The following is a 114,469-nucleotide window of genomic DNA, read 5'->3' as shown; positions in this document are numbered from 1 at the left end:
GAGCACGGTCTGGCCCTGGCCACGGCGCGCGCCGGTAACGTGCTGGGCGGGGGCGATTTTGCGCCGGAGCGGCTGATTCCCGACGTGCTCAAGGCCTGGACCGCCGACGAACCGGTGACCCTGCGTTACCCGCAAGCGGTGCGCCCGTGGCAGCACGCGCTGGAACCGCTGGCCGGCTACCTGCAACTGGCCGCCGGCCTCTATGAACAAGGTCCGGCGTTTGCCGGTGCGTGGAACTTCGGCCCGAGCGAAGCGGACATGTGCAGCGTCGGCGAAGTCGTCGAATTGCTCGCCAGCCGTTGGCCGCAAGCCCGAGGTTTGCGCATCGAACCGAGCGATTTGCATGAAGCCGGCCTGCTGCGCCTGGACAGCAGCCGCGCCCGTCAACTGTTGGCGTGGCAGCCGCGCTGGTCGTTGCAAGAGTGCCTGACCCACACGCTCGACTGGCACTTGGCGTGGCAGAACGGCGACGACATGCGCGCCATTACGTTGGGTCAGTTGAACCTGTACCGAGGCGCGCTGTGAGTGAGTTTCTATTGCAGCCGCTGCCCCTGGCCGGACTGTTCAGCGTGCAGCACAAACGCTTTGAAGATGAGCGTGGGCACTTCGCGCGGTTGTTCTGCGAAGGCAGCCTGAGTGCGTTCGGCGAGCCGTTTCATATCCGCCAGATCAACCACTCCTGCACCCGCGAACGCGGCAGTGTGCGCGGCCTGCATTACCAGAATGCCAGCGCGCCGGAAGCCAAGTTGATCACTTGCCTGCGCGGTGAAGTCTGGGACGTGGCGGTGGACTTGCGCCCCGGCTCCGAAACCTTCCTGCACTGGCACGCCGAACACCTGCGCGCTGGCGACGGTCGCAGCCTGCTGATCCCGGCCGGGTTCGCCCACGGTTTTCAGACCCTGACCGACGACGCCGAATTGCTTTACCTGCACAGCGCGGACTACACGCCTGTGCACGAGGGTGGTTTGAGCGTGAACGATCCGCGGCTGGCGATTGCCTGGCCGTTGCCTGTCAATAATCTGTCGGCGCGGGATTCCAGCCATCCCTTGCTCGATGACCACTTCGCTGGAGTGCGTGTATGAATTGCCGTGGTTGCGGTACTCCTCTGGCTTTGCCGCTGATTGATCTCGGCACGTCGCCGCCGTCCAACGCTTATGTGCGTGCCGATCAGCTGGAGCAAGCCGAACAATGGGTGCCGCTGAAGGTTGCGGTCTGTCAGCAGTGCTGGCTGGTGCAGACCGAGGATTACACCAGCGCCGACAGTCTGTTCGATGCCGAGTATGCGTATTTCAGTTCGTTCTCCAGCACCTGGCTGGCCCATGCCGAGCAGTATGTGGCCGAGATGGTCGAGCGCTTCGGCCTGGACGCCGACAGTCGCGTGGTGGAAATCGCCGCCAATGACGGCTACCTGTTGCAGTACGTCGCCGGGCGTGGCATCCCTTGCCTGGGCGTCGAGCCAACCCGTAGCACCGCGCAAGCGGCCCGGGAAAAAGGCCTGCAGATTCGTGAACTGTTCTTTGGCCGTGACACCGCTGCGCAGTTGGTCAGCGAAGGCTGGTCGGCCGACTTGATGGCCGCCAACAACGTGTTGGCCCACGTGCCGGACATCAATGATTTCCTCGGCGGTTTTGCGACGTTGCTCAAGCCGACCGGCGTGGCCACGTTCGAATTTCCGCAGCTGCTGACGCTGATGGCCGGGCAGCAATTCGACACGCTGTATCACGAGCACTATTCCTACCTGTCGCTGACCGCCGTGCAGACCTTGTGCGAGCGCAATGGCCTGGAAGTGTTCGACGTCAGTCAGCTGTCGACTCACGGCGGCTCGCTGCGCGTGTTCGTCCAGCGCATCGACGGTATTCGCCGCGAGGTGCAGCCGACCGTTGCTCAACAACTGCAAGCTGAACTCAAAGCCGGCGTGAAAAATCCCGAGTATTACGCGACCCTCGCGCCAGCCGCCGAACGCATCAAGCACGAACTGCTGCGTTTCCTGTTGCAGGCCAAGGCCGATGGCAAGCGGGTGGTCGGTTACGGTGCCGCGGCCAAGGGCAACACCTTGCTCAATTACGCCGGGGTCAAGCCTGACCTGCTGGCGTGGGTGGCCGACGCCAATCCGCACAAGCAGGGCAAGTACTTGCCGGGCAGTCGCATTCCAATCGTGTCGCCAGCACAGATCGATATCGAGAAACCGGACTACGTGCTGGTCCTGCCCTGGAACTTGCTGCACGAAGTCAGTCAGCAACTGGCGCAGGTACGTCAGTGGGACGCTCGCTTCGTGATTGCAGTGCCTGAGTTGACCGTCCTGTGAAAGTGCTTGTGACCGGGGCCACCGGCTTCGTCGGCCGCCATTTGGTCGCCGCCTTGCTCGCCCGTGGCTTTGAAGTCCGGGCGGTGGCGCGCAACGCCGAGACGGCCGCGTCGATGCCGTGGATCAACGCCGTGGAGTTCATGGCGGCGGACATTCACGCCGACGATCTGGACATCGCTGCGCTGACCGCGAACATCGATGCCCTGGCGCATCTGGCGTGGCCGGGGTTGCCGAACTATCAGGCGCTGTTCCATTTCGAGCACAACCTGATGGCCGATTACCGGTTCATCAAGGGCGCGGTCGAGGCGGGCGTGTCGCAAGTACTGGTGACCGGAACCTGTTTCGAATACGGCATGCAAGACGGGCCGCTCAGCGAGCAGGCCACGCCGCAGCCGAACAATCCTTATGGGTTAGCCAAAAACACCCTGCGGCTGTTTCTGGAAAATTTGCAGCGGGTCCAGCCGTTCACCCTGCAATGGGCGCGGCTGTTCTACCTGCACGGCGAAGGCCAGAACCCCAACAGTTTGCTCGCAGCACTGGACCGGGCAATCGATGCCGGCGACGACACGTTCAACATGTCGGCCGGCGAGCAGTTGCGCGATTACCTGGCCATCGACATCGCCGCCGATTACCTGGCGGCGATCCTGCAACAACGGGAATTCAATGGGCTGATCAATTGCTCCAGCGGCCAGCCGGTGTCGGTGCGGGCACTGGTCGAGCAGCGATTGCGCGCACGCGGCGCATCGATCCGTTTGAACCTCGGTCATTACCCTTACCCGACCCACGAACCGATGGCGTTCTGGGGCGTGGCGGACCGTTTGCAACAGCTGCTGGGAGGCAATCATGAAGCATGAGTTGTATCGGGTCGCTGACCTGCCGGTGCTGCAAAACCGCACCTTCGCCGACCCGGATTCGGCCCGGGCCTCTGCCCGCGCCGATATGGTCCTGGTGCAGGACGAACTGAGCGGGTTGATCTTCAACCAGGCCTTCGATGCCGACAAGCTCAGCTACGACGCCGACTACCAGAATGAGCAAGCGCATTCGGGGCAGTTCCAGAAACACCTGAGCGATGTCGAAGGCATCATTGCCCGCCATTTCAAGGGCCAGGAACTGATCGAAGTCGGTTGCGGCAAAGGCTACTTTCTCGAACTGTTGAAGGGCCTGGGCTACGCCATCACCGGCATCGACCCGGCTTACGAAGGCAGCAACACTGATGTGATCAAGGCGCCGTTTACGCGTGGCCTCGGTCTGGCGGCGGATGCCATCGTGTTGCGTCATGTGCTGGAACATATTCAGGACCCGGTGAGTTTTCTCGCCGAGATGGCCGAGGCCAATCAGGGCGGGCAGATCTACATCGAAGTGCCGTGCTTCGACTGGATTCTGGAGCACCGCGCCTGGTTCGACCTGTTCTACGAGCACGTCAATTATTTCCGCCTTGATGACCTGCATCGGATGTTCGGCACGGTGCACGAGGCCGGTCACCTGTTCGGTGGCCAATACCTGTACATCGTGGCGGACCTGTCGACCTTGCGCCTGACCCCGGAACAACCGGTGCCGCGCCTTGAGTTGCCACAAGGTTTCACCAGCAGCCTTGAGCGCGCGGTGCAGATTATCCAGCACGCCCCCGAACAAGGTTCGGCGATCTGGGGTGCCTCGTCCAAAGGTGTGATCTATTCGCTGTTCCTGCAACGGGCCGGGGTGGCGGTGGATCGCGTCGTGGACATCAACCCGGCCAAACAGGGGCGGTATCTGCCCTTGAGCGGCGTGCGGGTGTCCTCGCCGCAAGAGGCCATGGATGCGTTGCCCGAAGGCGCCAACCTGTTTGTGATGAACTCCAACTACCTCGAAGAAATCAAGCGGATGACCGGTGGACGTTACGTCTATCACGCCGTCGACAGCGCTTCGTTCCAGTGACTATTGAGATTAGAAAAATGACCGACAACACCATCAATAAAGCCTTCGAAGCCGAGTGCCAGGCAGAAATCGCGCGTCAGGGCGATGACCAGAAACTGACCGGCCTGGCCCGGGATTTCTTCAACGAATCGGCCAAACACAAGTACAGCTACCACTTCTCGTGGATGGGCCGTCCGATCATCCAGCTGCCGCAAGACATGATGGCGATGCAAGAGATCATCTGGCAGGTCAAGCCAGACCTGGTGATCGAATGCGGCATCGCCCATGGCGGCTCGATCATCTACTACGCCTCCTTGCTGGAGCTGCAAGGCCACGGCGAAGTGCTGGGCATTGACCTCGATATTCGCCCGCACAACCGCGAAGCCATCGAAAGCCACCCGATGAGCAAGCGCATCAAAATGATCGAAGGTTCGAGCATCGACCCGGCGATCGCTGCCCAGGTTCGTGCTGCGGCCGAAGGCAAGAAAGTCATTCTGGTGCTCGACTCCAACCACACCCACGACCACGTGCTGGAAGAGCTGCGCCTGTACGCGCCACTGGTGTCGGTGGACAGCTACTGCGTGGTCATGGACACCGTGGTCGAAGACATGCCCGCCGATTTCTTCCCGGACCGTCCATGGGGTCCGGGCGACAACCCGAAAACCGCGGTGTGGAAATACCTTGAAGAGAACAAGGATTTCGAGATCGACCAGCAGATGCAAAACAAGCTGCTGCTCACCGTTGCACCGGACGGCTACCTGCGTCGCGTTCGTTAATTTCGGCACATCATTAAAGTGTTAGTCAGGCGTTTCGCCGGCAGTGGGAGAAGTTATGCAAGGCAAGTCCGTTTCTGAGCACATGTTGCCGTTGAATGAGCTGCTGACGGTGGTGTTGATTTCCCACAACCGTCCGGCTTTTTTGCGCCGGGCAATGAAGTATTACGGTGACTTGCCTTGCAAAGTACTGGTGCTCGACTCCGCCACTGAACCGTTCAAGGGCGAACTGCCTGACGTCGAATACCGGCATGTGCCGCAATTCGCCTACAGCGGCTTCCAGGCCAAAATTGGCTATGGTGTGGAGCAAGTGACCACCCCGTACATGGTGTTGGCGGCCGACGATGATTTCATCGTGCATGATGCGCTGGCCGAGTCGGTGGACTTCCTGCAAGCGAACCGCGACTACGGCATGTGCCACGGCTATTGCCTGATGTACCTGACCTTCGCCAACAGCGTGAGCTACTACCGGCGGGACAAGAAGGTGTGCGAGGACTATTCCTCCGAACGACCTCAGGATCGGGTCGTCGAGTACATGCATCAATACTTGCCGCCGTTTTACGCGGTGACCCGTACTTCGCTGATGAAATCCTGGTATTCGCTGTTGCCGCCGGGCACCAGTTTCCAATGGCAGGAGATCGGTCACGTCTACTACATGCTGGCGTGCGCCAAGGCGCGGATCCTGCCAACCCCTTATGTGGTGCGTGAGATCAACTACGGCAACTCCGAGCACAACACCGAGGTGTATCACTCGCTGACGTATACCGACGCCAAATCGGTGGCGGAACGTGACGCCTTTGCCGAATTCCTGGCCTCGTTGCCAACCGGGATCAAGGGGCTCGATCCGGCACAGGCCAAAGCCTTCGTCATGGAAAGTTTCGACGCCATGATCGACAGCCTGCAAACCGGACGTGCCCTGACCGCGGAGTTGGTTTTCCAGTCCATCTGGAACAACACCCTCAAGGCACCCGATCGTCTTTTCGGGCCAAAACAGTACGTCGAAATGCCGTTCTATAATCAGGCGTTCTTCGACAAGTTGACCCAGTTCGAATTCATGCTTCATGCGATGCCGGCCGGTCGTCTTCAGCTCGAACAGCTTGAAGGCGTGTGGACTCGCCAGGAACACTTGCTGAGCCCGCGCAACAACGATACGTCGGAAAGCGTGGTCGACCGTTTGTGGCAGGCCTACGACGCCAATGCGTTCAACCGTACAGTGGTCAAGCGCCTGGTGGCGCAACTGGAACTGCTGGGCGAGGACGAAGAAGCTGAATCGATGCGCGACTGGTTCGCACGCCTTGATGCGTTGTCGGTCGTGGATCATCACTTGACGTTTGAAAACATGCGTTCGGGTCGCCTGCTCAAGTGGCTGGAGGCCCGGTCGCCCGATGCCGAACAGGCCGAGGCGATTGCCCGACACTTGGCAATGAATGGCGGGGGGCCACACTTCGGCATCCTTCTGCTGGACCTGGATAACGATGTCGAGAAATTGCAGGTCACCCTCGACAGCTTGCTTGAAGGCCACTGCAAGGCCTTCAAAGTCGTGGTCTTCACCACCGGCGAAGCGCCTGCGGCCACCACGGCACAGAACACCCTGCACTTTGTCCGTGTGACGCCAGGCAACTTTGTCGAAAAACTGAATCAGAGCGCCCGTCAGTCGCCATGTGACTGGCTGCTGCTGGCCGAGGCCGGCGATGAGTTCACCCCGGCTGGCCTGTTGCGTGCCAGCCTGGAGCTGTTGTCCGCCAGTGACATCCGTGCGGTAGCGACCGATGAAATCCAGCGTACCGACAACGGCGCACTGGTGGATGTGTTCCGGCCGGGCTTCAACCTGGACCTGCTGCAAAGCCTGCCCGCGTTGATGGCGCGGCACTGGCTGATCCGCCGCGACGTGTTGATCGAGGCGGGTGGTTACCAGCCCGATTTCAGAAAGGCCCTGGAATTCGATTTGTTGCTGCGCATCATCGAGGCGGGCGGCCTGAGTGGTCTGGCGCACCTCGACGAGCCATTGCTGATCGCGCAGGCGCCGGTACTGGAAGAGAACGCCGACGAACGCCTCGCGTTGCTGCGTCATCTGGGCAATCGTGGCTACAAGGCCAAAATCACCTCGGCAACCCCTGGCACCTATCAGGTCGACTACCGTCACACCGAGCGTCCACTGGTCTCGATCATCGTTCCGGCCGGGGATGACCTGGCCCTGCTGCAACAGTGCGTGCAAGGCGTGTTGCTGCGTACCCGCTACACCCGCTACGAAGTGCTGATTGCGGCGAATCCGACCCAGTCGGCCGAGGTCAACGATTGGCTGGGCACGCTACAGAACGCCAAGGTGCGCGTCCTGTATGCAGACCAGACGCTGAGCAACGTGGCGTTGTACAACGCCGCCAGTCAGCAAGCGCAGGGCGAATACCTGGTGCTGCTGGCTGCTGACGGTGAAGTGGTCAATCCGAACTGGATCGAGTCGCTGCTCAACCATGCCCAGCGTCCTGAAGTGGGGATTGTCGGCGCCACGCTTGTCGATCGTGAAGGCAAGGTCACGCAAGCCGGTCTGATTCTGGGGATGCGTGGCGGGGTTGGTTCGGCGTTTATCGGCGACCGCTATGACGCCAGCAACAGCTATTTGCAACGCTTGGTACTGGACCAGAACTATTCGGCGGTGTCGCAGGCTTGCCTGATGGTGCGCAAAGAATTGTTTGACGCCCTGGGTGGCCTGGATGACCAGACATTCGCCGAAGGCTTGAGCGACGTCGATCTGTGCCTCAAGGCCGGACAGGCGGGTTATCTCACCGCGTGGACGCCGCTTGTTCAGGTGATTCATCCGGGCGAGGTGTCGCAGGCTCCTCAGGTGCTCGACGCCCTGCGGGAAAAATGGGCCGCCGCCTTCGCACAGGACCAGGCCTACAACGCCAATCTGGCGTTGACCGGTAAGGGTTTTGCCCTGGGTGACAGCGCTCCGATCAACTGGGCGCAGTTGCTCGCATAAACCTGGCTGACAGGCACAAGGACTCAAGGCATGTTCAACGGCAAATCGATTTTCATCTCCGGCGGCACCGGTTCGTTCGGGCGCAATTTCATCCGTCGCTTGCTGGAGCAATACCAGCCCAAGCGCGTGGTGGTGTTCTCTCGTGATGAGCTCAAGCAATACGAGATGCAGCAGACGTTCAACGCCCCGTGCATGCGCTATTTCCTCGGTGATGTACGCGATGCCGAGCGTTTGCGCCAGGCCATGCGCGGCATCGATTACGTGGTGCATGCCGCGGCCTTGAAACAAGTGCCGGCCGCCGAGTACAACCCGACCGAATGCATTCGGACCAACGTCAATGGCGCGGAAAACATCATCGCCGCGGCCATCGACAATGGCGTCAAACAAGTCGTCGCGCTGTCCACCGACAAGGCGGCCAGCCCGATCAACCTGTACGGCGCGACCAAGCTGCTGTCGGACAAACTGTTCGTGGCCGCCAACAACATTGCCGGCGAACAGCAAACCCGCTTTGCCGTGGTGCGCTACGGCAATGTCGCCGGTTCGCGCGGCTCGGTGGTGCCGTTTTTCAGCAAGCTGATCAACGAAGGCGCCACCGAACTGCCGATCACTGACGAGCGCATGACGCGCTTCTGGATCACCCTCGATCACGGCGTGCAATTTGTGCTCGACAGTTTTGCGCGGATGCACGGTGGTGAAGTGTTCGTGCCCAAGATTCCGTCGATCCGCATTGTCGATCTGGCGCTGGGCATGGCCGAGCACTTGCCGCACAAGCACGTGGGGATTCGCCCGGGGGAAAAGCTCCACGAGTTGATGGTGCCGCTGGACGACGCACGGATGACCCTGGAATTCGCCGATCACTACACGATCCAGCCGTCGATCCGCTTCACCAGCGTCGACGTGGACTTTGCCGTGGACAAGCTGGGCGAGCAGGGCAAGCCGGTGAGTGAAGACTTCGAGTACCGCTCCGACACCAACCCGCAGTTCTTGTCAGTCGGGCAGATCGCCGACCTGCACGCGGACTTGTCAGCATGATTCCCTACGGTCGGCAGAGTCTCGATCAGGCCGACATCGACGCGGTCGTCGCCGTTTTGCAGTCCGACTGGCTGACCCAGGGACCGACGATCGAGCGCTTCGAACAGGCCCTGGCTCAACGTTGCCAAGCCGATTTCGCCGTGGCGGTGTGTAACGCCACGGCGGCATTGCACATTGCTTGCCTGGCGGCCGGGCTCGGGCCGGGTGATCGTTTATGGACAACGCCCAATACCTTTCTGGCCTCGGCCAATTGCGGTCGTTACTGCGGCGCCGAGGTGGATTTCGTCGACATCGATCCGCTGACCTGGAACCTCGACGCTTACGCCCTCAAAGCCAAGCTGGAAGAGGCGGAGAACACCGGCACGCTGCCTAAAGTGCTGGTGGCGGTGGCGTTCTCCGGGCAGAGCTGCGACATGCGGATGATCGCCGGACTGGCCGAGCGTTATGGATTCACGGTGATTGAAGATGCCTCCCACGCGGTCGGTGCCTCCTATGCCGGGCGCCCGGTGGGTTGTGGCGATTTTGCGGCGATGACGGTGTTCAGCTTTCATCCGGTGAAAATCATCACCAGCGGCGAAGGTGGCATGGTCCTGACCAATCGCCGGGACCTGGCCGAGCGCCTGCAACGCTTGCGCAGCCACGGCATAACCCGCGATCCGGCGCAAATGACCGAATCCAGCCACGGTCCCTGGTATTACCAGCAGATTGAGCTGGGCTTCAATTATCGGATCACCGACCTGCAAGCCGCCCTCGGGTTGTCACAGTTGAACAAACTGGATGACTTCATCGAACGTCGTCGTGAGCTGGCGGCACGGTATGACCGTTTGCTTACGTACTTGCCGTTGACTTTGCCCAGCCCTCAGCCTGAAGCCGAGTCGGCGTGGCATCTGTATGTGGTGCGCTTGCAGCTTGATCGCATCAGCCTTGGTCATCGACAGGTGTTCGAAGGGTTGCGGGCTGCCGGGGTCGGTGTGAATCTGCATTACATTCCGGTGCATTTGCAGCCTTACTACCGTGATATGGGATTCGCTGAAGGTGACTTTCCACAAGCTGAGCGTTACTACGCAGAAGCCATCAGCCTGCCGCTGTTTCCGTTGCTCAGCGACGAGCAGCAGGACTACGTGGTCGAACAACTGCGGCGGCTGACTGAATAAATACGGTCAGCAGGGCAGGTGCGGTCCCCAGGCGCTGTGCTTCAAACGAGAGAGAACGATGCGTGAACTGAGCGAGCAGGAAAAATTCTGGCAGGGCGACTTCGGTAACCAATACGTTGATCGCAACGTCGGGCAGCCATTGGTGGCGGCGAACCTGGCATTGTTCGCCAAGGCGCTGACCCGGGCCGGGCAGATTGAAAGCCTGGTGGAACTGGGCACCAACGCCGGCAACAATTTGCAGGCGCTGCATCACCTATTGCCCCGGTGCGAACTGTTCGGTGTGGAGATCAATGCCAGCGCCTGTGCCCAGGCCCAGTCGCTAGGTATCGCGCAAATCTGGCACGGTTCGCTGTTTGATTTCCCTCGCGAGCGCAGCTTTGACCTGACCCTGAGCAAAGGCGTGCTGATCCATCTGGCGCCGGAGTTGTTGCCGGCGGCCTATGCGCAGTTGTATGAACTGAGCCAGCGTTACATCCTGATTGCCGAGTACTACAACCCGGCACCGGTCGAAGTGTCCTATCGCGGTAACAGCGGCAAGTTGTTCAAGCGTGATTTTGCCGGTGAAATGCTTGATCGTTACGATGATCTGCAACTGCTGGACTACGGTTTCGGTTACCACCGCGACCCGCAATTCCCGGTGGACGACATCACTTGGTTCCTGTTGGAAAAACGCCCTTGAACAACGTTGCAATCATCCCGGCTCGCGGTGGCAGCAAACGCATACCGCGCAAAAACCTCAAGCCGTTCGACGGCGTGCCGATGATTGCCCGTTCGATTCAAACTGCCCTTGATTCCGGGTTGTTCGCCCAGGTGGTGGTCAGTACCGACGATGAAGAAATCGCCGAGCTGGCTCGAGCCCGTGGTGCGCAAGTGCCGTTTATGCGGCCTGCGGCATTGGCGGATGATTTCACCGGCACGGCGCCAGTGATTGCGCATGCCCTGGAGGAGCTGCATCGACAGGGCCAGGATTTTGATTTGGCCTGTTGTATCTATGCCACGGCGCCGTTGCTGCAAACCCGATTTTTACAGCAGGGCTTACACCTGCTGGAGCAGCATCCGGATAAATCCTTCGCCTTCTCGGTCTGCGATTTCGGCTTTCCGGTGCAGCGCGCGCTGACCGTTGACAGTCAGGGCGCGTTGACCGCGTTGTACCCGCAATTCAGTCAAACCCGCTCTCAGGACCTGCCGCCGGCCTATCAGGACGCCGGGCAGTTTTACTGGGGCCGCAGCAGTGCCTGGCGCCAGGGCGAGGTGTTGTATTCACCGCAAAGCCTGCCGGTGATCCTGCCGCGTTATCTGGTGCAGGACATCGATACCCCCGAAGACTGGAAGCGCGCCGAATACCTTTACGCGGCGCTGAAGGCAGGAGGGGAGTTGCAATGAGAGTTCTGATCCGCGCCGACGCCTCGCCGACCATCGGCAGCGGTCACATTGCCCGCTGCCTGACGCTGGCCAGGGTGCTGCGCCGGCAGGGCGCAAACGTGGCGTTTGCCTGTCGCCAGTTGCCGGGCCATCGGCTCACCAGCCTCGCCGCCGAAGGTTTTGAAACTTTCGCGTTGCCGGATCGCTATCCCGACGAAGACCCGCAACAGCCAATCGAGGCCATGTTGCCGTGGCAGGCGGACATCGCTGCACTGGCGCAAGCGCTGGAACACGCTCCAGGCTTCGACTGGATCATCGTCGACCACTACGGCCTCGACCATCTCTGGCAGACCGCTGCCCGGCGCTGGGCGTTACGGATCGCGGCGGTGGATGATCTGGCGACGCGTACCTACAGCGTCGATTTGCTGCTGAACCAGAATCTGTCGGGTACGCCTGGGGCTTATGCCGGACTGCTTGCCGCCGATTGCCGGACCTTGCTCGGTCCACGCTTCGCGATGCTGCGTGATGAGTTCTGTTGCCCGGCGATCGCCATCAAACCCCGGGCCAAGCGTGTGCTGGTTAATTTCGGCGGCTTTGATGCGGCGCGACAAACCCATCACGCGATGCTGGCGCTGGCGGATTTCAATGACTTGGATGTCGACTTCGTCGCCGGTGCCGACAACCCGGCCTGGGACGAGATGCAGGCACTGGCGGCGGATCGTCCCAACTGGCGCTTGCACAGTTTTGTCAGCGACTTCTATCGGCTGATGACCGAGGCCGACCTGTTTGTCGGCGCCGGTGGCGGCACCAGTTGGGAGCGGGCGGCCTTGGGGTTGCCGACCATTTGCATTGCGGTGTCGAATAATCAGCAGGCCAACGGTGAGGTCATGGCGAGTTCTGGCGCTCATGTGTTCCTTGGTGCGCGTGAACAGGTCAGCGTCGAGCAACTGCGCCAGGCCATCGGTTTTGTCGTGGGCAATCAGGGTTTGCGTCAGAGCATGGCTGAACGGTCCCGGCAGTTGGTCGATGGCCGTGGTGCGCAGCGCGTGGCGGCAGCGTTGGCCGGCGCGGTGTTGCAGGTCCGCCCGGCGACCGCCAACGATGCACAGTTGTTGTTTGACGGGCGCAATGCCGAGGCGGTACGCCGCTGGTCGCTGGAGACGGGCGTGATTGAATGGTCTGCGCATCAGAACTGGCTGACCGCCAGTTTGAGCAATCCGCAGCGCTTGCTATTGATCGCCGAGGCCGACGACGGACCGGTAGGTGTATTGCGTTATGACCTGCGCGGGTTTGAAGCCGAAGTCTCGATCTACCTGTTCGAAGATCGCATCGGCCTCGGTTGGGGCAGGGCGCTGCTGGCTCGGGGCGAGGCCTTCGTGACCGCCCATTGGCCCCAACTGACCGCCATCACTGCGCACGTGTTGCCGGCCAACCAGCCGTCGTTGCAGGTATTTCGCGACGCCGGTTTCTCTCAGCAAGCTTGCGCGTTCACCCGCGTTTTAAAGGATCAAGGCAATGACTAGCTTCAAGATTGGCGAGCGCGTGATCGGTGCCGATGCGCCGCCGTTCATCATTGCCGAGATGAGTGGCAACCATAACCAGTCGCTGGAGGTGGCGCTGCAAATCGTCGAAGCCGCGGCCAAGGCCGGTGCCCACGCCTTGAAGCTGCAAACCTACACCGCCGAGACCATGACCCTGGACCTGTCCGAGGGCGAGTTCTTCATCAAGGACCCCAACAGCCTCTGGGCCGGTTCTTCGTTGTATGCGTTGTACGAGAAGGCCCACACGCCGTGGGAGTGGCACGCACCGATTTTCGCCCGCGCCAGGGAACTGGGCATGCTGGCGTTCTCCACGCCGTTCGATGACAGCGCGGTGGACTTCCTCGAAAGCCTCGACGTGCCGGCCTACAAGATCGCCAGTTTCGAAAATACCGATTTGCCATTGATTCGACGGGTCGCCGCCACCGGCAAGCCGTTGATCATCTCCACTGGCATGGCCAGCATCGCCGAGCTGGATGAAACCGTGCGCGCCGCCCGTGAGGCGGGGTGCAAGGACCTGGTGCTGCTCAAGTGCACCAGCACATACCCGGCGACGCCCGCCAACAGCAATGTGCGCACGATTCCACACCTGCGTGAATTGTTTGGTTGCGAGGTCGGGCTGTCCGATCACTCCATGGGGGTGGGCGTGTCCGTTGCGGCGGTGGCGCTGGGGGCGACGGTGGTAGAGAAGCATTTCACCCTTGATCGCGCTGCCGGGGGCGTGGACGCCAGTTTCTCGCTGGAGCCGGCCGAACTCGAAAGCCTGGTGATCGAGACCGAGCGGGCCTGGCAGGCCATGGGCCAGGTGCATTACGGCGTGACCGACGCGGAGCTTAAGTCCCTGGTGTACCGGCGCTCGCTGTATGTCACCCAGGACATGGCCGCCGGAGAGCCCTTCACGGCTGCGAACCTGCGTGCCATCCGCCCGGGTCTGGGCCTGCCTCCCAAACACGCTGAAACCCTTCTGGGGCGCCGTGCGCGCCACGCCATCAAGCGTGGAACGCCGCTGGACTGGTCGTTGGTCGAATAACGCCTTATCGGCCTGATTCGGCAAAATAGAGTGACCTGTGAGTCATAACGCGCATCTTCACTGTATTGTATAAATCGGGAAGGTGGCGCCCGGCCTGTTTTCAGCCCGGTGATAGCCTTTTATTCTTCCCGCTGTCGCCTCTGCAGGGCGACGTTTATCTCTGTTTGTCGGCGCCCCTCGAATCATTACGAGCGGTGGTATTGGGCTGTTTATTATTGGGAAGCCGTAATGATTGGCATAAAAAGCATTGCGAGCTACGTTCCTGTAGCCGGCGTGGACAATTACGCACAAGGTGCAAAATTCGAAAAGGATGAAGAATTCATCCTGGGCAAAATCGGTTCGGCCTTCCTGCCGCGCAAAGACGCCGGGCAGGAAACCTCCGACCTGTGTGTCGAAGCAGCCAATGCGCTGTTTGCCAACAATCCTGATCTGAAACGCGACGCCATCGACGTGCTGATCGTCGTCACCCAGAACGGCGACGAAGAAGGCCTGCCGCACACCGCTGCCATCGTTCAGGACAAACTCGGTTTGCCGACCACTGTTGCCGCGTTCGATATTTCCCTGGGCTGTTCCGGCTACGTCTACGGCATCTACGCGATCAAGGGCTTCATGGAAGCCGCCGGCTTGAAGAATGGCCTGCTGATCACCGCCGATCCGTACTCCAAGATCGTCGACCCGGAAGACCGCAACACCACCATGCTGTTTGGTGACGCCGCCACCGCGACCTGGATGGGTGAAAACGCTCCATGGCAGTTGGGCAAAGCCAAGTTCGGCACCGACGGTTCCGGCGCGCCGCACCTGAAAGTGACGGATGGCGTGTTCTTCATGAACGGTCGCCAGGTGTTCAACTTTGCGTTGCTCAAAGTCCCGGCGCACTTGCATGAATTGCTGGCCGACTCACAACTGACGCCCGCCGATATCGATGCCTTCTGCATCCATCAGGGCAGTGCGGCAATTGTCGATGCGGTGGCGCGACGCTTTGAAGGCGATCCTGAGAAGTTCATCAAGGACATGGTCGAGACTGGCAACACGGTGTCGTCGAGCATTCCTTTGCTACTTGAGAAGCACGTGCTGGATTCCGACTGGAAGCGCGTTGCACTGAGTGGTTTTGGTGTGGGGCTGTCGTGGGGCTCGGCGATCATCTATCGTCCTTGATCCACCCTCCACCCAATACAAAAAATAGCGTTCAAGGTGTACATTTTGAACGCTATTTTTTTGCCTGCGAAAACAGTGAGGCAGCATGAGCGAAAGCTTTGACGACAATGCTCGGGTGATAGAACGGCGCTGGCCGATGCTTTACGCCAGACTGATGCTGGAAGACAGTACGGCGATCCAGGCTGAATTGTCCGAAGGGTTGGGGTCGACGCTGAGCATCGATGGCATTCAACTCACCAGTCGTCATGATCGCGTCCACGAAGCCCGGGTGCAGGCGGCCAGCCTGCCGCCCGGCAAGCCACAGTTGCATGTCTACGGTACGGGGCTGGGCGATTTGCCGACGGTCCTGCTGGAGCGCGACGAGCTTGAGCGGCTGTACGTACATATCCTCAACGGTGCCCTTTTTGCCTTGGTGCTGCAGTTGCTTGATCAGCGCCAATGGCTCGACGATCCTCGGGTAGAGCTGTTGTATGCCGGTGATCAAGCGGATATTTACACGCCCTTTTTTGCACTGCCTTCCGAGATGGTGCTGGCGGATGACTTCAACGCGAAAATTCGCGATCGCCTGGTCAGCGAAGTCCACCTGAGTTTCAACAATCGCGAATTCGATCCGCAATCCCCGATTATTCTCCAGCGCTTGCACGACAGCCTCGACGTGCTGCTCGCCGACGACGATGTTGCGCAGTTGTTCAATACATGCGCCGGCCAGGAAATCTATGTGATCGCCACCGGGCCAAGCCTTGAAAGCCATTTCGAGCAACTGGCGGCGATACGTGAGCAGGCGCAACGGCCTCTGTTCATTTGCGTCGATACCGCCTACCGACCGTTGCGAGAGCACGGGATCAAGCCTGATCTGGTGGTGAGCATTGACCAGCGCATCAGCTTTCGGCATTTGCCCTTCGAGGATTCCGACGGCATTCCGCTGGTGTACCTGCCGATGAGCGATCCTGAAGTGTTGAAAGCATGGAAGGGCAAGCGCTATGGCGGTTATTCCGCCAGCCCGATCTACGCCACCTTGCGTCGCCAGCACCCCCGGGCGGAACTGTACGTGGGCGGCAGCGTGATTCATCCGGCCGTGGACCTGGCCGTCAAAATGGGCGCCGGGTGCATTACGTTGTTTGGTGCAGACTTCGCCTTTCCCATGAACAAGACTCATGCCGGCTGGCGCGACGGGGATTTGGGACCCGGGGTGAATCTGGCCCGGCACTGGGTGCGCGACGGGTATGGCGAAAGGGTCCGCACGCAGCTGAATTTCCGCAGCTACCTGTGCGAGCTGGAGCGATACATCGCCGGGCACCCCAAGGTGCGTTTCCTTAACAGCAGTCGGGCCGGCGCGATGATTGCCGGCACGCAGTTCAATCGGGAGTTCGTGCAGTGAGCGCGCTTTCGCAATGCATCAACGAATGCCGTCAATGCGCAGGGTTATTTCGCCTGGGGCGGGATGTCGAAGCGGCGTTGACCATGGTTGAACTGTTTGACGAGGCGCAAAGGCTTTTACATGCGGCGCCCCAGGACGTGCAACTGAAGTGGACGCAGGTGCTCACGCAAATGCTGGCCTGTCAGGAGCGTCAGGATTGGCTCGGGCTTGCTGATTTCATGGAGTACGAATTGGTGGATTTACTGGACAGCGTTCAGGTTTAAAAAGCCGGACGGACAGCTCTGGTTGGGAGGTTTGGGTGTCGGACGGTTTTATGGCGTCATTTTTCGGATGGTGAGGGGCGGCTAAGCCCTTGTTTTCTAGGGGATGGCAGTGTGATGGCAATATTTTTTTAAAAAGCCCTCAAGCAACCTGCAATCCCGACGATAACTATTACGAAGGTTCTCTAGGCCACACCCGGCGGTTGCCAGGGCCGGAAGCCGCAGTACCCAACCAACGAGGAATTCGTCATGGCTTTAACAGTAAACACCAACACCACGTCGTTGAACGTTCAGAAAAACCTGAACCGTGCCGCCGACGCTCTGTCGACTTCGATGTCTCGTCTTTCTTCCGGCCTGAAAATCAACAGCGCTAAAGACGATGCTGCTGGCCTGCAGATCTCCAACCGTATGTCCAGCCAGATTCGCGGCCAGAACGTTGCGGTTAAAAACGCCAACGACGGCATCTCGATGGCTCAGACCGCTGAAGGCGCTCTGCAAGAATCGACCAACATTCTGCAACGTATGCGTGAACTGGCTGTACAAGCTCGCAACGGCACCAACGGTACTGCTGACCAAACCGCAACCAACGCCGAATTCGGTCAGATGTCTGACGAATTGACTCGTATCGCGGCTTCGACCAACCTGAACGGCAAGCAACTGCTGGACGGTTCGGCTGGCACCATGACCCTGCAAGTGGGTTCCAACACCGGTTCTGCCAACCACATCGACCTGGTTCTGAGCTCCAAGTTCGACGCCGTCAGCCTGTCCGTAGGTAGCGGTACTGTTGTTCTGACCGGTGCTACCAGCGCTGCTGCCGCTTCGAACATCGACAACGCGATCACCGCGATCGACGCTGCAATCGCTGCCATCGGTGCAACCCGTGCAAACCTGGGTGCTTCGCAAAACCGTCTGACCAGCACCATCTCCAACCTGCAAAACATCACTGAAAACGTTACTGCTGCACAAGGTCGCGTACAAGATACCGACTTCGCCGCAGAAACCGCTAACCTGACCAAACAGCAAACTCTGCAACAAGCTTCCACCGCTGTTCTGGCCCAGGCTAACCAGCTGCCATCCGCTGTACTGAAACTGCTTCAGTAATATCGGATTGAGTTTTAGCGGGGGAGTGCGCTTGCGTGCTCTCTCGCTTTTTCCGTTTAAGAGGTGATGGTCATGGACATGAGCGTTAAGCTGAACTTGTCTTACCCAGCCGTGAAGTCGGCGGTCAGCACTACTGATAAGCCGGCCGAAAAGCCTAGCGCTGAAAGCACCCAGCCTGTTGCTGCAACGGGTAAAAGCTCAGATTCGGACAACTCGGATAAGTTGAAAATGGCCGTTCAGGAGATCGAAAAGTTCGTTCAGTCGGTCAAGCGTAACCTTGAGTTTTCCATCGACGAGTCGACGGGCAAGGTCATCGTCAAAGTGATTGCCAGCGAATCCGGTGAAGTCATCCGACAGATTCCATCTGCCGAAGCCATGAAACTGGCTGAAAGCCTGCACAACGCCAGAAACGTATTGTTCGATGCCAAAGCCTGACACTGGCATGAAACGTGTTTGTACGATCATTGACCGCGGCTAGTGGTCAATAGACCGGCAACGCATAGATAAGGAGATGCACATGGCAAGTCCAATTCTACCGGGTTCGGGTCTAGGGTCCGGTCTCGACATCGGTGCGATCGTGACCGCGCTGGTCAACTCCGACAAATCGGCCAAGCAGACGCTGATCACCAAACAGACGTCTATCAACACGGCCAAGATTTCTGCTACCGGTTCGTTGAAGTCGGCTCTCGCAGCGTTCCAGACGGCCATGACCAACCTCGGTAAGAAAGACGCGCCTGCGTTTTCCGGTTTTACCGCGACGTCGGGTACGCCGACCACATTGACCGTCACGTCTGATAATACGGCGGTAAATGGTAGCTATAGCGTTGTAGTGAACAACCTGGCGACCGGCTCCAAAGTGGCAAGCGCGGCGTTTGCCGGCGGTGCCAGCAGTGCCATTCCGACTGGTACATTGAAAATCAGTCAAAATGGTATTGATTACCCGGTGACCATCGCGAGCGGCGCGACGTTGCAGTCGACCCGTGACGCGATCAACACCACGCTTCAAGGCAAAGGCATCAGCGCCAACATCGTGACCGACGGCAATGGTTCGCGATTGGTCATTGGTTCGACGGTGACAGGCGCAGGCTCCGACCTTACGGTCAGCGGTATTGCCGGTCTGGAAATCGACGGAACCAATAGCCTGGGGACCACTCCGGCTGCCGGCGCTTCTGGCAACATTGGTGGTTTGGCTTCGGATGCGTCGGTTACGATCGATGGCCTAACCGTCACCAGTAAAAGCAACACGATCAGCCAGGCGGTGGGTGGCATCAACATGACCTTGCTGGCGAAAAGTACGACGCCGGTCACAGTCACTGTCGGCACTAACACCGATGGTCTGAAGACCTCGCTGCAGTCGTTCGTCGATGCCTATAACAACGTCATCAACACCCTGACTGCTCTGACCAAGCCAAGCCTGGATGACGCTGGCAAGCCGACCATCGGCGCGGCAATGACCGGTGACTCCTTGCCGCGTAACTTGATCACTGCCGTGCGCAATGAGCTGGTAGCGCCTGGAGCGGGCGGTCAATTGTCGGTACTGTCGCAGTTGGGTATTCAGACCGATCAGAAGACCGGTACGCTGACCATCGACGCGACCAAGTACGCCAAGGCTATGGCAACCCCAGGCATGAGCAGTTCGGTGCAGAGTCTGTTCACGGGTACTGATGCAAAAAATGGCTTGTTGGCGCGTATGTCGGCAGCGATTACGCCTTACTCCCAGACTGGCGGGATTCTGGATCAGCGAAGCAGCAACCTCGGCAAGGTCCAGAAAGATCTGAGCAGCCAGCAGACGGCGCTGGATATACGAGTGACCAACCTCACCGCATCCCTGACTGCCAAATACAACGCGATGGATCTGTTGGTCGGCCAGATGAAGGCCACTGCCAGCAACATCACCGGCTTCTTCCAGACGTTGAACGCTCAGCAGTCCAGCAAGTAGATATGGGCTGACGACAAAAACCCGGCTACGCTTTTCGGCGTGTGCCGGGTTTTTGTCTTCTGGTCTAAAGTTTTCAGTCTCGAAGACGATACACTGATCATACGAGTCATTGAGTGGCAGTGAGGTAGAACATGAATCCGCGGTTAGCCCTTCGGCAATATCAGAAGGTCGGGGCGCAGGCCCAGACGTCAGAAGCCAGTCCGCATCGCTTGGTGCAAATGCTGATGGAAGGTGGTCTGGATCGCATCGCTCAGGCCAAGGGCGCGATGGAGCGCAACGACATCCCCGGCAAGGGTGTGTCTATCAGCAAGGCCATCGGGATCATTGGTGGCTTGCGTGAAGGCCTGGATCTTGAAAAGGCTGCAGAAACTGTCGGCGAGCTCGACCGTCTCTACGCTTACATGATGAAGCGCCTGGCCGAGGCGAACATCAAGAGCGACCCGCGTATTCTCGATGAGGTCGCTGGTTTGCTGCGCACGGTCAAAGAAGGCTGGGACGCCATCGCCGCGCCAGGTCCGCAGTTTTAAGGAGATCATCATGAGTCTTGTATTGCAGCGAATCGAACACACCCGTGAAGCGTTGGTCGGCGCATTGGCCGAGCGTAACTGGGAAGCTATCGGTCAATTGGACCTTGATTGCCGTTCCTGCATGGAAGACGTCTTGAATGAAGATTCTCTGGACGAGGTGGCGTTGCGTGCCAACCTGGAGGAGTTGCTGGGGGTCTACAAGGAACTTCTCGAGGTGGCGATGGGGGAGAGGCAGGCGATTGTCGACGAGATGTCCCAGATCCACCAAGCACAGAACGCGGCAAAGGTTTACCATCTGTTTGGTTAATCCGCAGTTAATCCAAACATAGTGCGCCATAAATTTGACTGTGCACGGTTTTTTGACTTAACTAGTGGCTGGTTCCAGATTTCAGGCGTCTACAGGCATAACGTGTCTGCAAGCGTCTAGCTTGCCCCCTCATTTCGGGCATTGAGTTGACTAGGGAAGTTGCTATTGCATGTGGCGTGAAACCAAAATTCTGCTGATTGATGACGATAGCGTCCGTCGCCGCGACCTGGCGGTGATTTTAAATTTTCTCGGTGAAGAAAATTTACCCTGCGGGAGCCATGACTGGCAGCAGGCGGTCGGCTCTTTGTCGTCAAGTCGTGAAGTGATCTGTGTCCTGATCGGGACGGTCAATGCTCCTGGCGCACTTCCGGGCCTGTTAAAGACACTCGCAACCTGGGATGAGTTCCTTCCGGTTTTGCTGATGGGCGATAATTCTTCCGTTGAATTGCCGGAAGACCAGCGTCGCCGAGTGCTTTCGACTCTCGAAATGCCACCCAGCTACAGCAAATTGCTCGACTCGCTGCACCGGGCCCAGGTCTATCGCGAGATGTATGACCAGGCCCGCGAGCGCGGTCGTCATCGCGAACCCAATCTTTTCCGTAGTCTTGTCGGCACTAGCCGGGCGATTCAACACGTCCGTCAGATGATGCAGCAAGTGGCCGACACCGACGCCAGCGTGCTGATCCTCGGCGAGTCCGGGACCGGCAAGGAAGTGGTCGCGCGTAACCTGCACTATCACTCCAAGCGTCGTGATGCGCCGTTCGTGCCGGTCAACTGCGGGGCGATCCCGGCCGAGTTGCTGGAAAGCGAACTGTTCGGTCATGAGAAGGGCGCCTTCACCGGCGCAATCACCAGCCGTGCGGGGCGTTTCGAGCTGGCCAACGGCGGCACCCTGTTCCTCGACGAAATCGGCGACATGCCGCTGCCGATGCAGGTCAAGTTGCTGCGCGTGTTGCAGGAGCGCACCTTCGAGCGCGTGGGCAGCAACAAGACCCAGAGCGTCGACGTGCGCATCATCGCGGCGACCCACAAGAATCTCGAAAGCATGATCGAGATCGGCACCTTCCGCGAAGACTTGTACTATCGCCTGAACGTGTTCCCGATCGAGATGGCGCCATTGCGCGAGCGTGTCGAAGACATTCCGCTGCTGATGAACGAATTGATCTCGCGCATGGAGCACGAGAAACGCGGTTCTATCCGTTTCAACTCGGCGGCGATCATGTCGCTGTGTCGCCACGGCTGGCCGGGCAACGTTCGTGAACTGGCCAACCTGGTGGAACGCATGGCGATCATGCATCCGTACGGGGTGATCGGCGTGGTCGAGTTGCCGAAGAAGTTCCGTTACGTCGATGACGAAGACGAGCAGATGGTCGACAGCCTGCGCAGCGATCTGGAAGAGCGGGTGGCCATCAACGGGCATACCCCGGACTTCACCGCCAATGCCATGCTGCCGCCTGAAGGCCTGGACCTGAAAGACTACCTCGGTGGTCTGGAGCAGGGGCTGATTCAGCAGGCGCTGGATGATGCCAATGGTATCGTCGCCCGTGCCGCTGAGCGTCTGCGCATTCGCCGCACCACGCTGGTGGAGAAGATGCGCAAGTACGGCATGAGCCGTCGCGATGGAGATGAACAGGCGGATGATTGACGCCTGTTTTTCAAGTCGTTCATTTATGGGCGGTTTTTTTTAGGCACGGGTATTGCTACATCCCTCGCAACGTTCCGTTTAACTGACGGTCAGCCAAGCGAGAGAGCACGATGCCCCAAGCCGCCCAGATGTCTCCTGTCCCTGACACTTCGGGGCTACCGTCGTCCGTAGAGCAGGCAAGCCGGCTTGGCCTTGAGCAGGCGTTCGCGCTGTTCAACCAGATGTCGAGCCAGTTGACCGATTCCTACAGCATGCTCGAAGCTCGGGTCACCGAGCTCAAGGGTGAACTGGCGGTGGTCAGTGCCCAGCGCATGCAGGAGCTGGCCGAAAAAGAACGCCTGGCCAACCGCCTGCAAAACCTCCTCGATCTGTTGCCCGGCGGCGTTATCGTCATCGACGCCCAGGGCATCGTGCGCGAAGCCAATCCGGCGGCATGCGAACTGCTGGGCTTGCCCCTTGAAGGCGAACTCTGGCGCCATGTCATTGCCCGCTGCTTCGCGCCGCGCGAAGACGACGGTCACGAAATCTCTCTCAAGGACGGTCGGCGTCTGTCGATTGCCACCCGCTCGCTGGATGCCGAGCCGGGTCAGTTGGTGTTGCTCAACGACCTGACCGAAACCCGTCAACTTCAAGGCCAGCTGGCTCGTCATGAGCGGCTGTCGTCTCTCGGCCGGATGGTCGCGTCCTTGGCTCATCAGATTCGTACGCCATTGTCGGCCGCCTTGCTCTATGCCAGTCACTTGACCGAGCAGGAGCTGCCGGTGGCCACGCAGCAGCGATTTGCCGGACGCCTGAAAGAGCGTTTGCATGAGCTCGAACATCAGGTGCGCGACATGCTGGTGTTCGCCCGCGGCGAGTTGCCGCTGACGGATCGCGTCACGCCCAAGGTGTTGATGCAGTCGCTGCAATCGGCGGCGCTGACCCATGTTCAGGAATTACCGATCCGTTGGCAGTGCGACAGCCATGCCGGCGAATTGCTGTGCAATCGCGACACCCTGATCGGGGCGATCCTCAACCTGATCGAGAACGCGATTCAGGCCAGTGCCGGCAATGTGCGTCTGAAGGTTCATCTCTATACCCGTGAAAACACCCTGCGCGTGTGCGTCAGTGACAGCGGCAGCGGTATCGAGGCAAGCGTCCTGGCGCGTCTGGGCGAGCCGTTTTTTACCACCAAGACCACCGGCACTGGCCTGGGGCTGACCGTGGTCAAGGCGGTGGCCCGTGCTCATCAAGGAGAATTGCAATTGCGTTCGCGACCAGGTCGCGGCACGTGTGCGCAGGTCATCCTGCCGCTTTTTTCGGGTGAACAAAACAGCGTTGAGGGAGCCGAGTGAAGGACATGGCAATCAAGGTTTTACTGGTCGAGGACGACCGCGCGCTACGCGAAGCACTGGCCGATACGTTGCTGCTCGCGGGGCACGATTACACGGCGGTCGGTTCGGCCGAGGAGGCGCTGGCGACGGTGGGTGTCGAGGCGTTCAACCTGGTCATCAGCGATGTCAATATGCCGGGCATGGACGGGCATCAATTGCTCGGTCTGCTGCGAGCGCGACAGCCACAGTTGCCGGTGTTGTTGATGACCGCTCACGGCGCTGTCGAGCGTGCGGTCGATGCGATGCGTCAAGGCGCGGCGGACTATCTGGTCAAGCCGTTCGAGCCCAAGGCCTTGCTCGATCTGGTGGCGCGACACGCTTTGGGTAATCTCGGCGCTGGCGAAAGCGAAGGGCCGATTGCGTTCGAGCCGGCCAGTGCGCAACTGCTGGAGTTGGCGGCGCGGGTCGCGCGCAGTGATTCCACCGTGTTGATCTCTGGCGAGTCCGGTACCGGCAAAGAGGTGCTGGCGCGCTATATCCACCAGCATTCCCATCGCGCCACGCAGCCATTCATTGCGATCAACTGCGCCGCGATCCCGGACAACATGCTCGAAGCCACATTGTTCGGTCATGAAAAAGGTTCGTTCACCGGCGCGATAGCGGCGCAGGCCGGCAAATTCGAACAGGCCGATGGCGGGACCATCCTGCTCGACGAAATTTCTGAAATGCCCCTCGGGCTGCAGGCCAAGTTGCTGCGCGTCTTGCAAGAGCGCGAAGTCGAGCGCGTCGGCGCGCGCAAACCGATCAGCCTGGATATTCGGGTCGTCGCCACCACCAACCGCGACCTCGCTGGTGAAGTGGCGGCGGGGCGGTTTCGTGAAGACCTTTATTATCGGCTGTCGGTGTTCCCGCTGGCCTGGCGTCCGTTGCGCGAGCGTACCGCCGACATCCTGCCGCTGGCCGAGCGCCTGCTGGCCAAACACGTCAATAAAATGAAGCATGCGGCGGCAACACTCTCGCCCGAGGCGCAAGCGTGCCTGATTGCTTATCGGTGGCCGGGCAACGTGCGTGAGCTGGATAACGCTATCCAGCGCGCACTGATTCTGCAGCAGGGCGGTTTGATCCAGCCGCAGGATTTTTGCCTGTCCGGGCCGGTGGCCTGCGCGCCGTTGCCAGTGTTGGCGGCGGCACTCGTGCGCGCTGTCGAGGTTGAAACCGAGTCGGCCGGAGCACTGGGCGATGACCTGCGACGTCGTGAGTTTCAGATGATCATCGACACCTTGCGTGCCGAACGTGGTCGTCGCAAGGAAGCGGCCGAGCGACTGGGTATCAGCCCGCGCACCTTGCGCTACAAGCTGGCACAGATGCGCGACGCCGGAATGGACGTCGAAGCCTACTTGTTCGCCACCTGATTCGTCAGGGGCAACGCCCGGGAAGGGCTTTTGTTCAGAACGGCCACAGAGCTGGCACCCTTGTTGCTAACACCTCACTACCCGCCGAGTGAGTGTCAAAAAATTGCGGGTCGTCAACGACGTAAGCTCGTCAAAGAGAGAAGCCATGAGCCAAGGTATTGAATTCAATCGGTTGATGCTGGACATGCGTTCCATGCAAATGGATGCGATGTCTGCGCCGAAATCGACTGCCGCCGTTCCAGAACTGGGTGGTAGCAGCTTTTCCGACATGCTCGGCCAGGCTGTCAATAAAGTGAACGACACGCAGCAAGCATCCAATCAATTGGCCAGCGCCTTCGAGATCGGCAAGAGCGGCGTCGACCTGACGGACGTGATGATTTCCTCGCAGAAAGCCAGCGTGTCTTTCCAGGCGTTGACCCAAGTGCGCAACAAGTTGGTTCAGGCCTATCAAGACATCATGCAGATGCCGGTTTAAGGACGTATTGAGTCATGGCAGAAGCAATCGCCGATAACGTTCCGGCCAAGGCCACTCCGGTAGACGGCAAACCGCCGCTGTTCGGGTTGTCCTTTCTGGAAAACCTCTCCGAGATGACCATGTTGCGTCAGGTGGGCCTGTTGGTCGGCCTGGCTGCGAGCGTGGCGATTGGCTTTGCCGTAGTGTTGTGGTCCCAGCAGCCGGATTACCGGCCTCTGTACGGCAGTCTTGCCGGCATGGATGCCAAACAGGTCATGGAAACCCTGGCCGCTGCCGACATTCCCTACACCGTTGAACCCAATTCCGGTGCCTTGCTGGTCAAGGCCGATGACCTGTCCCGTGCGCGGCTCAAGCTCGCGGCTGCTGGTGTCACTCCCAGCGACGGCAACATCGGCTTTGAAATCCTCGACAAGGACCAGGGCCTCGGGACCAGCCAGTTCATGGAAGCGACCCGTTATCGTCGCGGCCTGGAAGGCGAATTGGCGCGCACCATTTCCAGCCTGAACAACGTCAAGGGTGCCCGCGTGCACCTGGCGATTCCGAAAAGTTCGGTGTTCGTGCGTGACGAGCGCAAGCCAAGCGCGTCGATTCTGGTTGAACTGTATTCCGGCCGCTCGCTGGAGCCGGGTCAGGTACTGGCGATCATCAACCTGGTGGCTACCAGTGTTCCTGAGCTGAGCAAATCGCAGATCACCGTGGTCGACCAAAAGGGCAACCTGCTGTCGGATCAGGCGGAAAATTCTGAACTGACCATGGCCGGCAAGCAATTCGATTACAGCCGTCGCATGGAGAGCATGCTGACCCAGCGCGTGCACAACATTTTGCAACCGGTGCTGGGCAACGATCGCTATAAAGCCGAAGTCTCCGCGGATGTGGACTTCAGCGCTGTCGAGTCGACCTCCGAGCAGTTCAACCCGGATCAACCGGCGTTGCGCAGCGAGCAGTCGGTCAACGAACAACGCACTGCCAGCAATGGTCCGCAAGGTGTGCCGGGTGCCTTGAGCAACCAGCCGCCATCGCCGGCCTCTGCGCCGCAAACCACGGGTGGCAGCACCGCAGCGGCCGGCATGGTTCAGCCAGGCCAGCCATTGATCGATGCCAACGGTCAGCAAATCATGGACCCGGCCACCGGTCAGCCGATGCTGGCGCCGTACCCGGCGGACAAGCGTCAACAGTCCACCAAGAATTTCGAGCTCGACCGTTCCATCAGCCACACCAAGCAGCAGCAGGGGCGTTTGAATCGCCTGTCGGTGTCGGTTGTGGTGGACGATCAGGTCAAGATCAACGCAGCCAACGGCGAAACCACCCGTGCACCGTGGAGCGCCGACGAATTGGCGCGCTTCACTCGCCTGGTTCAGGACGCCGTCGGTTTCGACGCCAGCCGTGGCGACAGCGTGAGCGTGATCAACATGCCGTTCTCCGCCGAGCGCGGTGAAGTGATTGCCGATATTCCGTTCTACTCCCAGCCGTGGTTCTGGGACATCGTCAAGCAAGTGCTGGGTGTCTTGTTCATCCTGGTGCTGGTGTTCGGCGTGCTGCGCCCGGTGCTCAACAACATCACCGGTGGCGGCAAAGGCAAGCAACTTGCAGGTCTTGGCAGCGACGTTGAACTCGGTGGCATGGGCGGCCTGGACGGCGAACTGGCCAACGACCGCGTCAGCCTAGGTGGCCCGACCAGCATCCTGCTGCCGAGCCCGAGCGAAGGCTATGATGCGCAGTTGAACGCAATCAAGAGTTTGGTGGCAGAAGATCCGGGCCGTGTGGCCCAGGTCGTGAAAGAGTGGATTAACGCAGATGAGTGATAACCGAGCCGTTGCCGCCAAACTGACCAAGGTCGACAAAGCCGCGATTCTGCTGCTGTCCCTCGGTTCCACCGATGCTGCACAAGTGCTGCGCCACATGGGGCCCAAGGAGGTCCAGCGTGTGGGCGTGGCGATGGCCCAGATGGGCAACGTGCACCGCGAACAGGTTGAGCAGGTCATGAGCGAGTTCGTCGACATCGTCGGCGACCAGACCAGCCTGGGCGTCGGTTCCGATGACTACGTGCGCAAGATGCTCACCCAGGCACTGGGCGAGGACAAGGCCAACGGCCTGATCGACCGCATCCTGCTGGGCGGCAACACCAGTGGCCTCGACAGCCTGAAGTGGATGGAACCGCGCGCCGTCGCGGACGTGATCCGTTACGAGCACCCACAGATCCAGGCGATCGTCGTGGCGTACCTCGACCCGGACCAGGCCGGTGAAGTGCTGGGCAACTTCGACCATAAGGTGCGCCTGGACATCATTCTGCGAGTGTCCTCGTTGAACACGGTGCAGCCGGCGGCCCTGAAAGAACTCAACCAGATTCTCGAGAAGCAGTTCTCCGGCAACTCGAATGCTTCGCGCACCACCCTGGGTGGCATCAAGCGCGCGGCCGATATCATGAACTTCCTCGACAGCTCGATCGAAGGCCAGTTGATGGACTCGATTCGCGAAGTCGACGAAGACCTGTCCGGTCAGATCGAAGACCTCATGTTCGTGTTCAACAACCTGTCCGATGTCGACGACCGCGGGATTCAGGCATTGCTGCGCGAAGTGTCCTCCGACGTGTTGGTGCTGGCCCTCAAGGGTTCGGACGAAGGCGTCAAGGAGAAGATCTTCAAGAACATGTCCAAGCGTGCGGCCGAACTGTTGCGCGACGACCTCGAAGCCAAGGGCCCGGTGCGCGTCAGCGACGTGGAAACCGCACAGAAAGAAATCCTCACCATTGCCCGCCGTATGGCCGAAGCCGGAGAAATCGTTCTCGGCGGGAAGGGCGGCGAAGAGATGATCTAAGGTCACTATGTCGTCCAAACATGATGAGTCCCAGACCGACCTGATCCGTGGCAAGGCCGTCGCCGGTTTTGACGTCTGGGCGTTGCCCAGTTTCGACCCGTTTGTGCCAGAGCCCGAGCCGGAACCTGAGCCCGAGCCGCCGGAAATGGAAGAGGTGCCGCTGGACGAAGTCCAGCCACTGACCCTCGAAGAGCTCGAAAGCATTCGCCAGGAGGCCTACAACGAAGGCTTCGCAGTGGGCGAGAGAGAAGGCTTCCACAGCGCCACGCTCAAGGTCCGTCAGGAAGCCGAAGCGATCCTGGCGCCGAAAGTCGCAGGCCTGGAACAGATGATGGTCAACCTGTTCGAGCCCATCGCCGAGCAGGACACCCAGATCGAAAAGTCCCTGATCGACCTCGTGCAGCACATCACCAAGCAGGTGATTCAGCGCGAACTGGCCATCGACTCGACGCAGATCGAACACGTCATGCGCGAGGCCCTCAAGCTTTTGCCGTTGGGCGCGACCAATGTGCGCTTGTACATCAACCCGCAAGATTTCGAACAGGTCAAAGCCCTGCGCGAGCGCCATGAAGAAACCTGGCGCATCGTCGAGGACGCGCACCTGTTGCCCGGCGGTTGCCGGGTCGAAACCGAACACAGTCGCATCGACGCCACCGTCGAAACCCGCGTGGCGCAAGTCATGGTCAAACTGTTCGATCAGTTGCATGACCAGGCCTTGCACCCGGCGGAGCCGGATCTGAGCCTGGAATTGCCCATCGATGACAAGCCGGCAGAGGCGCCGGAAGACGGGCAGTCGGACGATCCCGATGCGCCTTGACCGCACCAGCTTCGCCAAGCGCCTGGGCAGCTACGCCGAGGTCACCGAGCTTGCCGGGGCGCCGATCCTTGAAGGGCGCTTGCTGCGCATGGTCGGCCTGACCCTCGAAGCCGAGGGCTTGCGCGCCGCCATGGGCACCCGCTGCATGGTCATCAACGACGACAGTTATCAGCCGGTGCAGGTCGAAGCCGAAGTCATGGGCTTCTCCGGCAGCAAGGTTTTCCTGATGCCGGTCGGCAGCGTCGCCGGTATCGCGCCGGGCGCCCGCGTCGTGCCGTTGGCCGATACCGGTCGCTTGCCGATGGGCATGAGCATGCTCGGGCGGGTGCTCGATGGTGCCGGTCGCGCGCTGGACGGCAAGGGTGGGATGAAAGCCGAAGACTGGGTGCCGATGGATGGCCCGACCATCAACCCGCTCAAGCGCGAGCCGATCAGCGAGCCGCTGGACGTGGGCATCCGAACCATCAACGGATTGTTGACGGTAGGTCGTGGTCAGCGTCTCGGCCTGTTCGCCGGTACCGGTGTCGGTAAATCCGTGTTGCTGGGCATGATGACGCGCTTCACCGAGGCCGACATTATTGTCGTCGGACTGATCGGTGAGCGGGGTCGTGAAGTTAAAGAGTTCATCGAGCACATCCTCGGTGAAGAAGGGCTCAAGCGTTCGGTGGTCGTCGCATCGCCGGCGGACGATGCACCGCTGATGCGACTGCGCGCCGCGATGTACTGCACGCGCATCGCCGAGTATTTTCGCGACAAGGGCAAGAATGTCCTGTTGCTCATGGATTCCCTGACCCGTTTCGCCCAGGCCCAGCGGGAAATTGCCCTGGCCATCGGCGAGCCTCCGGCTACCAAAGGCTATCCGCCGTCGGTTTTTGCCAAGTTGCCGAAACTGGTGGAGCGGGCCGGTAATGCCGAGAAGGGCGGTGGTTCGATCACTGCGTTCTACACCGTATTGTCCGAAGGCGATGACCAGCAGGACCCGATTGCCGACTCGGCGCGAGGCGTGCTCGACGGGCACATCGTGCTGTCCCGGCGTCTGGCTGAAGAAGGTCACTACCCGGCCATCGATATCGAGGCTTCCATCAGCCGGGTCATGCCGTCAGTGGTCAGTCCCGAGCACATGACGCGCGCGCAGATGTTCAAACAGTACTGGTCGCGTTATCAGCAAAGTCGCGATCTGATCAGCGTCGGCGCCTACGTGCCGGGCGGCGATCGAGAAACCGACATCGCGATTTCGCTGCAACCGGCCATGACCACCTATCTGCGTCAGGGCTTGAACGACAACATCGGCATGGCGGCCAGCGAAAACCATCTCGCTACCATCTTCGCCCCGGCAGCGGGCGGCTAACCGGTCATGGCCCAAAGCCGTGCGGCACGCCTGGCACCCGTGGTGGAAATGGCCGAAAAGGCCGAAAAAACCGCGGTCATGCGCCTTGGGCACTTCCAGGGCCAGGTGCGTCTGGCGGAAAGCAAGCTCGCCGACCTCGAAAGCTTCCGCCTCGATTATCAGGAACAATGGATCGTACGCGGCAGCAGTGGCGTTTCCGGTCAATGGTTGCTCGGCTATCAAGGCTTTCTTGCACAATTGGGCACGGCCATCGATCAGCAGCGCCAGAGCTTGAACTGGCACCAGAACAACCTCAACAAGGCGCGCGAGTCCTGGCAGCAGGCGTTTGCACGGGTTGAAGGGCTACGAAAACTTGTACAACGTTACATGGACGAAGCGCGCAAGCTTGAAGACAAACGCGAACAGAAACTGCTGGATGAATTGTCCCAGCGGTTGCCACGGCATGATCCTTATTAAGAGTTGTTCTTGCCGCCGTACCAAGCAAGTGCTAAACCTTGTACACGTACGCTCACCCATGACAAGGAAGCCGTTAGATGTCAGTTACTACAGAAACCTCCCAGGACGGGACCAAGCTGACGATTTCGATCAAGGGGCGCTTCGATTTCGGCAAGCATTCGGAATTTCGTGAGTCCTACGAAAACCTCAAGCCTAAACCTGAATCCTTCGAAGTGAATTTGAAGGACGCCACGTACCTCGACAGTTCGGCGCTCGGGATGCTCTTGCTGTTGCGTGATCACGCCGGTGGTGAGAATGCCGAAATCAAGTTGACCAATGCCAACGCCGATGTGCGCAAGATTCTCGCGATCTCCAACTTCGAACAAATCTTCGACGTTGCATGACTGCCCTGCAGCCGTCGCTCGAACCGCTGACAATCCTCATCGCTGAAGACAGCGCGGCCGATCGCATGCTGCTGTCGAGCATCGTCCGTCGCCAGGGGCATGCCGTGCTCACGGCCGCCAACGGTGCCGAGGCCGTCGAGGCTTTTCGCCTGCAACGCCCGCACCTGGTGCTGATGGACGCCATGATGCCGGTCATGGACGGATTCGAGGCGGCGCGGCAGATCAAGGATCTGGCCGGGGAAACCCTGGTGCCGATCATCTTCCTGACCTCGCTGACCGAGAGCGAAGCGCTGGCCCGTTGTCTGGAGGCCGGCGGCGACGATTTTCTGGCAAAACCCTATAACCAGGTGATCCTTGCCGCCAAAATCAAGGCAATGGACCGCTTGCGACGGTTGCAGGCCACGGTGCTGCAGCAGCGGGACCTGATCTCCAAGCACAACGACTACTTGCTCAATGAGCAGCGAGTGGCCAAAGCCGTGTTCGACAAGGTCGCGCATTCGGGCTGTCTGAATGCACCGAACATCCGCTACCTGCAATCGCCTTATGCGCTGTTCAACGGCGATCTGCTGCTCGCGGCGTTCACCCCGGCCGGCGACATGCACGTGCTGCTGGGCGATTTCACCGGTCATGGTCTGCCCGCTGCCGTCGGCGCCATGCCTCTGGCTGAAGTCTTCTATGGAATGACGGCCAAGGGCTACGGCCTGGCCGAAACCCTGCGCGAGATGAACGCCAAGCTCAAACGCATCCTGCCGGTGGATATGTTCTGTTGCGCCACGCTGCTGTGCCTGAGCTTTCAGCGACGTTCGGTGGAAGTCTGGAACGGCGGGATGCCGGACGGTTACCTGCACCGCATCGCCAGTGGTGAGCGCACGCCGCTGTTGGCGCGACATTTACCACTGGGGGTGCTTAGCCCGCAAACCTTCAATGACAGCACCGAAGTGTTTCCGATGGCCGTTGGCGATCGTGTATTCCTGTTGTCGGACGGGGTCATCGACACCTGCGATGCCAACGAACGGTTGTTTGGCGTGGAGCGCTTGCAGCGGGTGTTTGCGGCCAATCGAGAGCCCGATGCGCTGTTCGAGGAGATCGAGCAGGCGTTGCGGGATTTCCGTGGCGAAGCGCGCGATGACGTGAGCATGGTCGAGATCAGTCTGCTGGAAGCGGCGCAACTGAGCCCGCCAGCGCTGGTGTATTCCGACAGTGGCCAGTCATGCCCGCTGGACTGGTCGGTGAGTTTCGAGTTTCGCGCCGATACACTCAAGCGGTACAACCCGTTGCCGTACCTGTTGCAATTACTGCTTGAGGTACATGGCCTGCGGGCTCAGAGTGGTGCGCTCTACAGTGTACTGGCGGAGCTTTATTCCAATGCCCTGGAGCATGGCGTGCTCGGTCTGGATTCCAGTCTCAAGCGCGATGCGGCGGGTTTCGCCCGCTATTACCAGCAGCGCAATGAGCGGCTGGATGAGTTGCGAGACGGTTACGTGCGGGTGCATCTGCAGATCGCGCCGCACGGCGAGGGCGGGCAACTGATTATCCGGGTAGAAGACAGCGGCGAAGGTTTTGACGTGGCCCGAGTGATGGAGCGTCCCATCGATGGCGGTCGTCTGTCGGGGCGCGGCGTCAGTCTGATCCGCCAGTTGAGCCGCAACGCGAGCTGGTCCGACAATGGTCGTAGTGCGCGCGTGGAGTTTTTCTGGGACGCTCTGGCATAATTCACCCATTCTTGATCAAGGAGTGAGCAAGTGGCTGACACACACCTGAATCGCGATGTGCTGAGCACGTTGCGGGAAGTGATGGAAGATGAGTATCCAGTGTTGTTGGATACCTTCCTGGCAGACTCCGAAGAGCGATTGCTTCTTCTGCGAAAGGCTGAAGATCCCGTCACGTTGATGGACGCCGCCCATAGTTTCAAGGGGAGCAGCAGCAACATGGGGGCCACTCGCCTCACTGAGCTTTGCAGTGAGCTTGAGCAGCGCGCCAAGCAAAAAAACCTCGCTGGCATTGAAAAACTGGTCGGGGAAATTGATCGCGAGTTCGCCTTTATCCGTCCGCTGTACGAGGCGGAGCGCCAGCGCTCTCCCGCTGGCTAAGGCGACCATTCGGCACTTTTGTCATCGGTCGGGCAGACCTGGCTCGACCTTTGCAGTCAACTCTCTCAACTGTACCTACGATCTCAGTGCAGCGGAGACTGTTTAATGCCCGTTACCCCACATTCGCTTCTTCAGGCTGTTGCCACGGCCAAGACTCAAGCCGCCAGCGCCAATACCCCGGCACCGGCCGCTGAGCCAGCGGGCAAGGCGTCCAGCTTCGCTGATGTTTATGCCCATCAAGCCCAGAACAAGCCTTCTGTGGTGGCGGATAAACCTGCCAAACCTGTTGCCGACAGTGGCCCAAAGGGCTCGGGCAAAACGGATGTCAGCAACGATAAGCCTGCCGCCCCGGAACCGGCGGTTGCCGATAGCGGCAATTCCTTGCCTGCCGATAAACCGGCGCAGGCGAACGACACAACCACCAGTGATGACAAGACTGACGTCACGGCAACACCCGTGGCCGATACGACGCCTGTGGACCCTGCCTTGATGCCGGGGGTGCTGCCGCCGCTGATGACCGTTCCGGTCGCGCCAGCGGCCCCGCCGGTTGCCCAGAGTGCTCAGCCGCAGGTTGAAGCGTCAGTGGCCTCTGTCATAGCCGCGCCTACGCAAGCACCAGCGCCGGCGGCCGCCGCTGCCGATAGCGATTTCGATCCTGCAGCTGACCCGCTCGATGCACTGCCAGCCGTACGCATGGCCATGGAGCAGAGTGGCCACGTCTCCGCCAGCAGCCAGGCTCAGCCTAAAGCGACGCCCGCGCAGACCCAGGCTGACGGCGAACTGACCTCGGCGCAGAATTTTGCCGCTGGCATGGCCAGCATGCTCAACGTGCAGGCCGACAAGGACAGCACCAGCCAGGGTGGCGAGAAAGCCTTCAGCGGTTTGATCGATGACGGCCTCAAGGACTTGAAGAGCGCCACCAGCGATACCCGTGTCGATGACTTTGCCAACCGTCTGGCGGCATTGACCCAGGCGGCCACCCCCAAAACCGCCAATGCCTTGCCGGTGAACCAGCCAATCGCCATGCACCAGAGCGGTTGGACCGAAGAAGTGGTCAACCGGGTCATGTACCTCTCCAGCGCCAATCTGAAAGCAGCGGACATTCAGTTGCAACCGGCTGAACTGGGGCGTCTCGACATTCGGGTGAACATGATTCCCGATCAGCAGACCCAGATCACCTTCATGAGCGCCCATCCAAGCGTGCGCGAGGCGCTGGACGGGCAAATGCACCGCCTGCGTGACATGTTCGCGCAACAGGGCATGGGGCAGGTTGACGTCAACGTCTCCGACCAGTCGCGTGGCTGGCAAGGTCAGGGGCAGGGCCAGGAACAGGCGCAGCAGGGGCAGGGTGGCCGTACCAATGCAAGTGGTGGTCGCCTCGACGCGATGGATGACGAAATCAGCCCGACCGTCGCCGAAGTGGCCACCACCGCCGCCACCACCACCACCAGTGTCATCGGCTCCAGCGCCGTCGACTACTACGCCTGATCAAACGCAATACCCGCTCTTGTGGGAGCGAGCTTGCTCGCGATAGCGGTGTAGCAGTCAACGAACATGTTGAATGTCACACCGCTATCGCGAGCAGGCTCGCTCCCACATTTGTTTTGGGGTGTCCATAATCCCGCGCCCAGCCCCTGCCTGACACTTCTGGCATAACACTTGCTCTTGCCTTGCCGTGCGACTGTGAAAACCCGAATAGTGACGGATTATTGGCATGGCGAAGAGCGAAGCAGCAGTAAAAGACCCCGCAACCAAAGGCAAGATCAAGCTGATCATTGTGATCGTGGTGGCTCTGCTGCTGGCGATTGGCGTGTCTGTGGGGGCGACCTGGTTTTTCATGCACAGCGCCCAGAGCAAACCTGCTGAGGCGCAACCGGCCGTGGTCGGCAAGCAGCCAGCGATCTTCGAACCGATGGCCCCGGCCTTCGTGGCCAACTACAACGTGAACGGTCGCCAGCGCTATATGCAGGTGAGCATCACCCTGCAAGGTCGCAATCAGGCCGACCTTGAAGCGCTCAAAGTGCACATGCCGGTGATCCGCAACAACCTGGTCATGCTGTTCTCCGGCCAGGATTTCGCCACGCTGGCGACCCCGGTTGGCCAGGAGATGTTGCGTCAGAAGGCCACGGCCAGCGTCCAGGAAGTGGCGCAGAAAGAACTCGGCAAAGTGGTGATCGAACAGCTGCTTTTCACTAATTTCGTACTGCAGTAGGAACACGACATGGCCGTGCAAGACCTGCTGTCCCAGGATGAGATCGACGCGCTGTTGCATGGCGTCGACGATGGTCTGGTACAGACCGATAACGTTGCTGAACCCGGCAGCGTCAAAAGCTACGACTTGACCAGTCAGGATCGCATCGTCCGCGGACGCATGCCGACCCTGGAAATGATCAACGAGCGTTTCGCCCGCTACACCCGCATCAGCATGTTCAACATGCTGCGCCGCTCGGCAGACGTTGCCGTCGGTGGCGTGCAGGTGATGAAGTTTGGCGAATACGTGCACTCGCTGTACGTCCCGACCAGTCTCAACCTGGTCAAGATCAAGCCGTTACGCGGCACCGCCCTGTTCATCCTCGACGCCAAGCTGGTGTTCAAGCTGGTGGACAACTTTTTTGGTGGCGACGGTCGTCACGCCAAGATCGAAGGACGTGAATTCACCCCCACCGAACTGCGCGTCGTGCGCATGGTGCTGGAGCAGGCCTTCGTCGATTTGAAGGAAGCCTGGCAGGCGATCATGGAAGTGAACTTCGAGTACATCAACTCGGAAGTGAACCCGGCCATGGCCAACATTGTCGGCCCGAGCGAGGCCGTCGTGGTGTCGACGTTCCACATCGAACTTGATGGCGGTGGTGGCGACCTGCACGTGACCATGCCGTACTCGATGATCGAACCGGTGCGCGAGATGCTCGATGCCGGCTTCCAGTCGGACCTGGACGATCAGGACGAGCGCTGGATCAACGCCTTGCGCCAGGACGTGCTGGATGTCGACGTGCCGATCGGTGCCACGGTTGCCCGTCGCCAGTTGCGTTTGCGCGACATTCTGCACATGCAGCCGGGGGACGTGATCCCGGTCGAGATGCCGGAAGAAATGATCATGCGCGCCAACGGCGTGCCGGCCTTCAAGGTCAAGATGGGCTCGCACAAAGGCAACCTCGCGTTGCAGGTGATCGAGCCGATCGAGCGCCGCTGACCGGCGCTCCAATCCCCCTTTAATTCGCTGCTCTTGATTGAGCAGTTGCCCGCCGAGGACACATGATGAACAACGATATGAACGCCCAGGACGACCAGGCACTGGCTGATGAATGGGCCGCGGCCCTGGAAGAAACCGGAGACGCCGGGCAGGCCGATATCGATGCGCTGCTGGCGGCCGATAGCGGTTCGTCGGGCTCCAACCGTCTGCCGATGGAAGAGTTCGGCAGCGTGCCGAAGAACCACGAGCCGGTCACCCTGGACGGTCCTAACCTGGACGTGATCCTCGACATCCCGGTGTCGATTTCCATGGAAGTGGGCAGCACCGACATCAACATCCGCAACCTGCTGCAACTCAACCAGGGCTCGGTGATCGAGCTGGATCGCCTGGCCGGTGAACCGCTGGACGTACTGGTTAACGGCACGCTTATCGCTCACGGCGAAGTGGTTGTGGTCAACGAGAAGTTCGGCATTCGCCTGACGGACGTGATCAGCCCAAGCGAACGCATCAAGAAGCTGCGTTAAGTGAAAAAGGTTCTGGGTGCCTTGCCGGGATTGCTGCTGGCGTTGCCGTTCAGTGTTCTGGCTGCCGAGCCGGTGGCGAGTGCTGCGACGGCCGCTGCTGCGCCGGTGGTCAACAGTGGTGTGGCCGGGCAATTGACGCAGCTGGTGTTTGGTTTGCTGCTGGTGCTGGGGCTGATTTTCTTCCTCGCCTGGTTGTTGCGCCGGGTGCAGCAGGCCGGGCCGGCGGGCAAGGGGCAGGTGATCGAGCTGATCGGCTCGCGCGCGCTAGGTCCGCGTGACCGTTTGATGCTGGTGCAGGTCGGCAACGAGCAGATCCTGCTGGGCTTGAGCCCTGGCACCATCACCGCGCTGCACGTGCTCAAGGAGCCGGTGCAAGTGCCTGGCGGTACCGAGAAAGCGACTCCGGAGTTTGCCCAGCATCTGTTAAGGATGCTCGGCAAGGATCAGAAGGATAAGAAGTAATGGGTGCGTTACGCATCGTCTTGACGCTGGCCCTGATGCTGGCCGCGCCGCTGGCCTTCGCCGCCGATCCGTTGTCGATCCCGGCGATCACCTTGGGCACCAATGCCAATGGCGCCCAGGAATACTCGGTCAGTCTGCAAATCCTGTTGATCATGACCGCGCTGAGTTTTATCCCGGCGTTCGTCATGCTGATGACCAGTTTCACCCGGATCATCATCGTCTTCTCGATCCTGCGTCAGGCCTTGGGCTTGCAGCAGACGCCGTCGAACCAGATCCTCACGGGCATGGCGCTGTTTCTGACGCTGTTCATCATGGCGCCGGTATTCGACCGGGTGAATCAGGACGCCTTGCAGCCGTACCTGGCGGAAAAACTCACCGCCCAGGATGCTGTGGCCAAGGCCCAGGTTCCGATCAAGGACTTCATGCTGGCCCAGACGCGCAGCAGCGATCTCGAGCTGTTCATGCGCCTGTCCAAGCGCACTGACATCGCTACGCCGGATCAGGCGCCGCTGACCATTCTGGTCCCGGCGTTCGTCACGTCCGAGCTTAAAACCGCGTTCCAGATTGGCTTCATGATCTTCATCCCGTTCCTGATCATCGACCTGGTCGTGGCCAGTGTGCTGATGGCGATGGGTATGATGATGCTTTCGCCGCTGATCATTTCCCTGCCGTTCAAGATCATGCTGTTTGTGCTGGTGGATGGCTGGGCGTTGATTATCGGTACGTTGGCCAGCAGTTTTGGAGGTGTTTCGCCATGACGCCAGAAGTCGCCGTAGACATCTTTCGCGACGCCCTGTGGCTGACCACCATGATGGTCGCGGTGCTGGTGATTCCGAGTCTGCTGGTCGGCTTGTTGGTGGCGATGTTCCAGGCGGCGACCCAGATCAACGAACAGACCCTGAGCTTCTTGCCACGTCTGCTGGTGATGCTGGTGACGCTGATCGTCGCCGGCCCTTGGCTGGTGCAGACCTTCATGGATTACATCCTGCGGTTGTACGGCAGTATTCCCATGGTCATTGGCTAATCCATGTCGTCGCTGCTGCAACTGACCGATACCCAGATCAGCACCTGGGTGGCGACGTTCATGTTGCCGCTGTTTCGCGTCGGCACGATGCTCATGGTCATGCCGATTTTCGGCACGACCCTGGTCCCGCGGCGCGTAAGAGCCTATCTGGCCCTGGCGATTACATTCGTGATCACCCCGGCGCTGCCACCGATGCCGCCGGTCAATCCGCTGGACCTCAGCGGTTTGCTGCTGATTGGCGAGCAGATCCTTATCGGTGCGGTGCTGGGTTTCTCCCTTCAGTTGTTCTTCCAGGCGTTCGTGGTGGCCGGGCAGATTGTCGCGATTCAGATGGGCATGGGCTTCGCGTCCATGGTCGACCCTACCAACGGCGTGTCGGTGGCGGTAATCGGGCAGTTTTTCACCATGCTGGTGACGCTGATGTTCCTGGGGATGAATGGTCACCTGGTGGTCTTCGAAGTGCTCACCGAAAGCTTTACCACGCTGCCAGTCGGTAGCGGGTTCCTGGTCAATCAATACTGGGAATTGGCCGGTAAGCTCGGCTGGGTGCTGGGTGCCGCGTTGGTGCTGGTGCTGCCGGCAATCACCGCGTTACTGGTGGTCAATATCGCGTTTGGCGTAATGACCCGGGCGGCGCCGCAGCTGAACATTTTCTCCATCGGTTTTCCGCTGATACTGGTGCTCGGGATGTTCATTCTCTGGGTCAGCCTGGGGGACATTCTCAACCAGTACCAACCCATGGCCGTCGAGGCCTTGCAGTTGTTGCGCGAACTGGCACAGGCGCGTTGAGTCATGGCTGAGAGCGAAAGCGGTCAAGACAAAACAGAAGACCCCACGGACAAGCGCAAGAAAGACTCCCGTGACAAAGGCGAGGTGGCGCGATCCAAGGAACTCAACACCCTGGCGATCATGCTCGTCGGCGCCAGTGCGCTACTGATTTTCGGTGGTGCCCTGGCGCAAGACATGATGGAGCTGATGCGCATCAACTTCTCGTTGCCACGGGAAGTGATCATGGATCAGAAATCCATGGTCAATTACTTGCTGCACTCAGGGCAGATCGGCTTGTGGGCGATTCAGCCGATCATGATCTCGTTGGTGTTGGCGGCGATCATCGGCCCGATCTCCCTGGGGGGCTGGCTGTTTGCGTTCGGCTCCATGGCGCCGAAGTTCAGTCGGATGAACCCGCTCAGTGGCCTCAAGCGGATGTTTTCCACCAAGGCGCTGGTGGAGCTGATCAAGGCGTTTGCCAAATTCATCATCGTCCTGTTCGTGGCGCTCGCAGTGTTGTCGTCGGACATCGCTGACTTGCAGCGCATCGCCCATGAACCGTTGGAAATGGCGATCATTCACAGCCTGCAAGTGGTCGGCTGGAGCACCTTGTGGATGTCCTGCGGGCTGATCATCATCGCCGCCGTCGATGTGCCGGTGCAGCTGTGGGAAAGCCACAAGAAACTGCTGATGACCAAGCAGGAAGTGCGCGACGAACACAAGGATCAGGAAGGGCGTCCGGAGGTCAAGCAGCGGATTCGTCAACTGCAGCGCGAGATGTCCCAGCGCCGGATGATGGCGGCGATCCCGGAGGCCGACGTGGTCATCACCAACCCGACCCACTACGCCGTCGCCCTCAAGTACGACCCGGAGAAGGGCGGGGCGCCGATGCTGCTGGCCAAGGGCAGTGACTTCCTTGCGTTGAAGATTCGTGAAATCGCCGTGGCCAACAATGTGCTACTGCTCGAGTCGCCGGCCCTTGCGCGTTCGATCTATTACTCCACCGAACTGGAGCAGGAAATTCCCGGTGGGCTGTACCTGGCGGTTGCCCAGGTGCTGGCCTACGTCTACCAGATCCGCCAGCACCGCGCGGGCAAGGGCAAGCGCCCGGACCCGCTCAAGGACGACTTGCCTATTCCGCCGGATCTGCGTCGCGACTCCTGAAAATTCGCTGGCAGTGCCGGCCCCATCGCGGGCAAGCCCGCTCCCACATTTGATCGCATTTCCTCAGGAAGAACTCGGTTACCTGTGGGAGCGGGCTTGCCCGCGATGAGGTCAGTCCAGTCACCGCAACTCCCTTTGGTAATCCCTCTATTTCAAGTACCTGCAAAAGTTGGAAGGCTTCTTGCAGTAGCCGACCTGCGCCTGTTCTGGGCGTCAAAAGTTTGCTTTAAAGGAACGGGGAAAACCGGTGGATCGCTCTCAGTTATTCAACACAGCCCGCACAAGCGTTGCCGATTTAAGTCGGGGCAACCTGGGTGTGCCGTTGTTGCTGCTGGTCATGCTGGCGATGATGATGTTGCCGGTGCCGCCGTTCCTGCTGGACGTGTTCTTCACGTTCAACATTGCGCTGTCGATCGTCGTGCTGCTGGTCTGCGTATACGCCTTGCGCCCGCTCGATTTCGCCGTTTTCCCGACCATCCTGCTGGTGGCGACACTGATGCGCCTGGCGCTGAACGTGGCCTCCACGCGGGTGGTGATGCTCCACGGTCAGGAAGGGCATGCCGCCGCGGGTAAGGTGATCCAGGCCTTCGGTGAGGTGGTGATCGGCGGTAACTACGTGGTCGGTATCGTGGTCTTCGCGATCTTGATGATCATCAACTTCGTCGTGGTGACCAAAGGTGCCGGGCGGATTTCCGAGGTGAGCGCACGTTTCACCCTCGATGCGATGCCCGGTAAACAGATGGCCATCGACGCCGACCTCAACGCCGGCCTGATCGATCAGAACCAGGCCAAGCTGCGCCGCATGGAAGTTGCCCAGGAAGCCGAGTTCTACGGTTCCATGGACGGTGCCAGCAAATTTGTACGCGGTGACGCCATCGCCGGCCTGCTGATTCTGTTCATCAACCTGATCGGCGGCATGGCGGTCGGGATCTTCCAGCACGGCATGAGCTTCGGCGACGCCGGCAAGGTTTACGCGCTGTTGACCATTGGTGACGGTTTGGTGGCGCAATTGCCATCACTGTTGTTATCCACAGCGGCCGCGATCATGGTGACCCGTGCTTCCGGTTCGGAAGACATGGGCAAGCAGATTGGTCGCCAGATGTTCGCCTCGCCAAAAGCGTTGGCCGTCGCGGCGGGTTTGATGGCGGTGATGGGGCTGGTGCCCGGCATGCCGCACTTCTCCTTTCTCAGCATGGCGGCCCTGGCGGCTGGCGGTGCGTACCTGTTCTGGAAGAAACAGAACGTGGTCAAGGTTCAGGCCTTGCAAGAGGTCAAGCGCCAGCAGGAGCTGCTGCCATCGCCAGCCCGCGCCATGGAAACCAAGGAACTGGGCTGGGACGACGTGACGCCAATCGACATGATCGGGCTGGAAGTCGGCTATCGCCTGATCCCGCTGGTGGATCGCAATCAGGGTGGTCAGTTGCTGGCGCGGATCAAGGGTGTGCGCAAGAAGCTCTCCCAGGACCTGGGCTTCCTGATGCCGACTGTGCACATCCGTGACAACCTCGACCTTGCGCCGAGTGCCTATCGCCTCACATTGATGGGGGTGATCCTGGCAGAAGCGGAGATTTACCCGGATCGCGAATTGGCGATCAACCCGGGGCAGGTCTACGGCACGCTCAATGGCATAACCGCCAAAGATCCGGCTTTTGGTCTGGAGGCGGTCTGGATCGAAATCAGTCAGCGCGCCCAGGCTCAATCGCTAGGTTACACCGTGGTCGATGCAAGCACGGTGGTGGCGACCCACTTGAACCAGATTCTGTACAAGCACTCCAGCGAGCTGATCGGTCACGAAGAAGTCCAGCAACTCATGCAATTGCTGGCCAAAAGCTCACCCAAGCTGGCTGAAGAGCTGGTGCCGGGTGTGGTCTCTCTGTCGCAACTGCTCAAGGTGTTGCAGGCGTTGTTGGCTGAACAGGTGCCGGTGCGCGACATTCGCAGCATCGCCGAGGCCATCGCCAACAATGCTGCCAAGAGTCAAGATACCGCCGCGCTGGTCGCCGCGGTGCGCGTCGGCGTTTCCCGTGCAATCGTCCAAAGCATTGTGGGGACTGACTCCGAGCTGCCAGTTATCACTCTGGAGCCAAGGTTGGAACAGATATTGCTCAATAGTCTTCAGAAGGCAGGACAAGGCTCGGAAGAGGGCGTTCTGTTGGAGCCAAGCATGGCTGAGAAGCTGCAACGCTCGTTGATCGAAGCGGCGCAGCGTCAAGAAATGCAAGGTCAGCCGGTGATTCTGCTGGTGGCCGGTCCGGTTCGCGCGATGCTCTCGCGATTCGGCCGACTGGCAGTCCCGGGTTTGCATGTGTTGGCTTACCAGGAAATTCCTGACAACAAGCAAGTGACCATCGTTGCGACAGTAGGGCCCAACGGCTGAGGTAGTGGTTTATGCAAGTTAAGCGTTTTTTCGCCGCCGATATGCGTCAGGCCATGAAACTGGTTCGTGATGAGCTGGGCGCTGATGCCGCGATTATCGGCAATCGCCGGATCGCTGGCGGTGTCGAACTGACGGCTGCCCTCGATTACAAATTGTCGGCGCTGGCCCCGCGCGTTCCGAACATGGAACTCGAGGATGAGCTGCGCAAGACCCAGTCGCGGATCGTTACCGCCCAGGCTGAATTGAGCCTGCGTGGCGAAGGCGAGACCGACGGCGACAAAACCACCAATCGGCAGTTGTTCGCCGGCCTGCCATTGACCGCCGCCGAACCACTGATCGAGCCAACTTACACCCAGCCCCGTCGTGCTGCACCGGCCCCGGCGCCAGCGGTAGGCGGCGTTGATCCACGGGCGTTCGACTCGATGCGTTTCGAGCTCAACAGCCTGCGCGAACTGATGGAAGTACAACTCGGCTCCCTGGCCTGGAATCAGCTGCAAGGCAGCCGTCCGGCTCAGGCCAACCTCTGGCGTCGCCTGCAACGCATTGGTTTGTCCGGCCCGTTGTCGCGCGATCTGCTGGCGATGATTACCGATATTGAAGAGCCTCGTCAGGCCTGGCGCATGCTGCTGGCGCACCTGGCGCGGATGATCGCCACACCGGAAGTCGAGCCACTGGAAGAGGGCGGCGTGATTGCCATGGTCGGCCCTGCCGGCATGGGCAAGACCACCACCCTGGCCAAGCTCGCGGCGCGTTATGTGCTCAAGTACGGCGCGCAAAACATCGCGCTGGTGAGTATGGACAGCTACCGTATCGGTGCTCAGGAACAACTCAAGACGCTGGGCCGGATCCTCAATGTGTCGGTAACGCACGTAGATCCGGGCCAGTCGCTGGTCCAGGCTCTGGAACCCTTGCTGCGCAAACGCGTGGTGCTGATCGATACCGCCGGCCTGCAGGCCAGCGATCCGGCACTGCGCATGCAGCTCGAAAGTCTGGCCGGTCGTGGCATCAAATCAAAAAATTACCTGGTGTTGGCAACCACCAGCCAGAAACAGGTTCTAACGGCCGCTTATCACAGTTACAAACGCTGCGGGCTCGCTGGCTGCATCCTGACTAAACTGGATGAAACGGCAAGTCTGGGAGAGGTGTTAAGCCTGGCAATCAGTCATGAGTTGCCGGTGGCCTACCTGACGGATGGCCCGCGGATTCCGGATGATTTGCATCTGCCGCGTCGTCATCAGTTGGTCAGTCGCGCCGTTAGCGTACAAATGCAGGAAGAACCCAGCGAAGAAGCCATGGCTGACATGTTCGCTGATATTTACCACAGTCCGACCAAGCAGGTTGGCTGAGGTAGTAATGAACAGTTTTCATACCTACATCGATGGTCTGCCATGCATTGTTCCGTTTGAGAACGCGCAGCCAGTAATGTGGCCTCCGTCTATGCAAGACAAGGTAAAGAAATAACATGGGCAGCATGCATCCCGTACAGGTGATCGCGGTGACCGGCGGCAAGGGTGGCGTCGGCAAGACTAACGTGTCAGTGAATTTGTCACTGGCCCTGGCTGAGCTCGGCCGTCGCGTCATGCTGTTGGACGCCGACCTGGGGTTGGCGAACGTCGACGTCCTGCTGGGACTGACACCCAAACGTACCCTGGCCGACGTGATCGAAGGCCGCTGTGAGCTGCGCGACGTTCTGTTGCAGGGCCCCGGCGGCATCCGCATCGTCCCGGCCGCGTCCGGCACCCAGAGCATGGTTCATCTGAGCCCGGCTCAACACGCCGGCCTGATCCAGGCCTTCAGCGACATCGGCGACAACCTTGATGTCCTGGTGATCGATACAGCTGCAGGTATTGGTGACTCGGTAGTCAGTTTTGTTCGCGCAGCGCAAGAAGTCTTGCTGGTGGTGTGCGACGAGCCGACTTCGATCACAGACGCCTACGCACTGATCAAATTACTGAACCGCGATTACGGCATGAACCGCTTCCGCGTGCTGGCCAACATGGCGCAGAGCCCGCAGGAAGGTCGCAACCTGTTTGCCAAGTTGACCAAGGTCACGGATCGCTTCCTCGACGTAGCCCTACAATACGTCGGCGCCGTGCCTTACGACGAAAGCGTACGCAAGGCTGTGCAGAAGCAGCGCGCCGTCTACGAAGCCTTCCCGCGCTCCAAGTGCGCCCTGGCGTTCAAGGCGATTGCGCAGAAGGTCGATACCTGGCCGTTGCCTGCCAACCCGCGTGGGCACCTGGAGTTTTTCGTTGAGCGTCTCGTGCAACAGACCGCAGGACCCGTCCTATGACAGCCAGTGGCTACAACCTCTACAAGAAGTCGGCACGTGACGCGCAGTACGAGCTGATCGAGCGTTACGCGCCACTGGTCAAACGCATTGCTTACCACCTGTTGGCACGTCTGCCAGCCAGTGTTCAGGTTGAAGATCTGATCCAGGCCGGCATGATCGGCCTGCTTGAAGTGTCGACCAAATATGACGCCAGCAAGGGCGCGAGTTTCGAGACGTACGCGGGCATTCGAATCCGCGGCGCGATGCTCGATGAAGTTCGCAAGGGGGACTGGGCGCCACGTTCGGTCCACCGCAATACCCGCATGGTCAGCGACGCAATTCGCTCGATTGAAGCTAAAACCGGTCGTGACGCTAAAGATCACGAAGTTGCGGCCGAACTCCAATTGAGTCTCGACGATTATTACGGGATTTTGAACGACACCCTGGGCAGCCGGTTATTCAGTTTCGACGATCTGTTGCAGGACGGCGAACACGAAGGGCTGCACGAGGATGGCGCGAGTGCACATCTGGAACCGTCACGCGATCTGGAAGATGAACGCTTCCAGGCGGCGCTGGCGGACGCGATTGCCAATTTGCCGGAGCGTGAGCGACTGGTGTTGGCGCTGTACTACGACGAAGAGCTGAACCTCAAGGAAATCGGTGAGGTCCTTGGGGTCAGCGAATCCCGGGTCAGCCAGTTACACAGCCAGTGCGCGGCCCGCTTGCGGGGGCGTTTGGGGGAGTGGCGAGCGCGCTGAAGGCAGTGTGGGGACACTGCGAGCGGGACCGGTGCGGGATTAGCTGCACCGGTCGCGATTTGTTGTGCTCCAGACAGTCATCGAGTGCATTGCCGGATTGATTGAAATGGCGTGTCCAGGTGCTGGGCGCGTTTAAGACTGCTTGGAGGTCGAATTGGACAAGAACATGAAAATCCTCATCGTTGATGACTTCTCAACGATGCGGCGGATCATAAAAAACCTGTTGCGTGACCTTGGGTTCACCAACACGGTCGAGGCTGACGATGGCACTACCGCCATTCCGGTTCTCAACAGCGGCAGCATCGACTTTCTGGTAACGGACTGGAACATGCCTGGCATGACCGGCATCGATCTGCTGCGCCACGTGCGCGCCGATGAAAAGCTCAAGCACCTGCCAGTGCTGATGGTCACCGCTGAAGCCAAGCGCGAGCAGATCATCGAAGCGGCCCAGGCCGGTGTTAACGGCTATGTGGTCAAACCCTTCACGGCCCAGGCGTTGAAAGAAAAAATCGAAAAGATTTTCGAACGCATCGGTTGAGACACTGCGTCACCGGGGGAGCTATGGACACTAACGAATCTTCACAGGGCGATTTTGAATCGACCCTGAAAAAACACGCGGTCGAATTGGTCAACAGCCTTGAAAAGGGCAAGTTCGGCGACGCTGTGCAACTGATCCATGAGCTCAATCAGACCCGTGACCGCGGCCTGTATCAGGAGGTGGGCAAGCTCACTCGCGAGCTGCATAGCGCGATCGTCAATTTCCAGATTGACCCGAACATGCCGCAAGCCGAGGAAGTTTCCCAGATCACCGATGCCACCGAGCGTCTGGGGTACGTGGTCAAGCTGACCGAGGCCGCCGCCAACCGCACCATGGATCTGGTGGAGAACGCCACACCGCTGGTCAACGGCCTGAGCCAGGAAGCCCAGGCGTTGAGCACGGATTGGGGGCGGTTCATGCGCCGCGAAGTCGGGGCTGAAGAGTTCCGTGAACTGGCGCGCCGGGTCGACGGTTTCCTGACACGCAGCAGCGAAGACAATCGCACGGTGTCGAGCAACCTCAACGACATCCTGCTGGCTCAGGATTACCAGGACCTCACCGGTCAGGTGATCAAGCGCGTGACCCAATTGGTCACCGAAGTTGAAAGCAATCTGCTCAAGCTCGTGCTCATGGCCAGCCAGGTAGACCGCTTTGCGGGTATCGAGCATGACCGTGAAGCGATGCTGGCTGAAAAAGATCCACAAAAACATCTCTCTCAGGGTGAAGGTCCGCAGATTCATGCCGATAAAAGAGAAGACGTTGTGTCCGGTCAGGACGATGTGGACGATTTGTTATCCAGCCTAGGATTTTAGAGTTTCAACATTCTAGGTTTTTTAGGTTTTTAGACCTTTAGGAGCACCCCCCTTAATGAGCTTCGGCGCCGATGAAGAGATCCTTCAGGATTTCCTGGTTGAGGCCGGCGAGATTCTAGAGCAACTGTCCGAACAGCTGGTCGAGCTTGAAAGCCGACCTGATGATGCGGACCTGCTCAATGCAATTTTTCGCGGTTTTCACACTGTAAAAGGGGGCGCCGGCTTCCTCCAGCTCAACGAGCTGGTGGAGTGCTGTCACATCGCCGAGAACGTGTTCGACATCCTGCGCAAGGGTGAGCGTCGCGTTGACTCCGAACTCATGGACGTTGTTCTCGAAGCGCTGGATGCGGTGAACAGCATGTTCACCGAAGTCCGCGAACGCAGCCCGATCACGGCTGCGACGCCGCAATTGCTTGCGGCACTGGCCCGTCTGGCCGAGCCGCAGATGGCCGACGAAGCTGCTCCGGTGGCCGAAGTGGTCCAGGCGCCGGTCGCTGAAGAGTCGGGCGACATCACCGATAACGAATTCGAACAACTGCTGGACTCGCTGAACGCCGTCAAGGCTCAGGCTGAGGCACCGGCGGCTGCGCCCGTGCAATCGCCACAAGCGGCGGCCAGCGACGAAATCACCGACGCCGAGTTCGAGTCGTTGCTCGATCAACTGCACGGCAAAGGCCAGTTCGCCGTCGATGCGGTGGCAGCGCCTGCACCTGCGGCACCGGCTGCCCCGAAAGCAGCAGGCGACAGCTCCGACATCACCGACGACGAATTCGAGGCATTGCTCGACCAGTTGCACGGCAAGGGCAACTTCGCCGTTGACGCGCTGGAATCGGCCATTGCCGCTGTACCAGCCCCGGCTGCGCCGACCGCTAAAGCGGCTGGCGGTGATCTGATCTCCGATCACGAATTCGAATCGCTGCTCGACGAATTGCATGGCAAAGGCAAGTTCACCGAAGTGGGCACCGGCACCGTGGTGACGGCTCCTGCCGCCAAGGCGCCTGCTGCTGCGGCGAAACCAGAACCTAAAGTTGAAGCGCCGAAACCGGCTGCCGCTGCGGCACCGGCACCGGCACCGGCTCGCGCCGCGCCGTCCGCGCCGCCACCGGAAAAACCGGCCAGTGAAGCCGAGACCACCGTGCGGGTCGATACCGCGCGTCTCGACGAAATCATGAACATGGTCGGCGAACTGGTATTGGTGCGTAACCGCTTGGTCCGTCTGGGCCTCAACAGCGGCGACGAAGCCATGTCCAAGGCCGTGTCGAACCTCGACGTGGTCACGGCCGACCTGCAGACCGCGGTGATGAAGACCCGGATGCAACCGATCAAGAAGGTCTTCGGACGCTTCCCGCGTCTGGTTCGCGACCTGGCTCGCCAGCTCAAGAAAGAGATCATCCTGGAGCTGGTCGGCGAAGAAACCGACCTCGACAAGAACCTCGTCGAGGCCCTGGCCGACCCGCTGGTCCACTTGGTGCGCAACGCGGTCGACCACGGCATCGAGTCGCCGGAAGAACGCGAAGCCTCGGGCAAGTCCCGCGGCGGCAAAGTGATCCTCGCGGCCGAACAGGAAGGCGACCACATCCTGCTGTCGATCTCCGATGACGGCAAAGGCATGGACCCGAACGTCCTGCGTTCCATCGCGGTAAAACGCGGTGTGATGGACAAGGACGCGGCCGATCGCTTGAGCGACACCGAGTGCTACAACCTGATTTTCGCACCGGGGTTCTCGACCAAGACCGAGATCTCCGACGTGTCGGGTCGTGGCGTGGGCATGGACGTGGTGAAAACCAAGATTTCCCAGCTCAACGGTTCGATCAACATCTACTCGACCAAGGGCCAGGGCTCGAAGATCGTCATCAAGGTCCCGTTGACCCTGGCGATCATGCCGACGCTGATGGTCATGCTCGGCAACCAGGCGTTCGCGTTCCCGCTGGTGAACGTCAACGAGATCTTCCACCTCGACCTCTCGACCACCAACGTGGTGGACGGCCAGGAAGTGGTGATCGTGCGGGACAAGGCGCTGCCGTTGTTCTACCTCAAACGCTGGCTGGTCAGCTCCGCCGCTCACGAAGAGCAGCGCGAAGGCCATGTGGTGATCCTTTCGGTGGGCACTCAGCGGATCGGCTTCGTCGTCGATCAACTGGTGGGCCAGGAAGAAGTGGTCATCAAGCCATTGGGCAAAATGCTCCAGGGAACCCCGGGCATGTCGGGCGCCACCATCACGGGTGACGGTCGCATCGCGCTGATTCTCGATGTCCCGAGCATGCTCAAGCGTTACGCCACGCGGCGTATTTGATTCTGGTGGAGCGGGGCGACCAAGCCTCGCTCCATCTAACGGAGTGTTTATGGCAGTCAAAGTCCTGGTGGTGGACGATTCGGGGTTTTTCCGCCGCCGCGTCTCGGAAATTCTTTCAGCGGATCCGAATATCCAGGTCGTCGGTACGGCGACCAACGGAAAAGAGGCGATCGATCAAGCGCTGGCCCTCAAGCCAGACGTGATCACCATGGACTACGAGATGCCGATGATGGACGGCATCACAGCGGTGCGGCACATCATGCAGCGCTGCCCGACCCCGGTGTTGATGTTCTCCTCGCTGACCCACGAAGGCGCTCGCGTTACCCTCGATGCGCTGGACGCCGGTGCAGTGGATTTCCTGCCGAAGAATTTCGAAGACATCTCCCGTAACCCGGAGAAGGTCAAGCAACTGCTGTGCGAGAAGATTCTCAGCATCTCGCGCAGTAATCGTCGTGCCAACACCTACAGCGCGCCGGCCCCGGTCGCCGCGCCAGCTCCTGCGCCTTCCAGTGCCAGCACTTACGGCAGCAGCGTGCCTGCGCGTCCGGCAGCGACACCGATCCCGGCGCGTAGCTACGCCCCGACATCGGCCCCGACATCGACGGGCCCGTCCTCGCCAGCGCCGAAACGCAAGGCCTACAAACTGGTGGCCATCGGCACGTCCACGGGCGGTCCGGTTGCCCTGCAGCGGGTGTTGACCCAGCTTCCGGCCAATTTCCCGGCTCCGATCGTGCTGATCCAGCACATGCCGGCCGCCTTCACCAAGGCGTTCGCCGAGCGTCTGGACAAGCTGTGCCGCATCAGCGTCAAGGAAGCCGAGGATGGTGACATCCTGCGTCCGGGCCTGGCGCTGCTGGCACCGGGTGGCAAGCAAATGATGATCGACGGCCGTGGCGCGGTGAAAATCCTGCCGGGCGACGAGCGTCTCAATTACAAGCCGTGCGTGGACATCACCTTCGGTTCTGCAGCCAAGTCCTACGGCGACAAAGTTCTGGCGGTCGTACTGACCGGCATGGGCGCCGACGGTCGTGAAGGGGCGCGTCTGCTCAAGCAGGGTGGCAGTGCGATCTGGGCTCAGGATGAAGCGAGCTGCGTGATCTATGGCATGCCGATGGCCATCGTCAAAGCTGATCTCGCTGACGCGATCTACAGCCTGGACGATATTGGCAAGCACTTGGCCGAGGCGTGCATCTGATGGATGTTTTAAGCCTTATCGGGATCATCATGGCGTTCGTCGCCATCGTTGGTGGCAACTACCTGGAAGGTGGTCACCTCGGTGCCCTGGCCAACGGCCCGGCTGCGCTGATCGTCATCGGTGGAACCATTGGCGCAGCATTGTTGCAATCGCCGATGAGTGCCTTCAAGCGCGCCATGCAAATCCTTGGCTGGATTCTGTTTCCGCCTCGCGTCGATCTGGCCGGTGGCGTTGATCGCGTGGTGAACTGGAGCCTGACGGCTCGCAAGGAAGGTTTGCTCGGTCTGGAAGGGGTGGCCGATGCCGAACCCGACAGCTACTCGCGCAAAGGCCTGCAACTGTTGGTGGATGGCGCTGAGCCGGAAGCGATTCGCAGTATCCTGGAAGTGGATTTCTACACCCAGGAAAGCCGCGACATCGAGGCCGCCAAAGTCTTTGAAAGCATGGGCGGCTACGCGCCGACCATCGGTATCATCGGTGCGGTGATGGGCCTGATTCATGTCATGGGCAACCTGGGCGATCCTTCGCAACTGGGCAGCGGCATTGCCGTGGCCTTCGTCGCGACCATCTACGGCGTGGCCAGTGCCAACCTGGTGTTGCTGCCGATTGCCGCCAAGCTCAAGTCCGTCGCGTTGCGCCAGTCGCGTTATCGCGAAATGTTGCTGGAAGGGATCCTGTCGATCGCGGAAGGTGAAAACCCTCGCTCTATTGAGTTGAAGCTTCAGGGCTTCATGGATTGATGGGGGATATGGATCATGGCTCGTCGCAGGCAACCTGAAGAACATGTAAACCATGAGCGCTGGCTGGTTTCCTACGCCGACTTCATCACGTTGCTGTTCGCATTCTTCGTGGTGATGTATTCGATTTCGTCGATCAACGAAGGCAAGTACAAAGTCATTTCCCAAGCGCTGATCGGGGTCTTTACCGACACCGACCGCGCCCTCAAGCCGATTCCGATCGGTGAAGAGCGACCGCAGACGGTGACCCCGGCCAAACCGCTGGTCAAAGACGCCGAGCAGGTTGACGCAGGTATTGCCGGAGCCAGCGATCCGCTGAAAAGCATCGCCGATGACATCAGCGCGGCGTTCGGCGACTTGATCAAGTCCAACCAGATGACCGTGCGCGGCAACGAGTTGTGGGTCGAGATCGAACTCAACTCCAGCCTGTTGTTCGGCAGCGGCGACGCCATGCCCAGCGACATGGCGTTCAACATCATCGACAAGGTCGCGCATATTCTGAAGCCGTTCGACAACCCGATTCACGTCGAAGGCTTTACCGACGATCAGCCGATCCGTACCGCGCAATACCCCACCAACTGGGAGCTGTCCTCGGCCCGTTCGGCGAGCATCGTGCGCATGCTGGCGATGCAGGGCGTCAACCCGGGTCGCCTGGCGTCGGTGGGCTACGGCGAATTCCAGCCAGTGGCCAATAACGCCACCGCCGAGGGCCGGGCACGCAACCGTCGCGTTGTGCTGGTGGTGTCGCGCAATCTCGATGTACGTCGCAGCCTCACCGGCACCGGAACCGCTAATGCAAAACCGGACGCCGCGTTGAAGCGTGCTGGCACACAAACTGCACCGACCCCGGTCAAGTCGCCGGGACGAGAGAGCGCCGTCAATTCTCCGTCACCTGCATTAACACGTTGAGCTATTTCTCGGTCGACCTTGTCGACCGGGAGGAACAATCCGAATGAGAGTCTGGGCCGTTGCCAATCAAAAGGGTGGTGTTGGTAAAACCACTTCCTCTATCGCTTTAGCCGGTTTATTGGCGGAGGCGGGCAAGCGCGTGGTCGTGGTCGATCTCGATCCGCACGGCTCGATGACCAGCTACTTCGGCTATGACCCCGACACGCTGGAACACAGCAGCTACGACCTGTTCCTGCACAAGGGCAGCGTGCCGCAAGGCTTGCCCGGTCAATTGCTGCTGCCGACCAGTCACGAACATATTTCGCTGTTGCCATCGAGCACCGCGCTGGCCACGCTTGAACGTCAGTCGCCGGGCCAGAGCGGTTTGGGCCTGGTGATCGCCAAGAGCCTTGCGCAGTTGTGGCAGGACTTCGATTACGCCGTGATCGACAGCCCGCCGTTGCTCGGTGTGCTGATGGTCAATGCCTTGGCGGCGAGCCAGCAATTGGTGATTCCGGTACAGACCGAGCACCTGGCCGTCAAAGGCCTGGAGCGCATGGTCAACACCCTGGCGATGATCAACCGTTCACGCAAAGTGGCGTTGCCGTTCACCATCATTCCGACCCTGTTCGACCGCCGCACCCAGGCTTCCCTCGGGACGCTTCGCGTGCTGCGCGACAAATACCCGGAAGAAATCTGGCAAGGCTACATCCCGGTCGATACCCGCCTGCGTGATGCAAGCCGGGCTGGGCTGACGCCTTCGCAATTCGATGGCAAGAGCCGTGGTGTTCTCGCGTATCGCGCATTGCTCAAGCATTTGCTGGCCGCACAACTTGTCCCGCAGGTGGCGTGAGATGAATCGGCCGGTGAAAATCACGTCGCGTCCGCAACTCGCGCTCCAGTCTTACCTGGACAGCTTGTTGATGGAGGCGACCGAAGAATTGCCGCTGGAAGTCGAAGCGGTAGCTCAAATCATCGAAGTCGTTGAAACGGTCGAGGTTGAAGCTGCGCTGGACGAGTTCCAGGCTGCGGTGCTTGAAGAGCAGGCCCGCGATGCGCACCAACCGGCTGTCATCGCGGCCACGGTTGCACCTGTCGTTGAGTCAGCGCCGGTCGCGGTGATCGAAGCACCGGCACCGATTCTGGCGCCGGTCTCCACGCTCGCGCCGCTGCTGCAAACCCTGGTGCCGCCGGTCGTCGAAGTCCACCTGCCGCCGAGCAACACGCCGCCACCGGTGGAAACCGACGGTCGTCCGTCATGGGCCGCCGAACCGTTCGAATGCCTGCTATTCGACGTCGCCGGGTTGACCCTGGCGGTGCCGCTGGTGTGCCTGGGTTCCATTTATTCCCTGGCAGGCCACGAGCTGACGCCGCTGTTCGGCCAACCGGAATGGTTTCTCGGGATCCTGCCGAGCCAGGCCGGCAACCTGAAAGTCCTGGACACCGCGCGCTGGGTCATGCCCGACCGCTACCGTGACGATTTCCGCCAGGGCCTGCAATACGTCATTTCGGTTCAGGGTTACGAATGGGGGCTGGCGGTGCATCAGGTCAGCCGCTCGTTGCGCCTGGACCCGAACGAAATCAAATGGAGAAGTCATCGAGGTCAGCGGCCTTGGCTCGCCGGCACGGTGATTGAGCACATGTGTGCGCTGCTGGACGTTTCCGAGCTGGCCGAATTGATCGCCAGCGGCGGGGCAAAGCACATGGGTGGCAGCAAGCCGCTACATAAACCGACATAACAGCCGACATAACAAGTATGCGACGGCATTGTTGAATGCCGCCACACAGAACACACGCCGCCAGAAGCGGTTTTTCGAGGGGTCAGGGTATGAGTAATCAAGCGACGAATGCAAAAGGTTCTGAAGATCCGATCCTGCAATGGGTAACCTTCAAACTGGACAACGAAACCTACGGCATCAACGTGATGCGCGTTCAGGAAGTCCTGCGTTACACCGAAATCGCCCCGGTCCCGGGTGCCCCGAGCTACGTGCTGGGCATCATCAACCTGCGCGGTAACGTGGTCACCGTGATCGACACTCGTCAGCGCTTCGGCCTGATGAATGCCGAAATCAGCGACAACACCCGTATCGTCATCATCGAAGCCGACAAGCAAGTGGTCGGGATCATGGTCGACAGCGTGGCCGAAGTGGTTTACCTGCGTCAGTCGGAAATCGAAACCGCGCCAAACGTCGGTAACGAAGAGTCCGCCAAATTCATTCAAGGCGTGTGCAACAAGAACAACGAACTGCTGATCCTGGTCGAGCTGGACAAGATGATGAGCGAAGAAGAATGGTCGGATCTGGAGAACATCTGATTGATTCTTGAGGTAGCGGTCATTGTCCTGTTCCTTTTCTGGGCAGGCACGCTGGCAATGTTTCTGGCGTACATTCGCGCTCAACGGCTGATAGCCGCGCAACAGGCCCAGGGTGATGCGCTGCGCGATCAGCGCATCAAGGACCTGGGCAAGCGCGTCGACGACTATCAAAGCGGCAGCGTGCGCATGGGTGAAGCCCTGCACGAACTGCGCGCCGTGGTCAGCCCTCTGCCGGACAAACTGGCCCAGCTGGAGCAGCGTGACCCCTCGAGCCTGTCGTTTGCCCAAGCGGCGCGGCTGGTGGGGATGGGCGCTACCGTTGATGAGCTGACTCAGTCTTGCGGGTTGACCCAGGCTGAGGCGGAGTTGATGCGTAAGCTGCATAAGAACTGACAAAGCTGATTCGCGAGCAGGCTCGCTCTCGCAGGTGATGAGGTAAAACGCAAATTGCGTGAACGCCGCCAAACCCTGTGGGAGCGAGCTTGCTCGCGATGGCGTCCTCAAATCCTGCGCAATCATCACTGCGCTGCGCCACACCCTCTGTTTCTTCAATCCTGCGCTAATCCCTTGCCTACAACCTTTCCGGACTTCGCCGATTTGTGAAAGTGGTCTATCGTCGGTAATCGCTTTCAGTCGCTGCCGGTCATCCGTTGGTTCTATTCGCCTGTAGTCACAATAAAGCTCTAACTCCAAGGCTTTCCATGCTCGATATCCTGCACAACACACCGCTTTGGGTTTATGCGGTTTTTTTGATAATCAGCTATTTCGGCGTCATGGCTTGCTTCAAGAATCATGAGTCGAAAAGGTCATTGCAGATAACACCGATGATCTTTGTCGCTATCTCCCTGGCGTCCCTGGAGTTCTCGCAAGGCATCGCAGTGCCGTTGTCGATTTACTCGCTGGGCTTGTTGGCAGGAGGGATTACAGGGCTGCTCTTCTATTCGTACAACGATGTCGAGTGCGAGGGCGATCGATTGGTGCTGGGTGGCACGATCAAAGTGCTGCTGGTGTACTGGGGCTTCTTCGCCTGGCGCTATTACAACGGTTATCAGGCGGCGATGCATCCGGAGCTGGCCAATGATGTGTCGGTGATTGCATGGTCGGCGCTGGGGGCTGGCCTGATCAATGGTTTGATCATCGGCCGCAGTTTAAGGCTATTGCGTTTTTTCAAGACCGATAGCGTGCCGGCGGCATAGTTGATAAGGAAGCTGCACGCGCTTTGGTATCGGCGAAGTCGCCGAGATCCCTGTTCTCGATGTCTCAGTAATCATCCCCGCGCTCGGTGACGTCTTTTTCCACCCTTGGCGCATTCGGATCATGCCCCGCCGGAAACTTGCCCTTCAGGTTCCAGGCAAACGCGATGATCTCGGCAATCGTGCGGTACAGCTCCTCCGGGATGCTGTCCCCCAACTCCATCCGCGCCAGCAGCTTCACCAGCTCGGCGTTTTCATAGATTGGCACTTCGTAATCGCGGGCAATCTGCAGAATGGCTTCGGCCAGTTCTTCATCGCCTTTGGCCGTGAGCGTCGGGGCGTGGGTGCCGTCGTATTTGAGGGCGATGGCCTGGCGTGGGGTGTCTGTATTTCTCATGCGGTTTCGTCGACCCAGCGTTGTTCGAGGCGGGTTTGGGTGCCTTGTGGCGGTGCGCCGAGGTGGCAGTCGAGATCGCCGACATTCAGCCCGCAATCCAGCAGGCGCTGGCGCAGCGCGGCCAGATTGCTTTCGATCAGACTCGCGGTATACGGCCGTTCGGCCCAGAGCTGGCTGGACAGGCTGCCTTTGATCAACTGCGCCTGAATCTGCAATGGGCCCAAGGGCTCCATGTCAAACGCCAGGTCTACACGCCACAACTGCTGTTTCGGCTCGCGTTCGTCGCGGCGTTCGTGCGGTGGTTCTTTTTCGGGGGCTTCTTCGCGCTGGAACTTGACCTGCAACGGCACGATGTCCTGCAGGTTGCGCATGGGGATTTCCAGCTGCCAGGTGCTAAGCAATCGACCATCGTCCGTCACGCCAGTCTGTTCCAGGCTCGACAGTTGATGGCTTTGCAGGCGCGAAACCGCTGCCGCTGCCAGGCGCAACAAATGCTCCAGATCGTTTTCACCGTCCTGGCTTTGCAGCAGGCGTTCGGGGAGCGGGAAACTGGTCGGTTGCGGTTTGGCGCTGACCTGGCCGAGCATGCCCAAGGCGCTACGCACGAAGCTTGGCATGGTCTGGACCAGCGTATTGGCGGCGATGATCGCGTTGAGAGTGGTATTGGCCGGCAGCCCTGGCGTCAGTTGTGCGATCAGCTTGAGCAGGTCGCCCTTCATGTCCGGTGCCAGCGTCGGGTTCTGTCCGGTCAGCAATTTCGCTTCAAGGAACAGGCCGCTATTGGCCAGCGCTTGAGCGAGGCCTTTGGGCGTACTGAGTTGTTGAACGTCCGGCAAACCCGCCAACAGTTTTTCCACGGCGCTGCGCAGGTCGCTGGACGTCTGGTCTGATGGTGTCAGGTTTTGCAGCGCGTTGATCAAACCATCCAATGACCCTTGGCGGCTCTGCTGGCTGACCAGTTGCTGGGTGATCGCCAGTTGCTCTTGACGGTTGCTCAATGGCACGAATTTCAGTGTTTGTGTGTCCTGCACCAAGGCGCTCAGCAACGTTCCAATGCGCAAGGGCGTCGGGCTGTCAATGCTCAGCGTGCTGCCACTCAACGCGGTGTTGAGCAGGCTCACCATCGAGCGAAACACCGTGGGCTGGCCCGGCACCTGCGGCAGCACTTGCGAGGTCAACACTTTGCCTTGAAGCAAGGTGCCGACCGGCAGTTGCGCCGTGTCGATGCGGGTGAGGGTGGCGACGCTGGACGCGATGGCCTGTTGTACGGTGATCGCCAGGTTACTCGCCGACGGTTGGGTAATCGCCAGGCTGGTGCCTTGGGGCAGCGGTTGGGTGCTGGTGGCTTGAACCGTGGTCTGGCGGCCGCTGTCGAGAGTGACTTTGAGCAACAGTTGAAAGCTCTGATCCGCCTGCTTGAGCGACAGCACTTCGGCCTGGGCGGTCTGGCCGGCGCTGATCAGGCCCGCCATCGGCGTCACCAGCTTGAGCAGGTCGCCACTCACCACCAATGGCCGCGACGTCGCGGGCGTGGTTTGCGGTAGCGGGAGGATGTTCATTTCGCCTGTCATACGCGGTCACAACCTGAGGAAAATGCACTCTTTAGAGTAGGGCATGGCATGTATAATGCCGCCCGTCTTTCGGGGAGTGGCGAAAACATTGCAATTGTTTGACGCAGCTCTCTAGAACAGGCCGCCAATGCATCTATGCTGCATCTCTTTAGCGGCCGCTGTGCCGCCGACTTGAACCGCAAAAGGCCCGTGATCTCTTGACCAGTCCAGTCCTGCAAACCGTTGCCCTCGCTTGTGAGCGAGACCTTCGGCTGCTCTTCGAAAATCTCGATTTGAGACTGGCCAGTGGCGAAATGGTACAAATCAGCGGTCCCAACGGCAGTGGCAAAACCAGCCTGTTGCGCCTGCTGTCCGGCTTGATGCAGCCGACCGCCGGTCAAGTGCTGCTCAATGGCCAGCCGCTGAACGATCAGCGTCTTGAGCTGGCGCGCAACCTGTTGTGGATCGGCCATGCCGCCGGGATCAAGGATCTGCTGACGCCCGAAGAGAACCTGAGCTGGCTCTGCGCCTTGCATCAACCCGCATCTCATGACGCGATCTGGCAGGCGCTGGGTGCTGTCGGCCTGCGCGGCTTCGAGGATGTGCCCTGTCATACGCTGTCCGCCGGGCAGCAACGCCGCGTGGCGCTGGCGCGTCTGTACCTGGACAGCCCGCCGCTGTGGATCCTTGATGAACCGTTTACCGCGCTCGACAAACAAGGCGTGGCGCAACTCGAAGAACACCTGGCCGCCCACTGTGAGCGCGGCGGCATGGTGGTGCTGACCACTCACCATACGCTGAGCCGGTTGCCGGCCACCTATCGCGACATTGATTTGGGGAAATGGGCCGTATGAGTGTTTTCGGCCTGTTGGTCGCCCGTGAGGCCCGTCTGCTGTTCCGCCGTCCGGCGGAGCTGGCCAATCCGCTGGTATTCTTTGCGATCGTGGTATCGCTGTTCCCGCTGGCAGTCGGGCCTGAGTCTCAATTGTTGCAAACCTTGTCTCCGGGGCTGGTCTGGGTGGCGGCCCTTTTATCGGTGTTGCTCTCGCTGGACGGGCTTTTCCGCAGTGATTTCGAGGACGGTTCCCTGGAACAGTGGGTCCTTTCGTCGCACCCCTTGCCTCTTCTGGTTTTGGCCAAGGTACTGGCACACTGGGCCTTCTCTGGCCTGGCACTGGTTTTGCTCGCTCCACTGCTGGCGTTGATGCTTGGTTTGCCAACCGCTTGTCTGCCGGTGTTGCTGCTTTCCTTATTGCTCGGTACACCGGTGCTGAGCCTGCTCGGTGCAGTGGGCGCAGCCCTGACGGTAGGATTGAAGCGCGGCGGTCTATTGCTGGCTCTGCTGATTCTGCCGCTGTACATCCCGGTGTTGATTCTCGGCAGTGGCGCCTTGCAGGCAGCCTTGCAGGGCATGCCGGCGACCGGTTATCTCTTGTGGCTTGGTAGCCTGACCGCCCTGGCGATAACCCTGACACCTTTTGCAATAGCTGCTGGCCTGAAGATCAGCGTCGGCGAATAATGAGGTCTGGTCAAAATTTGACCAGTAAAGACCCTGGGCTGCTTGTAATAACGAGCAGCCACCGTGATGGAAACAGTAATGAACTGGACCTGGTTTCATAAGCTCGGCTCGCCCAAATGGTTTTACGGCATCAGTGGCAAACTGCTGCCGTGGCTGAGCATCGCCGCGTTGCTGCTGATTGGCGTCGGCGTCGTCTGGGGCCTGGCCTTCGCGCCGCCGGATTACCAGCAAGGCAACAGCTTCCGCATCATCTATATCCATGTTCCGGCTGCCATGCTGGCTCAGTCCTGCTATGTCCTGCTGGCCGTGTGCGGCGTGGTCGGGCTGGTGTGGAGGATGAAACTGGCCGACGTCGCCCTGCAATGCGCGGCGCCCATCGGTGCCTGGATGACCGCCGTGGCGCTGGTCACCGGCGCGATCTGGGGCAAACCAACCTGGGGCTCGTGGTGGGTCTGGGATGCGCGACTAACGTCCATGCTTATTCTGCTGTTTCTGTACTTCGGTCTTATTGCGCTGGGCAACGCCATCAGCAATCGTGACAGCGCCGCCAAGGCGTGTGCGGTATTGGCGATTGTCGGCGTGATCAACATCCCGATCATCAAGTACTCGGTGGAGTGGTGGAACACCCTGCACCAGGGCGCGACCTTCACCCTCACCGAAAAACCGGCCATGCCCGCCGAGATGTGGCTGCCATTACTGCTGACGGTGCTGGGTTTCTACTGTTTCTTCGGCGCGGTCCTGCTGCTGCGCATGCGCCTTGAAGTGCTCAAGCGCGAGGCCCGGGCGAGCTGGGTAAAAGCTGAAGTGCAGAACAGTCTGGAGGCCGTTCGATGAGTTTTGCTTCATTCGGCGACTTCCTCGCCATGGGGCATCATGCCCTGTATGTCTGGTCAGCCTACGGCATCTGCCTGGCGGTGCTGGTCCTCAACGTTGCGGCGCCGATCCTGGCCCGCAAGCGGTATCTGCAACAAGAGGCGCGTCGTTTGCGCCGGGAGAACGGCAAGTGAGTCCGCTGCGCAAAAAGCGTCTTATCATCATTCTCGCGATCCTGGTTGGTGTCGGCGCTGCGGTCGGCCTGGCCTTGAGCGCCCTGCAGCAGAACATCAACCTGTTTTACACCCCGACCCAGATCGCCAACGGCGAAGCTCCGCAAGACACGCGCATTCGCGCCGGCGGCATGGTCGAGAAGGGCTCGCTGCAACGTTCCGGCGACTCGCTGGACGTCAAATTCATCGTCACCGACTTCAACAAATCCGTGACCATCAGCTATCGCGGCATCCTGCCGGACCTGTTCCGCGAAGGGCAGGGCATCGTTGCCCTCGGCAAGCTCAACGCTGACGGCGTGGTAGTCGCTGATGAGGTGCTGGCCAAGCACGACGAGAAGTACATGCCGCCCGAAGTGACCAAAGCGTTGAAAGACAGCGGTCAGTCGGCGCCGACACCTGCGAAAGAGGGTTAATTGATGACTTCCGCACTCTTTATCCCTGAACTGGGCCAGTTGGCCATGATCCTGGCGCTGTGTTTCGCGCTGGTTCAAGCCGTCGTGCCGTTGCTCGGCGCCTGGCGCGGTGACCGTTTGTGGATGAGCCTGGCGCAGCCTGCTGCCTGGGGTCAATTCACCTTTCTGGTTTTCGCCTTCGGTTGCCTGACCTATGCCTTCATGACCGATGACTTCTCCGTCGCGTATGTGGCCAGCAACTCCAACAGCGCCTTGCCTTGGTATTACAAATTCAGCGCGGTGTGGGGCGCTCACGAAGGTTCGTTGCTGCTCTGGGCCTTGATTCTCGGCGGCTGGACCTTCGCGGTGTCGGTGTTCTCCCGGCAGTTGCCGCAAGTGATGCTGGCCCGGGTGCTGGCGGTGATGGGCATGATCAGCACCGGTTTCCTGCTGTTCCTGATCCTCACGTCCAACCCGTTCGCACGGATCCTGCCGCAGATTCCGGCGGACGGTCGCGACCTCAATCCCTTGCTGCAAGACATCGGCCTGATCGTTCACCCGCCGATGCTCTACATGGGCTACGTCGGTTTCTCCGTAGCGTTCGCATTCGCCATCGCCGCGTTGCTCGGCGGTCGCCTGGATGCGGCGTGGGCACGCTGGTCCCGTCCGTGGACCATCGTCGCCTGGGCCTTCCTCGGCATCGGCATCACCCTCGGTTCATGGTGGGCCTACTATGAACTCGGCTGGGGCGGCTGGTGGTTCTGGGACCCGGTAGAAAACGCCTCCTTCATGCCTTGGCTGGTGGGCACCGCGCTGATTCACTCCCTGGCGGTCACGGAAAAGCGTGGCGTGTTCAAGAGCTGGACGGTGTTGCTGGCCATTGCCGCCTTTTCGCTGAGCTTGCTCGGTACATTCCTGGTGCGTTCCGGCGTGCTGACCTCGGTTCACGCGTTTGCCTCCGACCCCGAGCGCGGCGTGTTCATCCTGATCTTCCTGCTGTTTGTGGTCGGTGGTTCGTTGACCCTGTTCGCCCTGCGCGCTCCGGTGGTGAAGAGCCATGTGGGCTTCAATCTCTGGTCCCGGGAAACCCTGTTGCTGGGCAACAACCTGGTGTTGGTGGTGGCGGCGTCGATGATCCTGCTTGGCACCTTGTATCCGCTGATTCTCGACGCAATGACCGGCGCCAAGCTGTCGGTCGGTCCGCCGTACTTCAACGCGCTTTTCGTGCCGTTGATGGCGTTGCTGATGGTGGTGATGGCTGTCGGCATGCTGGTGCGCTGGAAAGACACCCCGGTCAAATGGCTGATGAGCATGCTGACCCCGGTGTTGCTCGGCAGCGCCGCGTTGGCGGTAGTGGCCGGTGTCGCGTATGGCGATTTCAACTGGGCGGTGATTGCGACGTTCATGCTCGCGGCCTGGGTATTGCTGGCCGGTGTGCGCGACATCCTCGACAAGACGCGCCACAAAGGCCTGATCAAAGGCCTGCCGACCCTGACACGCAGTTATTGGGGCATGCAAATCGCGCACTTGGGCATCGCCGTCTGCGCCCTCGGTGTCGTGCTCTCGAGCCAGAACAGTGCCGAGCGCGACTTGCGTCTGGCGCCGGGCGAGTCCATGGACCTGGCCGGTTATCACTTTGTGTTCGAAGGCGCCAAGCACTTCGAAGGCCCCAACTTTACCTCCGACAAAGGCACCATTCGGGTAATCAAGGGCGGCAAGGAAGTCAGCGTGCTGCACCCGGAAAAACGCCTCTACACCGTGCAGAACTCGATGATGACCGAAGCCGGGATCGACGCCGGTTTCACCCGTGACCTTTACGTTGCACTGGGCGAACCGCTAGGCGATGGCGCCTGGGCGGTGCGCGTTCACGTTAAACCGTTCGTGCGCTGGATCTGGTTCGGCGGCCTGCTCACAGGTTTCGGCGGGTTGCTGGCAGCGCTGGACCGGCGTTATCGGGTCAAGGTGAAAAGCCGCGTGCGTGAAGCGCTTGGCATGACTGGAGCCACTGCATGAGACGTTGGTTGATGCTGTTGCCACTGGCGATTTTTCTGGTAGTGGCTGTTTTCCTTTATCGCGGGCTCTATCTGGACCCGGCCGAGTTACCCTCGGCAATGATTGGCAAGCCGTTCCCTGAGTTCTCCCTGCCAGCGGTGCAGGGCGAGAAGACCCTGACCAAGGCCGATATTCTTGGCAAACCGGCCTTGGTCAACGTCTGGGGCACCTGGTGCATTTCCTGCCGGGTCGAGCACCCGGTGCTGAACAAACTGGCCGAGAAGGGCGTGGTGATTTACGGGATCAACTACAAGGACGTCAACGCCGACGCCTTGAAGTGGCTGACCGAATTCCACAACCCGTATCAGCTGGACATTCGTGACGACGCCGGCTCCCTCGGGCTAAACCTTGGCGTTTACGGTGCTCCCGAAACCTTCTTCATCGACGCCAAAGGCATCATCCGCGACAAGTTTGTCGGGGTGATCGACGAGCAGGTCTGGCGCGAAAAACTGGCGGCCAAGTACCAGGCACTGGTCGACGAGGCCAAGCCATGAAGCGCTGGATCGCTGCGGCCGTACTGGGCTTGAGCATGGCTGGCGTCGCCCACGCGGCCATCGACACCTACGAGTTCGCCAAAGAAGCGGATCGCGAGCGTTTTCGCGAGCTGACCAAAGAACTGCGTTGCCCCAAGTGCCAGAATCAGGACATCGCCGATTCCAACGCACCGATCGCCGCCGACCTGCGCAAAGAGATTTTCCGCATGTTGGGCGAGGGCAAGGACAATCAGCAGATCATCGATTTCATGGTCGATCGCTACGGTGATTTCGTCCGCTACAAACCCGCTCTGAACGCCAAGACAGCCTTGCTCTGGTTCGGTCCGGCCGGCCTGCTGCTGGGCGGTTTCGTGATCATCGCCGTGATCGTCCGCCGTCGTCGCGTGCAACGCGCTGACACCAAGGATGAGCTCTCTGCCGAGGAGCGTGAGCGCCTCGACCACCTGTTGGATAAAAACCAAGAATGATTGATTTCTGGCTCGCTGCAGGTCTGCTACTTCTGGTTGCCCTGAGTTTTCTGTTGATCCCCGTTCTGCGTGGCCGTCGCGCGCAGCTTGAAGAGGATCGTACTGCCCTGAACGTTGCGCTGTATCAAGAGCGCGTGGCTGAGTTGCAGACTCAGCAGGAAGAGGGCGTTCTGGACACTGCCCAGATGGACACCGGGCGTGCTGAAGCCGCCCGTGAGTTGCTCGCCGACACTGAAGGCGTCGAGGCACCGAGGGTGTCGCGCCTGGGCAAGCCATTGCCTTTGCTGGCGGCGATTCTGGTGCCGGTCCTGGGCCTTGGCCTGTACCTGCATTTTGGTGCCAGCGACAAAGTCGAACTGACCCGCGAATTCTCCCAGGCGCCGCAGTCGATGGAAGAAATGACCCGGCGTCTGGAACGCGCGGTCGCGGCTCAACCGGAATCGGCCGAAGGCTTGTACTACCTCGGTCGCACCTACATGGCTCAGGACCGTCCGGGCGATGCCGCCAGGATCTTCGAGCGCACGGTGAACCTGGCCGGTCGTCAGCCGGAATTGCTCGGCCAATGGGCGCAAGCCCAGTATTTCGCCGATGGCAAAAAATGGTCGGACAAGATTCAGGCATTGACCGACGAAGCGCTCAAGGCCGATCCGAAAGAAGTCACCAGCCTGGGCTTGCTCGGTATCGCCGCGTTTGAAAGCCAGCGTTATCAGGATGCCATCGACTACTGGAATCGCCTGCTGGCGCAACTGCCACCGGAGGACAATTCCCGTGCCGCGCTGCAAGGCGGGATTGCCCGGGCCACCGAGAAGCTCGAAGCCGGCGGCGGCAAAGTCGCCCAAGCGCCGGCGGCCAAGGCAGCTGCGCTGTTGAAAGTCACGGTCGATCTGGCGCCAGAACTGAAGGCCAAGGTTCAACCCGGCGACAGCGTGTTCATTTTCGCCCGCGCCACGTCAGGGCCACCGGCACCACTGGCCGCCAAGCGCCTGACCGTGGCCGACTTGCCGGCAACCGTCGAACTGGGCGATGCCGACGCAATGATGCCGCAGTTGAAACTGTCGAACTTCCCTGAAGTCCAACTGGTTGCGCGCATTTCCCGCGCCGGCCAACCGACTGCCGGCGAATGGATCGGTCGTAGCCAGCCCCTGGCCAGTAGCACCAACGCGCCGCAAAAACTGACCATCGACAGCCCGGACAAATAGCCGTCCGGGACAATTAACAGGAAGCACCGCCATGACCGCCATTGCTCGTATCACCCTGCTCAGTCTGGTCCTGGGGCTGAGCGCCTGTGCGGTCCAACGGCCCGAGCCGACGCGGCTGCCGCCGATCCCGCCCTCGCAGCCCGGCACCAAACCGGCGCCATCGACGGTACCAGGCAAATCGACCACCCCGAGCAAACCGGCCAAACCACTGCCACGCACCTCCGCCAGCTTCGCGCCGCCTCCGGGCGGCAACAGCCACTGGGATGCCAAGATGGGCGTGTACGTGCTCGACGATCAACCCAACACCTTCTATCGCCAGCGCACCTACTACCGCTGGAACAACGGCTGGAGCCGCTCGGTCAGCCCGGACGGGCCTTGGGAAGAAACAGACATCCATGGCGTACCGGGTGGATTGGGCAGGCAATTCGGGCAGTAAATGAAAACGGCGATCTCAGGATCGCCGTTTTGTTGTTTGGGGTCTGTGGACAAAGGTTTCCATCGCGGCCAAACGGTCCATCTAACATCCTTGTAGAGATCAACATGTGGGAGCGGGCTTGCCCGCGATGGCGTTGGTACATTCAACATTGATGTGACTGACGTTCAGTCATCGCGGGCAAGCCCGCTCCCACAGGAGACGGGTGCAGTCCGTCAGAACGCCGCTTTGCCTATCGAAGATCCGCCGTCGACAAACAACGTTTGTCCGGTGATAAACCCGCTCTGCTCCGACAACAAGAACGCAATCGCTGCGGCGATCTCCTGCGGCTGCCCCAAACGCCCCATCGGCACACCCGCCAGATACCGCGCTTCACCTTCGCTGCCCGGTGGGTTGTTCGCCCGAAACAGTTCTGTTTCTGTTGGCCCCGGCGCCACCGCGTTCACCGTCACACCGGTTAGTGCCAGTTCCAGAGCCCAAGACCGGGTGAAGCTGATCAACGCCGCTTTGGCCGCTGCATACGCGGTGCGCTGAGTGATACCAAGCACCGTCAAACTGGAGATGTTCACCACCCGACCCCAACCCTTTGCGCGCATGTTCGGCAGCAGTGCCTGAGTGGCCTGCAGCGCCGAATGCAGGTTGACCCGCATCACGTCATCGAAGGTGTCGAGGTCGATTTCACCCAGCACTTGCGGGCGCACCAGCCCGACGTTGTTCACCAGTCCGTCGAACTCGTAAGTCTTGGCCAGGTCCGCCAATACTTCCTGGGTCAGCGTTCTGTCGCCCAGGTCCAGCGGGAACAAAATGCCGGGAAAGCTCAGGTCAGGCGTTCGGGCAATGCCTACCACCCGATGCCCGGCGCGGTCCAGATGCTCGGCCACTGCCCGACCAATGCCTTTGCTGGCGCCGGTAATGAGAAAGGTACGTCGAGTCATTTCACGCTCCTTGAAAGAACATGCCGCCGGATCAGGCCGCGTTTGAAGGATCAGCCGCGAGTCGCATCCAGCATCGCTTCAGGCTTTGGGCGTTGAGTGTAATCCGGGTTGACCTCGGCGTAATAAATCACACCGCGCAAAAGGATTCATTCAGGGGAATGCCGTGTCCCACATAAACACCCTGTAAAACAACCGCGCGTCCCAATCCGGCTTTTATGCTTGAGGAAAAATAACTCTAGGGTTACTTTTTGAGCCTGAACAAGGAGGCGAGCCGGACTGTACTGCCCGGGAGCCAGTTATGCAGGAGATCCATAATGCAATATCCAATCTGTATCGAGTGGGGCGACGAGAATACCGCCATCGGTATTCAGATCCCCGATATTCCAGGCGCCGTAACTGCCGGGGATACGTTTGAAGACGCCTATAACGCGGCAATCGAAATTGCTCACATCATGCTTCAGGAGATTGCGGCGGACGGAGAGTCGATACCTATGCCGACCTCAGCGGCTGTTCACCGTGGGAACCCTGATTTTGCCAACATGGGCTGGGGCATGCTGGAACTGGACATCGCGCCGTACATGGGCAAAACCGAGAAGGTAAACGTCACGCTTCCCGGTTATGTGATCCAGCGCATTGACCGGTATGTACGTGAGCACAATGTCAAAAGCCGCTCCTCCTTTCTGGCAGATGCGGCGATGGAGAAATTGGTTCGACACTGAGTGTCTGTCGGATGCGTTGCAATCGCGGGCAGGTTGGATCGCCCGCGAAGCTTTGTCACGTTACGCCGTCACCAGCGATGCTTTGTGCGAAACACTCAAGAACCGCAACAACGCCAACAACGGGAACGCGCTGCCCACGATCACGATCCATAACCAGCCGCCTTGCTCATATACCGCGCTGGCCACCGATGAACCAAACGCGCCGCCGATGAAGATGCTGGTCATGTACAGCGCATTCAAGCGGCTGCGGCTTTTGGCGTCGAGGGCGTAGACCGCGCGTTGGCCGAGGACCATGTTCATTTGTACGCAGAAGTCGAGCACCACGCCGGTGACCGCGAGGCCGATGACGCTGTAGGCCGGATGGATGAAGGCTGGCAGAAAACTCAGGCTGGCGAACAGCAGGGCCAGCAATGACGCGATGCGCGTGTGGCCAGCGTCGGCCAGTCGACCGGCAATGGGCGCGGCTATGGCGCCAATGGCACCGACCAGGGCGAAGATCGCGATCTGGGTTTGCGACAGGCCATGGTTGCGCGCCAGCTCCAGCGGCACGGCGGTCCAGAACAGGCTGAACGTGGCGAACATGCAGCCCTGGTAGAACGCGCGTTGACGCAACACCGGTTGTTGGCGCAACAACGTCCACAGAGAGCCGAGCAACTGACCATAGGACGCGCTGTGATCAGGTTGACGCTTGGGAATGGTCAGCGCCAGCACAACGCTGATCGCTGCCATCAACACCGCCGCAATCACGAACATCGCACGCCAGCCGAAGTGGTCAGCCACGACGCTGGACACCGGCCGCGCCAACAAAATGCCCAGCAACAAACCGCCCATGATCCCGCCGACCACACGGCCGCGCGACTCTTCGGGCGCCAGGTGCGCAGCCAGCGGAATCAGGATCTGCACCGATACCGAACTGAACCCCACCAACAGCGAGATCAGCAAAAACACGTTCGGCTGATCGGTGAACGCAGCCCCCAACAGGCTGGCAATCGCCACCACGGTGGTGATGATCATCAGGCGGCGGTTTTCCAGCAGATCGCCCAGCGGCACGAGGAAGAACAGACCCAGTGCGTAACCGATCTGGGTCAGCGAAACAATCAGGCTGGCCATCGTGCTGGTCAGGCCGATGTCCGGCGCGATCAGGCCGATGATCGGCTGGGCGTAGTAGATGTTGGCCACAATGGCGCCGCAGCAAAAGGCGAACAGCATCACCATGCCTTTGGTCATTGTCGCGGTGCCGTGGGGCACCTGGGTCGCTGGGTTCATAACGGGTCTCGCTGAACAGAAGAGGATGCGCGCAGGCTAAACAGGTATCGAATTGGGCAGAAGAGGGTTTGAAGTGATAGCAATCATTCCTTTGCGGAATGAGTGACGGACGCCTGTAGTGTCCGTCGATGAGCCTTGCGTCAAAACATTGAGGTCTGATGATACATTCACTTACATCCTGTTCGATAGCGTGCTTATGTTCTCTCTCACGTTTCATAACCGGAAGGCACTTCCATGAATGCGATGTTTCGTCACTTTGTTCGCGGCGTTTCAGCTCTCACCTTGATCGGCTTGTTCACGGCGGGCGTGGCCCAGGCTGCAGACGCACCGGGCATGCGCATCGGCGTGCGGGGCGAGATCACCGGGGTGAGCCCGGATGCCTTGAAAGTTCACGTCAACAGTGGTGAAAACGTGGTCATCAACCTGACCCCGGACACCAAGGTCCGCGCCGTCACCCTGGCCAATATCGAAGACATCAAGCCCGGCAGCTACATTGGTACGGCGGCGATACCGCAGGACGACGGCACTTTAAAGGCGCTGGAAGTCCACGTCTTTCCACCGGAACTGGCCGGCAGTGGCGATGGGCATCGGCCGTTCGATCTGGTCAAGGGCAGCAGCATGACCAATGGCAGCGTGGGGGATCTGGTGGTTAGCAACGGCCGGATCCTGACCGTCAACTACAAGGGCGGGCAGCAGAAGATTCTGGTGCCGGAGGATGTGCCGATCGTGAACCTGGTGCCAGGCGATCGCAGCTTGTTGAAGGTCGGGGTGAAAATCGTCACGTTCGTTATCCAAAGTGCGGATGGAACGCTGACGGCGCAATCGATCTCGGCGGGCAAGGATGGTGTTACGCCACCGATGTAACGGTGCATCGAGGAATGAACTCACCACTGATCGTTCCCATGCTCTGCGTGGGAATGCCTCATTGGACGCTCTGCGTCCGCTGTTGGGACGCGGAGCGTCCCGGGCTGCATTCCCACGCAGAGCGTGGGAACGATCAGTCAGCGGCGGGCTCAGGAATTACTGGCCGTTGTAAATCTGGTCAAATATCCCGCCATCATTGAAGTGGGTCTTCTGCACGGTGCGCCAGTCGCCGAAAGTCTTCTCTACCGAGAGGAAATCCACTTTCGGGAAGCGGTCGGTGTACTTGGCCAGCACGGCCGGATCACGCGGACGCAGGTAGTTCGCCGCTGCAATCTCCTGGCCTTCCGGCGACCACAGGTACTTCAGGTATTCCTCGGCAGCCGCGCGGGTGCCTTTTTTGTCGACGGTTTTGTCGACCACGGACACCGGCGGCTCGGCTTCGGCGGAGACGCTTGGGTAGATCACTTCAAACTGGTCACGGCCAAACTCACGGGCAATCATTTCCGCTTCGTTTTCGAAGGTTACCAGCACGTCGCCGATCTGATTGGTCATGAAAGTTGTGGTCGCTGCGCGGCCGCCGGTATCCAGCACCGGTGCTTGCTTGAACAGTTTGCCGACGAAGTCTTTGGCCTTGTTTTCGTCGCCGCCATTCTTCAGCACGTAACCCCAAGCCGAGAGGTAGGTGTAGCGGCCGTTACCCGAAGTCTTCGGGTTCGGCACGATCACTTGCACGCCGTCCTTGAGCAGGTCGGGCCAGTCTTTCAGGGCTTTCGGGTTGCCTTTGCGGACGATGAACACGGTGGCCGAGGTAAACGGTGCGCTGTTGTTCGGCAGGCGGGTGACCCAGTTGTCCGGGACCAGTTTGCCGTTGTCCGCCAAAGCGTTGATGTCAGTGGCCATGTTCATGGTGATGACGTCAGCCGGCAGGCCGTCGATCACCGAGCGCGCCTGTTTGCTTGAACCACCGAAAGACATTTGCAGGGTGATGTTTTCGTTGTGCTCGGCTTGCCAGTGTTTCTGGAACGCAGTGTTGTAGTCCTTGTAGAAATCGCGCATCACGTCGTAGGAAACGTTGAGCAGGGTCGGTGCGGCCTGAGCCACGCTGGTCAGTGCCAGGCCAGCGGCCAGAAGTGAGGCGCCAAAGAGTTTTTTCACTGCGCATTCCTTGTTCTAATTTAAATTTGAGGCAATTTGCCAGCGACTATAACTGCGCTCGCATAGTCCTTTAAAGATTAAAAAGCACTTTGCTTATTCCAGTTTTCTGAACAGTGCATTGCCACAGCGCGAGCAGAATGCGGCGCCATGTTCATGGCTGCTTTTCTTGCAAACCGGGCAGTCGTGTTGCAGCTGTTCGCCGCGCATGGCGTTGGCCAGTTCCGCAGTGAAGATCCCGGTCGGCACCGCGATGATCGAGTAACCCGTGATCATCACCAGCGATGAAATCACCTGGCCCAACGGCGTCTTGGGCACGATGTCGCCGAAGCCAACAGTGGTCAGCGTGACGATCGCCCAATAGATGCCTTTGGGAATGCTGGTGAAGCCGTGTTCCGGGCCTTCGATCACGTACATCAATGTGCCGAACACCGTCACCAGGGTGCAGACGCTGACGAGGAACACCACGATCTTCTGCTTGCTGCCGCGCAGCGCCGACATCAGGTAGTTGGCTTGCTTGAGGTACGGGCTGAGCTTGAGCACGCGGAAGATCCGCAGCATCCGGATGATCCGGATAATCAGCAGGTACTGCGCATCGGCGTAATACAGCGCAAGGATGCCGGGCACGATCGCCAGCAAATCCACCAGCCCGTAAAAGCTGAACGCATAGCGCAACGGCTTGGGTGAGCAATAAAGCCGCAGAGCGTATTCGATGGCGAAGATGATCGTGAAGCCCCACTCGATGTACGCCAGCACATTGGCGTAGTTCTGGTGGATCGCGTCGATGCTGTCGAGCATCACGATGATGATGCTGGCGAGGATGATCAACAGCAGGATGCCGTCGAAGCGCCGTCCTGCCGTGGTGTCGCTTTGGAAAACCATGACGTAAAGGTCTTTACGCCAGTCTTTGCTGCTGTCCATGGATACCGCCTGAACCAATGATCAGCGAAGCCTAGGTTGATTCTCCCCAGTAGCGCAAGGCTCACGGGCGACCGTGGCTTTGTCGAGCTTTTGAGTGGCGGTACGCAGCAGCCAGCAGGCGAGGATGAAGGGCGCGGTCAGCGTGGGCATACCGACAGCGGCAAACATCGGCGTCAGCAGCAGCGCTAAGGCTATGCCGGCCACCGGCAGCCACGACGGCTGGCGCTGCGAGCTGAAGGCGAGGGCGGCGAGAACGGCGTTATAGCTGCCGAGGCCCAGCAGAGCGGTGTAGAAGTCGTGGTTCAACAGACTCCAGCCCATGCCCGCGACAGACGCCAATAACGCCCAGCAGAATGCGCGGCGATCAGCGATCAGCAAACCGGCGGCAATCATCGCACCGGCCAGTGGATGACCCAGGAACATCACCTGGCCCAGGCCTTTGAATGGGGCGGCGAGCATGTTTAGCGTGTTGATTTCGATCAAATGCGCCGTCGTCGAAGGGGTGGCGAAACACAACAGCAGCCAGCTGATCCCCACGAAAGGTGCGGTGTAGACAGGCAGGTATTGGCTGATCCGCACGCGTTTGAGCCACTGCTGGGTGATCATTGCGCTCAGACCGCCGCAGGCAATGATCACCAGAGGCAACATCGCGGACCAAGGGAAATACAGACTCAGCAGCAGGCCGAGCAAAACGCCGTTATAGCTGAAGAGTCCGGCCTGACGGTCGGCCTTGGCGTAGCCGCGGCGCTGCGCGGTAAGCAGCCCGGCGACGCCACCGAGCAGCGCACCGCCGAGCAAGGCCGGCGCGGTAAAAAGAATCGCCAACAGGCACAGCAGACCGCACAGCGGATGGCGTTGGAGGAAGATCTGGCTGAAACCGTTGAGCAGGGCAGTCGCCCAATCGGGGCAGTGGGTGTTGAAGTGGTTGGCAGGCATGGCAGTTCTGAAAGTCAGTGAAACCGAGACGGCTGCATCGCCAGCAGGCTGGCTCCCACAGTGAATCTCCGTTCAGTCTTGATTCCGTGATCGACACAAAACCAATGTGGGAGCCAGCCCGCTGGCGATGAGGCCGGTATAGGCGCTCTAGATCAATGTCTCGATACGCAGTGAGTTAGTCGACCCCGGCTGCCCAAACGGCACACCCGCGGTGATCAATAAAGTGTCTCCGCGCTGCGCCATGCCTTGGGCCTGCGCAATCTCCAGCGCCGTCGAGCACACTTCGTCGACCTGCCGCAGCCGATCATTGACCACCGAGTGCACCCCCCACGCCACCGTCAAACGGCGCGCCGTCTGCAAGTTCGGGGTCAGGTTGAGGATCGGCACCGTCGGCCGTTCCCGCGCCGCACGCAAACTCGAGGTGCCCGACTCGCTGTAATTGACCAGCACCGCCACCGGCAGCACGTTGCTGATACGCCGAATCGCGCAGCTGATCGCATCGGAAACCGTCGCCTCAGCCTTAGGCCGGCTGACATCCAGTTGCGCCTGGTAGTCCGGGCCGTTTTCCACCTGACGGATGATTTTGCTCATCATCTGCACGGCTTCCAGCGGGTATTCGCCGGACGCGGTTTCCGCTGACAGCATTACCGCGTCGGCACCTTCGGCCACGGCGTTGGCCACGTCAGTGACCTCGGCGCGGGTCGGGGCAGGGGAGAAGCGCATCGACTCCAGCATTTGCGTCGCCACCACCACCGGTTTACCGAGCTGACGGCAGAGGGCGATGATGTTTTTCTGAATCTGCGGCACGCTTTCGGCCGGCACTTCCACGCCCAGGTCACCGCGAGCGACCATGATCGCATCGCTCAATTCAGCGATCTCGCGCAGCTGTGTCACGGCCGATGGCTTCTCGATCTTGGCCATCAAGAACGCCTTGTCGCCGATCAGTTCGCGGGCTTCGCGGATGTCTTCCGGGCGTTGCACGAACGACAGCGCGACCCAGTCCACGCCCAGCTCCAGGCCGAAGCTCAAATCGCGACGGTCCTTGGCGGTCAGCGGGCTCAGGTCCAGCACCGCTTGCGGCACGTTCACCCCTTTGCGGTCGGACAATTCGCCGCCGTTGAGCACGGTGGTGTCGATGGCGTCGGCGTACTTGGTGACGACGCGAAGGCGCAATTTGCCGTCGTCGAGCAGCAGGTCCATGCCCGGTTCCAGCGCGGCGATGATTTCCGGGTGAGGCAAGTTAACGCGGCGCTGATCGCCGGGTGTCGGGTCGAGGTCCAGGCGCAGGGCCTGGCCGCGATGCAACTGCACTTTGCCCTCGGCGAACTTGCCGACCCGCAGTTTCGGGCCTTGCAGGTCCATCAGAATGCCCAGCGGGTAATTCAACTGGCGCTCGACTTCACGAATCCATTGATAGCGCTGGGCGTGGTCGGCGTGATCGCCGTGGCTGAAGTTCAGGCGAAAAATGTTGACCCCGGCCTGCACCAATTCGCGGATGTCGTCGATCCCGTCAGTGGCCGGACCGAGGGTGGCGAGGATTTTGACCTTTTTATCAGGCGTCATGTTTAGGGCTCTCGAGGATCAGGATGGCGCGGAAGTCATTGACGTTGGTGCGGGTCGGCTCGGTGACGATCAGTGCGTCCAGCGCCTCGAAATAGCCGTAGCCATTGTTGTTGTCCAACTCGTCGCTGGCGCTCAGACCGAGGGCTGCGGCGCGGGCGTAGCTGTCCGGGGTCATGATTGCGCCGGCGTTGTCTTCGGAGCCGTCGATGCCATCGGTGTCGCCGGCCAACGCGTAGACGCCGGGCAGGCCTTTGAGGCTGTCGGTCAGGCTCAGGAGAAATTCGGCGTTACGTCCGCCACGGCCCTTGCCGCGCACGGTGACGGTGGTTTCGCCACCGGACAGAATCACGCAAGGCGCCGCCAGGGGCTGACCATGCAGGACGATTTGCCGGGCGATGCCGGCGTGAACCTTCGCCACTTCCCGGGATTCGCCTTCCAGGTCACCGAGGATCAGCGGGCTGAAACCGGCCTGACGGCACTTCACCGCTGCTGCTTCCAGGGATTGCTGCGGACGGGCGATCAATTGGAAATGACTGCGCGCCAGGTTCGGATCGCCAGGTTTGACGGTTTCCGATTCCGGGCTTTGCAACCAGGTGCGCACCGAGGCCGGGACATCGATGCCGTAGCGTTTGAGGATCGCCAGGGCTTCGGCCGACGTGCTTGGGTCGGCCACGGTGGGGCCGGAGGCGATGACGGTAGCGAGGTCGCCCGGCACATCGGAAATCGCGTAGGTATAAACAGTGGCAGGCCAGCAGGCTTTGCCGAGACGGCCGCCCTTGATCGCCGAGAGGTGCTTGCGCACGCAATTCATCTCGCCGATGGTGGCGCCGGATTTGAGCAGGGCTTTGTTGATCGACTGCTTGTCGGCCAGGGTGATGCCTTTGGCCGGAAGGGCGAGCAACGCCGATCCGCCGCCCGAGAGCAGGAAGATCACGCGGTCTTCTTCGGTCAGGTTGCTGACCAGTTCCAACACGCGCTTGGCGACGGCTTGGCCAGCAGCGTCAGGCACCGGGTGAGCGGCTTCGACGACTTCGATTTTTTCGCACGGGGCGCCGTGACCGTAACGCGTCACCACCAGACCTGAGACTTCACCCTGCCAGCAGCGCTCGACCACCTGGGCCATCGCGGCGGCGGCTTTGCCGGCACCGATGACGATCACCCGACCGCTGCGATCCTTGGGTAAATGGGCTTCGAGGACGTGTTGCGGATGGGCCGCGTCGATGGCTGTGGCAAACAGCTCGCGCAGCAGTTGTTGCGGATCGACCGACATGGCGGGCTCCCGGAATTCTTGTTATTGGAGGGTGGAGCACCCCGGATCCTTGTGGGAGCCAGCCTGCTGGCGATTCAGGCGCTGAGGTCTATCAGACACATCGCGTCGATTTCATCGCCAGCAGGCTGGCTCCCACAGGTCAGGCAGGGCTTACTTCTTATCGCGAATCGAGAAATTCGCCATGTGTTCCAGGCCCTTGATCAGTGCCGAGTGGTCCCAGTTGCTGCCACCGATGGCCGCGCAGGTGCTGAACACTTGCTGGGTGTTGGCGGTGTTCGGCAGGTTGATGTTCAGCTCCTTGGCGCCTTGCAGGGCCAGGTTCAGGTCCTTCTGGTGCAGGCTGATGCGGAAGCCCGGGTCGAAGGTGCCTTTGATCATGCGCTCGCCGTGCACTTCGAGGATCTTCGACGACGCGAAGCCGCCCATCAGCGCTTCACGCACCTTGGCCGGATCAGCACCGTTTTTCGAGGCGAACAGCAGCGCTTCGGCCACGGCCTGGATGTTCAGCGCGACGATGATCTGGTTCGCCACTTTCGCGGTTTGACCGTCACCGTTGCCGCCGACCAGGGTGATGTTCTTGCCCATCGCCTGGAACAGCGGCAGGGCGCGTTCGAAGGCATCGGCATCGCCGCCGACCATGATGCTCAGGGTCGCAGCCTTGGCGCCGACTTCACCGCCAGACACTGGCGCATCGAGGTATTGCGCGCCTTTTTCGTTGATCTTTGCCGCGAATGCCTTGGTGGCGGTCGGCGAGATCGAGCTCATGTCGATGACGATTTTGCCTTTGCCGACACCGGCGGCAACGCCATCTTCGCGGAACAGTACGTCGTCTACCTGTGGGGTATCCGGCACCATGATGATGATGATTTCAGCTTCCTGGGCCACTTCTTTCGGGTTCGCCAGGGCGACGGCGCCAGCGGCAACCAGGTCGGCAGGCGCGGCGTCGTGGTGCGCCGACAGGAACAGGCTGTGACCGGCTTTCTGCAGGTTCAACGCCATTGGGTGGCCCATGATGCCGGTGCCGATAAATCCGATTTTAGCCATGAGAAATTCCTCTTGTTTTTGTGTTGCTCAAGCAAATGGGGGCATAGCTTTTTGTAGGAGTGAGCCTGCTCGCGATTCAGGCGCTGCGGTACATCAGGTGTACCAAGGTGATTTCATCGCGAGCAGGCTCACTCCTACAGGGGATCTGTGTCAGATCAGATCGCGTTATGGGTTTTCAGCCAGCCCAGGCCCGCTTCAGTGGTGGTCAGCGGCTTGTATTCACAGCCGATCCACCCCTGATAACCGATGCGGTCCAGGTGTTCGAACAGGAAGCGGTAGTTGATTTCACCGGTGCCCGGTTCGTTGCGTCCTGGGTTGTCGGCCAACTGGATGTGGTTGATCTCGCCCAGGTGCGCGGCCATGGTGCGGGCCAGGTCGCCCTCCATGATTTGCATGTGATAGATGTCGTATTGCAGGAACAGATTGACGCTGCCGACCTGTTCGCGAATCGACAGGGCTTGCGCCGTGTTGTTCAGGTAGAAACCCGGGATGTCGCGGGTGTTGATCGCTTCCATCACCAGTTTGATGCCGGCCGCTTGCAGCTTGTCGGCGGCGTACTTGAGGTTGGCGACGAAGGTTTTTTCCACGGTGGCATCGTCGACGCCTTGTGGACGAATGCCGGCCAGGCAGTTGACCTGGGTGTTGCCCAGCACTTGTGCGTAGGCGATGGCCAGGTCGACACCGGCGCGGAACTCTTCAACACGGTCCGGCAGGCACGCGATACCGCGCTCACCCTTGGCCCAGTCACCGGCCGGCAGGTTGAACAGCACCTGGGTCAGACCGTTGGCATCGAGCTTGGCCTTGATTTCGGCGGAGCTGAAGTCGTAAGGGAACAGGTACTCGACACCACTGAAGCCGGCCTTGGCGGCCGCTTCGAAACGGGCGAGGAAGTCCTGTTCGGTGAAGAGCATGGACAGGTTGGCTGCGAAACGCGGCATGGTGGTCTCCCGTAAATGTGTTGTTGGGATCGTTCCCACGCTCCGCGTGGGAATGCCTCAATGGACGCTCCGCGTCCGCTTTGGGACGCGGAGCGTCCCGGGCTGCATTCCCCCGCAGAGCGTGGGAACGATTATCATCAGCTGTTAATCAAGCAACGAAATCGCGGTTGGCGCATCGTTGCCGACCAGCGCCAGGTCTTCGAATTCGTTGACGGCGTTGATCTCGGTGCCCATTGAAATGTTGGTCACGCGCTCCAGAATAATCTCGACGATCACCGGTACCTTGAACTCTTCGATCAGTTCCTGAGCCTTGCGTAGGGCAGGCTGGATCTGACCCGGTTCGAACACACGCAGTGCCTTGCAGCCGAGGCCTTCGGCGACCGCGACGTGGTCGACACCGTAACCATTGAGTTCCGGAGCGTTCAGGTTATCGAAGGACAGCTGTACGCAATAGTCCATGTCGAAACCGCGCTGGGCCTGACGAATCAGCCCCAGGTACGAGTTGTTTACCACAACGTGGATGTACGGCAGCTTGAACTGCGCGCCCACCGCCAATTCTTCGATCATGAACTGGAAATCATAGTCGCCCGACAGTGCCACGACCTTGCGGCTCGGGTCAGCCTTGACCACGCCCAGTGCGGCCGGAATGGTCCAGCCCAATGGACCGGCCTGACCGCAGTTGATCCAGTGACGCGGCTTGTAGACGTGCAGGAACTGCGCGCCGGCAATCTGCGACAGACCGATGGTGCTGACGTAGCAAGTGTCTTTGCCGAACACCTGGTTCATCTCTTCGTACACCCGTTGCGGCTTGACCGGCACGTTGTCGAAGTGAGTCTTGCGTTGCAGGCTGGCTTTGCGCTGTTGGCAATCTTGCAGCCAGGCGCTGCGGTTTTTCAGCTTGCCGGCGGCTTGCCACTCGCGAGCGACTTCGATGAACACGGTCAGCGCGGCAGCAGCGTCGGAGACGATGCCCAGGTCCGGGTTGAACACCCGGCCGATTTGCGTCGGTTCGATGTCAACGTGGATGAACTTGCGGCCTTCGGTGTACACGTCGATCGAGCCGGTGTGACGGTTGGCCCAACGGTTACCGACGCCCAACACCACGTCGGACTTGAGCAGGGTGGCGTTGCCGTAGCGGTGCGACGTCTGCAGACCGACCATGCCGACCATCAACGGGTGATCGTCCGGGATCGTACCCCAGCCCATCAGGGTCGGGATGACCGGGATACCGGTCAGCTCGGCGAACTCCACCAGCAACTCGCTGGCGTCGGCATTGATGATGCCGCCACCGGCGACCAGCAATGGACGCTCGGCCTGATCGAGCATGGCCAAGGCCTTCTCGATTTGCACGCGGTTGGCGGTTGGCTTGGCCAGCGGCAGTGGTTCGTAGGCGTCGATATCGAATTCGATTTCAGCCATCTGCACGTCGAACGGCAGGTCGATCAGCACCGGGCCTGGACGGCCGGAGCGCATTTCGTAGAAGGCTTTCTGGAAAGCGTAAGGCACTTGGCCCGGTTCCATGACGGTGGTTGCCCACTTGGTCACTGGCTTGACGATGGTGGTGATATCGACCGCCTGGAAGTCTTCCTTATGCATGCGCGCCCGCGGCGCCTGACCGGTGATGCACAAGATCGGAATCGAGTCGGCCGAGGCGCTGTAGAGCCCGGTGACCATGTCGGTGCCGGCAGGTCCCGAAGTCCCGATGCATACGCCGATGTTGCCGGCCTTGGTTCGGGTGTAGCCCTCGGCCATGTGCGAGGCGCCTTCAACGTGGCGAGCGAGGACGTGATCGATGCCACCGACCTTCTGCAAGGCGGAGTACAGCGGGTTGATTGCGGCGCCCGGGATGCCAAAAGCGGTATCAACCCCTTCGCGGCGCATCACCAGAACGGCGGCTTCGATTGCTCTCATTTTGCTCATGGTTTTGTGCCTCTTACGTTTTGTAATTGTATACAAGTGGCTTTGCGCAGAGTGTATTCACGGCGGACGGCGCAGGTCAATCCATTTTCTCAAGCGACTGTTTCATTCGTCGGAAGGCCGTCCTGCTGTGGCTTTTCGTCGCATGTGGCGCTTTTCGATAATTATTGTATACAAAAAAATAACTCATTGTGTTCTATTTGTTGCATCGGACTGCGGCACAACGGCGCAGCCCAACGGCTTTCCGAAAAACAAAATGAGGACGGCACCATGAGCGCTTTAACCTTGAAAGTCGCAGTCAGCCTGACCACTCAGGCCATCTCCGCTGCGCGTGCAATCTCGGCAGCCCCGTTAACCATCGCGGTGCTGGACGCCGGCGGGCACCTGATTACCCTGCAACGCGAAGACGGCGCCAGCCTGCTACGCCCGCAGGTCGCCATCGGCAAAGCCTGGGGCGCCATCGCCCTCGGCAAAGGCTCACGCCTGCTGGCACTGGACGCCCAACAACGCCCGGCCTTCTTTGCCGCGTTGAATAGCCTTGGGCAAGGCAGCGTCGTGCCGGCACCGGGTGGCGTGTTGATTCGGGATCAGGACGGCAATGTGCTGGGAGCGGTGGGGGTCAGCGGGGATCTGTCGGATGTTGATGAGCAGTGCGCGATCAGTGCGATCGAGGCGATGGGGTTGAGGGCGGATGCGGGGGTTACTGCCTAGTATTGTTGTAGATTGATCTATCGCCATCGCGAGCAAGCTCGCTCCCACGTTGGATTTTCGGTGAGCACAAATGTTGTGAGCACCCCTAACCTCTGTGGGAGCGAGCTTGCTCGCGATAGCTATCTTCTGGACACATCCAGCTAAAAATCTGCCCCACCCTCAAGCATGCACAGGTCTAGCCTTCACATGACTTAAATCATGAGAGGCAAAGGAATGCCATATCTTCCTGCTTCACATCGCCTGCGCCTTGGTCGTTATGCCGAAGCAAATCGCATTTATCTGCTGACCACCAATACACTGGACCGAGTGCCTGTCTTCAAGGATTTCTTTTTGGGACGATTGGTCGTGGACCAATTTCGTCACGCTCAAAATCAGGGTTGGGCAAATTCATTGGCTTGGGTCGTGATGCCCGACCACTTTCACTGGCTGATCGAATTGCAGCAGGGATCTTTGAGTGAGCTGATGCAAAAGACCAAATCACTGAGTACGCGGGCAGTCAACATGTCCACCGGTCGCAGGGGCAGTCTTTGGCAGCAGGGCTATCACGATCGAGCATTGAGGAGAGAGGCGGATTTGGTTCAGCTTGGGCGATATGTTGTGACCAACCCATTGCGGGCTGGCTTAGTTGCACGGTACGGCGATTATCCGCTGTGGGATGCTATCTGGGTTTGATCGGATACCGTATTGCCGCCATCGCGAGCAAGCTCGCTCCCACAGTGGATTTGGGTTGGCCCCCAACTTCGTGAACACCTGCAATTTCTGTTGGAGCAGGCTTGCCCGCGATGGAGTCAATGAGGTTTTTCAGTCTGGCTCACACCCCTTCAACACCAGCCGAATAATCGTCTGTGCCGCCGCTTCATAATCGGCCTCATCCAGTTTGTCTTTGCCGGTCACCGCAGAAATCTGCCAGTCGAAGTCGGCATAGGTCTGGGTCGCGGCCCAGATGCTGAACATCAGGTGGTTGGGGTCGATCGGGGCGATTTGGCCGCGGTCGATCCAGGTCTGGATGCAGGCAATATTGTGCTTGGCCTGGCCATTGAGTTGCTCGACCAGGTCGGCGCTCAGGTGCGGGGCGCCGTGCATGATTTCGCTGGCGAACACCTTCGAAGCGAAGGGCAGGTCGCGGGAGATGCGGATCTTCGAGCGGATGTAACCACTCAGCACTTCACTCGGCACCCCATCGGCGTTGAACGGCGTCGAGGCCTGCAGAATCGGCTCGATGATGCTTTCCAGGACCTCGCGGTAGAGGTTTTCCTTGGATTTGAAGTAGTAATAGACGTTGGGCTTGGGCAATCCGGCCTTGGCTGCGATGTCGCTGGTTTTGGTCGCAGCAAAGCCCTTGTCGGCAAATTCTTCACTGGCGGCACGCAGGATCAGTTCTTTGTTGCGCTCGCGGATAGTGCTCATAAACCAGGGGGTTCCTTGCCTGTTCTGGCGGTTGCGCATGGTAGCACCGGGCTCGCGCGGCGCTCAAGAATGCCCCGTGTGACGCTTGGCCGCGCTATGCTGCGCGGCATTCATTCAAGAAGGAAACCTGATTCATGGCAGGAAGCAGTTTGCTGGTGTTGATCGACGACATCGCTGCAGTACTCGACGATGTAGCGTTGATGACCAAAATGGCCGCCAAGAAAACCGCTGGTGTACTCGGCGATGATCTGGCGCTCAATGCCCAGCAGGTCAGCGGTGTACGCGCCGAACGGGAAATCCCGGTGGTTTGGGCGGTCGCCAAAGGCTCGTTTCGCAATAAATTGATCCTGGTGCCGTCGGCATTGGCCATTAGCGCGTTCATTCCCTGGCTGGTCACGCCGCTGTTGATGGTCGGTGGCGCGTACCTGTGTTTCGAAGGTTTCGAGAAACTCGCCCACAAGTTTCTGCATAGCCAAGACGAAGACCAGGCTGAACATGCCGAGCTGGTCGAGGCGGTGGCCGATCCGGCGGTCGATCTGGTGGCGTTCGAGCAGGACAAGATCAAAGGCGCGGTCCGTACGGATTTCATTCTGTCGGCGGAAATCATCGCGATCACCCTGGGCACGGTGGCGGATGCGTCGTTGACCCAGCAGGTCATCGTGCTGTCGGGCATTGCCATCGTCATGACCATCGGTGTTTACGGGTTGGTCGCGGGCATCGTCAAGCTCGACGACCTGGGCCTGTGGCTGACTCAGAAACCCGCACAGATGGCCAAAAGCATCGGCGGCGCGATTCTGCGTGCAGCGCCGTACATGATGAAAAGCCTGTCGGTGATCGGCACGGCGGCGATGTTCCTGGTCGGCGGCGGGATTCTGACCCATGGCGTGCCGGTGGTTCATCACTGGATTGAAAGCGTCAGTGCCGGGGCGGGCGGTGCCGGGTTTATCGTGCCGACGTTGCTGAATGCAGTGGCGGGGATTGTGGCGGGTGCGTTGGTGTTGGCGGGGGTGATGGGGGTCAGCAAGATCTGGCGCTCAGTCAAAGGCTGAGATCCAGCGGCCTAATCGTTCCCACGCTCTGCGTGGGAATGCCTCAATTGGACGCTCTGCGTCCGCTTATGGATGTGACGCAGAGCGTCACGGGCTGCATTCCCACGCAGAGCGTGGGAACGATCAGGCCATTCGACTCGCATCGAATGGCCTTTTTTGTTGCCGCCGGATTTACTCGGCGATCTGCAACTTGCGCGACTCGGTGTAGACGTAACGCACTTTCTCGTACTCGAACGGCGAGTTCAGTTGGCCGTAACGGAAGCTGGTCTGGTAGCGCTTGTCGATACTGCGCAGGACCCAGATCTCCGGGTGGTTTTCGCTGACTTGCGCGACGTTCAGGAAGTTGATCGCCGACTCGGTAGTGAAGTCCACGGCCAGGCCACCCGTATCGCGGATGTTCGAAGGGCCGAGGATCGGCAGCACGAAGTACGCGCCACCCGGTACACCGTAGAAGCCCAGGGTCTGGCCGAAGTCTTCGCTCTGGCGCGGCAGGCCCATGGCGGTAGCCGGGTCCCAGAGGCCGGCGATGCCGACGGTGGTGTTGAGCAGCAGGCGCGCGGTGGTATCCAGCGAGCGCTTGCCCTTGAACTGCAGCAAGCTGTTCACCAGGTTCGGCACATCGCCCAGGTTATTGAAGAAGTTGCTGACGCCGGTGCGCAGGAAGCTGGGTGTGATGTAGCGATAGCCGTCGACCACCGGCAGGAACACCCATTGGTCGAAACGGTAGTTGAAGTGGTAAACCCGACGGTTCCACTCTTCCAGCGGGTCATAGACCGCCAGCGCGTTGAGTGTCGAGCGTTCGAACTCGCGCTGATCCAGCCCCGGGTTGAATTTGAGTTTGCTCAACGGCTCTTTGAAGCCGTCAGTGCCGACCACGACAGGAGCGTTGGCTTTGCTGTTGTCGGCATTAGCGACGCCTGCACAGAGTAACGCTGCGATAAGCAGGAGATATTTAGCCACGGAAAAACTCCAGCATGGCGTCGCTGTTGACGCGGTAGTTAAGGTTGCCGCAATGGCCGCCCAATGGATAAACGGTCAAGCGATCACCGAAGGTCTTGCGCAGGAAGCCAAGATCGCCAGGGCCGAGAATCACATCGTCAGCGTTGTGCATGACGGCGATCTTCGGGCTGTCGTGCAGGTAATCCTTGAGGGCGTACAGGCTGACCTGGTCGATCAGTTGCAGCAGGCTGCCGCCGTCGGTGCGGGCACGCCACATCGGGATGACTTGCTCGGTGATGTAGCAATCGAAGTCGCATTGCAGCGCACGCTTGAGGAACGGCGTGAGGCTGGTGCCTTCGGTGATCGGGTATTTAGGCGGGGTGATCAGGCCGCGACGGTTGATCAGGTCCGAGGTGAAGGCAATGTCGGCCGCCGAGAAGCGGAAGGAGGTGCCGATCAGCATGGCCATCTGTTCGTTGGTCAGGTGCTGCTTGGACTGCTGGAAGTCATAGAGCAGGGCATCGTTGAGGTCGATATAGCCCTTCTGCTGGAAGTAGCGGGTCAATTTGTTCAGCACCAGTTCATAGAAGGTGGTGCTGTTGTTGATGCCCTTGACCTCGGTCTGGACCAGCTTGTCCAGGTTGGTGATCGAGGTGTAGAGGTTGACCGGAGGGTTGAGCAGCAGGACTTTCTTGAAGTTGAAGCTGCGGCGGGTTTCGTCCAGGTGCGCGACGAATGCCGCGTCCAGTGCGCCCAGGCTGTAGCCGCTCAGGTAGTAATCGGTGACGGGAACGTTCGGGTTTTGCGCCCGCACGGCCTGCATCACCCGGTACATGTCTTCGGCGTCTTCCTTGGTAATACCGGGTGTGGCAAAGCGAGAGGCTGCGCTCATGAAGTCGAAGCTGGTGGGCGACGACAGTTGCACCACGTGGTAGCCGGCCTTGTAATAGAGCTTTTTCAGGTATTCGTTGATGCTGCTGTCATAGCGCGCGCCGGTACCGGCGATCAGGAAGATCAGCGGTGCGGCTTTTTCCTGGGTGGCGATGCGATAGGTCAGTTTTTTGACCGGCCAAAAGTTGTCCGGCAGTTGAAATGCCCGCTCCGGGCGCAATGTCACGCTGCGTGTCTGCTGATCGATGTCGTCGTCCAGCGGTAACTCCGGACGCAGGTCCGGTGGCGTCGTGGCGATAGTCGCCTCGAACGGGTTGGTCAGGGGATAGCCATAACTGGCAGCGTCGATGTCGACCGCCAATGCGGACGCACTTAATATCAGGCCGCCAAATAGGGCGGCGAAGCGCAAGGAACGGAGCATGACTGAATCCCTTAGGGAAAGGTGCCGAATGAAGTTCGCAGGCTATGACCACCGCGATTGCGCCAAAGTGCCATGCCTCGGCACCAATCAGGCCTAATTTGGGGGTAATAGTAGCTAGACGATACACTTTGCAGCGAATGCGTGACCAATTATCTGCTTTGCGCGGTTGCTTACCGCTGTGGGGAGATTAAGCTGGCCGCCGTTTTCGTTTATTGGAGTGCTTCATGTCCCGCCGTCTGCCTGTGATTCTGCTGCTCGTTTTACTGCCTTTATGGCTGGCCGCCAGTTATGGCGCGCGATATGGCTTCATGGAGGATGCGCAGTGGGTCGGCTTGTGCGTGGACGAGGCAAGCCGCTGGGAATGCCAGGTTCGTTCCAGCCTGGGGTTGATGATTCACTTCAAGGTGTTGGGCTTTGCCGCATTGGCCGCAGCGATCATTGGTTTTGCAGTACCGGGCCGGGCAGGGTGGTGGTTGGCGGTATTGGCGCTGGTGTTAGGGTTTCCGGCATTGGCGCTATACAACACGACGTTGGCGGTGTTTGCGGTGGTGATTGCTGCACTGCGGTTGGTGAGAAAAACTACCGTTCGTTAGGTTTCTTGCATTACCTGTTATTTCTGACAGTTGACGTTCTCCAGAGCTCGGATCTAAATGGCCGGGCCGCCGTTGTATAGCGTTGATCCTGTCAGGAGAGACTAACATGCACACCCGCACTCCCAGATTGTCGGTGATTGACCCGCGGGAGCTCACGGTACGCACCGTGGACTATCACCGAGAGACTGCACTGGCTCCACTTGATAAGCGTGTCACTTATCAAGTGTATGACAGTTCTGGGCGCAAAACAGACCTGTTTGATCCTCGTCTGTTTAAACTTCTCGAAACAGAACCCACTATTTCGGCAAACATCAAAACAGTATTCAGTCTCTCAGGTAAGGAGTTGCTCACCGCTAGTGTTGACGCCGGTGATCGCTTGCATTTGCCAGGTCCTGCCGGCCAGAACTGCGATAGTTGGGACAGTAAGTTCACGCACACTCATGTTGAATACGATGACCTCATTCGTCCAGTCAAGGAGTCAGTGCGAATCTTCGGCGAGAGCGAAAGGGTCAATGCGTATTTTTCCTATGCGGGGAATGACTCTGCGTTTGTCGAGCGAAATCAGTGCGGGCAATTAATTCGTCACGATGACAGCGCTGGGACCATGATGTTTAGTGCGTTCTCCCTGAAGGGGGAACTGCTTGAATGTACCCGGAAGTTTCTTGATAAAATGGGAGCGCCGGATTGGCCTCATAGAGAGGCTGATCGTGATCTTCTACATGAAAAGGGCGATGGTGCCACTACTTGTTATCGTCATAATGCAGTATCTCAATTGCTCTGCCAAACCGACGCTGAACATAATACTCAAACATTTGAATATACGGTTGATGCACAGGTTGCCGGGATAAAAGTACAAATAGGCGTAGATGGGCAAGAAAAAGATCTGTTGGTTGACATTCGTTACAATGCTTTCAATAAAGTTGAGCGGCAAACATTCGCTAATGGGCTTGTCTGTTCTGCTATGCACTCTTCTGTCGATGGAAGACTGGAGGAGTTAAAGGCGCAGTTTCCTGGAAAACCACTTTTGCAGCATTTGATTTACTGCTATGACCCTGTTGGCAATATTTTGTCAATTGAGGATAAGGCTTTGCCTGTTCGTTATTTTCGCAACCAGAGGATAGAGCCGGTAAGGACTTTTCATTACGACACTCTTTATCAGTTGATTTATGCCACTGGCTGGCAAGTAGTCGGTGGGAGAGTAGGGCCGTATTTGCCAGAGTTTCAATCACCGACGGACCCAGGTCAGCTGGAAAATTATACTGAGACCTTTGGCTACGATTGTAGTGGAAATCTCATTACGCAGATTCATTGCGCCGCGCTTGGTAGCCGTACCCAGCGCATGAAAGTGTCGAAATACAGTAATCGTGCCCTCGTGCAAAAGAGCAACGGTGAATTGCCTACGGAAGCTGAAATTGCTGCGGGGTATGACCCGAACGGTAATAAGCGTTTGCTGTTGCCCGGGCAGGACTTGTTTTGGGATGAGCGAAATCTTCTGCAGCGAGTCGAGCAAGTAGTACGCCCAGGCATGCGGAACGATGCCGAGAACTATGTTTATGACTATGTCGGACAAAGGCAAAGAAAAATTCGCACAAATTTGGTCGGTCGTTTGGTCCGTAGCCATGAGGTCCGCTATTTGCGAGGGCTGGAAATCCGCACCGATAATGAAGAAGAACTGCATGTTATCAATGTGCATTCAGAGCTATGCAATGTTCGTGTGCAGCACCGGATGGACCGGCGGCAAAAAGTGAATACGATCAGTTACCGCTATACGTTGACCGATCAAATCGGTTCATGCTGCTTGGAAATGGATGATGGTGGGGAGGTTATAAGTGAAGAGGTCTTTTATTCTTACGGCTGCACGGCGTGGTGGGCAGGAAGCGATATAGTTAAGGCGAATGATAAGACGAGCCGCTATTCAGGTAAGGAATTAGATGCGACCGGATTGTGTTATTACGGTTTTAGGTATTATGTGCCTTGGTGGAATCGATGGCTGAGTCCAGACCCCGCGGGTGTAGTAGATGGCTTGAATTTATATTGTATGGCGGGTAATAGTCCTGTCACCTTCTTTGATAAGGCCGGGCTTAATAATACGAATGTTAATGCTGGAGGCAAGGATGATTACGGCACATTGGTTTCTGCCTTTGAAGAGGGGGACATTTTGTTTGGATTACGTGAGCCTCGGGATCTTGCGCTGAAAGCGTTGGAAAAAGCAGGGGTCAAAGAATTTTCTAGGTTGCCACTTTGGAAGGAAGGTATCCCCAGGTTGTTATGGGAAAAAAAACGGAATGTATTGAAGCAAAATGATTTGACCGATGCGGCGTTTGGTCCGACTGTAACGGCAGGTGTGTACAATTCTGATGAGCAAATAAAGGCGGAGCTAGTGGACGCTGAACGTGGCGTTGCTTACAAGGAGTTCGCCATGACTAATAGGTATTTTCAAAAGGATGAGAAAGGGGTAGGTAACTTTTTCGAGGTAAACGTTCCGATGTGGCGCCGTTCGAGTAAGGCGGGATTGGAGTTTCAAATTTTTGAACGCGACAAGAAGGTCCTGTTCGCTATTGATAACTTGATTGACACTCTGGACGACATTGTCTCGAAAAAGCCGGGTGCTGGTACCAGTGTTACTGCTTCAGAAATCAGGTATGTGTACAGGCGCAAAGATACGCCTGAAGTTAAAAATAATGTGAAGTTTTTTGTGGCGGGTCGAGAACTGTCACAAGCTGAGTTTTTCAACCACCCAGCTTGGAAGAATTACCATCCCCGCAAAACGTACAGCAAGGTAGTTGTTCCGCGACGTTCACAAGCGAGCAGGCATTAAGGGTGGTCATCCGCTTTCGGGGTGGTCTCGAATCCTTGTAGCAATCTATCGCTAGGTTCCTGCTCTCCGTCCAATAATGAGCGGAGAGCAGGTTTGTACTAAGGCGTTTATTGGTTCACTGCAGATCAGCCTTTGCGAACCCGCAAGCAGCGCCACAACGCTGCCACCATCAGCACGCTCACCAGCGCCCAACCCCAAGCCTGCTGGTTCTGCAAGCCTTCACGGAACAGTTGCGGCGCGATGCCCGCACCGACGATGAAGGTCAGCAGCGCGATTTCACGACGCGGTACGCTCACCGGTCGGCACAGGTAAACCAGGGCCGGAAGGATGAAGGCGACGCTGGGGAAGCTGCGATAACGCGGATCGAACACCAACTCCAGCATCATCACCGCCGCCGCAAACCCTGCGGCAGCGACCAGCCATCCAGCGCGACGCTCCAGCGCATTGAACGCCCGTTCACGCCAGCCGGTGCGGGCACTCAGGGTCAGCGCGGCATGGGCCAGCACCAGCAGGTTCAAGCCGGTCAGCAACGCCACCCATAGCCATTCACTGGCAAAGCGCGTGGTGACACGGGCCAGATCACCCCAGGCTCCAATCGAACAGGCAGCCAGTGCACCGAACAGCGGCAACACCAGCGCGGCGCGAGTGCTGCGTACACGCCCGCCCAGCATCAGCGTGGCGAGAAAGATCAAGCCGCCGACTGCCAGCCACTGCGACCAGTACGGCACGTTCGACACAGGACCGGCCAGCACGCCCTTGTCCTGACGATCGGCATCGAACAGACCCCAATAGCCGCCGACCGCGCCTTCGCTTGCGCGTTTCCATGGCTGGTCAAAAGCTTCGATGAGGTTGTAATGCCAGCCTTGTTGCTCGGCCATGATCACGAAGTTGCGAATGAACTTGGCTTCATTGACCCGGCTTGGCAGGGCGGTTTCGCGTTGACGGCCTTCGCTCGGCCAGCCGGTTTCGCCAATCATCACGTCCTTGGGCGCGAATTTGTTACCGAACACCTGGCGCACTTCAGCCACATGCTGCAGCGCAGCATCGATGTTCGAAGGGTCATCTTCCCAGTACGGCAGCAGATGGATGGTCAGGAAATCCACCGCCGGCGCGACTTCCGGGTGCTTGAGCCAGAATTCCCAGACGTCCGCATAAGTGACCGGCTGCTTGACCTGGCTCTTGACCTTGTTGATCAGCTTGGCCAGTTGCGCCCCGGTGACTTCCTTGCGCAGCAAGGTTTCGTTGCCGACGATGACCGAGGTCACCACGTCCGCGTTGGCATTGGCCGAGGCGATCAGCAGGTCGACTTCTTTCTCGGTATCCACCGGGTTGCTGTTGACCCAGGCTCCGATCATCAACTTCAGTCCATGCTTGCGCGCCAGGTCGGGCAGGGCCTCAAGACCGGTCATGGAATAGGTGCGGATGCATTCGAAGCTTTTTGCCAGCAGCGCGAGGTCGGCGTCCATGCGCTCGGGGCGCAATTTGAACGGCTGATCGAAGGGCGACTGGTCCTTGTCGAACGGGGTGTAGGAGGCGCATTGCAGCTTGTGCGTTGCGCTGGCCACGTCCGGCAAAATGACCGGTTTGCCGAGGCCGTACCAGAAGCCGGCGAGGGCAAACAGCCCCAGCAGGCAAGCGAATAAATAGGCAAGGAAAGGGAAGCGGGATGTCGCGGACATGGTCAGGCCGTCTGGGAACAAAGCCGCGCATGTTACCTGTATTTGCCCTGTGCTTGGTGGCCTGCATGATTTTGACATGCAAAGTTCGGGCGGATTGGCTGGAACGCTTTCTGTGCTCTAGATTAATGGCGATCTGATGTCGTTTCTCGATGGCTTGAGGTCGCTGACAGAGCAGGTCGTCGTTGTCGTCAGGTTGATTATCGAGGCGTCAGTACTCCACTGATGTTCGAGCGAGTTTGCGGTGGGCGTGATGGGGGCGCTGTGCACCATAACAATACGTTGACGCGACTCGGCATCCGTCGAGCGCAGCACTTTCGGGGAAGTAACGATGAAGATGCGACGACTCTTGGGCGCAGGTGCCGCTTTGGTGCTGGCGATCAGTTCTACTATAGCCAGCGCCGAAGCCAAAGAAGTGACTATCGGTTATGTCGACGGCTGGTCGGACAGTGTTGCCACGACCAACGTGGCCGCTGAGGTGATCAGGCAGAAACTCGGTTATGACGTGAAACTACAAGCAGTCGCCACCGGGATCATGTGGCAGGGCGTGGCCACTGGCAAACTCGACGCCATGATGTCTGCGTGGCTGCCTGTGACCCATGGTGAGTACTGGACCAAGAACAAGGACCAGGTTGTCGATTACGGTGCGAACTTCAAGGACGCGAGAATTGGCCTGATCGTGCCGGAGTACGTCAAAGCCAAATCCATTGAAGACCTTAAAACCGACGACAGCTTCAAAAAACGCATCGTTGGCATTGACGCCGGCTCGGGCGTGATGATCAAGACCGAACAGGCAATCAAGGATTACGACCTGACCGGGTATCAACTCAAGGCCAGTTCCGGCGCCGGCATGATTGCCGAGCTGACCCGTGCCGAGAAGAAAAACGAATCCATTGCTGTTACCGGTTGGGTGCCGCACTGGATGTTCGCCAAGTGGAAACTGCGCTTCCTGGACGACCCGAAAGGCGTTTACGGCGCGGCTGAAACCGTGAACAACATCGGCAGCAAAGAACTGGCAACCAAAGCTCCGGAAGTCGCCAAGTTCATGAAGAACTTCCAGTGGGCGTCGAAAGACGAAATCGGCGAAGTCATGCTGGCGATTCAAGATGGTGCCAAGCCTGAAGCCGCGGCAAAGGATTGGGTGGCCAAACACCCTGAGCGCGTTGCAGACTGGACCAAATGATTTGAGCTGACGCTTCTGGTCAGCCGCTTCCAGGGCCCCTTGGCAGTAATGCCAAGGGGCCTTTTTCATTTTTTCGGATCAGGGGTGCAAAGCAGGCTGATTAATATTTGCTGGAAAATGGCCAGACCGTCATGTCGTTCTAATACTAAGGTCGTCTGGAACCTCTTCCGCAGCCGCATAGAGTGGATAACGTTCCAACTTTAATCTGTGCTGCGAGGATAAAAACAATGAACGACAGCATTTACCTCTCGATTCAAAATAGCCCGCGCTTCAAGGAGCTGGTTAGCAAACGAGAAAGATTCGCCTGGATACTTTCAGCGATCATGCTTGGGCTTTACTCCGGATTCATTCTTCTGATTGCTTACGGGCCGCATATTCTAGGGGCGAAAATCAGTCCCGAGTCCTCGATTACCTGGGGAATACCAATTGGTGTGGGATTGATCGTCTCGGCGTTTGTCCTGACCGCCATCTATGTACGACGCGCCAATGGTGAATTCGACGACCTGAACAATGCGATTCTCAAGGAGGCTCAGCAATGATCCGGCGTTTAATGGCTCTATTGAGCATCGCAGCCTTTGCACCTGGCGCCTGGGCGGCTGAAGCCCTGACTGGCGAAGTGCATAAACAACCGCTCAACGTTTCCGCGATTTTGATGTTCGTGGCGTTTGTCGGCTTGACGTTGTGCATTACCTACTGGGCTTCCAAGCGTAACAACTCGGCGGCTGACTACTATGCGGCAGGCGGCAAGATCACTGGCTTCCAGAACGGTCTGGCCATTGCCGGTGACTATATGTCGGCAGCGTCTTTCCTGGGTATTTCCGCCCTGGTGTTCACCTCTGGCTACGATGGCCTGATCTACTCGATCGGCTTCCTGGTGGGCTGGCCGATCATTCTGTTCCTGATCGCCGAGCGCCTGCGTAACCTGGGTAAATACACCTTTGCCGACGTGGCATCCTATCGCCTCGGGCAAACCCAGATCCGCACGCTGTCTGCTTGCGGTTCGCTGGTGGTGGTGGCGTTCTACCTGATCGCGCAGATGGTCGGCGCCGGCAAGCTGATCCAGCTGCTGTTCGGTCTGGACTATTACGTTGCCGTGATCCTGGTTGGTATCTTGATGTGCATGTACGTGTTGTTCGGCGGCATGCTGGCGACCACTTGGGTGCAGATCATCAAGGCAGTGTTGCTGCTGTCCGGCGCCTCGTTCATGGCACTGATGGTCATGAAGCACGTCAACTTCGACTTCAGCTTGCTGTTCTCCGAGGCGATCAAGGTTCACCCTAAAGGTGAAGCGATCATGAGCCCGGGCGGTCTGGTGAAAGATCCGGTCTCGGCGTTCTCCCTTGGCCTGGCACTGATGTTCGGTACAGCGGGCCTGCCGCACATCCTGATGCGCTTCTTCACCGTGAGTGACGCGAAGGAAGCTCGCAAGAGCGTGCTGTATGCCACTGGCTTCATCGGCTACTTCTACATCCTGACGTTCATCATCGGCTTCGGCGCGATCTTGCTGGTCAGCACTAACCCTGCCTTTAAAGATGCGGCTGGCGCGTTGTTGGGTGGTAACAACATGGCGGCGGTGCACCTGGCCAATGCGGTGGGTGGCAGTATTTTCCTGGGCTTCATCTCGGCGGTAGCGTTCGCGACCATTCTGGCTGTTGTGGCCGGTTTGACCCTGGCCGGTGCTACGGCGGTGTCTCACGACCTTTATGCCAGTGTGATCAAGAAGGGCAAGGCCAACGACAAGGACGAGATCCGCGTTTCGAAAATCACCACGATCTGTCTGGGTGTGTTGGCGATTGGTCTGGGCATTCTGTTCGAAAGCCAGAACATCGCGTTCATGGTGGGCCTGGCGTTCTCCATCGCGGCGAGCTGTAACTTCCCGGTGTTGTTGCTTTCCATGTACTGGAAGAAGCTGACGACTCGCGGTGCGATGATCGGTGGCTGGTTGGGTCTGGTGAGTGCGGTTGGTTTGATGGTGCTGGGGCCAACCATTTGGGTGCAGATTCTGCATCACGAGAAGGCTATCTTCCCGTATGAGTACCCTGCGCTGTTCTCGATGGCTATTGCGTTTGTGGGGATCTGGTTCTTCTCGATCACTGACAAGTCAACGGCTGGTGTGAATGAGCGCGCGCTGTTCTTCCCGCAGTTTGTTCGTTCGCAGACTGGGTTGGGGGCGAGTGGGGCGGTTTCGCACTAAGGTTTCGGGTTTGTCTGTGTCATTGCGTTAAATGCAAATGCCCTGGTCGTGAGATCGGGGCATTTTTTTTTGTGGGCGGTTATCGGATTGTTTGTGGGTTGGGTTGTTTGTCGTGGCGGCCTTTGGGCCGACCATGTTTTGGGTTGATTGGGTACATATCCGTTGCTGCGGTAACGGCCACTTAGGGTTTCGCCCTGACGGCGACTCACTTTTTTTGACAAACGCCTCAAAAAAAGTAAGCAAAAAAAAGGCTCGCCCCGGCGTCCGGCCCCTCGCTTGGGCTCGGTGTTCCTTCGCTCCGGCATTCATCTGGGGGCATCGCCTCCGGTCTGCTTCGCGACGACCTCCTCTCGATGTGTGCGGCTTCGCCGCACGGCGCTACGCGCCTGCCCCCCAGATAAACGCCTCCACTCAGCCTCCCGAAGGGGCGGGTAGATCAAAATCAAAAGCAGGCGAGCTACCGCTCGGCCTATTGAGTGGTGAAGAGCGGGGGTACACCTCGATTTACTGTGGGAGCTGGCCTGCCGGCGATGGCGGCCTGACAGCCGACCAGTCTCTCGCAGGTGTACAAAATTCAATTGTGGGAGCTGGCCTGCCGGCGATGACGGCCTGTCAGCCGACCAGTCTCTTGCAGATGTAACCCAAACCCTGTGGGAGCTGGCCTGCCAGCGATGGCGGCCTGACAGCCGACCAGTCTCCTGCAGATGTACACCGACCCTGTGGGAGCTGGCTTGCCTGCGATGGCGGCCTGGCAGCCGACCAGTCTCCTGCAGATGTACAGAGACCCTGTGGGAGCTGGCTTGCCTGCGAAGGTGGCTTTGTAGTCGACGTGTTCTTTCGGATGTACGCAAGCTTCTTGACGACTGCGATCCTTTTGGCTTTGGCTTTGGCTTTGGCTTTGGCTTTGGCTTTGGCTTTGGCTTTGGCTTTGGCTTTGGCTTTGGCTTTGGCTTTTGATCTGCTTTTGATCTTTCGCCCCTTCGGCAGGCCGAGCGTAGGCGTTCATCAGGGGGTTAGGCGCGTAGCGCCGTGCGGCGAAGCCGCACACATCGAGAGGAGGTCGTCGCGAAGCAGACCGGAGGCGATGCCCCCTGATGGGCACCGTAGCGAGGGAACGCGGAGCCTCAGCGAGGCGCCGTACGCCGGGGCGAAGCCTTTTGCTTACTTTTCGGCGTCTGGAAAAGTGAGTCGCTGTAAAAGCGAAACCATAAGCAGCCGTTACCGCAGCAACGGATATGCCCCCAATCCCAATCCCAATCCCACCCCCCACCAAAAAAAACCACCGCCCAAACAAAAACGGCCTCTATATAAATAGAGGCCGTTCCCGGTAGAGCGTACAACTCAAGACGTTATCGCAAGACAGGTCTTATTTGCGGTCTTCCAGCTTGGTAATGTCACGCGACTCGTAGCCAGTGTACAGCTGGCGAGGACGGCCAATCTTGTACGGGCTGGAGAGCATTTCTTTCCAGTGGGAGATCCAGCCAACAGTCCGCGCCAGAGCGAAGATCACGGTGAACATGCTGGTTGGAATGCCGATCGCCTTGAGGATGATCCCCGAGTAGAAGTCGACGTTCGGGTACAGCGAACGCTCGATGAAGTACGGGTCGGTCAGGGCGATCTCTTCCAGGCGCATGGCCAGTTCGAGTTGCGGATCGTTGTTGATCCCCAGTTCCTTCAGCACTTCGTCGCAAGTCTGCTTCATAACTGTGGCGCGTGGGTCGCGGTTTTTGTAAACCCGGTGACCGAAGCCCATCAGTTTGAACGGATCGTTCTTGTCCTTGGCCTTGGCGATGTACTTGTCGATGTTCGACACATCGCCAATTTCGTCAAGCATGGTCAGAACAGCTTCGTTCGCGCCGCCGTGGGCAGGGCCCCACAGTGCAGCGATACCGGCGGCGATACAGGCGAACGGGTTGGCACCCGACGAGCCGGCCAGACGTACGGTAGAAGTCGATGCGTTTTGCTCGTGGTCGGCATGGAGGATGAAGATCCGGTCCATGGCCTTGGCGAGTACCGGGCTGATCGGTTTGATCTCGCACGGAGTGTTGAACATCATGTGCAGGAAGTTTTCCGCGTACGTCAGGTCGTTGCGCGGGTACATCATGGGTTGACCCATGGAATACTTGTAAACCATCGCTGCCAGGGTCGGCATCTTGGCAACCAGGCGGATCGCGGAGATTTCGCGATGCTGCGGGTTATTGATGTCGAGGGAGTCGTGGTAGAAGGCCGAAAGGGCGCCGACTACACCGCACATGACGGCCATTGGGTGGGCGTCGCGACGGAAGCCGTTGAAGAAAGTCTTCAACTGCTCGTGAACCATGGTGTGGTTCTTCACGGTGCTGACGAACTGGGCCTTCTGTTCTGCGGTCGGCAATTCGCCGTTGAGCAGCAAATAGCAGGTTTCCAGGTAGTCCGACTTTTCAGCCAGCTGTTCGATCGGATAGCCGCGGTGCAGCAGGATGCCGTTGTCGCCGTCGATATAGGTGATCTTCGACTCGCAGGAAGCTGTCGACATGAAACCAGGGTCAAAGGTGAAACGGCCCGTGGCCGTCAGGCCCCGAACATCGATAACATCGGGACCAACGGTGCCGGTTAAAATGGGCAGCTCGACGGGGGCTGCGCCCTCGATGATCAACTGCGCTTTTTTGTCAGCCATGTGGCCTCCTATTTATGCTTGAAATCATCAGACAGACCCCCCACGCAGGGCCCGCACCACTATAGTGAGATAAATTCGAATGTCAATTTGCCTAAAGTCTTGCTCCAGAAGGCTTTAACCGGACTTTTTCCTCGAAATTGACTGCCATTTACGCCTTTTATGCAACTTGTGCAATGCGCTATTAGGGGAAGGTGAACGCGTTGTCATTAGTAGCCTAACTGTCTATACTCGGCCTCCGACCGCCAGGGGCTTTTGGGCCTGCTTTATTGGGGGTCGCACTCCCTGGGTGGTGGGTACCTGACCAGTGCACTCCCCAACAACTTTGCCCTGATTGTTAGGGGCTCTTCAGTGTGAAAAAAAGCCGTGAATAGCCAACGACCTGTAAACCTAGACCTAAGGACCATCAAACTCCCAGTCACTGCTTACACGTCCATTCTTCACCGAATCTCCGGTGTCATCCTCTTTGTCAGCCTGGCCATCATGCTTTATGCATTGGACAAATCGCTGAGCTCAGAAGAAGGCTTCGGTCAGGTGAAAGCGTGTCTGACCAGTCCGCTAGCCAAGCTAGTGATTTGGGGCATCCTGTCCGCCTTGCTGTATCACCTGGTTGCCGGTGTGCGCCACTTGATCATGGACATGGGCATCGGCGAGTCGCTTGAAGGCGGCAAACTGGGCTCGAAAATCGTTATCGCCGTTTCCGTGGTGGTAATCGTTCTGGCAGGAGTTTGGATATGGTAACTAACGTCACGAACCTGTCGCGTTCGGGCCTCTATGACTGGATGGCACAACGTGTGTCTGCGGTTGTTCTCGCGGCTTATTTCATTTTCCTGATCGGATACGTCGTTGCCCATCCAGGCATCGGCTACGCCCAATGGCATGAACTGTTCGCAAGCAACTGGATGCGTATTTTCAGTCTCCTGGCCCTCGTTGCCCTCGGCGCTCACGCCTGGGTCGGCATGTGGACCATCGCGACCGACTACCTGACGCCAATGGCGTTCGGCAAGTCCGCGACTGCAATACGTTTCCTCTTCCAGGCAGTATGCGGCGTCGCGATGTTCGCCTACTTCGTCTGGGGTGTGCAGATTCTTTGGGGTATCTGATTCATGTCTACTACAGTTAATACGCTTTCGTTCGACGCCATCATCATTGGCGGCGGCGGTGCTGGCATGCGCGCTGCGCTGCAATTGGCACAAGGTGGTCACAAGACTGCCGTAGTTACCAAGGTTTTCCCGACTCGTTCGCACACTGTATCGGCCCAGGGTGGCATCACCTGCGCCATCGCTTCGGCAGATCCGAACGATGACTGGCGCTGGCACATGTACGATACCGTCAAGGGTTCCGACTATATCGGTGACCAGGACGCTATCGAATACATGTGTTCCGTAGGCCCGGAAGCAGTTTTCGAGCTCGAGCACATGGGCTTGCCGTTCTCCCGTACCGAACAGGGTCGCATCTATCAGCGTCCGTTCGGCGGTCAGTCGAAAGACTTCGGTAAAGGTGGCCAGGCTGCCCGTACGTGCGCTGCTGCCGACCGTACCGGTCACGCGCTGCTGCACACCCTGTACCAGGCCAACCTGAAGGCCGGCACCGTATTCCTCAACGAATACTATGGCGTCGACCTGGTGAAGAACGAAGACGGTGCCTTTGTCGGCATGATCGTCATCTGCATCGAAACCGGCGAAACTTCCTACGTCCGCGCTAACGCCACCGTATTGGCGACCGGCGGTGCAGGTCGTATCTACTCGTCTACCACCAACGCCCTGATCAACACCGGTGACGGCGTCGGCATGGCTCTGCGTGCTGGCGTGCCGGTACAAGACATTGAAATGTGGCAGTTCCACCCGACCGGCATCGCCGGCGCCGGTGTACTGGTAACTGAAGGCTGCCGCGGTGAAGGCGGCTACCTGATCAACAAGCACGGCGAGCGTTTCATGGAGCGTTATGCTCCGAACGCCAAAGACCTGGCTGGTCGTGACGTGGTTGCTCGCTCGATGGTTAAAGAAATCATCGCCGGCAACGGTTGCGGTCCGGATGGCGACCACGTAATGCTGAAACTCGATCACCTCGGTGAAGAAGTTCTGCACAGCCGTCTGCCAGGCATCATGGAACTGTCCAAGACCTTCGCCCACGTCGATCCAGCCGTGGCGCCGATTCCGGTCGTTCCAACCTGCCACTATATGATGGGCGGCGTTGCCACCAACATTCATGGCCAGGCAATCACTCAAGACGCCGACGGCAAAGACCAGATCATTCCTGGCCTGTTCGCTGTAGGTGAAGTGGCGTGCGTATCGGTTCACGGTGCAAACCGCCTGGGCGGTAACTCGCTGCTCGACCTGGTGGTTTTCGGTCGTGCCGCCGGCCTGTTCCTGGAACAGACCCTGAAAGAAGGCGTCGACTACGCTCGCCCTCGCCAGTCCGACATCGACGCTGCCCTGGCACGTCTCGATGGCCTGAACTCGCGTACCGAAGGTGAAGACGTCGCTACCCTGCGTAAAGAGCTGCAAAGCTGCATGCAGAACTACTTCGGTGTATTCCGTACCGGCGAATACATGCAGAAGGGTATTGCCCAGCTCGCTGACCTGCGTGGCCGTATCGCCAACGTCAAGATCAACGACAAGAGCCAGGCGTTCAACACGGCTCGAATCGAAGCCCTGGAACTGCAGAACCTGCTGGAAGTGGCCGAAGCCACCGCCATCGCTGCTGAAATCCGCAAAGAGTCCCGCGGCGCTCACGCCCGTGAAGACTACGAAGATCGCGACGATGAAAACTGGCTGTGCCACACCCTGTACTTCCCGGGTGACAAGCGCGTAACCAAGCGGGCCGTGAACTTCTCGCCGAAGACTGTTCCGACTTTTGAACCTAAGATTCGGACTTATTAAGGGTGGCCGCCATGTTGCAAGTCAGTGTTTATCGCTACAACCCTGATCAGGACGCTGCGCCGTTCATGCAGGAATTCCAGGTCGACACCGGTGGTAAAGACCTGATGGTGCTGGACGTGCTGGCCCTGATCAAAGAGCAGGACGAGGGTTTCTCCTATCGTCGCTCTTGCCGTGAAGGCGTTTGCGGTTCCGACGGCATGAATATCAACGGCAAAAACGGTCTGGCGTGCGTTACGCCGCTGTCTTCTGTCGTAAAAGGTAACAAGCTGATCGTTCGTCCGCTGCCAGGTTTGCCGGTAATCCGTGACCTGGTCGTCGATATGAGCATCTTCTACAAGCAATACGAAAAGGTGAAGCCTTACCTGCAGAACGACACGCCGGCTCCGGCCATCGAGCGTCTGCAGACTCCGGAAGAGCGTGAAAAGCTCGACGGTCTGTACGAGTGCATCCTGTGCGCTTGCTGCTCGACCTCTTGCCCGTCCTTCTGGTGGAACCCCGACAAGTTCCTGGGTCCAGCTGCCCTGCTGCAAGCGTACCGCTTCCTGGCAGACAGCCGTGACACCAAGACTGCCGAGCGTCTGGCTTCGCTGGATGACCCGTTCAGCGTATTCCGCTGCCGCGGGATCATGAACTGCGTCAACGTCTGCCCGAAAGGCCTGAACCCGACTAAGGCCATCGGACACGTACGTAACATGCTGCTGCAAAGCGGTGTGTGATTCAGCAGTAAATGCAGGACCGCTGTACCCGTAGATGCTACGGCGCAGGCTTCAACCGGCGCCGTAGTTTTAACCTGAGCAGCAGCCCATAAAGCTGCGGCTCTTATTTTGAAGAAATGAGACAAGCAGGGGCATCCGGGCTGGTACCCGGACTATCAGCGTGATCCTAAGTGGCTTGTTTTGGTCGCTGCATTTGGACTTCTGCAAGTTTGCTCGGTGTCGACGCCGGTGGTGTTCCCCTAACCGAGGGTGACCAAGCATGCAAGAAAGCGTGATGCAGCGCATGTGGAACAGCGCCTACCTATCCGGTAGTAACGCTGCCTATGTGGAAGAGCTCTACGAGCTCTACCTGCACGACCCTAACGCTGTGCCAGAAGAGTGGCGCACCTACTTCCAGAAGTTGCCTGCTGACGGCAACCCTGCCACCGATGTTTCGCACTCCACAATTCGCGATCATTTCGTCTTGCTGGCAAAGAACCAGCGCCGCGCCCAACCGGTTTCCGCCGGCAGCGTGAGCAGTGAGCACGAGAAGAAGCAAGTTGAAGTGCTGCGACTGATCCAGGCCTACCGTATGCGTGGCCACCAGGCAGCCCAGCTTGACCCGCTGGGGCTGTGGCAGCGTCCTGCACCTGCAGACCTGTCGATCAATCATTACGGCTTGACCAATGCCGATCTTGATACGACCTTCCGTGCCGGCGACCTGTTCATCGGCAAAGAGGAGGCGAGCCTACGCGAAATTCACGAAGCGTTGCAGCAGACATATTGCCGCACCATCGGCGCTGAATTCACGCACATCACCGATTCGGAGCAGCGCCAGTGGTTCCAGCAGCGTCTGGAAAGCGTGCGCGGCCGTCCGACGTACTCCGCAGACATCAAGAGCCACCTGCTCGAACGTGTCACTGCCGGTGAAGGCCTGGAAAAATACCTGGGTACCAAATACCCGGGCACCAAGCGTTTCGGTCTGGAAGGCGGCGAAAGCCTGATTCCGATGCTCGACGAGCTGATCCAGCGTTCCGGTTCCTACGGCACCAAGGAAATCGTCATCGGCATGGCCCACCGTGGCCGTCTGAACGTGCTGGTCAACACCTTCGGCAAGAACCCGCGCGAGCTGTTCGACGAGTTCGAAGGCAAGAAGAAGGTCGAGCTGGGTTCCGGTGACGTTAAATATCACCAGGGCTTCTCGTCCAACGTGATGACCACCGGCGGTGAAGTTCACCTGGCCATGGCGTTCAACCCGTCCCACCTGGAAATCGTATCTCCAGTGGTCGAGGGTTCGGTTCGCGCCCGTCAGGATCGTCGTAACGACCCGACCGGTGAGAAGGTTCTGCCGATCTCCATCCACGGTGACGCGGCTTTCGCCGGTCAGGGCGTGGTAATGGAAACCTTCCAGATGTCGCAGACCCGCGGTTTCAAGACCGGCGGCACCGTGCACATCGTGATCAACAACCAGGTCGGTTTCACCATCAGCAACCCGCTGGACTCGCGCTCCACCGAGTACGCGACCGACGTGGCGAAAATGATCCAGGCGCCGATCCTCCATGTGAATGGTGATGATCCGGAAGCAGTATTGTTCGTCACTCAGATGGCCATCGACTACCGCATGCAGTTCAAGCGTGACGTGGTAATCGACCTGGTCTGCTACCGCCGTCGCGGCCACAACGAAGCCGACGAGCCTAGCGGCACCCAGCCTCTGATGTATCAGCAGATCACCAAACAGCGCACCACCCGTGAGCTGTATGCCGATCGTCTGACCCAGTCCGGTGTTCTGGACGTAGAGCGTGTTCAGGCGAAAGTCGATGAATACCGCAATGCGCTGGACAATGGTCTGCATGTTGTAAAAAGCCTGGTCAAAGAGCCGAACAAAGAGTTGTTCGTGGACTGGCGTCCGTATCTGGGCCACGCCTGGACTGCGCGTCACGACACGCGTTTCGATCTGAAAACCTTGCAGGAACTGTCCGCCAAGCTGCTGGAAATCCCAGAAGGCTTCGTGGTTCAGCGCCAGGTCTCGAAAATCTACGAAGACCGTCAGAAGATGCAAGTCGGCGGCCTGCCGATCAACTGGGGTTATGCCGAAACCATGGCGTACGCAACCCTGGCGTTCGAAGGTCACCCGATTCGCATGACGGGTCAGGACATCGGTCGCGGTACGTTCTCGCACCGTCACGCTGTCTTGCACAACCAGAAAGACGCGGGTACCTACATTCCGTTGCAGAACCTGTACAAAGGCCAGCCACGTTTCGACCTGTACGATTCGTTCCTGTCCGAAGAAGCGGTTCTGGCGTTCGAATACGGTTACTCGACCACCACGCCTGAGGCGCTGGTGATCTGGGAAGCCCAGTTCGGCGACTTCGCCAACGGTGCCCAGGTGGTTATCGACCAGTTCATCACCAGTGGCGAGCACAAGTGGGGCCGTCTCTGCGGTCTGACCATGCTGCTGCCGCACGGTTATGAAGGTCAGGGTCCGGAGCACTCGTCGGCTCGTCTGGAGCGTTACCTGCAACTGTGCGCCGAGCACAACATTCAGGTTGCCGTACCGACTACACCGGCCCAGATCTACCACTTGCTGCGTCGTCAGGTCATTCGTCCGCTGCGCAAGCCGTTGATCGTTCTGACTCCGAAGTCGCTGCTGCGTCACAAGCTGGCCGTATCGACCCTGGAAGATCTGGCAGAAGGTTCGTTCCAGACCGTTATCCCGGAAATCGATGCACTGGACCCGAAAAAGGTCGAGCGCGTTGTTCTGTGTAGCGGCAAGGTCTACTACGACCTGCTGGAAAAACGCCGTGCCGAAGGTCGTGATGACATCGCCATCGTGCGTATCGAGCAGCTGTACCCGTTCCCTGAGGACGACTTGAACGAAGTCCTGGCTCCGTACACCAACCTCAAACATATCGTTTGGTGTCAGGAAGAGCCGATGAACCAGGGTGCCTGGTACTGCAGCCAGCACCACATGCGCCGCATCGTTGGCAATCACAACAAATCTCTCGTACTTGAGTACGCGGGCCGTGATGCTTCTGCTGCACCTGCTTGTGGTTATGCATCGATGCACGCTGAGCAGCAGGAAAAACTGCTGCAAGACGCCTTTACTGTTTAACGCCTTCGCGCACCTGAAACCGAATTTAAGGACCCACAGATAATGGCTATCGAAATCAAAGCCCCCACCTTCCCGGAATCGGTTGCCGATGGCACCGTTGCCACCTGGCACAAAAAGCCGGGCGACGCCGTCAAGCGTGATGACCTGATCGTCGACATCGAAACCGACAAGGTTGTCCTGGAAGTGTTGGCCACCGCCGACGGCGTACTGGGCGCTATCGTCAAGAACGAAGGCGACACCGTTCTGTCCGACGAAGTCCTGGGCTCCATCGAAGCCGGCGGCGGCGCTGCTGCCGCTCCAGCTCCTGCTGCTGCTCCGGCCGCTGCACAAGCTGCTGCTCCTGCTGCTGAAGGCGAAGACGATCCTGTTGCTGCACCGGCTGCTCGCAAGCTGGCTGAAGAAAACGGCATCAACATCGCTTCCGTTGCCGGCACTGGCAAAGGCGGTCGAGTGACCAAGGAAGACGTGGTAGCTGCTGTTGCTGCCAAGAAAGCCGCTCCGGCTGCAGCGCCTGCCAAGGCTCCTGCTCCTGCTGCTTCGGCTCCAGTGTTCGCGGCCGGCGAGCGCGTTGAAAAACGCGTTCCAATGACCCGTCTGCGCGCCAAGGTTGCCGAGCGTCTGGTTGAAGCTCAGTCGAACATGGCCATGCTGACCACGTTCAACGAAGTCGACATGACCGAAGTCATGGCCCTGCGTTCGAAGTACAAGGACCTGTTCGAGAAGTCCCACAACGGCGTACGCCTGGGCTTCATGTCGTTCTTCGTCAAGGCCGCCACCGAAGCGCTGAAACGCTTCCCGGCAGTCAACGCGTCGATCGACGGTGCGGACATCGTTTACCACGGCTACGCCGACGTCGGTGTTGCCGTTTCCAGCGACCGTGGCCTGGTTGTACCGGTTCTGCGTAACGCCGAACTGATGAGCCTGGCTGAAATCGAAGGCGGCATCGCCACCTTCGGCAAGAAGGCGCGTGACGGCAAGCTGTCGATGGACGAAATGACCGGCGGTACGTTCACCATCACCAACGGTGGTACCTTCGGTTCGATGATGTCGACTCCAATCGTCAACCCGCCGCAAGCGGCTATCCTGGGCATGCACAACATTCTGCAGCGTCCTATGGCGATCAACGGTCAGGTCGTTATCCGTCCGATGATGTACCTGGCGTTGTCCTACGATCACCGTCTGATCGATGGCAAAGAAGCTGTGACCTTCCTGGTTACCATCAAGAACCTGCTGGAAGACCCGGCTCGTTTGCTGCTGGATATCTAAAAAGCAGCTGCAAGCTGCAAGCTGCAAGCCTCAAGCGCAAAGCGCGCTAATGGGCTTCAGCTTGCAGCTCGCGGCTTGAAGCTTGCTGCTAAAAGGGAACCTTTTTATGACTCAGAAATTCGACGTGGTAGTGATTGGCGCGGGCCCTGGCGGCTACGTGGCTGCCATCAAAGCAGCGCAACTGGGCCTCTCCACTGCCTGCATCGAGAAATACACCGACAAGGAAGGCAAACTTGCCCTCGGCGGTACTTGCCTGAACGTCGGCTGCATTCCATCCAAGGCGCTGCTGGACAGCTCCTGGAAATACAAGGAAGCCAAAGAAGGCTTCGCGATCCACGGTATCAATCACGCTGGCGTGACCATGGACGTGGCAGCGATGGTTGGCCGTAAAGCCAACATCGTCAAAGGCCTGACCTCTGGCGTTGCGACCCTGTTCAAGGCTAACGGCGTCACTTCCCTGCAAGGCCACGGCAAACTGCTGGCCGGCAAGAAAGTTGAACTGACCAAGCCGGACGGCACCGTCGAAATCATCGAAGCCGAGAACGTGATTCTGGCTTCGGGCTCGCGTCCGATCGACATTCCACCGGCTCCTGTTGACCAGAACGTGATCGTCGATTCGACTGGCGCGCTGGAATTCCAATCCGTACCTAAGCGTCTGGGCGTTATCGGCGCTGGCGTTATCGGTCTGGAACTGGGTTCGGTATGGTCGCGTCTGGGTGCTGAAGTGGTTGTTCTGGAAGCACTGGAGAAGTTCCTGCCTGCTGCTGACGAAGCCGTTTCCAAAGAAGCGTTCAAAACCCTGACCAAACAAGGTCTGGACATCAAGCTGGGCGCTCGCGTCACCGGTTCCAAAGTGAACGGCAATGAAGTTGTCGTGAACTACACCGATGCCAATGGCGAACAGACCATCACTTTCGACAAACTGATCGTTGCCGTTGGTCGCCGTCCAGTGACCACCGAACTGCTGGCAGCTGACAGCGGTGTGAACATCGACGAGCGTGGTTTCGTATTCGTTGACGACCAGTGCGCGACCAGCGTGCCGGGCGTTTACGCGATCGGCGACGTGGTTCGCGGCATGATGCTGGCGCACAAGGCGTCCGAAGAAGGCATCATGGTGGTTGAGCGCATCAAGGGCCACAAAGCCCAAATCAACTATGACCTGATCCCGTCTGTTATTTATACTCACCCGGAAATCGCGTGGGTCGGCAAAACCGAGCAGGTCTTGAAAGCTGAAGGCGTTGAAGTTAACGTCGGCACCTTCCCGTTCGCAGCCAGTGGCCGTGCCATGGCAGCCAACGATACCGGCGGTTTCGTGAAAGTCATTGCCGATGCCAAGACTGACCGCGTATTGGGCGTCCACGTGATTGGCCCGAGCGCTGCAGAACTGGTTCAGCAGGGCGCGATCGGTATGGAATTCGGCACCAGCGCTGAAGACCTGGGCATGATGGTTTTCTCCCATCCGACCCTGTCCGAAGCACTGCACGAAGCAGCCCTGGCTGTGAATGGCGGCGCCATCCACATCGCCAACCGCAAGAAGCGTTAAGACAATAAGAAACCACGGCGGTACGGCCCGTCGTGAGCCTTGCATGCAAGACTCACCGCGGAATGTCCGCTGGACGCAGTCTTGCGTAGCCCCGCTACGCAAGCAGCAGTCACAGGTGGTGCGGCACTTGAACAAGTGCAGCACCGAATGCGCAGTACCTAACGAAGACGGTAATAAGCATGAATCTTCACGAGTATCAGGGTAAGCAGCTGTTCGCTGAATACGGCCTGCCAGTTTCCACCGGCTACGCAGTAGACACCCCGGAAGCAGCAGCAGAAGCTTGCGACAAAATCGGCGGCACCGAGTGGGTTGTCAAAGCCCAGGTCCACGCTGGTGGTCGCGGTAAAGCGGGCGGCGTTAAGCTGGTTCGCAGCAAAGAAGACGCCAAGGCATTCGCTCAACAGTGGTTGGGCAAGCGTCTGGTGACTTACCAGACTGATGCCAATGGTCAGCCAGTCACCAAGATCCTGGTTGAATCGTGCACTGATATCGCTAAAGAGCTGTACCTGGGCGCTGTCGTTGACCGTTCGAGCCGTCGCATCGTGTTCATGGCTTCCACCGAAGGTGGCGTGGACATCGAGAAAATCGCTCACGACACTCCAGAAAAAATTCTGAAAGCCACTATCGATCCACTGGTTGGCGCACAGCCATTCCAGGGTCGCGAGCTGGCATTCCAGCTGGGTCTGGAAGGCAAGCAAGTTGCTCAGTTCGCCAAGATCTTCGTAGGTCTGGCCAAACTGTTCAAGGATCACGACCTGGCCCTGCTGGAAGTGAACCCGCTGGTGATCAAGGCTGACGGCGATCTGCATTGCCTCGACGCCAAGATCAACATCGACGCCAACGCCATGTACCGTCAGCCTAAGCTGAAGACTTTCCACGATCCGTCGCAAGACGATCCGCGCGAAGCGCACGCTGCCAAGTTCGAACTGAACTACGTAGCACTGGAAGGCAACATCGGTTGCATGGTCAACGGTGCTGGCCTGGCCATGGGTACCATGGACATCGTCAACCTGCATGGCGGCAAACCAGCCAACTTCCTCGACGTGGGCGGCGGTGCTACCAAAGAACGCGTTACCGAAGCGTTCAAGATCATCCTGTCCGACACTAACGTCGCTGCAGTACTGGTCAACATCTTCGGCGGCATCGTTCGTTGCGACATGATTGCCGAAGGCATCATCGGTGCAGTGAAAGAAGTCGGCGTGAAAATCCCGGTTGTTGTTCGCCTTGAAGGCAACAACGCTGAGCTGGGCGCTAAAGTACTGGCAGAAAGCGGTTTGAACATCATCGCTGCTACCAGCCTGACCGACGCTGCTCAACAAGTCGTTAAAGCTGCGGAGGGCAAATAATGAGCGTCCTGATCAATAAAGACACCAAAGTTATCTGCCAGGGTATTACCGGTTCGCAAGGTAGTTTCCACACCCAGCAAGCCATCGAATACGGCACCAAGATGGTGGGTGGCGTAACTCCGGGCAAAGGCGGCACCGAGCACCTGGGTCTGCCAGTGTTCAACACCGTGAAAGATGCTGTAGCTGCCACTGGCGCCACCGCCAGCGTAATCTACGTTCCAGCTCCTTTCTGCAAGGACTCCATCCTGGAAGCAGCTTTCGGCGGCATCAAGCTGATCGTTTGCATCACTGAAGGCATTCCTACCCTGGACATGCTGGATGCCAAGGTCAAGTGCGACGAGCTGGGCGTAGTCCTGATCGGTCCTAACTGCCCAGGCGTGATCACTCCAGGCGAATGCAAGATCGGCATCATGCCAGGTCACATTCACTTGCCAGGCAAGGTCGGTATCGTTTCCCGTTCCGGCACCCTGACCTACGAAGCTGTGAAGCAAACCACTGACGCCGGTTTCGGTCAGTCGACTTGCGTCGGCATCGGCGGTGACCCGATTCCTGGTTCGAACTTCATCGACATCCTGAAGCTGTTCCAGGAAGACCCGAAGACCGAAGCGATCGTGATGATCGGTGAGATCGGCGGTTCGGCTGAAGAAGAAGCGGCTGCCTACATCAAGGCAAACGTGACCAAGCCGGTTGTTTCCTACATCGCTGGTGTGACTGCCCCTGCAGGCAAGCGCATGGGCCATGCTGGCGCAATCATCTCCGGCGGCAAAGGCACTGCAGACGAGAAGTTTGCTGCCCTGGAAGACGCAGGCGTGAAAACCGTGCGTTCGCTGGCAGATATCGGCAAGGCTTTGTCCGAGCTGACCGGTTGGGCGATCAAGTAAGCCTCGCGCTTAACTGACGCTTCACCAAACAAAGGCCACCTTCGGGTGGCCTTTGTCGTTTCTGGTGATCGTTCCCACGCTCTGCGTGGGAATGCATCCCGTGACGCTCCGCGTCACATCCAAAGGAGGAACGCGGAGCGTCCCCGGCGGCATTCCCACGCAGAGCGTGGGAACGATCTGTGCCGAGGCAGGAAATTTAGATATGTAAACGCGACACGGAAATGTCGCGTATCGGAATGATCGCACCCTAACAGTGCGTTTTACGGGCAAATTCGTTAGGCTAGCCGCCATTTTGCGTTTGCATCCCACAAGGAAGCGTCGCGCTAAACGGGTCAGTCCTATACGGACCGACAGCATTTCCCTCACCCATAGGGAAATCCCTCTCTAAATTCCGATTCAGTAGTGTGGTATTTCCTTAATGAAAGTGTTGAAAGGCCAGGACATCCTGGCACTTGGTTTTATGACGTTTGCCCTGTTTGTCGGGGCTGGCAATATCATCTTCCCGCCTATCGTCGGTTTGCAGTCCGGGCCTCACGTCTGGATGGCAGCGCTGGGCTTTTTGATCACCGCCGTCGGTTTGCCGGTGATCACGGTTGTTGCGCTGGCCAAGGTCGGTGGTGCGATGGATGCACTGAGCAGCCCGATCGGCAAAGTCGCCGGTGGCTTGCTGGCGGCCGCGTGCTACCTGGCCGTGGGGCCGCTGTTCGCCACGCCACGCACCGCGACGGTATCGTTCGAAGTCGGCCTGGCGCCGCTGACCGGCGAGAGCCCGTTGGCGTTGTTCCTCTACAGTTCGGTGTATTTCCTGCTGGTGTTCTTCATCTCGCTCTACCCGGGCCGTTTGCTGGACACCGTCGGACGTTTCCTCGCCCCGCTGAAGATCATCGCCCTGGCGGCCCTTGGCATCGCCGCGTTCGCCTTGCCTGCCGGTGATATCGGTGTGGCAACGCCGGAATATGTTGCGGCGCCATTCTCCCAAGGCTTTATCAATGGTTACCTGACCATGGATACCCTGGGTGCGCTGGTGTTCGGCATCGTCATCGTCAACGCGATCCGCTCGCGCGGCGTTGAATCGCCCGCGCTGATCACCCGTTACGCAATCATTGCCGGACTGATTGCCGGCGTCGGCCTGGCGCTGGTTTACGTCAGTCTGTTCCGCCTCGGTTCGGGCAGTCACGAAGTAGCGGCGGGCGCCACCAACGGCGCGGCGGTCTTGCACGCTTATGTTCAACACACCTTCGGTTCGTTGGGCAGCGGTTTCCTTGCCGTGCTGATCTCCCTGGCCTGCCTGGTCACGGCAGTCGGTCTGACTTGTGCCTGCGCCGAGTACTTCAGCCGCGTGCTGCCGCTGTCCTACAAGACTCTGGTGATCATCCTGGCCGCGTTCTCCCTGCTGGTGTCCAACCTGGGCCTCACCAAGCTGATTGCGTTCTCGATCCCGGTACTGACCGCGATTTACCCGCCGTGCATCGCCCTGGTAGCGCTGAGCTTCTGCAAGGACTTCTGGCATGAGCAGGGACGCATCGTGGGGCCGGTAATGTTGGTCTCGTTCATTTTCGGCATGATCGATGCGCTCAAGGGCGCAGGTCTGGCGGACTGGATGCCGACTCAGCTGTCCCACCTGCCGCTGAGCGCGCAGGGCCTGGCATGGCTGGTGCCGTCGGTGATGACTTTGGTCGTCGCCGTGGTTTGCGATCGTGTGTTGGGCAAGCGCGAAGAAGCGCTGGCATAAGCCGCTTCACGGCCCGCCATAAGCGGGCCTGGCAAGCAGAAACAGAAATGCCCCGTATCAAACGATACGGGGCATTTTTTATGTGTGCGATGCGGTGTCTTTTTTTCTGAGCTAACGTCGAAGCACTGCAAATTCCTTTGTGGGAGCGAGCTTGCTCGCGATGAGGGCCTGACATTCAGATCGATTTTGACTGATCGTCAGCAATCGCGAGCAAGCTCGCTCCCACAGGATTTCGGTACGCCTTCAACACACCACAAGGACCTGCATGTCGTTCATCCACGCCAACATCATCCACCTTCTCGCCGCGCTCTGGTTTGTCATCTGCTGGGGTGGCTACACCCGTTATGCCTCGTGGAAGGGCCGCGACACCGCGTGCCTGGCCAGCGTGCTGCACCTGTATCGCGAAGACTGGATGCGCCGCATGCTGCTGCGCGACAACCGCATCGCCGACGCCAGCGTGATTGGCAATCTGGAACGCAACGCCTCCTTCTTCGCCTCCAGTACGCTGATTATCCTGGCTGGCATTCTCACCGTGCTGGGAGCCTCGGAAAGGGCTGTATCCTTACTGGCGGATATCCCGATGGTGCAGCAGGCGTCGCAAGGCATGTCAGAGATCAAGTTGCTCTGCCTGGCGCTGGTGTTTGTCTATGCGTTCTTCACGTTCAGTTGGTGCATGCGCCAGTACAACTTTGCGGCAATCCTGGTGGGTTCGGCACCGATGATCGGTGAGCGGCATGTCTCCGAGCAGGAGCGTAAAGCCTTCGCTTCCCGAGCGGCCCGGGTCATTTCCATGGCCGCGAACCAGTTCAACTTCGGCCTGCGTTCCTATTATTTCGGCATGACCATGCTGGCCTGGTTCGTCAGCCCGTGGTTGTTCATGTTGATGAGTGCCGGGGTGGTGCTGGTGCTGTATCGCCGGGAGTTTCATTCCGACGTTCTCGACGTGATGGTCTATACCCCTACAGAGGCGCCAGTGCCCGAATTGAACAAAGAGGCTGCTTGATGAGTATTCCGTTCTGGTGTGTGTTTATCAGCGCCTTGCTGATTTACGTGGCGCGTATGCCGGTGGCCAAGGCCATGAAAGAGCAGGGCGGTTACAACAATCACCTGCCGCGCCAGCAACAGGCGCAACTCACAGGCTTCGGCGCCCGTGCGGTGGCGGCGCACCAGAACTGCTTCGAGGCGTTCATCCTGTTTGCGGTCGGGGTGCTGATGGCGCATACCACGCAGACGGCGGGATGGCTGATCGATTCGCTGGCAATCATCTTTGTTATTAGCCGAATTATTTATTTACTGTGTTATTGGGCTGATCTGGCCTGGCAGCGGAGTCTGGTGTGGATCGTGGGACTAGTTTGCTCGTTGCTGTTGATGATTAGTCCGACTTTTAGAACTATTTTGCTCTAACTGGATAAAAGGCAGGCAAAAGAAAACCCGCACTTGGCGGGTTTTCTTTATCACGCTAAAAACCGGTTTAGTTTTTAGGTGCTTCTTTTGCAGCTGCTGCGTTCGATTCAGCCTGAGCTTTGGCAGCTTCGGCGTTTTCTTTCGCGGCGTCGTTCACTTTATCCTGCGCTTTGTTCATGTCTTGCTGAGCTTGCTCAGAATGTTTGGCAGCATCTTGAGCTTTGTCCTCAGATTTTTTATCGCAGGCAGCGAGACCGAGGGAAGCGGTCAACATCAAGGCAATAGCTAAAGTCTTACGCATGGGGTGTTTCTCCTTATGGAAAGTATCTACTGGCCTTTCGAGCGCAGCCCTCAGCGTTAAGTTCCTCAATTCGTTCAGATATATAAGATAATTCCCACGGGAACTTTTACCGAACACGCCAAGTGCGAGGTCCGCAGATTCACAAGAGTTTTTATCAAATGACCGAAAACCCCGTTTTTGAGCGTGCGACTCGATTCCTGTCGGCGTTGCGGCATTGTCAGGTACTCGGGCTGCGCGTTCACAGCGCCAGCAGCGAAGGACTGACGGTCGTCCTGCCCTACAGCCCGCAAATCGTCGGCAATCCGCAAACCGGCGTCATCCATGGCGGGGCGTTGACTACGTTGATGGACACCGCGTGCGGCATGTCGACCCTCTGCGTGCTGCCCGAATTTGAAGTCTGTCCGACCCTCGATTTGCGCATCGACTACATGCATGCCGCCGAGCCGCACAAGGATGTCTACGGTTTCGCCCAATGCTACCGGGTCACCACCGACGTGATCTTCGCTCGAGGCTTCGCTTATCAGGACGATCCCGAGCAGCCCATCGCGCATGTCGTCGGCACGTTCATGCGCATGGGCAAGGCCGTCAGAGGCACCAAGGGTTTTGGCGGCGTGATTGCCGGAGAGGCGAAATGACTGACACCTTCAAGGAACAACTTCAGCAGGCCCATGAGCGAGGGGACTACGCCTCGCTGCTGCACTTGCTTCCCTACGCCAAGCTGATCGGTGTTGAGTGTTCGCGTGTCGGCGATGAATTGCTGTTTCGCCTGCCGGCCAACAAGGACAACATTGGTAACCCTTTACTGCCGGCAATACATGGCGGGGTGATTGCCGGATTCATGGAGCTTAGTGCCGCGCTGCACCTGTTGATTTTCACCGGTTCGCCCGGTGTGCCGAAGATCATCGACTTCTCCCTCGACTACCTGCGTGCCGGGCAGTTTCGCGATACGTGGGCCCGCTGCCAGGTGTGCCGCCAGGGCCGGCGTGTCGCCAACGTAGCGATTACCGCCTGGCAAACCACCCAGGCCGAGCCGATTGCCACGGCCCGCGCCCATTTCAAAATTGAAGAGCCCTTGAAATCCTGAACTCAGCCCCAAACTCTGATGACAACCCGCCGCCGACCCTGATGGTCGTGGCCACTGCCATCTGATTGGAGTTTGATGACCATGAGTGTGGAAACTCAAAAGGAAACCCTGGGCTTCCAGACCGAGGTGAAGCAACTGCTGCACCTCATGATCCATTCGCTGTATTCCAACAAGGAAATTTTCCTTCGCGAATTGATCTCGAACGCCTCTGACGCTGTCGACAAATTACGTTTCGAAGCCCTGTCCAAGCCTGAGTTGCTGGAAGGTGGCGCCGAACTGAAAATCCGTGTGAGCTTCGACAAGGACGCGAAAACCGTCACCCTCGAAGACAACGGCATCGGCATGAGCCGCGAAGATGCGATTACCCATCTGGGCACCATCGCCAAATCCGGCACAGCCGACTTCATGAAACACCTGTCGGGCGATCAGAAGAAAGATTCGCACCTGATCGGTCAGTTTGGTGTGGGTTTCTACTCGGCCTTCATCGTCGCCGATAAAGTCGACGTGTTCAGCCGTCGTGCCGGCCTCGACGCCAGCGAAGGCGTGCACTGGTCGTCCAAGGGCGAAGGCAATTTTGAAGTCGCCACTATTGATAAAGCCGACCGCGGTACTCGCATCGTCCTGCATTTGAAATCCGGTGAAGACGAATTTGCCGACGGCTGGCGTCTGCGCAACATCATCAAGAAATACTCCGACCACATCGCTTTGCCGATCGAGTTGCCCAAAGAAGTGGCTGCCGTCGAAGGCGAAGAGAAGCCAGCCGTTGAATGGGAAACCGTCAACCGTGCCAGCGCTCTGTGGACCCGTCCTCGTACCGAAATCAAGGACGAGGAATACCAGGAGTTCTACAAACACATCGCTCACGATTTCGAAAATCCGCTGAGCTGGAGCCACAACAAGGTCGAAGGCAAGCTCGAATACAGCTCGCTGCTCTACGTGCCGACCCGTGCTCCGTTCGATCTGTACCAGCGTGAAGCGCCTAAAGGCCTGAAGTTGTACGTGCAGCGCGTGTTCGTCATGGATCAGGCGGAGTCGTTCCTGCCGCTGTACCTGCGCTTCATCAAAGGCGTGGTCGATTCCAACGACTTGTCGCTGAACGTGTCGCGGGAAATCCTGCAGAAAGATCCGATCATCGACTCCATGAAGTCGGCGCTGACCAAGCGCGTTCTGGACATGCTGGAAAAACTGGCGAAGAACGAGCCTGAGCAATACAAAGGCTTCTGGAAGAACTTTGGCCAGGTCATGAAAGAAGGCCCGGCAGAAGACTTCGCCAACAAAGAGAAAATCGCCGGCCTGTTGCGTTTCGCATCGACCAGCGGTGATGACGGCGATCAGGTTGTAGGTCTGGCCGAATACCTGGCTCGCGCCAAGGAAGGTCAGGACAAGATCTACTACCTGACCGGCGAAACCTACGCGCAAGTCAAAAACAGCCCGCACCTGGAAGTCTTCCGCAAGAAAGGCATCGAAGTGCTGCTGCTGACCGACCGTATCGACGAGTGGCTGATGAGCTACCTCAGCGATTTCGACGGCAAGAGCTTTGTCGACGTGGCGCGCGGTGACCTGGACCTGGGCAACCTGGACTCGGAAGAGGACAAGAAAGCCGCGGAAGAAGTCGCGAAGTCCAAAGAAGGTCTGGTTGAGCGTCTGAAAACCGCACTGGGCGATTCCGTCGCTGAAGTACGGGTTTCCCATCGTCTGACCGACTCCCCGGCGATCCTGGCCATCGGCGAACAGGACTTGGGCATGCAGATGCGTCAGATCCTCGAGGCCAGCGGCCAGAAGGTTCCGGATTCGAAGCCGATCTTCGAATTCAACCCGGCTCACCCGCTGATCGAGAAGCTCGACAACGAACAGAGCGACGAGCGCTTCGGCGACCTGTCGCACATCCTCTTCGATCAGGCCGCGTTGGCAGCCGGCGACAGCTTGAAAGACCCGGCCGCGTATGTGCGCCGCCTCAACAAGCTGCTGGTTGAACTGTCGGTTTAACGACGTTGTACAAAAACCCGCTTCGGCGGGTTTTTTTCATTCTGGGGTCTCTAACTGGGAGTTTGTCATGAGCCAAATCACTGTTCGTTCCGTCGCCTATCAGATCGATGGCCAGTCGTATGAAAGCCGTCTGGCTTTTGACGCTGACCATAAGGGCCCGCGCCCGGGTCTGTTGATGGCGCCGAACTGGATGGGCGTCAGCGCCGGTGCCGAGGCCATTGCCAAGTCCGTAGCGTCCAAGGGTTATGTGGTGTTGATTGCGGACCTGTACGGTCAAGCGGTGCGTCCGCAGAACGGCGACGAGGCGGGCGCAGCGATGATGCCGCTGAAGAATGACCGCGCATTGCTACGCAAGCGCATGCAGGCGGCGTTCGAGCAGTTGCAAGGGCAGGGCGAGGCAGCCGTCGATACTTCTAAACTGGCGACGTTCGGTTTCTGCTTCGGCGGTTGCTGTGCACTGGAGCTGGCCCGCACGGGCGCGCCGGTAAAAGCCGCCGTTTCGTTCCATGGCACTCTGGATACGCCGAACGTCAACGATGCGAAAAACATCAAGGGCTCAGTGCTGGTGTTGCATGGCGCGTCCGATCCATTGGTGCCGAAAGAACAACTGCCGGCGTTCGAAGAGGAAATGAATG

Annotated in this window: 111 protein-coding genes (2 of these 111 cut by a window edge); 93 read left to right on the top strand and 18 right to left on the bottom strand. The window is 59.1% G+C overall.

Features of this window, described 5'->3' with window-relative positions; all coding sequences use genetic code 11:
• The 57 genes from rfbG to HNR03_RS04325 form a co-directional block, all read left to right on the top strand.
• On the top strand, positions 1 to 525 hold the end of the coding sequence (rfbG, locus tag HNR03_RS04605) for a CDP-glucose 4,6-dehydratase (RefSeq protein WP_222585218.1). It extends 558 nt beyond the left edge of the window; the window shows 525 of its 1,083 coding nt (coding positions 559-1,083); its start codon lies off the left edge, out of view; its stop codon occupies positions 523 to 525.
• On the top strand, positions 522 to 1,082 hold the full coding sequence (locus tag HNR03_RS04600) for a dTDP-4-dehydrorhamnose 3,5-epimerase family protein (RefSeq protein ID WP_090181495.1): 561 nt from the start codon (positions 522 to 524) through the stop codon (positions 1,080 to 1,082). Before rfbG ends, HNR03_RS04600 begins: the two co-directional genes overlap by 4 nt.
• Entirely contained in the window at positions 1,079 to 2,305 is a 1,227-nt protein-coding gene (locus HNR03_RS04595) for a class I SAM-dependent methyltransferase (protein ID WP_259151151.1), read from the top strand. Before HNR03_RS04600 ends, HNR03_RS04595 begins: the two co-directional genes overlap by 4 nt.
• Complete coding sequence (locus HNR03_RS04590) at positions 2,302 to 3,159, top strand: NAD(P)-dependent oxidoreductase (RefSeq protein ID WP_259151149.1); 858 nt, start codon at positions 2,302 to 2,304, stop codon at positions 3,157 to 3,159. Before HNR03_RS04595 ends, HNR03_RS04590 begins: the two co-directional genes overlap by 4 nt.
• Positions 3,149 to 4,219, top strand: a complete 1,071-nt coding sequence (locus tag HNR03_RS04585; RefSeq protein ID WP_259151148.1) for a class I SAM-dependent methyltransferase — start codon at positions 3,149 to 3,151, stop codon at positions 4,217 to 4,219. Before HNR03_RS04590 ends, HNR03_RS04585 begins: the two co-directional genes overlap by 11 nt.
• 17 nt (positions 4,220 to 4,236) lie before the next feature.
• The gene (locus HNR03_RS04580; protein WP_090181503.1) at positions 4,237 to 4,974 is read left to right on the top strand and encodes a cephalosporin hydroxylase family protein; all 738 of its coding nucleotides are present in this window, start codon (positions 4,237 to 4,239) and stop codon (positions 4,972 to 4,974) included.
• 55 nt (positions 4,975 to 5,029) lie between these two features.
• The gene (locus tag HNR03_RS04575) at positions 5,030 to 7,948 is read left to right on the top strand and encodes a TIGR00180 family glycosyltransferase (protein ID WP_259151147.1); all 2,919 of its coding nucleotides are present in this window, start codon (positions 5,030 to 5,032) and stop codon (positions 7,946 to 7,948) included.
• A 30-nt stretch (positions 7,949 to 7,978) separates the two neighbouring features.
• Positions 7,979 to 8,980, top strand: coding sequence for a UDP-N-acetylglucosamine 4,6-dehydratase (inverting) (pseB, locus tag HNR03_RS04570; protein ID WP_222585223.1), 1,002 nt, complete (start codon positions 7,979 to 7,981; stop codon positions 8,978 to 8,980).
• Positions 8,977 to 10,134, top strand: coding sequence for a UDP-4-amino-4,6-dideoxy-N-acetyl-beta-L-altrosamine transaminase (gene pseC, locus HNR03_RS04565; protein WP_259151144.1), 1,158 nt, complete (start codon positions 8,977 to 8,979; stop codon positions 10,132 to 10,134). The genes pseB and pseC overlap by 4 nt, the downstream gene beginning before the upstream one ends.
• 58 nt (positions 10,135 to 10,192) lie before the next feature.
• Complete coding sequence (locus HNR03_RS04560) at positions 10,193 to 10,813, top strand: pseudaminic acid biosynthesis-associated methylase (RefSeq protein ID WP_259151143.1); 621 nt, start codon at positions 10,193 to 10,195, stop codon at positions 10,811 to 10,813.
• A complete protein-coding gene (gene pseF, locus HNR03_RS04555; RefSeq protein ID WP_259151142.1) occupies positions 10,810 to 11,517 on the top strand; it encodes a pseudaminic acid cytidylyltransferase in 708 nt (235 codons plus the stop codon). The genes HNR03_RS04560 and pseF overlap by 4 nt, the downstream gene beginning before the upstream one ends.
• A complete protein-coding gene (gene pseG, locus HNR03_RS04550) occupies positions 11,514 to 13,019 on the top strand; it encodes a UDP-2,4-diacetamido-2,4,6-trideoxy-beta-L-altropyranose hydrolase (protein ID WP_259151141.1) in 1,506 nt (501 codons plus the stop codon). The genes pseF and pseG overlap by 4 nt, the downstream gene beginning before the upstream one ends.
• Positions 13,012 to 14,064 (top strand): pseudaminic acid synthase, encoded by a 1,053-nt coding sequence (pseI, locus tag HNR03_RS04545; protein ID WP_259151140.1) that lies wholly within the window; start codon positions 13,012 to 13,014, stop codon positions 14,062 to 14,064. Before pseG ends, pseI begins: the two co-directional genes overlap by 8 nt.
• Positions 14,065 to 14,292: 228 nt before the next feature.
• Entirely contained in the window at positions 14,293 to 15,219 is a 927-nt protein-coding gene (locus tag HNR03_RS04540) for a ketoacyl-ACP synthase III (protein ID WP_090181518.1), read from the top strand.
• An 85-nt stretch (positions 15,220 to 15,304) separates the two neighbouring features.
• Entirely contained in the window at positions 15,305 to 16,597 is a 1,293-nt protein-coding gene (locus HNR03_RS04535; RefSeq protein ID WP_259151139.1) for a motility associated factor glycosyltransferase family protein, read from the top strand.
• Positions 16,594 to 16,860 carry a hypothetical protein gene (locus HNR03_RS04530; protein WP_259151137.1) on the top strand — a complete coding sequence of 89 codons (267 nt, stop codon included), beginning with the start codon at positions 16,594 to 16,596 and terminating at the stop codon, positions 16,858 to 16,860. The genes HNR03_RS04535 and HNR03_RS04530 overlap by 4 nt, the downstream gene beginning before the upstream one ends.
• A gap of 246 nt (positions 16,861 to 17,106) precedes the next feature.
• A complete protein-coding gene (locus HNR03_RS04525; protein WP_090181524.1) occupies positions 17,107 to 17,958 on the top strand; it encodes a flagellin domain-containing protein in 852 nt (283 codons plus the stop codon).
• A 72-nt stretch (positions 17,959 to 18,030) separates the two neighbouring features.
• Entirely contained in the window at positions 18,031 to 18,393 is a 363-nt protein-coding gene (locus tag HNR03_RS04520; RefSeq protein ID WP_222585231.1) for a flagellar protein FlaG, read from the top strand.
• Positions 18,394 to 18,475: 82 nt separating this feature from the next.
• Complete coding sequence (gene fliD / locus HNR03_RS04515; RefSeq protein WP_259151136.1) at positions 18,476 to 19,897, top strand: flagellar filament capping protein FliD; 1,422 nt, start codon at positions 18,476 to 18,478, stop codon at positions 19,895 to 19,897.
• 131 nt (positions 19,898 to 20,028) lie between these two features.
• The gene (fliS, locus tag HNR03_RS04510; protein WP_222585233.1) at positions 20,029 to 20,424 is read left to right on the top strand and encodes a flagellar export chaperone FliS; all 396 of its coding nucleotides are present in this window, start codon (positions 20,029 to 20,031) and stop codon (positions 20,422 to 20,424) included.
• A gap of 10 nt (positions 20,425 to 20,434) precedes the next feature.
• Positions 20,435 to 20,731: a flagellar protein FliT gene (locus tag HNR03_RS04505; protein ID WP_259151135.1), complete on the top strand. Its 297-nt coding sequence runs from the start codon at positions 20,435 to 20,437 to the stop codon at positions 20,729 to 20,731.
• Positions 20,732 to 20,900: 169 nt separating this feature from the next.
• The gene (locus HNR03_RS04500; RefSeq protein ID WP_090181532.1) at positions 20,901 to 22,376 is read left to right on the top strand and encodes a sigma-54 dependent transcriptional regulator; all 1,476 of its coding nucleotides are present in this window, start codon (positions 20,901 to 20,903) and stop codon (positions 22,374 to 22,376) included.
• A gap of 128 nt (positions 22,377 to 22,504) precedes the next feature.
• A complete protein-coding gene (locus HNR03_RS04495) occupies positions 22,505 to 23,710 on the top strand; it encodes a PAS domain-containing sensor histidine kinase (RefSeq protein WP_259151134.1) in 1,206 nt (401 codons plus the stop codon).
• Positions 23,711 to 23,715: 5 nt separating this feature from the next.
• Positions 23,716 to 25,101 carry a sigma-54 dependent transcriptional regulator gene (locus HNR03_RS04490; RefSeq protein ID WP_259151133.1) on the top strand — a complete coding sequence of 462 codons (1,386 nt, stop codon included), beginning with the start codon at positions 23,716 to 23,718 and terminating at the stop codon, positions 25,099 to 25,101.
• Positions 25,102 to 25,246: 145 nt separating this feature from the next.
• Positions 25,247 to 25,576, top strand: coding sequence for a flagellar hook-basal body complex protein FliE (gene fliE, locus HNR03_RS04485; protein ID WP_008072611.1), 330 nt, complete (start codon positions 25,247 to 25,249; stop codon positions 25,574 to 25,576).
• 14 nt (positions 25,577 to 25,590) lie between these two features.
• Positions 25,591 to 27,378 carry a flagellar basal-body MS-ring/collar protein FliF gene (gene fliF, locus HNR03_RS04480; RefSeq protein WP_259151132.1) on the top strand — a complete coding sequence of 596 codons (1,788 nt, stop codon included), beginning with the start codon at positions 25,591 to 25,593 and terminating at the stop codon, positions 27,376 to 27,378.
• A complete protein-coding gene (gene fliG / locus HNR03_RS04475; RefSeq protein WP_007894195.1) occupies positions 27,371 to 28,390 on the top strand; it encodes a flagellar motor switch protein FliG in 1,020 nt (339 codons plus the stop codon). The genes fliF and fliG overlap by 8 nt, the downstream gene beginning before the upstream one ends.
• Before the next feature lie 7 nt (positions 28,391 to 28,397).
• On the top strand, positions 28,398 to 29,207 hold the full coding sequence (gene fliH, locus HNR03_RS04470) for a flagellar assembly protein FliH (protein ID WP_259151131.1): 810 nt from the start codon (positions 28,398 to 28,400) through the stop codon (positions 29,205 to 29,207).
• Positions 29,197 to 30,555 (top strand): flagellar protein export ATPase FliI, encoded by a 1,359-nt coding sequence (fliI, locus tag HNR03_RS04465; RefSeq protein WP_222585238.1) that lies wholly within the window; start codon positions 29,197 to 29,199, stop codon positions 30,553 to 30,555. The genes fliH and fliI overlap by 11 nt, the downstream gene beginning before the upstream one ends.
• A 6-nt stretch (positions 30,556 to 30,561) precedes the next feature.
• Entirely contained in the window at positions 30,562 to 31,011 is a 450-nt protein-coding gene (gene fliJ / locus HNR03_RS04460) for a flagellar export protein FliJ (RefSeq protein WP_090181542.1), read from the top strand.
• A gap of 77 nt (positions 31,012 to 31,088) precedes the next feature.
• Entirely contained in the window at positions 31,089 to 31,394 is a 306-nt protein-coding gene (locus tag HNR03_RS04455; RefSeq protein WP_259151130.1) for an STAS domain-containing protein, read from the top strand.
• Positions 31,395 to 31,399: 5 nt separating this feature from the next.
• On the top strand, positions 31,400 to 33,106 hold the full coding sequence (locus HNR03_RS04450) for a fused response regulator/phosphatase (RefSeq protein WP_310504396.1): 1,707 nt from the start codon (positions 31,400 to 31,402) through the stop codon (positions 33,104 to 33,106).
• Positions 33,107 to 33,136: 30 nt separating this feature from the next.
• Entirely contained in the window at positions 33,137 to 33,484 is a 348-nt protein-coding gene (locus HNR03_RS04445; RefSeq protein ID WP_222585242.1) for an Hpt domain-containing protein, read from the top strand.
• Positions 33,485 to 33,589: 105 nt separating this feature from the next.
• On the top strand, positions 33,590 to 34,972 hold the full coding sequence (locus HNR03_RS04440) for a flagellar hook-length control protein FliK (protein ID WP_259151127.1): 1,383 nt from the start codon (positions 33,590 to 33,592) through the stop codon (positions 34,970 to 34,972).
• A gap of 226 nt (positions 34,973 to 35,198) precedes the next feature.
• The gene (gene fliL, locus HNR03_RS04435) at positions 35,199 to 35,696 is read left to right on the top strand and encodes a flagellar basal body-associated protein FliL (RefSeq protein ID WP_222585244.1); all 498 of its coding nucleotides are present in this window, start codon (positions 35,199 to 35,201) and stop codon (positions 35,694 to 35,696) included.
• Between the two features lie 9 nt (positions 35,697 to 35,705).
• A complete protein-coding gene (gene fliM / locus HNR03_RS04430) occupies positions 35,706 to 36,674 on the top strand; it encodes a flagellar motor switch protein FliM (protein WP_222585245.1) in 969 nt (322 codons plus the stop codon).
• 65 nt (positions 36,675 to 36,739) lie between these two features.
• On the top strand, positions 36,740 to 37,198 hold the full coding sequence (fliN, locus tag HNR03_RS04425) for a flagellar motor switch protein FliN (RefSeq protein ID WP_090188530.1): 459 nt from the start codon (positions 36,740 to 36,742) through the stop codon (positions 37,196 to 37,198).
• Entirely contained in the window at positions 37,199 to 37,660 is a 462-nt protein-coding gene (fliO, locus tag HNR03_RS04420) for a flagellar biosynthetic protein FliO (protein ID WP_222585246.1), read from the top strand. It begins immediately after the preceding gene.
• A complete protein-coding gene (gene fliP / locus HNR03_RS04415; RefSeq protein ID WP_222585247.1) occupies positions 37,660 to 38,418 on the top strand; it encodes a flagellar type III secretion system pore protein FliP in 759 nt (252 codons plus the stop codon). The genes fliO and fliP overlap by 1 nt, the downstream gene beginning before the upstream one ends.
• Positions 38,415 to 38,684: a flagellar biosynthesis protein FliQ gene (gene fliQ / locus HNR03_RS04410; RefSeq protein ID WP_090181555.1), complete on the top strand. Its 270-nt coding sequence runs from the start codon at positions 38,415 to 38,417 to the stop codon at positions 38,682 to 38,684. The genes fliP and fliQ overlap by 4 nt, the downstream gene beginning before the upstream one ends.
• Before the next feature lie 3 nt (positions 38,685 to 38,687).
• Complete coding sequence (gene fliR / locus HNR03_RS04405; RefSeq protein WP_259151122.1) at positions 38,688 to 39,473, top strand: flagellar biosynthetic protein FliR; 786 nt, start codon at positions 38,688 to 38,690, stop codon at positions 39,471 to 39,473.
• Positions 39,474 to 39,476: 3 nt separating this feature from the next.
• Positions 39,477 to 40,616: a flagellar biosynthesis protein FlhB gene (gene flhB, locus HNR03_RS04400; RefSeq protein WP_259151121.1), complete on the top strand. Its 1,140-nt coding sequence runs from the start codon at positions 39,477 to 39,479 to the stop codon at positions 40,614 to 40,616.
• Positions 40,617 to 40,863: 247 nt separating this feature from the next.
• Entirely contained in the window at positions 40,864 to 42,993 is a 2,130-nt protein-coding gene (gene flhA, locus HNR03_RS04395) for a flagellar biosynthesis protein FlhA (protein ID WP_259151120.1), read from the top strand.
• An 11-nt stretch (positions 42,994 to 43,004) separates the two neighbouring features.
• Positions 43,005 to 44,339 (top strand): flagellar biosynthesis protein FlhF, encoded by a 1,335-nt coding sequence (gene flhF / locus HNR03_RS04390; RefSeq protein ID WP_259151118.1) that lies wholly within the window; start codon positions 43,005 to 43,007, stop codon positions 44,337 to 44,339.
• 116 nt (positions 44,340 to 44,455) lie between these two features.
• Entirely contained in the window at positions 44,456 to 45,286 is an 831-nt protein-coding gene (gene fleN, locus HNR03_RS04385; RefSeq protein WP_003222917.1) for a flagellar synthesis regulator FleN, read from the top strand.
• Entirely contained in the window at positions 45,283 to 46,023 is a 741-nt protein-coding gene (gene fliA, locus HNR03_RS04380) for an RNA polymerase sigma factor FliA (protein ID WP_007894214.1), read from the top strand. Before fleN ends, fliA begins: the two co-directional genes overlap by 4 nt.
• Before the next feature lie 166 nt (positions 46,024 to 46,189).
• Positions 46,190 to 46,561, top strand: coding sequence for a chemotaxis response regulator CheY (locus HNR03_RS04375; RefSeq protein WP_003183998.1), 372 nt, complete (start codon positions 46,190 to 46,192; stop codon positions 46,559 to 46,561).
• 23 nt (positions 46,562 to 46,584) lie between these two features.
• Positions 46,585 to 47,373, top strand: a complete 789-nt coding sequence (locus HNR03_RS04370; protein ID WP_222585252.1) for a protein phosphatase CheZ — start codon at positions 46,585 to 46,587, stop codon at positions 47,371 to 47,373.
• 55 nt (positions 47,374 to 47,428) lie between these two features.
• A complete protein-coding gene (locus HNR03_RS04365) occupies positions 47,429 to 49,666 on the top strand; it encodes a chemotaxis protein CheA (RefSeq protein ID WP_259151088.1) in 2,238 nt (745 codons plus the stop codon).
• Positions 49,667 to 49,715: 49 nt separating this feature from the next.
• Positions 49,716 to 50,861, top strand: coding sequence for a chemotaxis response regulator protein-glutamate methylesterase (locus HNR03_RS04360; protein WP_259151086.1), 1,146 nt, complete (start codon positions 49,716 to 49,718; stop codon positions 50,859 to 50,861).
• Entirely contained in the window at positions 50,861 to 51,601 is a 741-nt protein-coding gene (locus HNR03_RS04355) for a flagellar motor protein (RefSeq protein ID WP_208671866.1), read from the top strand. The genes HNR03_RS04360 and HNR03_RS04355 overlap by 1 nt, the downstream gene beginning before the upstream one ends.
• A 15-nt stretch (positions 51,602 to 51,616) precedes the next feature.
• Positions 51,617 to 52,507, top strand: coding sequence for a flagellar motor protein MotD (gene motD, locus HNR03_RS04350; RefSeq protein ID WP_222585255.1), 891 nt, complete (start codon positions 51,617 to 51,619; stop codon positions 52,505 to 52,507).
• A 43-nt stretch (positions 52,508 to 52,550) separates the two neighbouring features.
• Positions 52,551 to 53,339, top strand: a complete 789-nt coding sequence (locus tag HNR03_RS04345) for a ParA family protein (RefSeq protein WP_090181574.1) — start codon at positions 52,551 to 52,553, stop codon at positions 53,337 to 53,339.
• Position 53,340: 1 nt separating this feature from the next.
• On the top strand, positions 53,341 to 54,225 hold the full coding sequence (locus tag HNR03_RS04340; protein WP_259151085.1) for a CheW domain-containing protein: 885 nt from the start codon (positions 53,341 to 53,343) through the stop codon (positions 54,223 to 54,225).
• Positions 54,226 to 54,314: 89 nt separating this feature from the next.
• The gene (locus tag HNR03_RS04335) at positions 54,315 to 54,800 is read left to right on the top strand and encodes a chemotaxis protein CheW (protein WP_008155806.1); all 486 of its coding nucleotides are present in this window, start codon (positions 54,315 to 54,317) and stop codon (positions 54,798 to 54,800) included.
• A complete protein-coding gene (locus tag HNR03_RS04330; protein WP_259151081.1) occupies positions 54,801 to 55,193 on the top strand; it encodes a DUF2802 domain-containing protein in 393 nt (130 codons plus the stop codon).
• A 308-nt stretch (positions 55,194 to 55,501) separates the two neighbouring features.
• Positions 55,502 to 55,996 carry a DUF6622 family protein gene (locus HNR03_RS04325; protein ID WP_310504395.1) on the top strand — a complete coding sequence of 165 codons (495 nt, stop codon included), beginning with the start codon at positions 55,502 to 55,504 and terminating at the stop codon, positions 55,994 to 55,996.
• Between the two features lie 64 nt (positions 55,997 to 56,060).
• On the opposite strand, the gene HNR03_RS04320 is transcribed toward HNR03_RS04325, so the two are convergent.
• Together HNR03_RS04320 and HNR03_RS04315 are read right to left on the bottom strand one after the other, a co-directional pair.
• On the bottom strand, positions 56,061 to 56,390 hold the full coding sequence (locus tag HNR03_RS04320) for an EscU/YscU/HrcU family type III secretion system export apparatus switch protein (protein ID WP_259151079.1): 330 nt from the start codon (positions 56,388 to 56,390) through the stop codon (positions 56,061 to 56,063).
• Entirely contained in the window at positions 56,387 to 57,961 is a 1,575-nt protein-coding gene (locus tag HNR03_RS04315) for a flagellar hook-length control protein FliK (protein WP_259151078.1), read from the bottom strand. The genes HNR03_RS04320 and HNR03_RS04315 overlap by 4 nt, the downstream gene beginning before the upstream one ends.
• Positions 57,962 to 58,158: 197 nt before the next feature.
• Here HNR03_RS04315 and ccmA point away from each other — a divergent pair, with 197 nt between their 5' ends.
• The 10 genes from ccmA (at position 58,159) to HNR03_RS04265 (ending at position 65,545) form a co-directional block, all read left to right on the top strand.
• Positions 58,159 to 58,794, top strand: a complete 636-nt coding sequence (ccmA, locus tag HNR03_RS04310) for a cytochrome c biogenesis heme-transporting ATPase CcmA (RefSeq protein WP_259151077.1) — start codon at positions 58,159 to 58,161, stop codon at positions 58,792 to 58,794.
• Positions 58,791 to 59,459 (top strand): heme exporter protein CcmB, encoded by a 669-nt coding sequence (gene ccmB, locus HNR03_RS04305; protein ID WP_090188533.1) that lies wholly within the window; start codon positions 58,791 to 58,793, stop codon positions 59,457 to 59,459. The genes ccmA and ccmB overlap by 4 nt, the downstream gene beginning before the upstream one ends.
• Positions 59,460 to 59,537: 78 nt before the next feature.
• Entirely contained in the window at positions 59,538 to 60,293 is a 756-nt protein-coding gene (locus HNR03_RS04300) for a heme ABC transporter permease (RefSeq protein ID WP_259151075.1), read from the top strand.
• Positions 60,290 to 60,466, top strand: a complete 177-nt coding sequence (gene ccmD / locus HNR03_RS04295; protein ID WP_027922383.1) for a heme exporter protein CcmD — start codon at positions 60,290 to 60,292, stop codon at positions 60,464 to 60,466. Before HNR03_RS04300 ends, ccmD begins: the two co-directional genes overlap by 4 nt.
• The gene (ccmE, locus tag HNR03_RS04290; RefSeq protein WP_259151074.1) at positions 60,463 to 60,918 is read left to right on the top strand and encodes a cytochrome c maturation protein CcmE; all 456 of its coding nucleotides are present in this window, start codon (positions 60,463 to 60,465) and stop codon (positions 60,916 to 60,918) included. Before ccmD ends, ccmE begins: the two co-directional genes overlap by 4 nt.
• 3 nt (positions 60,919 to 60,921) lie before the next feature.
• Positions 60,922 to 62,910 (top strand): heme lyase CcmF/NrfE family subunit, encoded by a 1,989-nt coding sequence (locus HNR03_RS04285; protein WP_259151073.1) that lies wholly within the window; start codon positions 60,922 to 60,924, stop codon positions 62,908 to 62,910.
• Positions 62,907 to 63,443 (top strand): DsbE family thiol:disulfide interchange protein, encoded by a 537-nt coding sequence (locus tag HNR03_RS04280; protein WP_090181588.1) that lies wholly within the window; start codon positions 62,907 to 62,909, stop codon positions 63,441 to 63,443. The genes HNR03_RS04285 and HNR03_RS04280 overlap by 4 nt, the downstream gene beginning before the upstream one ends.
• Positions 63,440 to 63,910 carry a cytochrome c-type biogenesis protein gene (locus HNR03_RS04275; protein ID WP_090181589.1) on the top strand — a complete coding sequence of 157 codons (471 nt, stop codon included), beginning with the start codon at positions 63,440 to 63,442 and terminating at the stop codon, positions 63,908 to 63,910. Before HNR03_RS04280 ends, HNR03_RS04275 begins: the two co-directional genes overlap by 4 nt.
• Positions 63,907 to 65,109 carry a c-type cytochrome biogenesis protein CcmI gene (ccmI, locus tag HNR03_RS04270; RefSeq protein WP_259151072.1) on the top strand — a complete coding sequence of 401 codons (1,203 nt, stop codon included), beginning with the start codon at positions 63,907 to 63,909 and terminating at the stop codon, positions 65,107 to 65,109. Before HNR03_RS04275 ends, ccmI begins: the two co-directional genes overlap by 4 nt.
• Before the next feature lie 31 nt (positions 65,110 to 65,140).
• The gene (locus HNR03_RS04265; RefSeq protein WP_090181593.1) at positions 65,141 to 65,545 is read left to right on the top strand and encodes a hypothetical protein; all 405 of its coding nucleotides are present in this window, start codon (positions 65,141 to 65,143) and stop codon (positions 65,543 to 65,545) included.
• Positions 65,546 to 65,757: 212 nt separating this feature from the next.
• Here the strand turns inward: HNR03_RS04265 and HNR03_RS04260 are convergent, their stop codons facing one another.
• Positions 65,758 to 66,477 carry an SDR family oxidoreductase gene (locus HNR03_RS04260; RefSeq protein WP_259151071.1) on the bottom strand — a complete coding sequence of 240 codons (720 nt, stop codon included), beginning with the start codon at positions 66,475 to 66,477 and terminating at the stop codon, positions 65,758 to 65,760.
• Positions 66,478 to 66,791: 314 nt separating this feature from the next.
• Between HNR03_RS04260 and HNR03_RS04255 the strand changes: the two genes are divergently transcribed.
• Positions 66,792 to 67,196, top strand: coding sequence for a type II toxin-antitoxin system HicB family antitoxin (locus tag HNR03_RS04255; protein WP_208671878.1), 405 nt, complete (start codon positions 66,792 to 66,794; stop codon positions 67,194 to 67,196).
• Between the two features lie 60 nt (positions 67,197 to 67,256).
• Here the strand turns inward: HNR03_RS04255 and HNR03_RS04250 are convergent, their stop codons facing one another.
• Positions 67,257 to 68,462: an MFS transporter gene (locus tag HNR03_RS04250; protein WP_222585266.1), complete on the bottom strand. Its 1,206-nt coding sequence runs from the start codon at positions 68,460 to 68,462 to the stop codon at positions 67,257 to 67,259.
• 234 nt (positions 68,463 to 68,696) lie between these two features.
• Between HNR03_RS04250 and HNR03_RS04245 the strand changes: the two genes are divergently transcribed.
• The gene (locus HNR03_RS04245; RefSeq protein ID WP_259151070.1) at positions 68,697 to 69,326 is read left to right on the top strand and encodes a DUF5666 domain-containing protein; all 630 of its coding nucleotides are present in this window, start codon (positions 68,697 to 68,699) and stop codon (positions 69,324 to 69,326) included.
• A 156-nt stretch (positions 69,327 to 69,482) separates the two neighbouring features.
• Here the strand turns inward: HNR03_RS04245 and HNR03_RS04240 are convergent, their stop codons facing one another.
• The 8 genes from HNR03_RS04240 to gcl form a co-directional block, all read right to left on the bottom strand.
• Positions 69,483 to 70,481 carry a sulfate ABC transporter substrate-binding protein gene (locus HNR03_RS04240; protein ID WP_259151069.1) on the bottom strand — a complete coding sequence of 333 codons (999 nt, stop codon included), beginning with the start codon at positions 70,479 to 70,481 and terminating at the stop codon, positions 69,483 to 69,485.
• A 93-nt stretch (positions 70,482 to 70,574) separates the two neighbouring features.
• Complete coding sequence (locus tag HNR03_RS04235; protein WP_259151067.1) at positions 70,575 to 71,399, bottom strand: ion transporter; 825 nt, start codon at positions 71,397 to 71,399, stop codon at positions 70,575 to 70,577.
• Positions 71,400 to 71,420: 21 nt separating this feature from the next.
• A complete protein-coding gene (locus tag HNR03_RS04230) occupies positions 71,421 to 72,335 on the bottom strand; it encodes an urea transporter (RefSeq protein WP_259151066.1) in 915 nt (304 codons plus the stop codon).
• A gap of 147 nt (positions 72,336 to 72,482) precedes the next feature.
• The gene (gene pyk, locus HNR03_RS04225; RefSeq protein ID WP_259151065.1) at positions 72,483 to 73,898 is read right to left on the bottom strand and encodes a pyruvate kinase; all 1,416 of its coding nucleotides are present in this window, start codon (positions 73,896 to 73,898) and stop codon (positions 72,483 to 72,485) included.
• On the bottom strand, positions 73,888 to 75,168 hold the full coding sequence (locus tag HNR03_RS04220) for a glycerate kinase (RefSeq protein ID WP_259151064.1): 1,281 nt from the start codon (positions 75,166 to 75,168) through the stop codon (positions 73,888 to 73,890). The genes pyk and HNR03_RS04220 overlap by 11 nt, the downstream gene beginning before the upstream one ends.
• Positions 75,169 to 75,318: 150 nt before the next feature.
• The gene (locus tag HNR03_RS04215) at positions 75,319 to 76,212 is read right to left on the bottom strand and encodes a 2-hydroxy-3-oxopropionate reductase (RefSeq protein ID WP_259151063.1); all 894 of its coding nucleotides are present in this window, start codon (positions 76,210 to 76,212) and stop codon (positions 75,319 to 75,321) included.
• Between the two features lie 155 nt (positions 76,213 to 76,367).
• Positions 76,368 to 77,150 (bottom strand): hydroxypyruvate isomerase, encoded by a 783-nt coding sequence (hyi, locus tag HNR03_RS04210; protein ID WP_222585274.1) that lies wholly within the window; start codon positions 77,148 to 77,150, stop codon positions 76,368 to 76,370.
• A gap of 144 nt (positions 77,151 to 77,294) precedes the next feature.
• On the bottom strand, positions 77,295 to 79,070 hold the full coding sequence (gene gcl / locus HNR03_RS04205; protein WP_090181614.1) for a glyoxylate carboligase: 1,776 nt from the start codon (positions 79,068 to 79,070) through the stop codon (positions 77,295 to 77,297).
• Between the two features lie 267 nt (positions 79,071 to 79,337).
• Between gcl and HNR03_RS04200 the strand changes: the two genes are divergently transcribed.
• Positions 79,338 to 79,778, top strand: a complete 441-nt coding sequence (locus HNR03_RS04200; RefSeq protein ID WP_259151062.1) for a heme-binding protein — start codon at positions 79,338 to 79,340, stop codon at positions 79,776 to 79,778.
• 213 nt (positions 79,779 to 79,991) lie between these two features.
• Positions 79,992 to 80,450, top strand: a complete 459-nt coding sequence (locus HNR03_RS04195; protein ID WP_259152081.1) for an REP-associated tyrosine transposase — start codon at positions 79,992 to 79,994, stop codon at positions 80,448 to 80,450.
• Between the two features lie 129 nt (positions 80,451 to 80,579).
• Here HNR03_RS04195 and HNR03_RS04190 read toward each other — a convergent pair whose 3' ends face one another.
• On the bottom strand, positions 80,580 to 81,185 hold the full coding sequence (locus HNR03_RS04190) for a TetR/AcrR family transcriptional regulator (RefSeq protein ID WP_222585278.1): 606 nt from the start codon (positions 81,183 to 81,185) through the stop codon (positions 80,580 to 80,582).
• Between the two features lie 134 nt (positions 81,186 to 81,319).
• Between HNR03_RS04190 and HNR03_RS04185 the strand changes: the two genes are divergently transcribed.
• Positions 81,320 to 82,234, top strand: a complete 915-nt coding sequence (locus tag HNR03_RS04185) for a DUF808 domain-containing protein (protein ID WP_259151061.1) — start codon at positions 81,320 to 81,322, stop codon at positions 82,232 to 82,234.
• A 171-nt stretch (positions 82,235 to 82,405) separates the two neighbouring features.
• Here the strand turns inward: HNR03_RS04185 and HNR03_RS04180 are convergent, their stop codons facing one another.
• Both HNR03_RS04180 and HNR03_RS04175 read right to left on the bottom strand, forming a co-directional pair.
• Complete coding sequence (locus tag HNR03_RS04180; RefSeq protein WP_259151060.1) at positions 82,406 to 83,194, bottom strand: VacJ family lipoprotein; 789 nt, start codon at positions 83,192 to 83,194, stop codon at positions 82,406 to 82,408.
• On the bottom strand, positions 83,187 to 84,485 hold the full coding sequence (locus HNR03_RS04175) for a serine/threonine protein kinase (RefSeq protein ID WP_222585281.1): 1,299 nt from the start codon (positions 84,483 to 84,485) through the stop codon (positions 83,187 to 83,189). Before HNR03_RS04175 ends, HNR03_RS04180 begins: the two co-directional genes overlap by 8 nt.
• Before the next feature lie 224 nt (positions 84,486 to 84,709).
• Between HNR03_RS04175 and HNR03_RS04170 the strand changes: the two genes are divergently transcribed.
• Together HNR03_RS04170 and HNR03_RS04165 are read left to right on the top strand one after the other, a co-directional pair.
• Positions 84,710 to 85,078 (top strand): hypothetical protein, encoded by a 369-nt coding sequence (locus HNR03_RS04170; protein WP_259151059.1) that lies wholly within the window; start codon positions 84,710 to 84,712, stop codon positions 85,076 to 85,078.
• A 106-nt stretch (positions 85,079 to 85,184) separates the two neighbouring features.
• Complete coding sequence (locus tag HNR03_RS04165; protein WP_259151058.1) at positions 85,185 to 87,896, top strand: RHS repeat-associated core domain-containing protein; 2,712 nt, start codon at positions 85,185 to 85,187, stop codon at positions 87,894 to 87,896.
• 125 nt (positions 87,897 to 88,021) lie between these two features.
• On the opposite strand, the gene HNR03_RS04160 is transcribed toward HNR03_RS04165, so the two are convergent.
• Entirely contained in the window at positions 88,022 to 89,575 is a 1,554-nt protein-coding gene (locus HNR03_RS04160) for a beta (1-6) glucans synthase (protein WP_259151057.1), read from the bottom strand.
• Positions 89,576 to 89,903: 328 nt separating this feature from the next.
• Between HNR03_RS04160 and HNR03_RS04155 the strand changes: the two genes are divergently transcribed.
• From HNR03_RS04155 to HNR03_RS04145, 3 genes are all read left to right on the top strand, one after another.
• A complete protein-coding gene (locus tag HNR03_RS04155; protein ID WP_259151056.1) occupies positions 89,904 to 90,755 on the top strand; it encodes a glycine betaine ABC transporter substrate-binding protein in 852 nt (283 codons plus the stop codon).
• Positions 90,756 to 90,982: 227 nt separating this feature from the next.
• Positions 90,983 to 91,294 (top strand): DUF485 domain-containing protein, encoded by a 312-nt coding sequence (locus HNR03_RS04150; protein WP_201118703.1) that lies wholly within the window; start codon positions 90,983 to 90,985, stop codon positions 91,292 to 91,294.
• Positions 91,291 to 92,949, top strand: a complete 1,659-nt coding sequence (locus HNR03_RS04145) for a cation acetate symporter (RefSeq protein WP_222585284.1) — start codon at positions 91,291 to 91,293, stop codon at positions 92,947 to 92,949. Before HNR03_RS04150 ends, HNR03_RS04145 begins: the two co-directional genes overlap by 4 nt.
• A gap of 1,366 nt (positions 92,950 to 94,315) precedes the next feature.
• Here the strand turns inward: HNR03_RS04145 and gltA are convergent.
• Complete coding sequence (gltA, locus tag HNR03_RS04135) at positions 94,316 to 95,605, bottom strand: citrate synthase (RefSeq protein ID WP_017337241.1); 1,290 nt, start codon at positions 95,603 to 95,605, stop codon at positions 94,316 to 94,318.
• A gap of 363 nt (positions 95,606 to 95,968) precedes the next feature.
• On the opposite strand from gltA, the gene sdhC reads away from it, so the two are divergent.
• The 12 genes from sdhC to HNR03_RS04075 all read left to right on the top strand — a co-directional run bounded on the left by sdhC (position 95,969) and on the right by HNR03_RS04075 (position 110,463).
• Positions 95,969 to 96,343: a succinate dehydrogenase, cytochrome b556 subunit gene (gene sdhC / locus HNR03_RS04130; RefSeq protein WP_027922413.1), complete on the top strand. Its 375-nt coding sequence runs from the start codon at positions 95,969 to 95,971 to the stop codon at positions 96,341 to 96,343.
• Positions 96,337 to 96,705 (top strand): succinate dehydrogenase, hydrophobic membrane anchor protein, encoded by a 369-nt coding sequence (gene sdhD / locus HNR03_RS04125; protein WP_027922414.1) that lies wholly within the window; start codon positions 96,337 to 96,339, stop codon positions 96,703 to 96,705. The genes sdhC and sdhD overlap by 7 nt, the downstream gene beginning before the upstream one ends.
• 3 nt (positions 96,706 to 96,708) lie before the next feature.
• Positions 96,709 to 98,484 (top strand): succinate dehydrogenase flavoprotein subunit, encoded by a 1,776-nt coding sequence (gene sdhA, locus HNR03_RS04120; protein WP_027922415.1) that lies wholly within the window; start codon positions 96,709 to 96,711, stop codon positions 98,482 to 98,484.
• 11 nt (positions 98,485 to 98,495) lie between these two features.
• Positions 98,496 to 99,200, top strand: coding sequence for a succinate dehydrogenase iron-sulfur subunit (locus HNR03_RS04115; RefSeq protein WP_010456852.1), 705 nt, complete (start codon positions 98,496 to 98,498; stop codon positions 99,198 to 99,200).
• Between the two features lie 259 nt (positions 99,201 to 99,459).
• The gene (locus HNR03_RS04110) at positions 99,460 to 102,291 is read left to right on the top strand and encodes a 2-oxoglutarate dehydrogenase E1 component (protein WP_222585286.1); all 2,832 of its coding nucleotides are present in this window, start codon (positions 99,460 to 99,462) and stop codon (positions 102,289 to 102,291) included.
• A 42-nt stretch (positions 102,292 to 102,333) separates the two neighbouring features.
• Positions 102,334 to 103,557 (top strand): 2-oxoglutarate dehydrogenase complex dihydrolipoyllysine-residue succinyltransferase, encoded by a 1,224-nt coding sequence (gene odhB, locus HNR03_RS04105; protein WP_259151054.1) that lies wholly within the window; start codon positions 102,334 to 102,336, stop codon positions 103,555 to 103,557.
• A 106-nt stretch (positions 103,558 to 103,663) separates the two neighbouring features.
• Entirely contained in the window at positions 103,664 to 105,100 is a 1,437-nt protein-coding gene (gene lpdA, locus HNR03_RS04100) for a dihydrolipoyl dehydrogenase (RefSeq protein ID WP_222585288.1), read from the top strand.
• Between the two features lie 179 nt (positions 105,101 to 105,279).
• Positions 105,280 to 106,446 (top strand): ADP-forming succinate--CoA ligase subunit beta, encoded by a 1,167-nt coding sequence (gene sucC / locus HNR03_RS04095; RefSeq protein ID WP_007898980.1) that lies wholly within the window; start codon positions 105,280 to 105,282, stop codon positions 106,444 to 106,446.
• Entirely contained in the window at positions 106,446 to 107,327 is an 882-nt protein-coding gene (gene sucD / locus HNR03_RS04090) for a succinate--CoA ligase subunit alpha (RefSeq protein ID WP_007898976.1), read from the top strand. Before sucC ends, sucD begins: the two co-directional genes overlap by 1 nt.
• A 418-nt stretch (positions 107,328 to 107,745) precedes the next feature.
• Positions 107,746 to 109,059, top strand: coding sequence for a branched-chain amino acid transport system II carrier protein (brnQ, locus tag HNR03_RS04085; protein ID WP_259151053.1), 1,314 nt, complete (start codon positions 107,746 to 107,748; stop codon positions 109,057 to 109,059).
• 265 nt (positions 109,060 to 109,324) lie between these two features.
• Positions 109,325 to 110,062 carry a DUF599 domain-containing protein gene (locus HNR03_RS04080; RefSeq protein WP_222585290.1) on the top strand — a complete coding sequence of 246 codons (738 nt, stop codon included), beginning with the start codon at positions 109,325 to 109,327 and terminating at the stop codon, positions 110,060 to 110,062.
• A complete protein-coding gene (locus HNR03_RS04075; RefSeq protein ID WP_259151052.1) occupies positions 110,062 to 110,463 on the top strand; it encodes an MAPEG family protein in 402 nt (133 codons plus the stop codon). Before HNR03_RS04080 ends, HNR03_RS04075 begins: the two co-directional genes overlap by 1 nt.
• 67 nt (positions 110,464 to 110,530) lie before the next feature.
• Here the strand turns inward: HNR03_RS04075 and HNR03_RS04070 are convergent, their stop codons facing one another.
• On the bottom strand, positions 110,531 to 110,764 hold the full coding sequence (locus HNR03_RS04070) for a hypothetical protein (RefSeq protein WP_090181648.1): 234 nt from the start codon (positions 110,762 to 110,764) through the stop codon (positions 110,531 to 110,533).
• 158 nt (positions 110,765 to 110,922) lie between these two features.
• Between HNR03_RS04070 and HNR03_RS04065 the strand changes: the two genes are divergently transcribed.
• The 4 genes from HNR03_RS04065 to HNR03_RS04050 all read left to right on the top strand — a co-directional run.
• Positions 110,923 to 111,399: a PaaI family thioesterase gene (locus tag HNR03_RS04065; RefSeq protein WP_259151051.1), complete on the top strand. Its 477-nt coding sequence runs from the start codon at positions 110,923 to 110,925 to the stop codon at positions 111,397 to 111,399.
• The gene (locus HNR03_RS04060) at positions 111,396 to 111,848 is read left to right on the top strand and encodes a PaaI family thioesterase (protein WP_090181651.1); all 453 of its coding nucleotides are present in this window, start codon (positions 111,396 to 111,398) and stop codon (positions 111,846 to 111,848) included. The genes HNR03_RS04065 and HNR03_RS04060 overlap by 4 nt, the downstream gene beginning before the upstream one ends.
• 81 nt (positions 111,849 to 111,929) lie before the next feature.
• On the top strand, positions 111,930 to 113,834 hold the full coding sequence (htpG, locus tag HNR03_RS04055) for a molecular chaperone HtpG (RefSeq protein ID WP_222585293.1): 1,905 nt from the start codon (positions 111,930 to 111,932) through the stop codon (positions 113,832 to 113,834).
• 67 nt (positions 113,835 to 113,901) lie between these two features.
• Positions 113,902 to 114,469 carry the 5' portion of a dienelactone hydrolase family protein gene (locus HNR03_RS04050; RefSeq protein WP_259151050.1) on the top strand. The gene runs 161 nt beyond the window's last position, so the window shows 568 of its 729 coding nt (coding positions 1-568); its start codon is at positions 113,902 to 113,904; the stop codon falls past the right edge of the window.

The sequence above is a fragment of the Pseudomonas sp. JAI111 genome, assembly GCF_024809425.1.
Taxonomy (GTDB): domain Bacteria; phylum Pseudomonadota; class Gammaproteobacteria; order Pseudomonadales; family Pseudomonadaceae; genus Aquipseudomonas.
This window is presented reverse-complemented; position numbering and strand designations above follow the sequence as displayed.

Coding starts and splice junctions, on each gene's coding strand:
- HNR03_RS04595 (WP_259151151.1), top strand. CDS start 1,079: ATGAATTGCCGTGGTTGCGGTACTCCTCTGGCTTTGCCGCTGATTGAT.
- HNR03_RS04585 (WP_259151148.1), top strand. CDS start 3,149: ATGAAGCATGAGTTGTATCGGGTCGCTGACCTGCCGGTGCTGCAAAAC.
- HNR03_RS04580 (WP_090181503.1), top strand. CDS start 4,237: ATGACCGACAACACCATCAATAAAGCCTTCGAAGCCGAGTGCCAGGCA.
- HNR03_RS04575 (WP_259151147.1), top strand. CDS start 5,030: ATGCAAGGCAAGTCCGTTTCTGAGCACATGTTGCCGTTGAATGAGCTG.
- pseB (WP_222585223.1), top strand. CDS start 7,979: ATGTTCAACGGCAAATCGATTTTCATCTCCGGCGGCACCGGTTCGTTC.
- pseC (WP_259151144.1), top strand. CDS start 8,977: ATGATTCCCTACGGTCGGCAGAGTCTCGATCAGGCCGACATCGACGCG.
- HNR03_RS04560 (WP_259151143.1), top strand. CDS start 10,193: ATGCGTGAACTGAGCGAGCAGGAAAAATTCTGGCAGGGCGACTTCGGT.
- pseG (WP_259151141.1), top strand. CDS start 11,514: ATGAGAGTTCTGATCCGCGCCGACGCCTCGCCGACCATCGGCAGCGGT.
- pseI (WP_259151140.1), top strand. CDS start 13,012: ATGACTAGCTTCAAGATTGGCGAGCGCGTGATCGGTGCCGATGCGCCG.
- HNR03_RS04540 (WP_090181518.1), top strand. CDS start 14,293: ATGATTGGCATAAAAAGCATTGCGAGCTACGTTCCTGTAGCCGGCGTG.
- HNR03_RS04535 (WP_259151139.1), top strand. CDS start 15,305: ATGAGCGAAAGCTTTGACGACAATGCTCGGGTGATAGAACGGCGCTGG.
- HNR03_RS04525 (WP_090181524.1), top strand. CDS start 17,107: ATGGCTTTAACAGTAAACACCAACACCACGTCGTTGAACGTTCAGAAA.
- HNR03_RS04520 (WP_222585231.1), top strand. CDS start 18,031: ATGGACATGAGCGTTAAGCTGAACTTGTCTTACCCAGCCGTGAAGTCG.
- fliD (WP_259151136.1), top strand. CDS start 18,476: ATGGCAAGTCCAATTCTACCGGGTTCGGGTCTAGGGTCCGGTCTCGAC.
- fliS (WP_222585233.1), top strand. CDS start 20,029: ATGAATCCGCGGTTAGCCCTTCGGCAATATCAGAAGGTCGGGGCGCAG.
- HNR03_RS04505 (WP_259151135.1), top strand. CDS start 20,435: ATGAGTCTTGTATTGCAGCGAATCGAACACACCCGTGAAGCGTTGGTC.
- HNR03_RS04500 (WP_090181532.1), top strand. CDS start 20,901: ATGTGGCGTGAAACCAAAATTCTGCTGATTGATGACGATAGCGTCCGT.
- HNR03_RS04495 (WP_259151134.1), top strand. CDS start 22,505: ATGTCTCCTGTCCCTGACACTTCGGGGCTACCGTCGTCCGTAGAGCAG.
- HNR03_RS04490 (WP_259151133.1), top strand. CDS start 23,716: ATGGCAATCAAGGTTTTACTGGTCGAGGACGACCGCGCGCTACGCGAA.
- fliE (WP_008072611.1), top strand. CDS start 25,247: ATGAGCCAAGGTATTGAATTCAATCGGTTGATGCTGGACATGCGTTCC.
- fliF (WP_259151132.1), top strand. CDS start 25,591: ATGGCAGAAGCAATCGCCGATAACGTTCCGGCCAAGGCCACTCCGGTA.
- fliG (WP_007894195.1), top strand. CDS start 27,371: ATGAGTGATAACCGAGCCGTTGCCGCCAAACTGACCAAGGTCGACAAA.
- fliH (WP_259151131.1), top strand. CDS start 28,398: ATGTCGTCCAAACATGATGAGTCCCAGACCGACCTGATCCGTGGCAAG.
- fliI (WP_222585238.1), top strand. CDS start 29,197: ATGCGCCTTGACCGCACCAGCTTCGCCAAGCGCCTGGGCAGCTACGCC.
- fliJ (WP_090181542.1), top strand. CDS start 30,562: ATGGCCCAAAGCCGTGCGGCACGCCTGGCACCCGTGGTGGAAATGGCC.
- HNR03_RS04455 (WP_259151130.1), top strand. CDS start 31,089: ATGTCAGTTACTACAGAAACCTCCCAGGACGGGACCAAGCTGACGATT.
- HNR03_RS04440 (WP_259151127.1), top strand. CDS start 33,590: ATGCCCGTTACCCCACATTCGCTTCTTCAGGCTGTTGCCACGGCCAAG.
- fliL (WP_222585244.1), top strand. CDS start 35,199: ATGGCGAAGAGCGAAGCAGCAGTAAAAGACCCCGCAACCAAAGGCAAG.
- fliM (WP_222585245.1), top strand. CDS start 35,706: ATGGCCGTGCAAGACCTGCTGTCCCAGGATGAGATCGACGCGCTGTTG.
- fliN (WP_090188530.1), top strand. CDS start 36,740: ATGAACAACGATATGAACGCCCAGGACGACCAGGCACTGGCTGATGAA.
- fliP (WP_222585247.1), top strand. CDS start 37,660: ATGGGTGCGTTACGCATCGTCTTGACGCTGGCCCTGATGCTGGCCGCG.
- fliQ (WP_090181555.1), top strand. CDS start 38,415: ATGACGCCAGAAGTCGCCGTAGACATCTTTCGCGACGCCCTGTGGCTG.
- fliR (WP_259151122.1), top strand. CDS start 38,688: ATGTCGTCGCTGCTGCAACTGACCGATACCCAGATCAGCACCTGGGTG.
- flhB (WP_259151121.1), top strand. CDS start 39,477: ATGGCTGAGAGCGAAAGCGGTCAAGACAAAACAGAAGACCCCACGGAC.
- flhF (WP_259151118.1), top strand. CDS start 43,005: ATGCAAGTTAAGCGTTTTTTCGCCGCCGATATGCGTCAGGCCATGAAA.
- fleN (WP_003222917.1), top strand. CDS start 44,456: ATGGGCAGCATGCATCCCGTACAGGTGATCGCGGTGACCGGCGGCAAG.
- fliA (WP_007894214.1), top strand. CDS start 45,283: ATGACAGCCAGTGGCTACAACCTCTACAAGAAGTCGGCACGTGACGCG.
- HNR03_RS04375 (WP_003183998.1), top strand. CDS start 46,190: ATGAAAATCCTCATCGTTGATGACTTCTCAACGATGCGGCGGATCATA.
- HNR03_RS04370 (WP_222585252.1), top strand. CDS start 46,585: ATGGACACTAACGAATCTTCACAGGGCGATTTTGAATCGACCCTGAAA.
- HNR03_RS04365 (WP_259151088.1), top strand. CDS start 47,429: ATGAGCTTCGGCGCCGATGAAGAGATCCTTCAGGATTTCCTGGTTGAG.
- HNR03_RS04360 (WP_259151086.1), top strand. CDS start 49,716: ATGGCAGTCAAAGTCCTGGTGGTGGACGATTCGGGGTTTTTCCGCCGC.
- HNR03_RS04355 (WP_208671866.1), top strand. CDS start 50,861: ATGGATGTTTTAAGCCTTATCGGGATCATCATGGCGTTCGTCGCCATC.
- motD (WP_222585255.1), top strand. CDS start 51,617: ATGGCTCGTCGCAGGCAACCTGAAGAACATGTAAACCATGAGCGCTGG.
- HNR03_RS04345 (WP_090181574.1), top strand. CDS start 52,551: ATGAGAGTCTGGGCCGTTGCCAATCAAAAGGGTGGTGTTGGTAAAACC.
- HNR03_RS04340 (WP_259151085.1), top strand. CDS start 53,341: ATGAATCGGCCGGTGAAAATCACGTCGCGTCCGCAACTCGCGCTCCAG.
- HNR03_RS04335 (WP_008155806.1), top strand. CDS start 54,315: ATGAGTAATCAAGCGACGAATGCAAAAGGTTCTGAAGATCCGATCCTG.
- HNR03_RS04325 (WP_310504395.1), top strand. CDS start 55,502: ATGCTCGATATCCTGCACAACACACCGCTTTGGGTTTATGCGGTTTTT.
- HNR03_RS04320 (WP_259151079.1), bottom strand. CDS start 56,390: ATGAGAAATACAGACACCCCACGCCAGGCCATCGCCCTCAAATACGAC.
- HNR03_RS04315 (WP_259151078.1), bottom strand. CDS start 57,961: ATGACAGGCGAAATGAACATCCTCCCGCTACCGCAAACCACGCCCGCG.
- ccmB (WP_090188533.1), top strand. CDS start 58,791: ATGAGTGTTTTCGGCCTGTTGGTCGCCCGTGAGGCCCGTCTGCTGTTC.
- HNR03_RS04300 (WP_259151075.1), top strand. CDS start 59,538: ATGAACTGGACCTGGTTTCATAAGCTCGGCTCGCCCAAATGGTTTTAC.
- ccmD (WP_027922383.1), top strand. CDS start 60,290: ATGAGTTTTGCTTCATTCGGCGACTTCCTCGCCATGGGGCATCATGCC.
- HNR03_RS04285 (WP_259151073.1), top strand. CDS start 60,922: ATGACTTCCGCACTCTTTATCCCTGAACTGGGCCAGTTGGCCATGATC.
- HNR03_RS04280 (WP_090181588.1), top strand. CDS start 62,907: ATGAGACGTTGGTTGATGCTGTTGCCACTGGCGATTTTTCTGGTAGTG.
- HNR03_RS04275 (WP_090181589.1), top strand. CDS start 63,440: ATGAAGCGCTGGATCGCTGCGGCCGTACTGGGCTTGAGCATGGCTGGC.
- ccmI (WP_259151072.1), top strand. CDS start 63,907: ATGATTGATTTCTGGCTCGCTGCAGGTCTGCTACTTCTGGTTGCCCTG.
- HNR03_RS04265 (WP_090181593.1), top strand. CDS start 65,141: ATGACCGCCATTGCTCGTATCACCCTGCTCAGTCTGGTCCTGGGGCTG.
- HNR03_RS04260 (WP_259151071.1), bottom strand. CDS start 66,477: ATGACTCGACGTACCTTTCTCATTACCGGCGCCAGCAAAGGCATTGGT.
- HNR03_RS04255 (WP_208671878.1), top strand. CDS start 66,792: ATGCAATATCCAATCTGTATCGAGTGGGGCGACGAGAATACCGCCATC.
- HNR03_RS04250 (WP_222585266.1), bottom strand. CDS start 68,462: ATGAACCCAGCGACCCAGGTGCCCCACGGCACCGCGACAATGACCAAA.
- HNR03_RS04245 (WP_259151070.1), top strand. CDS start 68,697: ATGAATGCGATGTTTCGTCACTTTGTTCGCGGCGTTTCAGCTCTCACC.
- HNR03_RS04235 (WP_259151067.1), bottom strand. CDS start 71,399: ATGGACAGCAGCAAAGACTGGCGTAAAGACCTTTACGTCATGGTTTTC.
- HNR03_RS04230 (WP_259151066.1), bottom strand. CDS start 72,335: ATGCCTGCCAACCACTTCAACACCCACTGCCCCGATTGGGCGACTGCC.
- pyk (WP_259151065.1), bottom strand. CDS start 73,898: ATGACGCCTGATAAAAAGGTCAAAATCCTCGCCACCCTCGGTCCGGCC.
- HNR03_RS04220 (WP_259151064.1), bottom strand. CDS start 75,168: ATGTCGGTCGATCCGCAACAACTGCTGCGCGAGCTGTTTGCCACAGCC.
- HNR03_RS04215 (WP_259151063.1), bottom strand. CDS start 76,212: ATGGCTAAAATCGGATTTATCGGCACCGGCATCATGGGCCACCCAATG.
- hyi (WP_222585274.1), bottom strand. CDS start 77,150: ATGCCGCGTTTCGCAGCCAACCTGTCCATGCTCTTCACCGAACAGGAC.
- gcl (WP_090181614.1), bottom strand. CDS start 79,070: ATGAGCAAAATGAGAGCAATCGAAGCCGCCGTTCTGGTGATGCGCCGC.
- HNR03_RS04200 (WP_259151062.1), top strand. CDS start 79,338: ATGAGCGCTTTAACCTTGAAAGTCGCAGTCAGCCTGACCACTCAGGCC.
- HNR03_RS04195 (WP_259152081.1), top strand. CDS start 79,992: ATGCCATATCTTCCTGCTTCACATCGCCTGCGCCTTGGTCGTTATGCC.
- HNR03_RS04190 (WP_222585278.1), bottom strand. CDS start 81,185: ATGAGCACTATCCGCGAGCGCAACAAAGAACTGATCCTGCGTGCCGCC.
- HNR03_RS04185 (WP_259151061.1), top strand. CDS start 81,320: ATGGCAGGAAGCAGTTTGCTGGTGTTGATCGACGACATCGCTGCAGTA.
- HNR03_RS04175 (WP_222585281.1), bottom strand. CDS start 84,485: ATGCTCCGTTCCTTGCGCTTCGCCGCCCTATTTGGCGGCCTGATATTA.
- HNR03_RS04170 (WP_259151059.1), top strand. CDS start 84,710: ATGTCCCGCCGTCTGCCTGTGATTCTGCTGCTCGTTTTACTGCCTTTA.
- HNR03_RS04165 (WP_259151058.1), top strand. CDS start 85,185: ATGCACACCCGCACTCCCAGATTGTCGGTGATTGACCCGCGGGAGCTC.
- HNR03_RS04160 (WP_259151057.1), bottom strand. CDS start 89,575: ATGTCCGCGACATCCCGCTTCCCTTTCCTTGCCTATTTATTCGCTTGC.
- HNR03_RS04155 (WP_259151056.1), top strand. CDS start 89,904: ATGAAGATGCGACGACTCTTGGGCGCAGGTGCCGCTTTGGTGCTGGCG.
- HNR03_RS04150 (WP_201118703.1), top strand. CDS start 90,983: ATGAACGACAGCATTTACCTCTCGATTCAAAATAGCCCGCGCTTCAAG.
- HNR03_RS04145 (WP_222585284.1), top strand. CDS start 91,291: ATGATCCGGCGTTTAATGGCTCTATTGAGCATCGCAGCCTTTGCACCT.
- gltA (WP_017337241.1), bottom strand. CDS start 95,605: ATGGCTGACAAAAAAGCGCAGTTGATCATCGAGGGCGCAGCCCCCGTC.
- sdhD (WP_027922414.1), top strand. CDS start 96,337: ATGGTAACTAACGTCACGAACCTGTCGCGTTCGGGCCTCTATGACTGG.
- sdhA (WP_027922415.1), top strand. CDS start 96,709: ATGTCTACTACAGTTAATACGCTTTCGTTCGACGCCATCATCATTGGC.
- HNR03_RS04115 (WP_010456852.1), top strand. CDS start 98,496: ATGTTGCAAGTCAGTGTTTATCGCTACAACCCTGATCAGGACGCTGCG.
- HNR03_RS04110 (WP_222585286.1), top strand. CDS start 99,460: ATGCAAGAAAGCGTGATGCAGCGCATGTGGAACAGCGCCTACCTATCC.
- odhB (WP_259151054.1), top strand. CDS start 102,334: ATGGCTATCGAAATCAAAGCCCCCACCTTCCCGGAATCGGTTGCCGAT.
- lpdA (WP_222585288.1), top strand. CDS start 103,664: ATGACTCAGAAATTCGACGTGGTAGTGATTGGCGCGGGCCCTGGCGGC.
- sucC (WP_007898980.1), top strand. CDS start 105,280: ATGAATCTTCACGAGTATCAGGGTAAGCAGCTGTTCGCTGAATACGGC.
- sucD (WP_007898976.1), top strand. CDS start 106,446: ATGAGCGTCCTGATCAATAAAGACACCAAAGTTATCTGCCAGGGTATT.
- brnQ (WP_259151053.1), top strand. CDS start 107,746: ATGAAAGTGTTGAAAGGCCAGGACATCCTGGCACTTGGTTTTATGACG.
- HNR03_RS04080 (WP_222585290.1), top strand. CDS start 109,325: ATGTCGTTCATCCACGCCAACATCATCCACCTTCTCGCCGCGCTCTGG.
- HNR03_RS04075 (WP_259151052.1), top strand. CDS start 110,062: ATGAGTATTCCGTTCTGGTGTGTGTTTATCAGCGCCTTGCTGATTTAC.
- HNR03_RS04070 (WP_090181648.1), bottom strand. CDS start 110,764: ATGCGTAAGACTTTAGCTATTGCCTTGATGTTGACCGCTTCCCTCGGT.
- HNR03_RS04065 (WP_259151051.1), top strand. CDS start 110,923: ATGACCGAAAACCCCGTTTTTGAGCGTGCGACTCGATTCCTGTCGGCG.
- HNR03_RS04060 (WP_090181651.1), top strand. CDS start 111,396: ATGACTGACACCTTCAAGGAACAACTTCAGCAGGCCCATGAGCGAGGG.
- htpG (WP_222585293.1), top strand. CDS start 111,930: ATGAGTGTGGAAACTCAAAAGGAAACCCTGGGCTTCCAGACCGAGGTG.